At 59.0% G+C, this 114,173-nt stretch carries 106 protein-coding genes and 1 riboswitch (1 of these 107 running past the window's edge); of the genes, 55 read left to right on the top strand and 51 right to left on the bottom strand.

Annotated elements, in window-relative coordinates:
• Positions 1 to 145: 145 nt before the first annotated feature.
• The 3 genes from AB4Y89_RS18520 to AB4Y89_RS18530 form a co-directional block, all read right to left on the bottom strand.
• Entirely contained in the window at positions 146 to 916 is a 771-nt protein-coding gene (locus AB4Y89_RS18520) for a septal ring lytic transglycosylase RlpA family protein (protein WP_442302424.1), read from the bottom strand.
• Positions 913 to 1,107: a hypothetical protein gene (locus AB4Y89_RS18525; RefSeq protein WP_442302425.1), complete on the bottom strand. Its 195-nt coding sequence runs from the start codon at positions 1,105 to 1,107 to the stop codon at positions 913 to 915. Before AB4Y89_RS18525 ends, AB4Y89_RS18520 begins: the two co-directional genes overlap by 4 nt.
• A gap of 253 nt (positions 1,108 to 1,360) precedes the next feature.
• Entirely contained in the window at positions 1,361 to 3,796 is a 2,436-nt protein-coding gene (locus AB4Y89_RS18530) for an LPS-assembly protein LptD (protein WP_442302426.1), read from the bottom strand.
• A 173-nt stretch (positions 3,797 to 3,969) separates the two neighbouring features.
• Between AB4Y89_RS18530 and AB4Y89_RS18535 the strand changes: the two genes are divergently transcribed.
• Positions 3,970 to 5,241: an RDD family protein gene (locus tag AB4Y89_RS18535; protein WP_442302427.1), complete on the top strand. Its 1,272-nt coding sequence runs from the start codon at positions 3,970 to 3,972 to the stop codon at positions 5,239 to 5,241.
• 149 nt (positions 5,242 to 5,390) lie between these two features.
• On the opposite strand, the gene bamA is transcribed toward AB4Y89_RS18535, so the two are convergent.
• Together bamA and AB4Y89_RS18545 are read right to left on the bottom strand one after the other, a co-directional pair.
• Complete coding sequence (bamA, locus tag AB4Y89_RS18540; protein WP_442302428.1) at positions 5,391 to 8,312, bottom strand: outer membrane protein assembly factor BamA; 2,922 nt, start codon at positions 8,310 to 8,312, stop codon at positions 5,391 to 5,393.
• 355 nt (positions 8,313 to 8,667) lie between these two features.
• Positions 8,668 to 10,764, bottom strand: coding sequence for a radical SAM protein (locus AB4Y89_RS18545; RefSeq protein WP_442302429.1), 2,097 nt, complete (start codon positions 10,762 to 10,764; stop codon positions 8,668 to 8,670).
• Positions 10,765 to 11,251: 487 nt separating this feature from the next.
• Here AB4Y89_RS18545 and AB4Y89_RS18550 point away from each other — a divergent pair, with 487 nt between their 5' ends.
• The 3 genes from AB4Y89_RS18550 (at position 11,252) to AB4Y89_RS18560 (ending at position 13,909) form a co-directional block, all read left to right on the top strand.
• Entirely contained in the window at positions 11,252 to 12,226 is a 975-nt protein-coding gene (locus tag AB4Y89_RS18550) for a DsbA family protein (protein ID WP_442302430.1), read from the top strand.
• A 20-nt stretch (positions 12,227 to 12,246) separates the two neighbouring features.
• Complete coding sequence (locus AB4Y89_RS18555; protein WP_442302431.1) at positions 12,247 to 13,308, top strand: SurA N-terminal domain-containing protein; 1,062 nt, start codon at positions 12,247 to 12,249, stop codon at positions 13,306 to 13,308.
• A 256-nt stretch (positions 13,309 to 13,564) separates the two neighbouring features.
• Positions 13,565 to 13,909, top strand: coding sequence for a histidine triad nucleotide-binding protein (locus AB4Y89_RS18560; RefSeq protein ID WP_442302432.1), 345 nt, complete (start codon positions 13,565 to 13,567; stop codon positions 13,907 to 13,909).
• Positions 13,910 to 14,262: 353 nt separating this feature from the next.
• Here AB4Y89_RS18560 and AB4Y89_RS18565 read toward each other — a convergent pair whose 3' ends face one another.
• From AB4Y89_RS18565 to AB4Y89_RS18580, 4 genes are read right to left on the bottom strand one after another with little or no spacing between them, the layout of a single operon-like run.
• Positions 14,263 to 15,300 carry a ThuA domain-containing protein gene (locus tag AB4Y89_RS18565; protein WP_442302433.1) on the bottom strand — a complete coding sequence of 346 codons (1,038 nt, stop codon included), beginning with the start codon at positions 15,298 to 15,300 and terminating at the stop codon, positions 14,263 to 14,265.
• 47 nt (positions 15,301 to 15,347) lie between these two features.
• Positions 15,348 to 15,584: an aquaporin gene (locus AB4Y89_RS18570; protein ID WP_442302434.1), complete on the bottom strand. Its 237-nt coding sequence runs from the start codon at positions 15,582 to 15,584 to the stop codon at positions 15,348 to 15,350.
• Positions 15,585 to 15,593: 9 nt separating this feature from the next.
• A complete protein-coding gene (locus tag AB4Y89_RS18575; RefSeq protein WP_442302435.1) occupies positions 15,594 to 15,782 on the bottom strand; it encodes a hypothetical protein in 189 nt (62 codons plus the stop codon).
• A 33-nt stretch (positions 15,783 to 15,815) separates the two neighbouring features.
• On the bottom strand, positions 15,816 to 17,228 hold the full coding sequence (locus tag AB4Y89_RS18580; RefSeq protein ID WP_442302436.1) for a dihydrolipoyl dehydrogenase family protein: 1,413 nt from the start codon (positions 17,226 to 17,228) through the stop codon (positions 15,816 to 15,818).
• A gap of 111 nt (positions 17,229 to 17,339) precedes the next feature.
• On the opposite strand from AB4Y89_RS18580, the gene AB4Y89_RS18585 reads away from it, so the two are divergent.
• The 9 genes from AB4Y89_RS18585 to AB4Y89_RS18625 all read left to right on the top strand — a co-directional run bounded on the left by AB4Y89_RS18585 (position 17,340) and on the right by AB4Y89_RS18625 (position 28,785).
• The gene (locus tag AB4Y89_RS18585) at positions 17,340 to 18,221 is read left to right on the top strand and encodes a LysR family transcriptional regulator (protein WP_442302437.1); all 882 of its coding nucleotides are present in this window, start codon (positions 17,340 to 17,342) and stop codon (positions 18,219 to 18,221) included.
• A gap of 64 nt (positions 18,222 to 18,285) precedes the next feature.
• A complete protein-coding gene (locus AB4Y89_RS18590) occupies positions 18,286 to 19,047 on the top strand; it encodes a TIGR03435 family protein (protein WP_442302438.1) in 762 nt (253 codons plus the stop codon).
• A gap of 378 nt (positions 19,048 to 19,425) precedes the next feature.
• Positions 19,426 to 19,529: riboswitch (SAM-I-IV-variant riboswitch) on the top strand.
• A 50-nt stretch (positions 19,530 to 19,579) separates the two neighbouring features.
• Positions 19,580 to 20,620, top strand: a complete 1,041-nt coding sequence (locus AB4Y89_RS18595; RefSeq protein WP_442302439.1) for a threonine aldolase family protein — start codon at positions 19,580 to 19,582, stop codon at positions 20,618 to 20,620.
• Between the two features lie 32 nt (positions 20,621 to 20,652).
• On the top strand, positions 20,653 to 21,411 hold the full coding sequence (locus AB4Y89_RS18600) for a DUF4184 family protein (protein ID WP_442302440.1): 759 nt from the start codon (positions 20,653 to 20,655) through the stop codon (positions 21,409 to 21,411).
• A gap of 64 nt (positions 21,412 to 21,475) precedes the next feature.
• On the top strand, positions 21,476 to 21,805 hold the full coding sequence (locus tag AB4Y89_RS18605) for a PadR family transcriptional regulator (RefSeq protein WP_442302441.1): 330 nt from the start codon (positions 21,476 to 21,478) through the stop codon (positions 21,803 to 21,805).
• 30 nt (positions 21,806 to 21,835) lie between these two features.
• A complete protein-coding gene (locus tag AB4Y89_RS18610; protein WP_442302442.1) occupies positions 21,836 to 24,559 on the top strand; it encodes an ADOP family duplicated permease in 2,724 nt (907 codons plus the stop codon).
• A 274-nt stretch (positions 24,560 to 24,833) separates the two neighbouring features.
• Complete coding sequence (locus tag AB4Y89_RS18615) at positions 24,834 to 25,487, top strand: (2Fe-2S)-binding protein (RefSeq protein ID WP_442302443.1); 654 nt, start codon at positions 24,834 to 24,836, stop codon at positions 25,485 to 25,487.
• Between the two features lie 14 nt (positions 25,488 to 25,501).
• Positions 25,502 to 26,506 (top strand): FAD binding domain-containing protein, encoded by a 1,005-nt coding sequence (locus tag AB4Y89_RS18620; RefSeq protein WP_442302444.1) that lies wholly within the window; start codon positions 25,502 to 25,504, stop codon positions 26,504 to 26,506.
• 11 nt (positions 26,507 to 26,517) lie between these two features.
• On the top strand, positions 26,518 to 28,785 hold the full coding sequence (locus AB4Y89_RS18625) for a xanthine dehydrogenase family protein molybdopterin-binding subunit (protein ID WP_442302445.1): 2,268 nt from the start codon (positions 26,518 to 26,520) through the stop codon (positions 28,783 to 28,785).
• A 476-nt stretch (positions 28,786 to 29,261) separates the two neighbouring features.
• Here AB4Y89_RS18625 and AB4Y89_RS18630 read toward each other — a convergent pair whose 3' ends face one another.
• The 7 genes from AB4Y89_RS18630 to AB4Y89_RS18660 form a co-directional block, all read right to left on the bottom strand.
• A complete protein-coding gene (locus AB4Y89_RS18630; RefSeq protein ID WP_442302446.1) occupies positions 29,262 to 30,383 on the bottom strand; it encodes a diguanylate cyclase in 1,122 nt (373 codons plus the stop codon).
• Positions 30,384 to 30,388: 5 nt separating this feature from the next.
• Positions 30,389 to 31,399 (bottom strand): SpoIIE family protein phosphatase, encoded by a 1,011-nt coding sequence (locus AB4Y89_RS18635; RefSeq protein WP_442302447.1) that lies wholly within the window; start codon positions 31,397 to 31,399, stop codon positions 30,389 to 30,391.
• Between the two features lie 3 nt (positions 31,400 to 31,402).
• Positions 31,403 to 31,816, bottom strand: coding sequence for an anti-sigma regulatory factor (locus AB4Y89_RS18640; RefSeq protein ID WP_442302448.1), 414 nt, complete (start codon positions 31,814 to 31,816; stop codon positions 31,403 to 31,405).
• A complete protein-coding gene (locus AB4Y89_RS18645; RefSeq protein ID WP_442302449.1) occupies positions 31,788 to 32,180 on the bottom strand; it encodes an STAS domain-containing protein in 393 nt (130 codons plus the stop codon). The genes AB4Y89_RS18640 and AB4Y89_RS18645 overlap by 29 nt, the downstream gene beginning before the upstream one ends.
• Entirely contained in the window at positions 32,180 to 33,061 is an 882-nt protein-coding gene (locus AB4Y89_RS18650; protein WP_442302450.1) for an STAS domain-containing protein, read from the bottom strand. Before AB4Y89_RS18650 ends, AB4Y89_RS18645 begins: the two co-directional genes overlap by 1 nt.
• Before the next feature lie 480 nt (positions 33,062 to 33,541).
• Entirely contained in the window at positions 33,542 to 36,397 is a 2,856-nt protein-coding gene (locus AB4Y89_RS18655) for an ADOP family duplicated permease (protein WP_442302451.1), read from the bottom strand.
• 72 nt (positions 36,398 to 36,469) lie between these two features.
• Positions 36,470 to 36,808, bottom strand: coding sequence for a PadR family transcriptional regulator (locus tag AB4Y89_RS18660; RefSeq protein ID WP_442302452.1), 339 nt, complete (start codon positions 36,806 to 36,808; stop codon positions 36,470 to 36,472).
• 343 nt (positions 36,809 to 37,151) lie between these two features.
• Here AB4Y89_RS18660 and AB4Y89_RS18665 point away from each other — a divergent pair, with 343 nt between their 5' ends.
• The 3 genes from AB4Y89_RS18665 (at position 37,152) to AB4Y89_RS18675 (ending at position 41,206) form a co-directional block, all read left to right on the top strand.
• Positions 37,152 to 38,132 (top strand): metallophosphoesterase, encoded by a 981-nt coding sequence (locus AB4Y89_RS18665; RefSeq protein WP_442302453.1) that lies wholly within the window; start codon positions 37,152 to 37,154, stop codon positions 38,130 to 38,132.
• 233 nt (positions 38,133 to 38,365) lie between these two features.
• Positions 38,366 to 40,138: an FG-GAP repeat domain-containing protein gene (locus AB4Y89_RS18670; RefSeq protein WP_442302454.1), complete on the top strand. Its 1,773-nt coding sequence runs from the start codon at positions 38,366 to 38,368 to the stop codon at positions 40,136 to 40,138.
• A 585-nt stretch (positions 40,139 to 40,723) separates the two neighbouring features.
• Positions 40,724 to 41,206 carry a cytochrome P460 family protein gene (locus tag AB4Y89_RS18675; RefSeq protein ID WP_442302455.1) on the top strand — a complete coding sequence of 161 codons (483 nt, stop codon included), beginning with the start codon at positions 40,724 to 40,726 and terminating at the stop codon, positions 41,204 to 41,206.
• Between the two features lie 177 nt (positions 41,207 to 41,383).
• Here AB4Y89_RS18675 and AB4Y89_RS18680 read toward each other — a convergent pair whose 3' ends face one another.
• From AB4Y89_RS18680 to AB4Y89_RS18705, 6 genes are all read right to left on the bottom strand, one after another.
• Complete coding sequence (locus AB4Y89_RS18680) at positions 41,384 to 41,959, bottom strand: general stress protein (RefSeq protein ID WP_442302456.1); 576 nt, start codon at positions 41,957 to 41,959, stop codon at positions 41,384 to 41,386.
• Positions 41,960 to 42,007: 48 nt separating this feature from the next.
• Positions 42,008 to 42,373 (bottom strand): BON domain-containing protein, encoded by a 366-nt coding sequence (locus tag AB4Y89_RS18685; protein WP_442302457.1) that lies wholly within the window; start codon positions 42,371 to 42,373, stop codon positions 42,008 to 42,010.
• A gap of 247 nt (positions 42,374 to 42,620) precedes the next feature.
• The gene (locus tag AB4Y89_RS18690) at positions 42,621 to 45,266 is read right to left on the bottom strand and encodes an ADOP family duplicated permease (protein ID WP_442302458.1); all 2,646 of its coding nucleotides are present in this window, start codon (positions 45,264 to 45,266) and stop codon (positions 42,621 to 42,623) included.
• Entirely contained in the window at positions 45,263 to 45,604 is a 342-nt protein-coding gene (locus AB4Y89_RS18695; RefSeq protein ID WP_442302459.1) for a PadR family transcriptional regulator, read from the bottom strand. Before AB4Y89_RS18695 ends, AB4Y89_RS18690 begins: the two co-directional genes overlap by 4 nt.
• 305 nt (positions 45,605 to 45,909) lie before the next feature.
• Positions 45,910 to 46,995: a mannonate dehydratase gene (locus AB4Y89_RS18700; protein WP_442302460.1), complete on the bottom strand. Its 1,086-nt coding sequence runs from the start codon at positions 46,993 to 46,995 to the stop codon at positions 45,910 to 45,912.
• Positions 46,992 to 48,101 (bottom strand): Gfo/Idh/MocA family protein, encoded by a 1,110-nt coding sequence (locus AB4Y89_RS18705; protein WP_442302461.1) that lies wholly within the window; start codon positions 48,099 to 48,101, stop codon positions 46,992 to 46,994. Before AB4Y89_RS18705 ends, AB4Y89_RS18700 begins: the two co-directional genes overlap by 4 nt.
• Positions 48,102 to 48,257: 156 nt before the next feature.
• Between AB4Y89_RS18705 and AB4Y89_RS18710 the strand changes: the two genes are divergently transcribed.
• The 3 genes from AB4Y89_RS18710 to AB4Y89_RS18720 are packed head-to-tail and all read left to right on the top strand — an operon-like array spanning position 48,258 to position 49,649.
• The gene (locus AB4Y89_RS18710) at positions 48,258 to 48,425 is read left to right on the top strand and encodes a ribbon-helix-helix protein, CopG family (RefSeq protein ID WP_147646122.1); all 168 of its coding nucleotides are present in this window, start codon (positions 48,258 to 48,260) and stop codon (positions 48,423 to 48,425) included.
• Entirely contained in the window at positions 48,415 to 48,771 is a 357-nt protein-coding gene (locus tag AB4Y89_RS18715; protein WP_442302462.1) for a VOC family protein, read from the top strand. The genes AB4Y89_RS18710 and AB4Y89_RS18715 overlap by 11 nt, the downstream gene beginning before the upstream one ends.
• 26 nt (positions 48,772 to 48,797) lie before the next feature.
• Positions 48,798 to 49,649 (top strand): class I SAM-dependent methyltransferase, encoded by an 852-nt coding sequence (locus tag AB4Y89_RS18720; RefSeq protein ID WP_442302463.1) that lies wholly within the window; start codon positions 48,798 to 48,800, stop codon positions 49,647 to 49,649.
• A 193-nt stretch (positions 49,650 to 49,842) separates the two neighbouring features.
• Here AB4Y89_RS18720 and AB4Y89_RS18725 read toward each other — a convergent pair whose 3' ends face one another.
• Positions 49,843 to 50,829, bottom strand: coding sequence for a hypothetical protein (locus AB4Y89_RS18725; protein ID WP_442302464.1), 987 nt, complete (start codon positions 50,827 to 50,829; stop codon positions 49,843 to 49,845).
• Between the two features lie 154 nt (positions 50,830 to 50,983).
• Here AB4Y89_RS18725 and AB4Y89_RS18730 point away from each other — a divergent pair, with 154 nt between their 5' ends.
• From AB4Y89_RS18730 to AB4Y89_RS18745, 4 genes are all read left to right on the top strand, one after another.
• Entirely contained in the window at positions 50,984 to 51,895 is a 912-nt protein-coding gene (locus AB4Y89_RS18730; protein WP_442302465.1) for a hypothetical protein, read from the top strand.
• 30 nt (positions 51,896 to 51,925) lie between these two features.
• Positions 51,926 to 52,483 (top strand): RNA polymerase sigma factor, encoded by a 558-nt coding sequence (locus AB4Y89_RS18735; protein ID WP_442302466.1) that lies wholly within the window; start codon positions 51,926 to 51,928, stop codon positions 52,481 to 52,483.
• Entirely contained in the window at positions 52,480 to 52,992 is a 513-nt protein-coding gene (locus tag AB4Y89_RS18740) for a hypothetical protein (RefSeq protein WP_442302467.1), read from the top strand. The genes AB4Y89_RS18735 and AB4Y89_RS18740 overlap by 4 nt, the downstream gene beginning before the upstream one ends.
• Before the next feature lie 87 nt (positions 52,993 to 53,079).
• Entirely contained in the window at positions 53,080 to 54,030 is a 951-nt protein-coding gene (locus AB4Y89_RS18745; protein WP_442302468.1) for a sulfotransferase, read from the top strand.
• On the opposite strand, the gene AB4Y89_RS18750 is transcribed toward AB4Y89_RS18745, so the two are convergent.
• The 8 genes from AB4Y89_RS18750 to mutM all read right to left on the bottom strand — a co-directional run bounded on the left by AB4Y89_RS18750 (position 54,031) and on the right by mutM (position 64,056).
• Positions 54,031 to 55,206 carry a putative sugar O-methyltransferase gene (locus tag AB4Y89_RS18750; RefSeq protein WP_442302469.1) on the bottom strand — a complete coding sequence of 392 codons (1,176 nt, stop codon included), beginning with the start codon at positions 55,204 to 55,206 and terminating at the stop codon, positions 54,031 to 54,033.
• Positions 55,207 to 55,474: 268 nt separating this feature from the next.
• On the bottom strand, positions 55,475 to 56,365 hold the full coding sequence (locus AB4Y89_RS18755; RefSeq protein ID WP_442302470.1) for a slipin family protein: 891 nt from the start codon (positions 56,363 to 56,365) through the stop codon (positions 55,475 to 55,477).
• Complete coding sequence (locus AB4Y89_RS18760; protein ID WP_442302471.1) at positions 56,362 to 56,784, bottom strand: GntR family transcriptional regulator; 423 nt, start codon at positions 56,782 to 56,784, stop codon at positions 56,362 to 56,364. The genes AB4Y89_RS18755 and AB4Y89_RS18760 overlap by 4 nt, the downstream gene beginning before the upstream one ends.
• Positions 56,785 to 56,860: 76 nt before the next feature.
• Positions 56,861 to 58,357 carry a tannase/feruloyl esterase family alpha/beta hydrolase gene (locus AB4Y89_RS18765; RefSeq protein ID WP_442302472.1) on the bottom strand — a complete coding sequence of 499 codons (1,497 nt, stop codon included), beginning with the start codon at positions 58,355 to 58,357 and terminating at the stop codon, positions 56,861 to 56,863.
• A gap of 116 nt (positions 58,358 to 58,473) precedes the next feature.
• Positions 58,474 to 59,925: a phospholipase effector Tle1 domain-containing protein gene (locus AB4Y89_RS18770; protein ID WP_442302473.1), complete on the bottom strand. Its 1,452-nt coding sequence runs from the start codon at positions 59,923 to 59,925 to the stop codon at positions 58,474 to 58,476.
• Between the two features lie 69 nt (positions 59,926 to 59,994).
• The gene (locus AB4Y89_RS18775; protein ID WP_442302474.1) at positions 59,995 to 61,146 is read right to left on the bottom strand and encodes a GGDEF domain-containing protein; all 1,152 of its coding nucleotides are present in this window, start codon (positions 61,144 to 61,146) and stop codon (positions 59,995 to 59,997) included.
• A 366-nt stretch (positions 61,147 to 61,512) separates the two neighbouring features.
• Positions 61,513 to 62,541: a response regulator gene (locus AB4Y89_RS18780; RefSeq protein ID WP_442302475.1), complete on the bottom strand. Its 1,029-nt coding sequence runs from the start codon at positions 62,539 to 62,541 to the stop codon at positions 61,513 to 61,515.
• Between the two features lie 720 nt (positions 62,542 to 63,261).
• Positions 63,262 to 64,056, bottom strand: a complete 795-nt coding sequence (mutM, locus tag AB4Y89_RS18785; RefSeq protein WP_442302476.1) for a bifunctional DNA-formamidopyrimidine glycosylase/DNA-(apurinic or apyrimidinic site) lyase — start codon at positions 64,054 to 64,056, stop codon at positions 63,262 to 63,264.
• 217 nt (positions 64,057 to 64,273) lie between these two features.
• Between mutM and AB4Y89_RS18790 the strand changes: the two genes are divergently transcribed.
• From AB4Y89_RS18790 to AB4Y89_RS18800, 3 genes are all read left to right on the top strand, one after another.
• Positions 64,274 to 64,657, top strand: a complete 384-nt coding sequence (locus AB4Y89_RS18790) for a hypothetical protein (protein ID WP_442302477.1) — start codon at positions 64,274 to 64,276, stop codon at positions 64,655 to 64,657.
• Positions 64,658 to 64,669: 12 nt separating this feature from the next.
• Positions 64,670 to 65,104: a hypothetical protein gene (locus AB4Y89_RS18795; protein ID WP_442302478.1), complete on the top strand. Its 435-nt coding sequence runs from the start codon at positions 64,670 to 64,672 to the stop codon at positions 65,102 to 65,104.
• A 518-nt stretch (positions 65,105 to 65,622) separates the two neighbouring features.
• Positions 65,623 to 66,663 carry a hypothetical protein gene (locus tag AB4Y89_RS18800; protein WP_442302479.1) on the top strand — a complete coding sequence of 347 codons (1,041 nt, stop codon included), beginning with the start codon at positions 65,623 to 65,625 and terminating at the stop codon, positions 66,661 to 66,663.
• A 197-nt stretch (positions 66,664 to 66,860) separates the two neighbouring features.
• Here AB4Y89_RS18800 and dnaA read toward each other — a convergent pair whose 3' ends face one another.
• On the bottom strand, positions 66,861 to 68,276 hold the full coding sequence (dnaA, locus tag AB4Y89_RS18805) for a chromosomal replication initiator protein DnaA (RefSeq protein ID WP_442302480.1): 1,416 nt from the start codon (positions 68,274 to 68,276) through the stop codon (positions 66,861 to 66,863).
• Positions 68,277 to 68,712: 436 nt separating this feature from the next.
• Between dnaA and rpmH the strand changes: the two genes are divergently transcribed.
• From rpmH to AB4Y89_RS18840, 7 genes are all read left to right on the top strand, one after another.
• A complete protein-coding gene (rpmH, locus tag AB4Y89_RS18810) occupies positions 68,713 to 68,868 on the top strand; it encodes a 50S ribosomal protein L34 (RefSeq protein ID WP_442302481.1) in 156 nt (51 codons plus the stop codon).
• Between the two features lie 19 nt (positions 68,869 to 68,887).
• Complete coding sequence (locus AB4Y89_RS18815; RefSeq protein ID WP_442302482.1) at positions 68,888 to 69,271, top strand: cupin domain-containing protein; 384 nt, start codon at positions 68,888 to 68,890, stop codon at positions 69,269 to 69,271.
• Positions 69,272 to 69,286: 15 nt separating this feature from the next.
• Positions 69,287 to 69,643 (top strand): ribonuclease P protein component, encoded by a 357-nt coding sequence (rnpA, locus tag AB4Y89_RS18820; protein ID WP_442302483.1) that lies wholly within the window; start codon positions 69,287 to 69,289, stop codon positions 69,641 to 69,643.
• A complete protein-coding gene (gene yidD, locus AB4Y89_RS18825; protein WP_442302484.1) occupies positions 69,640 to 69,879 on the top strand; it encodes a membrane protein insertion efficiency factor YidD in 240 nt (79 codons plus the stop codon). The genes rnpA and yidD overlap by 4 nt, the downstream gene beginning before the upstream one ends.
• A gap of 160 nt (positions 69,880 to 70,039) precedes the next feature.
• Positions 70,040 to 71,776 carry a membrane protein insertase YidC gene (yidC, locus tag AB4Y89_RS18830; protein WP_442302485.1) on the top strand — a complete coding sequence of 579 codons (1,737 nt, stop codon included), beginning with the start codon at positions 70,040 to 70,042 and terminating at the stop codon, positions 71,774 to 71,776.
• Positions 71,777 to 71,801: 25 nt separating this feature from the next.
• Positions 71,802 to 72,416, top strand: coding sequence for a Jag family protein (locus AB4Y89_RS18835; protein WP_442302486.1), 615 nt, complete (start codon positions 71,802 to 71,804; stop codon positions 72,414 to 72,416).
• Positions 72,417 to 72,630: 214 nt separating this feature from the next.
• Positions 72,631 to 73,677, top strand: a complete 1,047-nt coding sequence (locus AB4Y89_RS18840; RefSeq protein WP_442302487.1) for a metallophosphoesterase — start codon at positions 72,631 to 72,633, stop codon at positions 73,675 to 73,677.
• Positions 73,678 to 73,864: 187 nt separating this feature from the next.
• On the opposite strand, the gene thrS is transcribed toward AB4Y89_RS18840, so the two are convergent.
• Complete coding sequence (gene thrS, locus AB4Y89_RS18845; RefSeq protein ID WP_442302488.1) at positions 73,865 to 75,895, bottom strand: threonine--tRNA ligase; 2,031 nt, start codon at positions 75,893 to 75,895, stop codon at positions 73,865 to 73,867.
• 672 nt (positions 75,896 to 76,567) lie between these two features.
• Between thrS and AB4Y89_RS18850 the strand changes: the two genes are divergently transcribed.
• A complete protein-coding gene (locus AB4Y89_RS18850; RefSeq protein WP_442302489.1) occupies positions 76,568 to 76,843 on the top strand; it encodes a hypothetical protein in 276 nt (91 codons plus the stop codon).
• 114 nt (positions 76,844 to 76,957) lie between these two features.
• On the opposite strand, the gene AB4Y89_RS18855 is transcribed toward AB4Y89_RS18850, so the two are convergent.
• Positions 76,958 to 78,724, bottom strand: a complete 1,767-nt coding sequence (locus AB4Y89_RS18855; protein WP_442302490.1) for a M20/M25/M40 family metallo-hydrolase — start codon at positions 78,722 to 78,724, stop codon at positions 76,958 to 76,960.
• 234 nt (positions 78,725 to 78,958) lie between these two features.
• Positions 78,959 to 79,261: a hypothetical protein gene (locus AB4Y89_RS18860; protein WP_442302491.1), complete on the bottom strand. Its 303-nt coding sequence runs from the start codon at positions 79,259 to 79,261 to the stop codon at positions 78,959 to 78,961.
• Between the two features lie 22 nt (positions 79,262 to 79,283).
• Here AB4Y89_RS18860 and AB4Y89_RS18865 point away from each other — a divergent pair, with 22 nt between their 5' ends.
• From AB4Y89_RS18865 to ruvA, 3 genes are read left to right on the top strand one after another with little or no spacing between them, the layout of a single operon-like run.
• The gene (locus tag AB4Y89_RS18865; protein WP_442302492.1) at positions 79,284 to 80,045 is read left to right on the top strand and encodes a hypothetical protein; all 762 of its coding nucleotides are present in this window, start codon (positions 79,284 to 79,286) and stop codon (positions 80,043 to 80,045) included.
• A 26-nt stretch (positions 80,046 to 80,071) separates the two neighbouring features.
• Positions 80,072 to 80,344, top strand: a complete 273-nt coding sequence (locus AB4Y89_RS18870) for a hypothetical protein (protein ID WP_442302493.1) — start codon at positions 80,072 to 80,074, stop codon at positions 80,342 to 80,344.
• 29 nt (positions 80,345 to 80,373) lie between these two features.
• A complete protein-coding gene (ruvA, locus tag AB4Y89_RS18875; protein ID WP_442302494.1) occupies positions 80,374 to 80,970 on the top strand; it encodes a Holliday junction branch migration protein RuvA in 597 nt (198 codons plus the stop codon).
• A gap of 312 nt (positions 80,971 to 81,282) precedes the next feature.
• Here the strand turns inward: ruvA and AB4Y89_RS18880 are convergent, their stop codons facing one another.
• The 3 genes from AB4Y89_RS18880 to AB4Y89_RS18890 all read right to left on the bottom strand — a co-directional run bounded on the left by AB4Y89_RS18880 (position 81,283) and on the right by AB4Y89_RS18890 (position 84,693).
• Positions 81,283 to 82,335: a rod shape-determining protein gene (locus AB4Y89_RS18880; RefSeq protein ID WP_442302495.1), complete on the bottom strand. Its 1,053-nt coding sequence runs from the start codon at positions 82,333 to 82,335 to the stop codon at positions 81,283 to 81,285.
• A gap of 283 nt (positions 82,336 to 82,618) precedes the next feature.
• Positions 82,619 to 83,995: an ATP-binding protein gene (locus AB4Y89_RS18885; protein WP_442302496.1), complete on the bottom strand. Its 1,377-nt coding sequence runs from the start codon at positions 83,993 to 83,995 to the stop codon at positions 82,619 to 82,621.
• A gap of 2 nt (positions 83,996 to 83,997) precedes the next feature.
• Positions 83,998 to 84,693 carry a response regulator gene (locus AB4Y89_RS18890; protein WP_442302497.1) on the bottom strand — a complete coding sequence of 232 codons (696 nt, stop codon included), beginning with the start codon at positions 84,691 to 84,693 and terminating at the stop codon, positions 83,998 to 84,000.
• A gap of 178 nt (positions 84,694 to 84,871) precedes the next feature.
• Between AB4Y89_RS18890 and AB4Y89_RS18895 the strand changes: the two genes are divergently transcribed.
• The gene (locus AB4Y89_RS18895) at positions 84,872 to 85,294 is read left to right on the top strand and encodes a hypothetical protein (protein WP_442302498.1); all 423 of its coding nucleotides are present in this window, start codon (positions 84,872 to 84,874) and stop codon (positions 85,292 to 85,294) included.
• Positions 85,295 to 85,354: 60 nt separating this feature from the next.
• Entirely contained in the window at positions 85,355 to 85,846 is a 492-nt protein-coding gene (locus AB4Y89_RS18900; RefSeq protein ID WP_442302499.1) for a Spy/CpxP family protein refolding chaperone, read from the top strand.
• A gap of 213 nt (positions 85,847 to 86,059) precedes the next feature.
• On the opposite strand, the gene mnmE is transcribed toward AB4Y89_RS18900, so the two are convergent.
• The 4 genes from mnmE to trxC form a co-directional block, all read right to left on the bottom strand.
• Complete coding sequence (gene mnmE, locus AB4Y89_RS18905; protein WP_442302500.1) at positions 86,060 to 87,388, bottom strand: tRNA uridine-5-carboxymethylaminomethyl(34) synthesis GTPase MnmE; 1,329 nt, start codon at positions 87,386 to 87,388, stop codon at positions 86,060 to 86,062.
• 7 nt (positions 87,389 to 87,395) lie between these two features.
• Positions 87,396 to 88,343, bottom strand: coding sequence for an SPFH domain-containing protein (locus tag AB4Y89_RS18910; protein WP_442302501.1), 948 nt, complete (start codon positions 88,341 to 88,343; stop codon positions 87,396 to 87,398).
• 163 nt (positions 88,344 to 88,506) lie between these two features.
• Positions 88,507 to 88,992: a hypothetical protein gene (locus AB4Y89_RS18915; protein ID WP_442302502.1), complete on the bottom strand. Its 486-nt coding sequence runs from the start codon at positions 88,990 to 88,992 to the stop codon at positions 88,507 to 88,509.
• Positions 88,993 to 89,147: 155 nt separating this feature from the next.
• The gene (gene trxC, locus AB4Y89_RS18920) at positions 89,148 to 89,579 is read right to left on the bottom strand and encodes a thioredoxin TrxC (RefSeq protein ID WP_442302503.1); all 432 of its coding nucleotides are present in this window, start codon (positions 89,577 to 89,579) and stop codon (positions 89,148 to 89,150) included.
• 69 nt (positions 89,580 to 89,648) lie between these two features.
• Between trxC and AB4Y89_RS18925 the strand changes: the two genes are divergently transcribed.
• Together AB4Y89_RS18925 and AB4Y89_RS18930 are read left to right on the top strand one after the other, a co-directional pair.
• The gene (locus AB4Y89_RS18925; protein ID WP_442302504.1) at positions 89,649 to 90,650 is read left to right on the top strand and encodes a zinc-binding alcohol dehydrogenase family protein; all 1,002 of its coding nucleotides are present in this window, start codon (positions 89,649 to 89,651) and stop codon (positions 90,648 to 90,650) included.
• 15 nt (positions 90,651 to 90,665) lie between these two features.
• On the top strand, positions 90,666 to 91,364 hold the full coding sequence (locus tag AB4Y89_RS18930) for a DUF2461 domain-containing protein (protein WP_442302505.1): 699 nt from the start codon (positions 90,666 to 90,668) through the stop codon (positions 91,362 to 91,364).
• 214 nt (positions 91,365 to 91,578) lie between these two features.
• Here AB4Y89_RS18930 and AB4Y89_RS18935 read toward each other — a convergent pair whose 3' ends face one another.
• A complete protein-coding gene (locus AB4Y89_RS18935; RefSeq protein ID WP_442302506.1) occupies positions 91,579 to 92,343 on the bottom strand; it encodes a heme-binding domain-containing protein in 765 nt (254 codons plus the stop codon).
• A complete protein-coding gene (locus AB4Y89_RS18940) occupies positions 92,340 to 93,302 on the bottom strand; it encodes a metallophosphoesterase family protein (protein WP_442302507.1) in 963 nt (320 codons plus the stop codon). Before AB4Y89_RS18940 ends, AB4Y89_RS18935 begins: the two co-directional genes overlap by 4 nt.
• Positions 93,303 to 93,397: 95 nt before the next feature.
• Between AB4Y89_RS18940 and AB4Y89_RS18945 the strand changes: the two genes are divergently transcribed.
• From AB4Y89_RS18945 to AB4Y89_RS18955, 3 genes are all read left to right on the top strand, one after another.
• The gene (locus AB4Y89_RS18945; protein WP_442302508.1) at positions 93,398 to 94,033 is read left to right on the top strand and encodes an RNA polymerase sigma factor; all 636 of its coding nucleotides are present in this window, start codon (positions 93,398 to 93,400) and stop codon (positions 94,031 to 94,033) included.
• A complete protein-coding gene (locus AB4Y89_RS18950) occupies positions 94,030 to 94,779 on the top strand; it encodes an anti-sigma factor (RefSeq protein ID WP_442302509.1) in 750 nt (249 codons plus the stop codon). The genes AB4Y89_RS18945 and AB4Y89_RS18950 overlap by 4 nt, the downstream gene beginning before the upstream one ends.
• 313 nt (positions 94,780 to 95,092) lie before the next feature.
• Positions 95,093 to 95,389: an HU family DNA-binding protein gene (locus AB4Y89_RS18955; RefSeq protein ID WP_147646174.1), complete on the top strand. Its 297-nt coding sequence runs from the start codon at positions 95,093 to 95,095 to the stop codon at positions 95,387 to 95,389.
• Between the two features lie 492 nt (positions 95,390 to 95,881).
• Here AB4Y89_RS18955 and AB4Y89_RS18960 read toward each other — a convergent pair whose 3' ends face one another.
• Complete coding sequence (locus tag AB4Y89_RS18960) at positions 95,882 to 96,796, bottom strand: LysR family transcriptional regulator (protein WP_442302510.1); 915 nt, start codon at positions 96,794 to 96,796, stop codon at positions 95,882 to 95,884.
• Between the two features lie 93 nt (positions 96,797 to 96,889).
• Here AB4Y89_RS18960 and AB4Y89_RS18965 point away from each other — a divergent pair, with 93 nt between their 5' ends.
• Positions 96,890 to 97,756, top strand: a complete 867-nt coding sequence (locus AB4Y89_RS18965) for an NmrA family NAD(P)-binding protein (RefSeq protein ID WP_442302511.1) — start codon at positions 96,890 to 96,892, stop codon at positions 97,754 to 97,756.
• Between the two features lie 241 nt (positions 97,757 to 97,997).
• Positions 97,998 to 100,961 (top strand): LssY C-terminal domain-containing protein, encoded by a 2,964-nt coding sequence (locus AB4Y89_RS18970; protein ID WP_442302512.1) that lies wholly within the window; start codon positions 97,998 to 98,000, stop codon positions 100,959 to 100,961.
• A gap of 72 nt (positions 100,962 to 101,033) precedes the next feature.
• Here the strand turns inward: AB4Y89_RS18970 and AB4Y89_RS18975 are convergent, their stop codons facing one another.
• Positions 101,034 to 101,840 carry an SDR family NAD(P)-dependent oxidoreductase gene (locus AB4Y89_RS18975; RefSeq protein WP_442302513.1) on the bottom strand — a complete coding sequence of 269 codons (807 nt, stop codon included), beginning with the start codon at positions 101,838 to 101,840 and terminating at the stop codon, positions 101,034 to 101,036.
• 9 nt (positions 101,841 to 101,849) lie between these two features.
• Positions 101,850 to 102,494 (bottom strand): trimeric intracellular cation channel family protein, encoded by a 645-nt coding sequence (locus AB4Y89_RS18980; protein ID WP_442302514.1) that lies wholly within the window; start codon positions 102,492 to 102,494, stop codon positions 101,850 to 101,852.
• A 99-nt stretch (positions 102,495 to 102,593) separates the two neighbouring features.
• Here AB4Y89_RS18980 and AB4Y89_RS18985 point away from each other — a divergent pair, with 99 nt between their 5' ends.
• Positions 102,594 to 102,842, top strand: a complete 249-nt coding sequence (locus AB4Y89_RS18985) for a hypothetical protein (protein ID WP_442302515.1) — start codon at positions 102,594 to 102,596, stop codon at positions 102,840 to 102,842.
• Positions 102,843 to 103,367: 525 nt separating this feature from the next.
• Here AB4Y89_RS18985 and AB4Y89_RS18990 read toward each other — a convergent pair.
• The 4 genes from AB4Y89_RS18990 to rsmG form a co-directional block, all read right to left on the bottom strand.
• Positions 103,368 to 104,090, bottom strand: a complete 723-nt coding sequence (locus AB4Y89_RS18990; RefSeq protein WP_442302516.1) for a methyltransferase family protein — start codon at positions 104,088 to 104,090, stop codon at positions 103,368 to 103,370.
• Positions 104,087 to 104,998, bottom strand: coding sequence for a ParB/RepB/Spo0J family partition protein (locus AB4Y89_RS18995; protein WP_442302517.1), 912 nt, complete (start codon positions 104,996 to 104,998; stop codon positions 104,087 to 104,089). The genes AB4Y89_RS18990 and AB4Y89_RS18995 overlap by 4 nt, the downstream gene beginning before the upstream one ends.
• A gap of 103 nt (positions 104,999 to 105,101) precedes the next feature.
• Positions 105,102 to 105,944 carry a ParA family protein gene (locus AB4Y89_RS19000; RefSeq protein ID WP_442302518.1) on the bottom strand — a complete coding sequence of 281 codons (843 nt, stop codon included), beginning with the start codon at positions 105,942 to 105,944 and terminating at the stop codon, positions 105,102 to 105,104.
• Positions 105,945 to 106,695: 751 nt separating this feature from the next.
• Complete coding sequence (rsmG, locus tag AB4Y89_RS19005) at positions 106,696 to 107,328, bottom strand: 16S rRNA (guanine(527)-N(7))-methyltransferase RsmG (protein WP_442302519.1); 633 nt, start codon at positions 107,326 to 107,328, stop codon at positions 106,696 to 106,698.
• Positions 107,329 to 107,484: 156 nt separating this feature from the next.
• Between rsmG and lpxC the strand changes: the two genes are divergently transcribed.
• The 8 genes from lpxC to secD all read left to right on the top strand — a co-directional run.
• Entirely contained in the window at positions 107,485 to 108,399 is a 915-nt protein-coding gene (gene lpxC, locus AB4Y89_RS19010; protein WP_442302520.1) for a UDP-3-O-acyl-N-acetylglucosamine deacetylase, read from the top strand.
• The gene (folK, locus tag AB4Y89_RS19015; RefSeq protein ID WP_442302521.1) at positions 108,392 to 108,862 is read left to right on the top strand and encodes a 2-amino-4-hydroxy-6-hydroxymethyldihydropteridine diphosphokinase; all 471 of its coding nucleotides are present in this window, start codon (positions 108,392 to 108,394) and stop codon (positions 108,860 to 108,862) included. The genes lpxC and folK overlap by 8 nt, the downstream gene beginning before the upstream one ends.
• A gap of 252 nt (positions 108,863 to 109,114) precedes the next feature.
• Positions 109,115 to 109,513 (top strand): hypothetical protein, encoded by a 399-nt coding sequence (locus tag AB4Y89_RS19020; RefSeq protein WP_442302522.1) that lies wholly within the window; start codon positions 109,115 to 109,117, stop codon positions 109,511 to 109,513.
• Positions 109,514 to 109,522: 9 nt separating this feature from the next.
• Positions 109,523 to 110,638, top strand: coding sequence for a tRNA guanosine(34) transglycosylase Tgt (tgt, locus tag AB4Y89_RS19025; RefSeq protein WP_442302523.1), 1,116 nt, complete (start codon positions 109,523 to 109,525; stop codon positions 110,636 to 110,638).
• 167 nt (positions 110,639 to 110,805) lie between these two features.
• Positions 110,806 to 110,946, top strand: a complete 141-nt coding sequence (locus AB4Y89_RS19030) for a hypothetical protein (RefSeq protein WP_442302524.1) — start codon at positions 110,806 to 110,808, stop codon at positions 110,944 to 110,946.
• A 14-nt stretch (positions 110,947 to 110,960) separates the two neighbouring features.
• Positions 110,961 to 112,172, top strand: coding sequence for an EAL domain-containing protein (locus AB4Y89_RS19035; protein ID WP_442302525.1), 1,212 nt, complete (start codon positions 110,961 to 110,963; stop codon positions 112,170 to 112,172).
• A 250-nt stretch (positions 112,173 to 112,422) separates the two neighbouring features.
• Positions 112,423 to 112,746, top strand: coding sequence for a preprotein translocase subunit YajC (gene yajC / locus AB4Y89_RS19040; protein WP_442302526.1), 324 nt, complete (start codon positions 112,423 to 112,425; stop codon positions 112,744 to 112,746).
• A 2-nt stretch (positions 112,747 to 112,748) separates the two neighbouring features.
• Positions 112,749 to 114,173, top strand: partial view of a protein translocase subunit SecD gene (gene secD, locus AB4Y89_RS19045; RefSeq protein ID WP_442302527.1) — the 5' portion only. The gene runs 189 nt beyond the window's last position; the window shows 1,425 of its 1,614 coding nt (coding positions 1-1,425); the start codon lies at positions 112,749 to 112,751; the stop codon falls past the right edge of the window.

Consider the following 114,173-nt stretch of genomic DNA (forward strand, 5'->3'; position numbering starts at 1 on the left):
CTCGGCCTGGCAACAACCCTTCTATCCGATTCCACTGAGCATCGGTCAGCTCGTAGCGCAATACTCCCATGCAAAAACTGCAACAAAAACTCTCCCGCAGCGGAAGTGAATATGTCGATACGCCCTAGCAACCAGGAACCAGCAACTAGTCCAGCCTCACCAGATACGCCTGCGCATTCGGTTCATTGGGATGAATGCCCTCCGCCACCTCGGTTGCGTGCGCCTTATCCATCACTGCGGGATTGATGCGCACCCAGTGCCCGGTCGGTCCTGGGAACTCGATCACCTTGGCCGTGTGATAGCGGCGCTGCATCTGGTCTTTCAACTTCAATGAGTTCTTTTCCTCGGTAAAGGCGCCGACCTGCACGCACCACTTACCGGAGACCGCTGCATTCGCTGTCTGCTGCAACACGTCGATCCTTACCTTTGCCACACCTGCGCGATAGACCCCTGTAGCCTTGGCCGCGGCCATCGACAGGTCCAGGACACGCCCCTGCACGAAGGGTCCGCGATCGGTGATCTTCACCACCGCAGACTGGTTCGTCTGCAGATTGGTCACGCGAACGACGGTGCCCATGGGAAGCGTGCGATGCGCGGCCGTCATGGCGTTCTGGTCATACGGCAGGCCGTTCGCCGCATTGCGGTTGTGATACGGCGGGCCGTACCAGCTCGACATACCCACCTCGGTCGAATACACCTTATCGCCGTAATCAGGCTGTGGCTCCTGCGACTGCCCGGTGCCTAGTCCCGGCACCGGCCGGACCGGCGGATAGTTCCCTGCCGAGGTGCGCGGATCGCGGGTAACCGGTGGAGGAGGCGTACGGCGCGCTACACGCACCTTCTTGTGATGACATCCGGTCAACACCAGGGCGAGCACGACCATAACGCCTGCGGCAATGGAGCGGCTGCGGATCAACGGCGAGGCGTCCTCTCATCCAGCTTCTGCGCCACCTGCCGAAGTTTCTCCGCAGCTTTGCGCAGCGCCTCAGCGCCCTGCATCCGCGCCTCGGGCACCACCTCGTCGTTGACGTAATCGATGGCTTTGCGGAGTTCGGCCTCCATGCGGTCTACAGCTTCATGAATGCGATCATTCCAATCATTCGCCATGGCGTAGCTCTCCTTCTCTCATTAGAGAAAAGCAGCATGCCATGCGGCAATGCAGAATTGCCAGGGGAATCTCGGATGGCACCTCTCTAGTTGCTAGTGCCAGTTGCCAGTTGCCAGTTGCCAGTTGCCAGTTGCCAGTTGCCAGTTAAAGAGACTATATGGGATCTATATTCGCTACTCATCCCGAGGCAGGCAAAGAATTCCCCTTACCCATGCAGTACCTCTTCAACTTTCAACTTTTAACTTTCAACTCTTAGAAGAGCCGTTCGGCTCTTCTAAGGTTCCCCGCTGACCCGATATTCGCCAGCGAGAAGTTGAACCGGTAGATGTTGTCATTACGTACCGTACCCAACTCAAACTTCCGGTACTCTGCGGAGAAGCCACAGCAGTCCCAGAAGTAGCTCACTTGAAAGGCTCCGTACTGCGTCTGGCCTGCATTCAGATCGATGCCGCTGTTCACCGCCGCCGAGAACCCTTTTTTGTTTGGCGCGCCGTAGCCCAACAGCACACGAAGTTGCGTAAAGTCCGAGATCGGCGAGGTGAGAAAGCGGCCGGGCGCATTCAACCGCGCAAACGAGAGCCCACCGAAGTACTGGCCGATGTGTTCATCGATAAAAACGTTCGACGCAGTAAAACGATGCTGACCGAAGTCATAGTTCACATCCCACTCCACGTCGGTCTTGTCGGAGATGCGTACCCGGAGCTCCGAAATGAGCGGCGAAAGCTCGCGTGGCTGCGTGACAAAGGCGATGCCGGAGAGGTCCAGCGTGCTCTCGAAGATATTGCGGCGCCCCTGGGAGATAGATCCGTTGAAGCTCGGGTCGAAGAAATGCTTCTGCGCCAGCCGCCAGCGCACCGACTCTCCCATGCCTCCGCAGCCTGACGTCAGGCGTGTATTGCCGGCCAGCTCTTCATCGCACACCGGCGTATCTTTCTTGTGGAAGAAGAGACGCTGGGTCACCCCGTACTCGAGCTCATTGGTGTTGGTCAGGACATCAACCGGGTCGAAACGCAGTGTCCGGGTGTAGTCATCCACGCCGGTCACATAGCGGTAATTCAGGAACGATTCGATTGTGTGCTTCATCTCCCGGCCGAAGATGATGTCTTTCGCCGCAAAAGTGCGCTCCAGCACCGGCGGCTTGAATTCGAAACCCGTCTCAATGGCAGTGCGGTTCAATGTTGCATTCACCTGCACCGGCGTTGGACCGGGAAGGACCGAAGGAAGTCTGCTGCGCGAATAGAACGTATCGCGGAAACCAAGCGAGGGTCTTACCATCCATCCGGCAAAGTGGACCGGCGCCGAGATCTGCGGATGCAGGTCCAGCCGCTCAATCACACCGTCGGTCGTGAAGTTCTGCTGTGCACGCTTCAGGCCCGTTGCCGAGGCATCGAATGACCATACCAACGGCGAGCTTCCCAGCCGGCGTTCGATCAGGTCCAGATCCAGGGACGGCGCCCGGATAATGCGCACCTGTTGCCCGGTCACAACATTCTTCAGACCCTGGTAGCGATCACCGAATAACGATGCCGAAAGACCGCTCTTCTGATACGCGACGAATGCGTGCGAGACAACGTCGGTTGAAACCGCCTGGTTGAAGGTGTCATTGAACGCCTCGCGGTAGACGTAGGAGCTCAGGTACTCCACATTGGCCGCGATGCGCGTGTGCTCATCCAGATCCTTCCGGCCGGAGAGCAGAAAGTCCTGGCCTCCCTGATTGACGTACACCCCGTTGGTGTCGTGGTATCCGCGGTCCAGAAGTCCGGTGTAGTGCGCCGTCAGGAAGTTGAGGCCGTTGCCTTTGTAGTGGAAAGTCACTAGCTGCGAGAAGCCGCGCACCGAGAAGTACTCTGAGCCGACGGTGATATCCGACGACCGCGACAGACGCACATACACCTGCTCGCCGATGATGTATCCCTTGCGGCTGCCTGCCTTGCTGAAGCTGGGGATCAGAAATCCGCTCTGGCGCTCCTCCGGCGATGTGGGGTGTGTCACATACGGCAGAAACAGGACCGGCATATTCAGCAGACGGAAGACGCTGTTATAGCCGCGCGCCTGACCGTCTTCCACCACAAAGCGCTTGGAGGCAAGCCTCCAGTCCGGATTCGGAAGCTGGCAGCTCGTCACCGTGCCGTTCAGGATCTCGTAATTGTGCGGGCCCCGCTGAATCACCTGGCGGCCGGTGAATAGAAAGGGATTGCTGTTCGTGTACGTGGTTCCCTTCGCCGTCGTATGAACGCCGATGGAACCCGTCACGTCATAAAACTTTCCTGTCTGCTGCTTCAGGTTGGCCTGTCCATGCGACGCGGCGATGTACTCGTCGTCAGGACCTCCGCTGACCCGGATGTGACCGTCCGAGACCGCCTCCCCTGTCTCCTGGTTGAATGACAGTTTTTCGGCGGTGACCGTATACCCGTTGTAGTGGACCTCTACGTTGCCCGTCAGCGTGTATTCATCGCCGTTGCGGGTCATTTGGTCGGCCTCGACCGTCAGTTTGTGAGAGACATCCTCGGGCTCCGTTACCGGCTGCGCGATGGGGTAATTGAGCTGCGGCGTGGGGGTATCGGGCAGAGGTGCCGAAGTAGGAACCTGCTGTGCATGCAACTGCGGATAAATTCCCCCCGTTAGCGTGGTACTTAAGAAGACGCAGGCACTTCGCAGCAGGAATGTCCGGCTCCGTTTGTGCTGCATGGCTCTGGTAGGTCCGTACTCGTTCGATGGTTGCAACTGCTATGCGGAATCCGGCTCCGCGCCCCCTCGCCTCTTCATTGTATGCAGACGGGAAAGCGAGACGTTTGTTTCCTTGGACCCATTTGCCTGCAGGGCTGTCGAAAGAACGGCCCGATGAGAAACGGAAGTGAATTGTGAGCACCACCTCTCCCCTGCCCCTCGAACCCGTTCATGACGACGATGCCTGGAAAGACCAGGTAGCCGCCCGGCTTGCCGCCCATCGGCAGAAGAAACAACGAGCGGACCAGCAGCAAACCCTGCCGATGGAAGGTCTTCCCGAACCCAGGCCCCGGCAGCAGCGCCGCGTTGCCGAGGCAGTCGCCAGCAGGTTCGCACAACAACAGAGCTACCGCGATTACCTGCAGGCGGAAGCAGAAGCCGCGATGCAGAAGGCTCGTGCCGAGGCTGAGATCGCCGCACGCAACGCCGCCGCGATCGCGCAGGCTCAGCAGCAGTTGCTGGAGGAACTCGAGCAGTGGGACGAGCCCGAGGAGACCGTTGATGGCGCCGCTCCGGCCGTGGCCTCGGCAGAGGTCGTTGAGATTCCGGTACTTGAGCCGTTTACGCTCGAACCTCTGGTCCAGGAACGTAGAACCAGGGAGCATGGAACCAGAGCTCCGGTGATCAAACATCCGCCGGTCGTTCATCCGCCGGTAATTGTCGAGCCGGAACCCGAACTCGAGCCGATGGTCGTGGAGTATGTTCCGGAGCCATCGAGCGAACCCATCGCTCCGCTCAGCGCCAACCTGATCGAGTTCCCACGGCAGCTTGTCGCCTCAAAGAAGGCCCGTCCCCGGCTGGCCGAAGGTCCGCTGCGCGAAGATGCTCCCGAGCCGCCGCAGCTTCGTATCTTCGAGGTAACTGCGGAGCAGATCGCCACTACGCCCGAGCCGGCGCACGTCACGCCGGAATGGAGTGACATCCGTCTCGACGCTGCCCCGGCAGCCGCACCGCTCCTCGAATCCATTCCTGCCTCTGAGATCAGCTTCGCGCTGCCGCCGCAGGTTGCTCCGCTGCAGCTTCGTGTGATGGCAGGCCTGGTGGACTCCATGGCCGTCCTTGGCAGCTTCGCAATCTTCACCATCGTCTTCGCACTCACGGCAAAGACCGTCGTTCTTGATCGTGGACTGGCGCTCTGGGCCGTCGGCGTGCTGCTGACGCTCTTCATCGGCTACCGCCTGCTCTTCTTCTCTCTGAGCGACCAGACGCCGGGCATGCGCTATGCCCGCATCGGCCTGTGCACCTTCTCCGATGAGAACCCTTCACGCCGCCAGATGCGCCGCCGCCTGTTGGCCATGGCGCTCTCGATGGCTCCGTTGGGCCTGGGCTACCTTTGGGCTCTCTTCGACGAAGACCGCATGGGCTGGCACGACCGCATCTCCCGCATGTACATGCGAGCCTACTAGTTGCTGGTTGCTGGTTCCCAGTTGCTAGTTGAGAAGCAAAAAGCCCCATCAAGCGAAGAGCTTGAGTGGGGCTTTAGTTCTTGGTCTCAACTAGCAACTAGCAACCAGCAACTAGCAACTGAAAAGCCCGGCTTTCGCCGGGCTTTTTCTTAGAAGGTGGTGGAGACGCTCAAGCGGAAGGTCTTTCTCGGTTCACGAAGCTGATAGGCAGCTCCGTAGAACTGGATTGCCTGCGCATAGCTGAACAGGCCGGCGCCATTGTTGGGGAACATGCTGCGGTAGGTCGCCTGGTCCACAGCCAACTCCTGCGGCAGATCCTTGTACAGGCGCAGCGGGTTATAGGCGTAGTAGAGACGGAGCGGAGCGTTCACGATCGGCAGAATGACCTGCAACTCCGCGCCGTTTGACATGCGCGGTACAAAGTTCGTGCCCGGCACCGCCTTCAGGACCTGTGGGAAGGTGACCTTCTGTCCGCCGAAGCAGGAACCATTGATGATGGTAGGGCAGCCGTACAGCGTACTGTTGAAGGTCGACTGTCCCAGCACCGACTGGCGGAGCTGCGACTCGCGGACATTGCCGTTGTAACCGAAGTCCGTGAAGAACGCGAAGACCACCTGATTGACGATCGGGATGCGGTATTCCACGTTTGCCGTAATGCCGGTATCGGCGCCGACCGAGACCAGACGGTAGACCGGCAGCGGAACATGGATCGCACCGAGGTCCTGGTTCGTGGGATCGCGCGGCACCGTGGTTCCATCCGGATTGGTGAGGTTGAACTCCACCTTGGTCGGAATGTAGGTGTAAGGGGACGAAGAGCGGACGTCGAAACCGCGAACGTCAGACTCGCCGCCGCCATAGACACGGTTGAACGGCGGAGCCACCTGGCCACCAAAGCCCTCAACGTGCGACACCTGGATACGGTAGCCGAGCACATTGTGCCCGTCACGATCGATATGAAGTCCCTTCATCGGGAAGAACTGACGCCAGGTAGCAACCGGCGAGAAGTACTTCACGTTACCGCCCGCGCCGGCAACCTGGATCGCGACGTTGAAGTCCTTACCGGAGTGCGGACCGACTGCACGGTCGATCGACGAGAAGGTGAAGCTAGGCGTAATGACCGAGCTGATAATGCCCGAAAGCTGGTTCGATCCCTGGATACCGGAACGGAAGGCCAGCGACTGGAACAGGTTGCGGGTATTGTCGTTGAACGTTGAAATCGTCGACCGCGACAGCGAGTACGAGAGACCGATACGTGTCACACCCGAGCGATTGAAGAGCTTACGCAGCGGATAGCTGGCCGAGATCGACAGACCCGTGGATGACTGGTTGTAGTTAGTCAGCAGCGACTGTTGCGCCTGCGACAGGTTCTGCGAGATCGAGCCGCCGGCTGCGCCGTAGGCCTTCGACGGGTTGTAGTCGAACTTGGACTGGAAGACCTGCAGACCGAGCGACAGCGGCTTGTTGCGGAAGTAAGGCTCCGTGAAACCGAAGCTCAGGTTGCGCGACAGATCGCCGGCATTCGCCTGCACCGAGAGCGTCTCACCCAGGCCGAGGAAGTTGTTGGTCTCATAGTTCAGACCGACAAAGCTTCCTGAAGCACCCGAGATACCGCCGTTCAGACCGATGGAGTTCTTGCCCTTCTCCTTCAGCTTCAGCAGCAGGTCCACGGTACCGGCATCGTTATTGGTGCGGGTCTCGGAGTCCTGTTCGACCTTCAGCGCCTCAAAGTAATTCAACTGATTCAGGCGAAGCAGTGACAGCTCCCATGCCTGGGCGTTGTACACCGCGCCTTCTTCCAGCATCAGCTCGCGGCGAATTACGCGGTCGCGGGTAATGCTATTGCCGGAAAACTCGATACGGGAGACCTTGAACTGCTTGCCCTCATCGATATCGATGTCCAGGAAGATAAGGTTCTTCGCTTCGTCAAAACGGGGTGTGGGCGATCCGACGAAGTTGATGTAGCCCAGCCCACCGTATGCCTTACGCAGATTCTCCAGGCCCTTACCGAAGAGCGTCGCCGAGAACCACTCGCCATCCTTCTGCGCAAACTGCGCGCGCAGAGCCTTCAAGTTGGTGATGGCTTTGTTGCCGGTGAAGTTGATGCCACCCAGACGGTAACGCTTACCCTCTTCCACCGGCATCAGAATGTCGATGCGCTTACCCTTCGACGGACGTAGTGTGAAGATATTGATGCCGCCGGCGTCGCGGACCCGGGTCTTGGGCTCCGAGGTGAGTGCCTTGAAGTAGCCGCGGTCACGGTAGGCCATCTGCACGCGCTGCGCGTCTTCGTCGAGCTTGGATGCGTCGAAGGTGCGGGCGAAGATGTTTTCCAGGATGATCGACTTGGGAATACCCACAGGCCGCAAGTTCCGCATCGCCTGACGCAGAGTCCGCGAACCCACGTTGTCATTGCCGACAAAGTCGATATGCCCCACCTTCACGGTCGGACCTTCCTTCACCTCGAAGGTAAGGGAGACGCGTGCCGGAGGCAGGTTCTTCACCACCGTGCGGATGGTGGCGAACTGGTGGCCATGCTCGGCCAGAAGCTCCTTCAGCACAACCTCGGCGCGCTTCACCTTGGTGGGGTCATACTGACTCTCCACCGTCAGGCCGACCTTGGCCTTCTTGAAGCGCTCCAGGATGTCCGAGGTGGTGACCGCATTCACACCCTTGTAGTTGATGTCGTTGACCGTGGGCTTTTCGCGCACGTACCAGATGATCTGGGTGCAGTTCGGCTTGAGCTGCTTCTCAGCACGGAGATCTTCAAAGTAACCCGTGTTCCACAACGAGTTATAGTCGCGCTCGATCATCGACTCGTCGAAGATATCGCCCTCATGCGAGAACAGGCGGGCCAGAACGGATTCTTTCGGAATGCGGCGATTGCCGATCACCTGGATCGAGCAAAGCGCACTGGGATTGCCCTGTGCTACCGGTCCGGTGGTAAAGGTGGAACCAGCATTTTGTGCCGCAGCAGAGCCGGCGGCGACAACGCCCAGGCCCAACAGCAACATACCCGCGCGAACACGGCTGCCAAAGGCAATCGCGCGGTTCCGGCCAGAGTGCGAACGCACATCCGTGAAAGCTTGATTCAGAAACTTAGCGGAAAAGATACGCGCGTCCTCACTGCTCGGAAATACCTCCCCAAATCCATGTAGGGGAAAGCTTCATTATATGGGACGGGCGCTCCCTTCTGAAGAGAGCCGAACCTGTTTCAGAAGCAGAGAACAAATGTAGCTGCACCACATCTGGTGCGACCCTCAAATTCCCCCACACGAGACGCACTTATCCCGTAGACGGAGTGATGGACGGGCATATTAACCCTTCCGGTTACAGTTCACCCAATACAGGTGGAATAACCGGAAAGACAAAGGCCGCTCTCACGAGCGGCCTTTTGCTTTTGCGCCGAAGGCGCCTACGCCGGGACGGTTAGTCCCCGGCGACGGTCTCTTCGTCCTGCACCTTTGCCGGAGCGGCGGGCTTGATCTCACCCAGGGAGATGAAGCCGGGCTGTTCCTGCTCCTTCAGAATCTCCTTGCGGTAGAGCTTGGCCATCTGCGCGTTTTGCGCATCCTGCTTCAGCTTGGCGTCGCGGGCGCGAATCTTCTCTTCGCGGGCGTTCTTGGCGATACCGGACTTTTCGAAGGTGTCGTTCGCGGCGGAGTCGACGTGAGCCTGGTTCAGGACCAGATCGTACTTGTCCTGACGCTCCAGACCGACCTTCTTACCACCGGCGAAGATCTCGTGACGGCCATGCTCCTCGTACCACTTGGTGAGGGTGGAGGTCATGTGCATCTTCTCGATGATGTTGCGCCAGCCGATGCCGGTGTTGTACGCGCAGAAGGAGATCTCGCCTTCCTGGGTCGCGTACGGGATGATGCACTGCTCGGTGCGGCGGAAGTCGTAGTTGAACAGATCCTGGAACCACATGCCGGCGATGAACAGGAAGTTCCAGCGGTCGGCGCGGCGCTTCTCGATATCGGCCATGGTGCGGTCGCCGGTCACCTTGCCGTAGTTGCGGCCGGTGGCGCCGAAGCACTTGTCGAACTTCTGCAGCAGGTCAAGGATGCGGAAGTGGGTCGGCGACTTGGCGGGGTCGTAGTTGCGCAGCAGCGCAAGCGACACACCCACGATCGAAAGGAACTTGCCGCGAGCGGCGTCGTTCACCTTCGCGACGTCCTTGGCCAGCTGTACGGCATCGAGGAACGAGGTAACCGGAACGGCTTCCTTCGTTTCCTTGTCGATCATCAGTGCCATACCGATACCGCAGTTCGGGTGGCAACCGCAGGAGAGCTGGCCCCACTCGTGCTCCGGTCCGTGCACCAGGTCGGCCCAGTCCGAGAAGGTCGACATGAAGCTGATCGGGAACCAGTCACGGGTGCTCTCACCCAGACCGGTCTGGTTGCGGATGTCATGCGCGAGGTGGCTCAGAGTGTAGCGCTGTGCGTGACGGCGCTCGTCCGAGACCTCTTCGTCACGGCCGGTGAACGAAACCGGCTGGAACGACAGGAAGTTGATCTTTTTCGGGTTATCCAGGGCGAACTGGATGATGCGGCCAACCTGCTCGTTGTTGATGCCGTTGACGATGGTCGTTACGGGAACGATGTCCACGCCGGCCTCGTGCAGGTTATGGATGGCCTGGAGCTTTACGTCGAACGCATTGCCGACCTTGCGGTGCGAGTTGGCGGCGTTGCCGATACCGTCGAACTGCAGGTAGGCGTAACGCAGACCAGCCTCGGCGGCAGCCTTGGCGAACTCCTTGGACTTGGCGAATTCGATGCCGTTGGTCGCAGCCTGCACCGAGTTGTAACCCACCTTGCGGGAATAGGCGACGGCGTCCAGGAAGTAGGGCGACAGCGTCGGCTCACCACCGGAAAACTGCACCGACATCTGGCGGCGCGGCTTGATGGTGATGGCGTTATCCAGCATGGTCTTGATCTCGTCCCACGTCAGTTCGTGAACGAAGCCCACCTGGTTGGCGTCCATGAAGCAGGGGTCGCACATCATGTTGCAGCGGTTGGTCAGGTCGATAGTCAGAACCGAACCGCGGCCGTGCGTCACGGTCGAGGTGCCGTGGTTGTGAAGCTTGGTGTCATTGTGGGCGCGGATGTCGCGGCCCGGGAAGACGTCCTCGAGGTGCTTCATCATGGCCGGGTCAATGGACATGACGTCTTCAAAGTGACCGTGCTTCGGACAATCCTTGACCATCAGGATCTTGCCGTCGCGCTCAATGATCTGAGCCTTGATCTCGCCGACCTTCTCGTTCAGCAGGATCTCGTGGGGCAGCTTGCCGTCCAGGATCTGTTGGCGGATCTCAGGAACGCACTTCGGGCAGAGAGAATCGGTCGTACGCGGCCAGCCAAGGGGAGGCTTCTCCTTCTGGTAGCTCTTCAGCAGCGGCTTGTCGCTCCACTTCGGTGTAAACGATGCGTTGGGGCTGATGCTGTTCAGCTTGTCAAAGATCGCCCACGCGCCTTTGGCCGCGTAAGTGATTGTCTTTTCTGCCAGTTTGGTGGCTCTTGCCATTTCGCTCCCTCTCGGATTGGGTCGGTTTGGTCTTGTAAAACAGCGTTGGATGAGGCGTTTCCTCTATCCAGACGCGAATTCCTTGAGTCTAGACGCAGCGCGCATCCCGCGCGAGTGTGTCAGCTGGTTCCGCTCCGGACCTAGGCCCTTTCCAATAAGCGGTTTACAGCACGATCAGGCTACGGCCTGTGGAACCGAAAGCATAGGTTTCTGCCCCGAATGGCAGAATCGTGCAGCGAACGGGGAAATGGAGGGGCAAATGGGGAGGGTGATAATCGCCCAGAACATACACCCAGGACATATATAGGAAGAGTCTGTCCATCACTCAGCATGGTTGGGGCACGGTACACAATCGCTCCCATGCCGTACGTCTTCAACTTTTAACTTTCAACTTTTAACGCCCCGCCTCCGACTTCTGGGCTCAACCGGTTCTTCCCTGACTCGCAAGCGCACCAGTCGTGCGTCCAATACACTGATACCTACGTTTATGAACCGTCTCCGTCTCCTCTCCAGCTTCGTTCTGCTCGCCGGCGCTCTCGGCTGTCACGCGCAGAAGCTCTCGCCCGCCGACGCCCGGCGTGTCGAGGTCCTGATTCGCAACAAGTTCAACGTCCCCGCCTATTACGACGTGACCGTGGGGGAACGCAGGAAATCGGAGATGCCGGGTTTCGATACGGTGACAGTCACCTTCACCAATCTCGAAGCGGAACAGAATGCTGCCGCCACCAAAAACTTCGACTTCCTGATCTCGCAGGACGGCAAGACGTTCGCGCAGCTCAACCGCTATGACATTCCGCAGGACCCCGGCGCCGGAATCAGCGACGGCAACCGCCCCGCCCGCGGCGGTCCAGCGTCAGCCCCGGTCCACATCGTGATCTACGACGATCTGCAGTGCCCCTTCTGCGCCCGCATGCATGCGCAGCTGTTCCCCGCCATCCTGGAGCGCTACGGTGACAAAATTCACGTCGTCTATAAAGACTTCCCTCTGGGCCAACACCCCTGGGCCGTACACGCCGCCGTTGACGCCAACTGCCTGGCCGAGCAGTCCGCCCCTGGCTACTGGTCGCTGGTCGATAACGTCCACGCGCACTACGCCGACGTTCCGCCGCTCAAGCCCTCTGCCGATAAGGACGCCAAACCGGCAGATGCTGTGAAGCCCGCAACCGAGCTTCTCGACAAGTGGACCCGGGATGAGGCCGTGAAGCAGAAAGTCAACCTCGAGAAGCTGAACGCCTGCATCGCGAAACAGGATGACTCCGCCGTGACCTCCTCTATTAAGGAGGGCGACTCCCTCGGGGTCGACGCCACGCCGCAACTATTCATCAACGGAGAACGTCTTGCCGGCGCGCTTCCTCTCAAATATGTCTATAAAATGATCGATGGCGCGCTGCTGGCTGCGGGAGTCACTCCCCCTCCGGCGCCCGTCGATCCGCCTGCCGCGCAGAAGCCGGCCGGCAACTAAGCTGGAGATCAAGGTCTAACGTGCCACGTCTTACCAAGCAACATACGCTCGCCGGAATGCTTCTGCTCACGTTCGTCGCTGTTGGCTGCAATCGCCAGCCGGCGGCTGATGTCGTCGCCACCATCAACGGCAAACCGATCGCGAAGGCTGAACTGGAGAAGTATTACAAAGGCCAGCTCGGCGATTCGCAGCAGACGCCCTCGCAGGAACAGGCCGACTCCATGCGCCTCAACGTCCTCCGCAACCTGATCGACGAGGAGATCCTGCAGCAGCGCGCCGCCAAAATGAACCTGACCGCCACCAATGAAGAGGTAGACGCGAAGGTGGCCGAGATGAAGGCGCCGGTCAGCGAAGAGCAGTTCAATCAGCACCTTAAGGACTCTGGTCTTACGCTGGACGACCTGAAGCGCGATGTCCGCCGCTCGCTCACCACCGAGAAGCTGCTGAATAAGGAGATCAACTCCCGCATCACCGTCTCCGATGGCGATGTCTCCAGCTACTACAACCAGCACAAGGCCGAGTTCAACCTGATCGAGACCCAGTACCACCTGGCGCAGATCATCGTCACCTCGCAGCCGGCCCCACAGCAGCAGCAGATCTCGAACCTGCAGGCCAGCAAAGCCGGTAACGATACTGAAGCCAAAAAGAAGATCCAGGCTTTGAAGAACCGCCTCGACTCTGGCGAGGACTTTGGAACGCTGGCGATGAACTTCTCTGAGAGTTCCCAGACCGCTCCCAACGGCGGCGACATGGGCTTCTTCTCCGAGTCTCAGCTCCGGTCTGACGCTGATCTATTCAACGCCATCTCGAAGCTGACGCCCGGCAAGGTGACCGACATCATCCCGGTCCCCGAAGGTCCTGGATCGAAGCGCGTGATCGGCTACGCCATCTTCAAGCTGGTCTCCCGCGAGCCCGCCGGCCAGCGCAACCTGAACGATCCTGCCGTGCAGCAGGCCATCCGCCAGCAGTTGAAAGACGGCCGCTCTCAGCTTCTGAAGAACGCCTACTTCGAGATGCTGCGCGACGAAGCCAAGGTAAGAAACTACTTCGCCGAACAGGTCTTCAAGAACGAATCGAAGTAAAGAATCAGATCAGTTCAACAAAGCCCGGCCCACCGCCGGGCTTTTCATGCTTCGAATAGCCACAAAACCGGGTGACCCAGGTCCGCTTTTCGGACTTGGGTTTCTCGCAAAGCGAGGCCCAGTCGAGATTGGGCATAGTACTCACCCCCACCCATGCAGCACGTCTTCAACTTTTAACTTTCAACTTTTAACGCGCGCCACGCACGCCAACGACTGGCACACCCCTCCCCTTCCCCAACCCCTTTACAATCCCTCCATGGCTTCCGATTGTCTCTTCTGCAAAGTCGTCGCCGGCGAGATTCCCGCCAAGAAGGTCTACGAAGACGCGAACCTTCTCGCCTTCCACGACATCGACCCCAAGGCGCCCACGCACATTCTTCTGGTCCCGCGCCGCCATATCAACTCACTCGCAGCCATTTGCAGTGAAGACGCCGGAACCATGGCGGAGCTGCTCTGTGCCGTACCCACGATTGCTGCACAACTCGGTCTGACGAATGGCTTCCGCACCGTCATCAACACCGGCCCCGATGGAGGCCAGACCGTAGGCCATCTGCACCTGCACATCCTCGGCGGCCGCCAGATGCACTGGCCCCCAGGCTAGGCAGGAAACAACGGCTATCGACGAATTCGGAAGTAGTAGACACTCGTTGCCCCATTCTTCGCAGCTTTATCGCGAAGAATGGGGTCCCAGGCGAACTTGTTCGCTGGGGTTTAGCGTGGGGTATCGCGCTTCGCGCGACCATATTTCTGGAACCTAACGTTTGATTCAGACCACATACGAGCACCCAGGAAAGTGAAGGCCGGGCCCATGTCCCCGAGGGACATGGGGCACCCAGTGCATGGACTATTCCCAATGTATCGATATGCTCAGGTGGGGCATAACGATCAACCCACCAATGCCGTACCTCTTCAACTTTTAACTTTCAACTTTTAACGCGTGCCACCAAGGTTCTCTTACTTCGAGACACTCGGGCGATCATCCGCATCAAGATCACCAAGCGCATACTGAATCCCCGCCAGCATATGCTGCAGAAATACGGGCATGGCGTACACATGTTCGTTGTGGCCCAGCGCCTCATAGAACACGCGGCCTTTACCCTCGCGCCGAATCCAGCTCAACGCATAATCCCCATCCGTGCGCTTCGTTGCCGCCGACTCCTTCGCCTTATCGGCATCGCTCATTTTGGCGTAGTCGATGCTGGTCAGCACATGCACATTCTTGCGCGAGAACGAGTCCTGCGCATAGGTATAGATCTCATCGTGAATAGTGAACTCTTTGCCGTGGAACATCGCCGTCAGCGGACTCTTCGGATCGTCGATCTTCACTGTCACCATCTGCGGATACAGCCAGTGGAACTTGAAGAATCCGCCAATCGCCTTATTCCACTCCGGCCATGTCCCGATCAGCTTCGCGGGAGCGCCGGCCTCTTCGGCTGCATGGCCGTGATACGAGTCTGACGCGGCGTGCACGCCGACAATTCCCTTCCCGCTGTGCACAAACTCCAGCAACGCCTTGCGACGAGCTTCTGTCACTGCGGAGTCCTTCTTGTCATCGAGGAAAGCGCCAGTCGTCTGATCCAGGAAGACGCAGTCGAAATACGCCAGGTTCTCAGGCGTGATGTCGACCGGGTTGTAGGTGATGGTGGTGGTCCAGGCGCCGGTCTTCTTTCCCATCTCCTCCACCATCCGAGCCGCCAGCGGAATGGAGGAGTGCACCCAGCCGTCGGCATAGGCATAGACGAGAATGCGCCGTGGCTTCTTCGGCGGCACAATTGCGTGCTCCGGCAGTGCATCCAGCACCGCCACTACGTCACCGGAATTCGGTGTTTCAAGCTGCCGCCCATCAGCGATCGCCTGCGGCCGGTCACCCGATAAAGGTTTTGCCGGCGGCGGATCTTTCAATCCCCGATCCGTTTGCGGTGTTACCGTCTGTGCGTGCAGCATGCAGGGGAGTGCGAGCAATAAACCCGCCCCAGCAATTCTCCAGTTCATAGAAAGAGCCGCCTTTGCTCGGAACCCAATCTACCATCAGTTCGGTGTCATCCTCCGCTCTCGCTATCTTCACCATGCAGCAGTTCCAGAAAACTGCAGCGGAACGGACACGTCGACCTGGTGTCATGAAAGACCTTCGCGCAATAAACATGGTCTCTTCCCAGCAATCTGGCATACAACACCGCGGCGCATACTGCACCACCTACCGGAGCTACAAAGTAAATCCATAGTCCACGCCATATCCACGCGAAGAATGCGGACGCGAACGACCGTGCCGGGTTCACGCAGAACCCTTAGTACAAGATCGTCAGCGCACCAACCGCGAATGCAGCTCCGCTATAGAGCAGCGCTGCGAACAGCCCGATGCAGAACAGCAGCGCCCCAGTCTGTGCCGCCTCCATCAGGTATTCCCGCCAGTGCGTGCTCCATGCCTCCGCGATCGATGCATCAGGAGGCAGCGCCGTAACCTGAAAGCGTGGCAACTGTTGCGGATCTATGACAGAAACAGCAGACGATCAACGTGCCGGAGTCGTCGGCTCTGACTCGAAAAGCATGTGCACTCCCTCGACAAGAGTGGGATGCGCCAGCATCGCATCGCGAAGCGCGGTATACGGCAGGCCCGCCATCATCGCAATCTGGACTGCCGACATTACCTCTCCCGCACCAGTACCTAATCCTGAGAAACCTAGAATCCGATCGTCATCTCCCACCAGGGCCTTCATGAATCCTTTGGTCTCCATCAACGCCCTTGCGCGCAGCACCGCTGCCATCGGCGCCCGGAAGAGGCGATAGCGTATCCCCCTCGCCTTGGCTTCGGTCTCGCTCAACCCAACACGCGCGAACTCAGGATCGGTGAAGAGACAGAATGGAACCAGCCTTCCCGTCGTAACAGCATTGCGTCCGTCGAGGTTATCTTTCACGACTCGGAAATCGTCTTCACTGACATGGGTAAACTGCGGACTTCCCGCGATCTCACCCACAGCCCATACACCGGGAGCCGTTGTCTGCAGCCGTTCATTCACCTGGATGTAGCCGCTCTTTGCGAGGTGTACACCGGCTGCTTCGAGCCCGAGTCCCTGCGTGTTAGGAACTCTTCCCGTAGCAACTAGCAGATGCGTACCTTCCACAACCGCTTCGCCGTCCGGTCGATGGAGAAAGATCTTTACCCTTTGCCCGGAGACTCCCGTTACCTTTTGAATCGGCGTCCCGAGAGCAAACTCGATTCCCTCATCACGAAGAATGCTGTAGAGCGCCTCGGTAACGTCCTCGTCCTCGCGATGCAGTACTCGGCTGTTATGGTCGATTACTGTCACCTTGCTGCCAAACCGCCGCATGGCCTGCGCGAACTCCAGACCGACGTATCCACCTCCAAGGACGATCAGGCGCTCCGGCACATGATCGAGCTCCAGAGCTTCGACATGGGTGAGTGGTTGTGCTTCCGCAAGCCCTGGGGTCTGGTCGACCGCAGCATGCGTCCCGGTGCCGATAATGACATTCTTGCCCGTCAGTACCCGCTTGCTTCCGTCCTGTAGCGTTGCCTCCACAGTCTTGGGACCTATAAAGCGGGCAGTCCCCATGATCAGCTCGGCTCCGCTGTGGCGATAGAGGTCGAGATGGGTTTCCACGAGGCCCGCGACCATGCGACGCTTGCGCTCCCTCACCGCCGGCATGTCGACTTCCATCTCGCTCATGCGGATACCAAACTCTTCGGCTCTCCGCGCATACTCGACCACCTGCGCGGTGTGGATGATGTTCTTACTGGGAAGGCAGGCAATGTTCGGGCAGGCTCCGCCGACGTACTTCCGCTCGATCACAGCAACGCGTTGTCCACGGCTTGCAAATGTCCACGCGGATAGCTTTGCTCCGGCGCCGCTTCCAATAATCACCAGGTCGTACGTTTCAGGCTGTTGCGAGGAAGGGCTGCTCATAGCTCTCTGATTCCTTAAGGGAAATGGGGTCCACGGATGAATCTAGTGGAGCCGCTAATCTCGCGAATAGACCGCTGCAGGCAATATCATCTATTCCGGATTGGAATAAATATGAGCCGCCTGCGGGAGATGGAAGTATTTGTGCGCGTCGTCGAGACGGGGTCGTTCTCTGCCGCCGCACGCGATTTCAAGGTCGGCCAGCCCGCCATCTCAAAGAGCATCACCTCGCTCGAAACCCGGCTTGGCGTCCGCCTTCTGGCACGCTCTACCCGCCGCCTGACACAGACCGAGGCCGGCAAGGCATTTTATGAACGTGCGTTTCGCGCTCTCGCAGAGGCAAACGAAGCGGAGGCCGCAGCGCAGAGCGCGGGCAAAGGATTATCCGGACGGCTTCGCGTTTATGCGCCCGTAACCTTCGCCCGGCTGCATCTGGTTCCCAGACTCAACGAGTTCCTCGAAGCCCATCCCAAACTCGATCTCGAAGTCGTGATGGATGACCGGCCGATCGATCTGCTGGCAGAAAACATCGACATAGCCATTCGCATGGGCGTACTCGCCGACTCCGCGCTCAAGGCCAAAAAGATTGCCAGCGGAGAGCGCCTGGTATTGGCCAGCCCTGACTACCTGCGGCGCAGAGGCATCCCCTCCCGGCCATCCGATCTGCGCAGGCATGAGGCCGTGATCTACAACCACGGCACCGGTGGCGAGGAGTGGCTGTTCACGCGTCACTCCTCCAGTCTTCGCGTGCGCATCCAGGGAAGGCTCGCGCTAAACGCGGCCGAAGGGGTACGCGCTGCGGTCATCGCCGGCCAGGGCTTCGCCATCGCCTCCCGCTGGATGTTCCAACCGGAGATCGCCTCGGGCGAGGTAGTCCCTATCCTTACCGAGTGGGAGCTACCGCGAATCGATCTTTGGATCGTTTATCCCTCGGGCCGGCTGACAAGCACAAAGGCCAGAACCTTCGCTCTCTGGTTTCAACGTTCAATCGGTTGAACCAAAGTCCCACTCCGTACGTAGCTATTTCTGGTTCCGTCCATTTGCAGCGAAGGGGAAAGTTATGCTCGTCAGGCGGGTTCGTTTGTTCCTGAGCATTACGGCAGCGTTCTTTGCCACAATGCCAGGCTTCGCACAGCATCCGGAAAAGACCTTTGAGATCACCTCCGTCCGCGAAAACCTCAGCGGCCTTGATCGCGATCAAGGAGTGAACCTCTCCGGCTCACGCATCAGCGCCACGAATCTCTCCCTGCGTACGCTCATTCTGCAGGCCTACGGTGTTCTCGACTTCCAGGTCACCGGTGGCCCGAACTGGCTTTCAACTGCCCGGTTCGATCTGCAAGCAACGACGGAAAATGCTGAGCCCATCGTAGCCGCGGATCTCGCACCTATGCTGCAACGCCTTCTCGCCGACCGCTTCCATCTCACACTCCATCACGAAAGCCGTGAGATGAAAGCCTACGTCCTCGTCATCGACAAAGGCGGCCCTAAGCTGCATGAGACCTCCGGTGCACCGGCGAAATCTATGAGCGGGACCAATCAGCGCGGCAGTAACGGCACGGCAACCATGACCGGTTCCGGCGTCGGCATGCCCGCCCTCGCCTACCGCATCGCACAGCAGCCGGCCTTTCGCGGCGGCATGGTTCTGGATAAGACAGGCCTCAACGGCTACTACGACTTCACGTTGCAATGGGAGGCCGGCGAGAACGCGGGTTCTTCGCTCATCACGGCACTCCGCGAGCAGTTGGGCCTGAAGCTTTCCTCAGAAAAGACCTCCGTCGATGTGCTGGTGATCGATCGCGCCGAGAAGCCAGCCGAGAACTAGAGTTCAGCTATCCTCAGGCCTGGGGCGTTGCCCAGGGCCGATATAGAACGCGCCTTCAGCGCTTAGAACAATGGCGCCCTTTTTGTTTGTCATTTCGTAGCGCAGCGAAGAAATCTGCTTCTCTCATTTTCTCTGCCGGGGTGCCCTCGCAACGCTAGAGCATTTTCCTGTAGGCGTAGAGTAGGGCTTCGGCATCTATGGGCGTTTTCCGCAATGAAAACGCCGCTGCGCTCTTCTTCCGGGATACCCAGCAACAGGAAAAATGCTCTAGGTGGGTAAGGAAGGCCGAAATTTTCTAACAAAACGCACATCGAATTTTGCTGATACGCCTAGGCGCGTCCTACAAATTGCTTCGAACCCAGACACCGTTTATCATCAGAACGACATCAAGAGTTGAGCTCACTGCTCAACGCCAACCTGCCCCGAGCAAGGTGGCGTCCCGTCTGGGAGATGTGGCCTGTCCGGCAACTTCGGGAAAAGCCGCACATCCGTGATTTCTTTTGATGGACCAGTAAGAAAGGGTTCGATACGCATGTGTGCACCAAAACAGCAGTTCGCCAGTGATAACTACGCCGGAATCTGTCCTGAGGCATGGGCCGCCATGGCCGAAGCCAATGTCGGACACGAAAGCGCCTATGGTGCAGACTCATGGACAGCACAGGCGGCGGATGCCTTCCGCACGCTCTTCAGCACCGACTGCGATGTCTTCTTCGCCTTCAATGGAACAGCCGCCAACTCCCTCGCGCTTGCAGCTCTGAGCCAGAGCTATCACAGCGTCATCTGCTCGGAGCTGGCGCACGTCGAGACCGACGAGTGTGGCGCGCCTGAGTTCTTCTCCAATGGCGCCAAACTTCTCGTCGCTCCCTCGTCGAATGGCAAGCTAACGCCCGATGCGATCCGTCTGATCGCATCTCGGCGCACCGACATTCACTATCCCAAGCCGCGCGTTGTCACCATCACCCAGCCGACCGAGACCGGCCTGGTCTACACCCTCGAAGAGATCCGCTCCATCGCAGACGCGTGCCGCGAGCTCGACCTGCGTCTCCACATGGATGGAGCGCGCTTTGCCAATGCCTGTGCGACGCTCAACTGCACGCCTGCCGCCATGACCTGGGAGGCCGGAGTGGACGTTCTCTGCTTCGGTGGAACTAAGAACGGCATGGCCGTCGGCGAAGCCGTGATCTTCTTCGATCGCACGCTCTCGCAGGACTTCGACTATCGCTGCAAACAGGCAGGCCAGCTTGCCTCCAAGATGCGCTTCCTCGCTGCCCCCTGGGTCCGCATGCTCGAGGGCGGAGCCTGGCTGCACCGCGCGGCCCACGCCAACACCTGCGCCAGAACATTTGCGGAGAAGATCGCTGGTCTGCCCAACATCGAGCTCATGTTCCCGGTCGAGGCCAATGGCGTCTTCGTGAAGATGCCGCCGGCCATCGCCGAAGCACTGCGCGCCAGAGACTGGAAGTTCTATACCTTCATCGGCGGCGGCGCACGCTTCATGTTCGCGTGGGATACCTCGCTCGACTGCCTCGAATCGCTGGTCGAGGACTTCCGCGCCGTAAGTACTGCCCTTTGATCGAAGCATCCATTTGAGTAGATGATTCGACAATGCCATTTACTGCCGCGCATGCCGTCGCAGCTCTACCGTTCCGCAGGACGCGGCTGAACACAGCCGCGCTTGTGGTCGGCTGTCTGTCTCCGGATTTCGAGTATTTTCTCAGGCTCGTGCCGCGCGGCAGCTTTGGCCATACCCTGCCTGGAGCTTTGCTACTCGATCTCCCACTGTCTTTGGCCGTGCTGTGGCTTTTCCAGCAATATGTCGCGGATGCACTCATCGCCACAGCGCCTCGTCTATTCCCTCTCCGTCAGAACCCCATGGGGAAGATTTTTACGTCGAGTATCCCAACCTTCTTCGTCATGGTGCTCTCTATCCTGCTTGGGGCGGCTACTCATATCATCTGGGATGCCTTCACCCATCCAGGCTTTTGGCCCTACCGCCATCTCCCGTTATTGAAGTACAACCTGCAACTTCCGCTTGACGGCTTTATTGAGGTATTTAAACTCCTTCAATATGTCAGTACTGCGCTCGGGTTGTGCGTGCTCGCAGTGCTATGGCGCCGCTGGGTGTTTACCACTTCGCATCGGCAGACACCCGCAGTAAGACGTCCGCTTTTGTCGATGGCAGCTTTGGCGTGTGCAGGTGCGTTCATACGCGCGGAATATGGAACTGGCTTTCTTCATCGTTTCAGAGGCTTTAATGTCTTTGCCTCAGAGACTCTCGTTAGCTTCATAAGCCTGCTTTGGATCATGTTGACCTTTTATGGTGTGTGGCTGCATCGGCAGCTAGGGAGAACAAAAGCCCATTGACATAGTCTGCCTATGTCATCCATTCTTACTGCCATAGTTTGTCTATGGCAGTAAGGAGCATTCTGTGAAGCCCAACGACATTCCGCCCGGCTCCCTCTCCCTTCTGATCCTCAACACCCTTTCGCGCCATGGCGAGATGCATGGCTACGAGATAGCCGAGTCGATCCTGCATACTTCCGGCGATGTGTTGCAGGTGGAAGAGGGCTCCCTGTATCCGGCATTACAGCGGCTTCTGGTCCAGGGATGGGTCTCCGCCGAGTGGGGCACGACCGCCGGCAATCGCCGCGCGCGCTACTACCGGCTGACCGCCGCCGGCCGCAAACAGCTCGCCACTGAGCTTTCGCACTTTCACCGTATCTACGGCGCGATTACCGCCGTGCTGCAGCCTGCCTGATCGCACCTCCGCTTCGCCAAGGAGACCACCATGCGCCAGCTTCTCCGCCGCCTCAGCATGCTCTTCCATCGCTCCCGCTTTAATGCCGACCTCGAAGAGGAGATGCGTCTCCATCTTGAGCTGCGTGAGCAGCAGCAGGTCGCCACCGGCCTTGCCCCTGAACAGGCACATCGCGAAACCCGTCGGCGCTTTGGCAACAACACCGTTCTGCGCGAGCGGAGTTTCGCCGCCTGGGGATGGAGCTGGCTCGAGTCCTTTGCACAGGACACGCTATACGGTCTGCGCTCCATGCTGCGCTCCCCCGGGCTCACCTGCGTCGCTTTACTCTCGCTGGCTCTCGGCATTGGCGCGAACACCGCTATCTTCAGCTTTCTCGACGCCATCGTGTTGCGCTCGCTGCCCGTCAAAGCTCCAGGGCAGCTCTTCATCCTCGGCGACGGGGATGAGAACGGAGTCACCGATCGGTACGGCTCCACCACTCTCTATTCCTATTCCTTCTTCTCGCAGCTCCGCAGCAAGAACGCGGTCTTTTCCGAAGTAGCCACCGTCCTCAGCTTCAACGGTGAGGCGCATGGCACCATCGATCGCCGCGATCAGATGGAGATCCTCTCTCCCGACCTCGTCTCCGGAACCTTCTTCTCTACACTCGGCGTAGAGCCCGTAGTGGGCCGACTTCTCACCGCGGCCGATGACACCAACGAAGGCGCACATCCCGTCGCCGTCATCAGCTATGCCTTCTGGCAGACCGCGCTTGCCGGAGCGCCCGATGTCCTCAACCACACTGTCAAATTCGCCGACACCACCTTCACCATCATCGGCGTCGCCCCTCCTGGCTTCTTCGGCATCACCGTCGGACATGCGCCCGACCTTTGGATACCGATGGCGATGATGAACTCGCTGCCTGCTCACTACAAGGGCTATAAAGACAACTTCTACCAGTCCAATCTCATCTTCGGCCGTCTGAAACCCGGAGTCACGCACGCGCAGGCCGAAGCCGAGATCAATGTCCTGTATCAACAGATCACTCGCGGCTTCCCCGATGCCAGGCTCAATAACTACAACCTGTCTCATCTACAAACGGCTCACGTTGCGATTACACCAATTGCAACCGGCATCTCCGGGCTGCGTCACCAGTTCTCCGACCCATTGAAGCTCCTGATGGGCGTCACCGCCCTGGTGCTGCTGATCGCCTGCGCCAATATCGCCAACCTTCTCCTGGCGCGTTCCACCGCACGTGCTCGCGAGTTCGCAGTACGCCAGGCGCTCGGAGCGCAGCGCCTGCGTCTCGTCCGCCAGCTCCTCACCGAAAGCGTGATCCTTGCACTAGCTGGAGGCCTGCTGGGGATCGCCTTCGCTGTCGTCGCCGACCGCATGCTGCTGCGCATGATCTCCGGCGGCCCTGACGCCGACCTTATCCCCATCGACGTTTCGCTTAACCTGCCATTGCTGGGCTTCTCGCTTGCCGTTACCGTTGGAACGGCCGTGCTCTTCGGCATCGTGCCGGCGTTGCGTGCCTCCCAAGGCGAGGTGACCGGAGCCCTCAAAGATGGCCGCAGCAGCGCCAACGTTGCAACGCGGAATGTCCTTGGCAAAGTGCTCATCATCGCGCAAGTCTCCATATCCTTCGTCCTGGCTGTCGCCTCCGTTCTCTTCCTGCGTAGCCTGGTTAACCTCACGCACGTCGACACCGGCTTCCCCCGCGACGGTGTAATGCTCGTCAACATGGATTCCTCGGTCCTCGGCCTGAAAGGCGAAGACCCACGCATGATCTCCATGTTTTCCCAGATCGAAGATCGCGTCGCCGCCATACCTGGGGTGCACGGCGCCGGTTTTGCTTCGTTCACCTTCCATCAAGGAAGCTGGAACACTTCACTCAATATTCCCGGAACCGCCTACAACGATGCGGTCAACATCAAACACAACGTCATTAGTAATGGCTACTTCAATACCATGCAGATCCCACTGCTCGCCGGCCGCACTTTTGGCCCGCAGGACACGGCAACCTCGCACAAGGTCATCATCCTCAGCGAGAGCATGGTGCGCGATCTCTTTCCCGCCGGCGTCAATCCGATCGGCCGTCACATCTACATCGGGAAAGATCCCGAGCCCAGAAACGATGTTGAGGTCGTCGGCGTGGTGAAAGACGTGAAATTCGGCAATCTGCAGGAGCATCGCCAGTACATCGACTACGTTCCCAATCCGCAGCATCCGTGGGGTTATGGCACGCTCGCCGTCCGCTACACCGGCGACTTCAATGCGGTCTCCAAAGATGTACAGAACACCATTCATTCCATAAACCGTACCCTCACCATCAACCGCGTTACTACGCTCGACCGCGTGATCGAACGCAGCATCACCAACCAGACTCTTGTTGCCCAGCTTTCAACCTTCTTCGCCCTGCTCGCCGTCTTTCTGTCCGCGATCGGCATCTACGGACTGATGAGCTATCTCGTCAGCCGACGCACCAATGAGATCGGCATCCGCATGGCTCTCGGCGCCGCCCGTTCCAGCGTCGGCTGGATGATCATGCGCGAGATCGTCCTGCTCGTTGTCTCCGGTATTGCCCTGGGAGGCGCGCTCACCCTGGCCACCAACCAGCTGCTGCAGAGCCTGCTCTACGGTCTGAAGCCAACCGAGCCACTCAGCCTGGTGCTGGCCATTGTTGCCCTGCTCGCCATCGCTCTGCCTGCAGCCTGGCTACCCGCCCGCCGCGCCTCCCGCGTCAGCCCCATGGAGGCGTTGCGCTATGAGTAAGCAGCATCGCCATTCATCGTTGCTGCACCCCGGAGAAATAGGCAAAAAAACGGCAGGATCGGGATACCGCTCTCTGCTTTTTCTGGCGTAGCCTCAATCGCTAGGAGACTTAGCGGCATCTATCCGGATGCAGCTCAAGGTTTTTTTCCGCGCACGTCGTCGGTGTTCAGAAGGGCTTCCATCGCAGAAGCTCTCGTCGACGCTGCTGTTCCCTCGGCGTCCAGCATACGTTCGCGGAATCCATCCAGACGATCGTTAGTCCAGGAGGCACACGATGGCAGAGCACACTGATGACGCATCCAAACCCCTTACCTCGCTTGAAAAACTCAGCCGGCGTTCTTTCCTCTCGCGCGCGGGCGCTATGGGCGTCGCCACCGCTGCGGCAACCGTTGCTCCGGTAGTGGCATCTGCGGAACCCGAGCGGCCTCAGCCGCAGGGAGACCCCGCCATGCCCGAGACTCCAGGAACCATTCCCATCACCCTCAAGGTGAATGGAGAAACACATCAGCTCCGTATCGACCCTCGCGCCACCGTGCTCGACACCCTGCGCGAGACCCTGCACCTAACCGGTACGAAGAAGGGCTGCGACCACGGCCAGTGCGGCGCATGCACGGTCCACGTCGACGGACGTCGCGCTAATAGCTGTCTCCTCCTCGCCGCCATGCACCAGAAAGCTGAGATCGCCACTATCGAAGGCCTGGGTACACCGCAGAAGATGCATCCCATGCAGGCCGCCTTCGTCGAGCACGATGGCTATCAGTGCGGCTACTGCACCAGCGGACAGATTATGTCTGCCGTCGCCATGTTGCATGAACCCTGGGGCACTGCCGACACCGACGTGAAGGAGGCACTCAGCGGCAACATCTGCCGCTGCGGCGCTTACCCCAACATCGTCGCTGCCGTGCAGTCCGTCCGTCGCCACGCATAAGGAGGAACCAGGCCATGCAGCCCTTCGATCTCATCTCCGTCAATAGCATTCAGGACGCGGTCAAAGCCCAGTCCTCTTCCTCCACCGCTCAACAAGGCGCGTCTGTCCGTTACATTGCCGGTGGCACCAATCTCGTCGACTACATGAAGCTGAACGTCGAGACTCCAACAAAGCTCGTCGATATCAACGGACTTAACCTCACCGCCATCGAGCCTGCCGCCAATGGCGGCCTCAAGATCGGCGCGCTCGCCCGCAACACCGACGTCGCCTATCACGACGCCGTGAAGACGCAGTTCCCCGTGCTCTCACTCGCGATCCTGAGCGGAGCCTCCACCCAGCTCCGCAACATGGCCACTACCGCCGGCAACCTGCTGCAGAAGACACGCTGTGTCTACTATCGCGATACCGCCTATGGCTGCAACAAACGTCAGCCCGGCACCGGCTGCTCCGCCATCGGTGGACACAACCGCATGATGGCCATCCTCGGCACCAGCGACCAGTGCATCGCCTCCAACCCCTCTGACCAGAACGTCGCTCTCGCTGCGCTCGACGCCACCATCCACGTCACCGGCGCAAAGGGAGAACGCACTATCCCGATCGCGCAGTTCTATCTGCTGCCCGGCAATACGCCGGAACGCGAGACGGTTCTCGAACCCGGCGACCTCGTCACCCATGTCGCCATCCCGGCCCTGCCCGCGGGGGCGAAGAGCTACTACCTCAAACTGCGCGACCGCACTTCCTACGAGTTCGCCCTTGCTTCTGCGGCCGTTGTAGTCAAACAGAGCGGCGGCCGCATCGACTTCGTTCGCGTCGCCATGGGTGGAGTCGGGACCGTGCCCTGGCGCAGCCTCGAAGCTGAGAGAGCACTGCAAGGCAAAGTGGCAACACCGGCCAATTTCCGCGCGGCGGCAGAAGCTGCATTGCACGGAGCTCGTCCGCAGTCGCAGAACGGCTTCAAGGTTGAGCTCGCAAAGCGCTGCCTCACCCACGCACTCGCCGAAGTCACTCGTCACGCATAAGGAGGAACCCGATGGAACAGCAGACACCACAGCCCGTTACTGAGAGCAAGATCGTCGGTGTACCCACGCCGCGCATCGATGGACCGCTGAAGACCACCGGCGCGGCCATGTACTCCTCTGACCACCACTTCCCTGGCCTGGTCTATGCCTGGCCGGTCACCGCGACCATCGCCAGCGGAACCATCAGCGGCATCGACTCATCCACAGCCGAGAAGATGCCCGGCGTGCTGGCCATTTACACCCACAAGAACATCGGTCCCCTCTATCGCACACCGCCGTCGGCCGGCCTCAGCATGATCCTGGATGAGCGGCGGCCCCCACTCGAAGACGAGACCGTCTCCTACTACGGCCAGTACGTTGCCGTTGCCGTCGCACACACGGTGGAACAGGCGCGCGCCGCAGCCGAAGCCGTGAAGGTCACCTACGCCAAGACTCCGCACAATACCAACGACAAACTTCTCGACACTCCCACAGTCGCAGGCAAACCCAAAGAAGTCACCAAACGTGGCGACGCCGCCGCAGTTCTCGCCCGCGCAACCTACAAACATGATGCCGTCTACTCCACTCCAACCGAGACACATAATCCCATTGAGCTGCACGCATCGGTAGCGGTCTACAAGGATGGCAAGTTCACGCTCTACGAGACCTCGCAGGCTGTCGTGAACCATCGCGACGTGATGGCCGCCATGCTCGGCGTTCCTCCGGAGAACGTGCAGGTCATTAGCCGCTTCCTCGGCTCCGGCTTTGGCGGAAAGCTGTGGCCGTGGCCGCATGCGATGCTCGCCGCCGCAAGCGCACGCAACCTCAATCGTCCAGTCAAGCTTGTCGTCAGCCGTTCGATGATGTTCCAGAGCGTCGGCCACCGGCCCACCATCGACCAACGCGTTCAGCTCGCTGCGGATAAATCGGGCAAGCTGCTCGCGATCCGGCACGACTACGTCAATCACACCTCCATGCTCGACGACTACGACGAGGGCTGCGCCGAATCCACCGGCTTCATGTACTCCTGCCCGAATGTCCTTGCCACCTCCGGCCTGGTCCGCCGTAATGTCGGTACCCCAACCTCCATGCGCGGTCCCGGCGCTGTGCCCGGTCTCTACGCACTCGAATCCGCCTTGGACGAGCTCGCCATCAAGCTCGACATCGATCCCGTACAGCTTCGCCTTCTGAATGAACCGGAGAGGGACGAAAGCATCGGAAAGCCCTTCTCTTCACGCCACCTCAAAGAGTGCCTCACCGTCGGCGCGGAGAAGTTCGGTTGGGCTAAGCGCAATCCCGCCATTGGCTTAATGAAAGATGAAGAAGGAAGAACTCTCGGCTGGGGCGTCGGCGCGTGCGCCTGGATCGCCACCCGCACCGATGCTGAAGTCAACGTCGAGCTGCGGCAGGATGGCACCGCGCGCGTTACCTGCGGTACACAGGACATCGGCGGCGGCACCTACACGGCCGTTGCGCAGATGGTCTCTCACGAGACCGGACTTCCATTGCAGCGAACGGATGTCGTTATGGGTGACTCCTCGCTTCCTCCCGGACCGATCAGCGGTGGCTCCTGGGCAACCGCTTCTGTTGTTCCTGCGGCCTTACAGGCCGCACAGCAGGCGAGCAAGCAGCTGCTCTCGCTCGCAACCAAGACCGATGGCTGCCCCTTCAAAGGCAAGAGCGCTGACGAACTCGAATTCGTCGACGGCGTTGTCCGCATGAAGGGCCAGACCTCGGGCGCACTTGCCTTCGCCGAGATCCTCAAGGCAGCCAACGTCCGTTCTGTCAGCGGCACAGGAAAATCGACCGGGCTTTTGGGTGACCCGAACCAGAAATTCTCCTTCCATAGCTACGGTGCACAGTTTGCCGAGGTTACCTGGCAACCGGAGATCGCGCGGCTGCGTGTAAGCCGTGTCGTCACCGTCATCGACGCCGGCCGCATGGTGAATCCTCGCGCTGCACGCAACCAGATCGAAGGCGCGGTAGTAATGGGCGTCGGCATGGCCATGCTGGAGGCGACGGAGTACGATCAGCGCTCCGGTGCTCCTATCAACGCCAGCCTGGCGGACTACATCGTTGCCGTCAACGCCGACTGCCCCGCCATCGACGTAACCTTCCTCGACTACCCGGACTTCAACCTCAACCCGCTCGGCGCCCGCGGAGTCGGCGAGATCGGCCTGGCCGGCATCGCGGCCGCTATCACAAACGCCGTGCACCACGCCACCGGTATCCGCGTCAGAAACCTGCCCATCCGCATCGAGGACCTGCTTGTTAGTCCCAGGGAAAAGAAGCTCGTCTGAAACTGGAAGGGCTTCGACAATCATCTTGTCGAATCCCTTATTCCTTTGAATGCGAGGGTTTATCGACAAATTAGCCTTGGCTGAAATCCATAGGGTCTTCAGCTCCTATCCTGCCGGGTGCCCCACCCTCGCAACGCTAGAGCATTTCTCCTGTAGGTGTAGTGTAGGGATTCCGTATCTATGGGCGTTTTCCGCAATGAAAACGCCGCTGCACTCCCCTTCCGGGCTACCCAGCAACAGGAGAAATGCTCTAGGGTGGGCAAGGAAAGGCACAACCGTTCAGGCTGGGATATGTGGTGTATCGCGCTACGCGCGACGGCTTTTGCTTCGAGTGCAGCCCGAATATCTGTGGCACCCTCGCCCACCCTAGCGTTGCGAGGGTGGAGCACCCGGGCAGGGAAGGTTAAGCCAGGAATACTCAAAACTTCTAACAAAAACGCTGACCGAATTTGCCGATGCGCCCTAGGAAATCTCCCTCACGCCGGAGCGATGACCTCTCCGAACTCCGTCCGGTTGCGGCCCTTCTCCTTCGCCAGGTAAAGCGCGCGATCAGCAGCCTCTACCAGTACGCCGTATCCCAGCCGTGCAATCGACTCATCGTACGGCGGCTCGCAGACTGCCGCTCCAATGCTGATGGTCACAGTAGATCCGATCGGAGTTTCAAGCGCGATCTGCTGCGCTTCAAGCGCTGCATGCATTCTGGCAGCCACTTCAGCAGCCCCGCTTGCGCTGGTGAAGGGCAACACCGCGGCAAACTCTTCCCCGCCATAACGAGCAACTAGATCGCTGCTGCGCGGCAGTGCCTTTTGCAGCGCCGCTGCCAGCAGTATTAGCGCCTCATCTCCATAGCGATGCCCATGCCGATCGTTCAACAGCTTGAAGAAGTCGACATCGATCATCAACAGCGCGAGCGGCTGCTGCGTACGCATGGCGCCGCTCCACTCGCGGTCGAGTCCGCGGTCGAATGAACGCCGGTTGGCGACACCGGTCAATGGGTCCTGCAGTGAAAGCTCTTCCAGCTTGCGATTCAGCTCGACAAACTGCGCCTGCTTCTCACGGACTTCCGCAAGTGCCCGCAACAGCTCCTGATTCTGCCGTTCCAACTCCTGGAAAGGGTCGGCGACGCTCTTGCGAATCAATTCGCCGGCGATCTTCATGACCGCGGCCTCATCATAGAGCGGCTGTACTCCAGGCAGCAGCTTGCCTGCCTCCGCCACCGTGCCGGAGGGCGATGAGGTAATCCGGAAGTGATCCATCAGATTTTTCGTTCCTGTAATTCCCTTGCCCAGGCCAGTCATTGACTGATAGCGGCCATCCAGAATCTCGTCCAGGTTCGAAATTCCAGGGCCATTGTCTTCCACCACCACCATCAGGATCTGCGGCCGCCGCCTGGTGAGCAGAAACGTGACCGTTCCTCCCCCGGCATAGCGAAAGGCATTCCGCGACAGCTCAGAGGTTGCGGTCGCCAACCGTACCTGCTCCTGGTAGCTGAATCCCAGTAGTGCCGCGACATCGCGGGCATATTGCCGCGCGTGCATCACGTTGCGGTCATAACGCAGGGGGATGGCATAAATAGGTAGCCGCTGATTGTTTTCCATACAGGTCAAATACGTACAACCAGGACCGTGACATCGTCACGGCCCCTGCAATGATCGCGATAGAGCACCGCGGCAATCAGGACAGGGTGTTTTCCGAGCAGACCTGGATATTGCTCTAGAGTCCAGCGGGAGCTAAGACCGTCGGAATACAGAATGAGAGTCGCCTCTCCTTCCCATGTATACAGGAACTCACGTACGCGATTCACCGTATGCCCGACCGTTCCGTTCATCGAGACAAGGTTCTGATGGGATCTGCCGGCATGGAGCACTCCCGAAATATTGCCCGCGCCGGCATAGTGCAGAGTCCGCTGACCATCGAGCGTTGCGATCGAAACCGCTGCTCCCCGTGTCTTTCGCAATGCCCGATGCATCTCACCCAGAAGATCTTCCGGGGAAAGGCCGGGGTTCTGCTCCAGAACCTCACAAGCACGGCCGGACGCCAGGGCGGCATCCTTCCCGTGCCCCAGACCGTCGGCGACCATGCAAAGGCTTCTCCCGCCCGCGCGAATAACCTTCCAGGCATCGCCGCAATGCACCTCTCCCTGCATTGGAAGGTTCATAACGCCTACACGGCTGATTCCACGGACCACGGTCATATCCGTAATCTGTCTGGCAAAGACACGGGCAAAGACAACCGTTCCCGCTCGAGGGATGGAATAGACCTGAAACTCCTGCGCCAGCCGCCGCATCGCCCCCAGTCCCGTTCCCGCGGTACCCGCAGTGGAGAAGCCATCTTCCAAAGCCCGCTCGATATCGGCAATTCCAGGGCCGCGGTCCAGGGCCACCACGTCCACCCCCACATACCCATCCATCGTCCACGGGGCCAGCACGATCTCCCCACTGCCGGCATGCAGCGCGATGTTGCGGGCAGCTTCGGTGACGATAATCCCAAGATTCCCGGCCGCGGTCTCGCTGAAGGCGAGCGACTCTGCGATCGCCGCCGCTTGACGCCGCGCGTGACCAATGTAGCTCTGGTCATTCACCAGGATCGGAATCCGTTGATGTGACACGGACATAGCTTACTTCCAGCGGGTTACAGTCACGACGGTCCCAGCCCCGGGGGACGACTGAATATCGAACTCGCTCATCAGCCGCTTGCTGCCGCCCAGGCCGAGTCCCATCCCCCCTGCTGTGGTGTAACCATCCTTCAGAGCCATGGTGATATCCGCGATGCCCGGGCCCTGGTCGGAGAATTTAAGCCGTATTCCTTTCCGCGCACCGACGGCGAGCAGCGACATCTCCATCTGGCCGCCGCCGCCATGTTCCAGTGCGTTGCGCGCCAGCTCGCTGGCGGCAGTCACGATCTTGGTCTGATCGATCAGGGTGAAACGCTCTTCCGACAGCCAGGTTCGCACCCGCTGCCGCACGTGAACCAGATCGATCTGAGTCCTGATCGGCAGGACCTCACTCCGCGTAATGATCTGTTCCGACACCGTCTCCACCTGTCGCCACCCGCCGCAGATACTCCATTCCCAGGTCGACGTTCAAGGCCGTGCGAATTCCGGGCAATGACATTCCCAGTTCCACAAGCGTGATTGCAACCGCAGGCTGCATGCCGACAACGACCGTCTCCGCATCCAGAACGCGCGCAATTGCAGCAATATTAGCAAGCGTTCGTCCGATGAAGGAATCGACAATCTCCAGTGCAGAGATATCGATTAACACCCCCGTTGCTCCCAGATCCGCAATACGGGTCGATAGGTCGTCCTGCAACTGCAGCGCCAGATCGTCATAAAGATCCACCTGGATCGTTACCAGGAGCAGACTGCCGATACGAAGAATCGGAATGCGTTCCATTACGACACCCCGGCGACAGGAGCAACGACCGGCGCGTGGCCGGCTTTCTGCACCACCATGCGACCACTACGCTCCAGCGCCAGACGGAAGGCGTCCGACAGCTTGGAACGAGTCACTACGTCGTTCAGGGTGATGCCCAGATGCACGATCGTCTGCGCAATCTGCGGACGGATGCCGCTCAGAATGCACTCCGCGCCCATCAGCCGCGCCGCTGTAATCGTCTTCAACAGATGCTGCGCTACCAGCGTATCCACCGTCGGCACTCCGGTGATATCGATAATGGCAAAACGCGAGTTCGTCTGAACAATCGCGTGAAGCAGCGACTCCATCACCATCTGCGCCCGCGAACTGTCCAGCGTACCGATGACTGGCAGGGCCACAATGCCGTCCCACAGCATGACCACCGGCGTCGACAGCTCCAACATCTCTTCCTGCTGGCGCGCAATTACCTTGTCTCGGCTCTGGATATAACTCTCCGCAATATGGAGCGCCATAGCGTCAACAAAATTGTTCGTAACATCAATCTCGTGGAACAGCTCGTCCGGCGCGGTCGTCAACTGTTCCCGGATAAGCTGGAACATCACCGGCTTCAGCGACAGCAAAAACTGCGCCGTCTCAGAAGGAGAGGAGCCGTGCGCTACACGGGAGATGGAGATCTCCAGCAACTGATCTCGCACCGTCTGCCAGCCCTCGGACGAAAAGTCCTCCAGTACGGTGTTCGGAGGTGGATTTGAAATCAGAGTCAAAATCTTCCTGGAGTGCTCCTTGACCTCAGCGTCGCCTACCAGGTCACGCCGCCGTGCGGCCGTCTTGAGGCTATTCAGCCAGTCAGTCAGGATTCGATCCTGATTGTCGCGCATCATCTTCAGAAGTTTGATCATGTCGTTCCTATATAGAGATGAGGGGGAGTCAATATTTGCTCTGCATATACTCTGCGGGGATGAAGAGGTTCAACCGGTATAACCCATTTCATCGGAAAGGTTTCTCAGCTTACCTTATTTTTCGGGAAAAACACATAGGTAACTATTTGATATACCAACACTCCGAGGCTATTTCTTCGTCTCGCCATCGCTGCCATACCCAGCATAAGACGGGTGATTTGCCCGCGTGTTATATGCCGAATGTCCAAAAAGACCACTCCGCCAACTCCGGACTCCTCCCCTCAGCGAGTCAGAGTTCCGCGTCAATGGCTGCGGCAAGCACACCACAACGGCGGCCTCCGGTCCAGAATCTGAGTTCCAGGGTTCCCGCAGGAATATCGAAGGGTTGAAGCCGCAAGCTTTTGAACCAGACGCTGACCAAAAGCACTGAAGGCCGGGGTCCTCGACAAACTCGGTTCGTTGGGGTGGAAAGGCGCGTTCCTATTCGTATCGAAGAGCCGTCAAGGGATCGATTCTGGCTGCCCTCCGCGCCGGAAGCCAGGTTGCAAACACCGTCATTCCGGCAACGACAGCGATCGCTATCGCAAACGTGAGCGGATCCAGGACGCTCAGCCCAAAGAGCTGGCTTCGGATACTTCTAGTCACCAGCAACGTGAGCGGCAATCCGAGACACACACCTATGGCCAATAGCATCAGGGACTCCTTCAGGATCATCCACAACACCGTCTGAAGCTGCGCACCGAGGGCAATGCGGACACCGATCTCTGTCGTGCGCTGAACGACGTGGTAGCTCATCACGCCATACAGGCCGATCGCCGCCAGCAGTAAGGCGAGAATGGAAAAAGCGCCCGTAAGCATTGAGATCAACTGATCGTTCGCGATCAGGCTCGATACCTGCTCTTCCATAGTTATAACTCTCAACAACGGCAGCTTGGAATCGATCGACGCAACCGCGGCTCTGAGATCGGCAATTGTCTTTGCCGGATCGCCAGTCGTTCGAAGCAGGATGGTATAGGCATAGCGATCCTGGTTCTCCTCCCGCACGGTAGTGCTCGCTTCTGTAGCTGTTGTTGTTCCGCCGGATGGGAGAGGCGCATAGGGATCGATCTGCGCCAACGGGATGTAGGTCATGCGTACCGGTTCGGTCTCCCGCGGATTTCCGGATTTCGTATTCCGCACGATTCCGACGATCTGCCATGGGCCACGCACGCTATCAATACCTAATGTGAGGGTGCGGCCGATCGCCTCGCCCCTAGGGAAGTAGCGTTTTGCGATCGATTCGCTGATCACCGCAACCTTCAGACTGCCGGCGGTATCTTCGGGTGTAATGCCACGTCCTGCGACGATCGTAATGCCGGCAGTCTCGAAGTATCGGCCGGAGACTCGATTCAGCACTGAGACCATGTTCTCTTTGGGAGCGGGAGTGTAGCCCGCCGGCGAGATACTGGAGCTCCATACACCTTCACTGATCGGCGGGGCCGCCGATAACGCAGCGGAACGAACACCGGGGATCGCGGAGAGCCGCTCGAGAAGATGTTGATGCAGCGCCGGCACCTGATGCGGTTGATATCCGGCAAGCTTTGGATCGATGGATGCCAGCAATAGATGCGTTCGCTCAAACCCATAATCCTGGTGCTGCAGGTTACGTAACGTGCGCACCAGCAAACCGGCCCCTACCAGAAGAAGCAGCGACAACATCACCTGGGCAGTGATCAGCGTCTTCGGCCAGAATCGTGAGGCTCTGCCTCCGCCTCCTTGAACGGTTCGTACAGCCGTGTTGAGCGACCCGCGCTCTCCAAGGCGCGCCGCAACCGTAGAAGGCGCGAGCCCGAACAACAGCGCTGTGACCATTGAGATGCCGAACGTGAAACCGAGCACCGCCGTATTCGGCGCTGCACTCATGGCTGTCTCTCCGCTCCCCTGGCTTACGAACGCGATCAACGCGCGCGTTGCTGCGAAAGCCAGGCCAAGTCCCAGGGCGCCACCGAAGAGCGACAATGACATCGCCTCCATAAGACTCTGCCTGATGACACGTGCGCGGCTGGAGCCAAGGGCCAGCCGGGTTGCGATTTCACGCTGCCGCGCCGCTCCGCGAGCGAGCAGAAAGTTGGCCAGGTTCGCACAGGCGATCAAAAGCACTACGACCACGACCGCCATCAGAATCTTGAGCGAGTCGCCATATTGGCTGCGAACCAGAGACACCCCCGTCGCTGACGGCACCAGGGGCACATTTGTCCGCTCGATCTCCTTGCGGCGTTCCGGAGTAATGACGCCTCCGTCTCTGGCGAGGACGCCGAGACGGACCTGCCGATTCAGCCAGTTCTGGCTTTCGAGAACTCCGGCTTTACTTGTGGATGCTTGTTCGCTCAATCGTCCAAAGAGATGCAGGAAGTACAGGCCCGACTGCGGCATCAGCATGGATGGGTGCTGCAACACCGCGGGCTGCATGCTGACGGGCGTCCATAGATCGGTCGGCTCAACTTCCTGCCGGAATCCATGAAACGCCTCAGGCATCACACCCACGATCTCAAACGGTGTGCCATTGATCGTGAGTGGTCTGCCGATAATGGCACGATCGGACGACAGTGCACTCTGCCAGAAATGATGACTGACAACCACGACTGCACCGCTGCCCGGAACGGCATCGTCAGCGGGCAGAATGGCCCGTCCAAGCAACGGCTGCGCACCAAGCACATGAAAGTAGTTGCCGGAGACCAGTGTCGCCTGCGCAAGTATAGCGGGAGCTCCGGATCCCACTGCATCTGGCGCGAGAACGCTCGTCTTGTTCGAAAAACTTCCGTATGCGGCGATTCCCCGAAACGGTCCGGGATTCATCTCTAACTGCCGGGAGAAATCCCAGGGAAAGTAGCCGCCGAACGCCCCAAGATCGATGCCGCCGGCGACTCCGCCATACACCGAGTCTCCAAAGGCAACCAGTTGTTGAGGATCCTTCACCGGCAGCTTCTTCAGAAGGACCTGATCGATCAGCGTAAAGATCGCACTGTTCGCCCCGATGCCAAGAGCAAGAGAGACCACGGCCACAGCGGTAAAACCGGGCCGCCTCATCAGCGAGCGAAGACCGATACGCAGATCCTGAAAAAGATTGTCGACAGACGACTCCCACCGCGACGACCAGACCTTGTGCTTCACGGCGTTGCTGCTGCCCAGTTCTGCCATCGCCGCACGGCGGGCCGCATCTGCACTCATTCCCTTGCGCAGCTTGTCTTCGGTCGCGGCCTCGACATAGGCCTGCAGCTCCTCGTCCAGCTCGCGTTCCACGTGGCTCCGTTGAAACAGAGCCCTGATTCCCATCACGAGATTCGTCAGCCAACTCATAGAGAGTCCTTTGAACGGAATTACGGTTCCCTGCTACGCATCCCCACTACGCTCCCGGACTACGCTTCCCAACTACGCATCAAGGATGCGTGCAATGGCGGAGATCCGCCGCCCCCACTGCTCTTTCTCCTGCTGCAATGCCTTCCGGCCCTTCGCCGTGATCTCGTAGAACTTCGCGCGCCGGTTGTTCTCCGTACTACGCCACTGGGTCTTCACATAGCCGCTACGCTCCATGCGGCTCAGAGCAGGCAGCAGAGAGCCCGCATTCACGCGAAAGACGCCGTCGCTCATCTGCTCGATGCGCAACCCGACGCCATACCCGTGCATGGGTTCAAGCGCCAGTGTCTTGAGAATCAACATCTCGAGCGTTCCCTGAACAATCTCACCCGGCTCTGCCTTCGGTACGGACATCGAATCTCTCCTCTAGTTCCTCTAGAGGACAAAGATACGCCTTTCCTCTAGTTCGTCAAGAGGAGCCGGAAGAGTTCACCTCAAAGATACGTGCCCGGAAGCGAGCGGCGTGTGTGCGGATACGGAGAGTTGTAGATTAAAAGCGCTGAAGGGGCATTCCACCAGCCTGGGCAACGCCCCCAGGCTGAAACCCTGCATAACTCCCACAGGGAAAATGCTCGGGCGTTTCAGGGCGGTCGGTCGACCTCGCCAAACATCCGCACATCACATCCGCACATCGCATTCCATCCATCGAGGGCGTGTATAGTACCGTTCAAGAAATCTTGCCTTTTTGAGGGCCGGTATGAGCCACGCATCACGTCCAGAGGTTGATCGGGAAATCCTGGAAAAGCTGGAACATCGTCTCGGCAAAGTGCACGCGCGCCAGCGGCTGGGCATCGAAAAGGACCACGAAGCCATCTTCGGGCATGGGCTCAACTTCTTTCATCCTGAGAACTGGTACTCGCTGCACAGCGTGTTCAAGGCCGTACTCAAAGGGACGGGACTCTATGCCCGGGGACATCGGAATGCGCAGAAGATTCACCTCCGTAATAATCCAGTCTTACTGGAGCGCCTGCCTTCGCTCTTCGACGGCTACTCAGTGCTTCACATCAGCGACCTGCACGCGGACCTGAGCCCCGAACCGATGAAGCGCCTGGCGGAGGTCGTGCCTGACCTGCATTATGACCTCTGTGTCCTGACCGGAGACTTCCGCGGACAGACCTTCGGCCCTTTCGACGTTGCCCTCGAGATCCTGCAGAATGTGCGACGCCATCTCAAAGGTCCCGTCTATGCTGTCCTCGGCAACCACGACTCCGTCAGGATGGTGCCCGCGATCGAGGAGATGGACATCCGCATGCTCATGAACGAGACGGTCGTCATCGCCCGCGAAGACCAGGAGATCTATCTCTGCGGTGTAGACGACGCCCACTACTACCGCGCCGACAACGTCCACCAGGCGGCAGGCCCTATTCCCTCCGGCGCCATCTCCATCCTGCTCTCGCACACGCCGGAGATCTATCGGCAGGCCGCCCACGCCGGCTTCTCCCTGATGCTCAGCGGCCATACGCACGGCGGCCAGGTCTGCCTGCCGGGATCGATTCCGATCACCCTTGATGCCAAGCTGCCTCGCTCCATGGGGGCGGGCGCGTGGACATACGGTCCCTTGGTCGGCTACACCTCGGTCGGTGTCGGCTGCTCCATCGCACCGGTACGCTTCAACTGCTTCCCCGAGATCACCATCCATCGCCTGATCCGAGCCGAAAGCCCGGCGTGGTTCTCCTGATAACAGGGAATGGTGGTGTTGTTCAAGGACGAATCCTAAGTTAGGAACCTTACTTTAGACCCAAGACATTGAGACGGGATAACCCATGCGTTTTGAGGCAGATTCCGTCCTGCCCAAAATCCAACAGCGGCCATCCAAACGAATTCCAGAATGATAGGCAACCTGAAGCTGCATAGATAACTTCTCCTACTCCGCAGCCCGGGCCCTCAAGAGCCTGCTCAGGAGTAACTTCCATGCGAAGCAAAATTGCCTATGCCCTGGTTCTATTGACCAGCGCGATTGCCACTGCGCAATCGAATCTCAGCTTTCAACTCAAACGCGATACTTCTCCGGTCTACGGCGGTTATACCAGCGCACAGGCCGACTTCAACCGAGATGGCAAACCGGACGTGGTCTACGGAGGCGGAGCCAACTCGACCGATGTAACCCTGCGTCTGGGTAACGGCGACGGCACCTTCCAGGCGCCGGTCAGGATTGGCATCGCGGACAGCGCTCAGGTTCTGGATGTGGTCGCGGCCGATTTCGACAACGACGGCATTCAGGATGTAGCCGTGCTTTGCATCGGCGGCACCTTCGATGTGTTCTTTGGCAACGGCGACGGCACATTTGCGGGCCCCGTTGCTACCGCGATCCAGACAAGCCCGCGGTCGATCGCCGTCGGTGATTTCAATGGCGACCATCTGGTTGATGTGGCGATTGGCGATATCGCCGGCAATGTCGAGATCTTCAATGACGTGAGCGGTCGCAGTTTCGTTTTGCAGAACACCATCGCGATGGAAGCAAACACGGATGTGATCTCCGTCGGTGCAGGCGACTTCGACCATAGCGGCATTCAGAACATTGTTGCGATGACCATCGGCAACCCGGCCGGATCAGGAACGTATATCTTGTGGAACGATGGCCATGAGAACTTCCGCAAAGCTGTACTGACGGCGTTCACATCTCCCGCGGGATTGTCGATTGCCGATCTCAATCAGGATGGGATGGCCGACATTTTGCTTTCGTATAGCTGCGGCACCCAGGACACCATCAAGGGGAGCAACTCAACCTGCCAGGGTGTCATCGCCTTTTACGGACAGGGCCAGCAGAGACTGTTCGAGCGAACACTGGTGATGTCGGATGGCATTCAGGCAACGAACCGTATGCTGGGCGTGGATGTGAACGGCGATGGCGTCGGTGATCTGGTTGGAGGGAATAGGACCACAGGAGCTCAGAGTGGTTTATTTGTCTGGCTCGGACATCCGGATGGCTCGTATGACCAGACTCCGGCGCAGTTTGTCGCGACAACGGACAGTGTAGGAGCGCCTACGGCGGGTGACTTCAACCGCGATGGCATGATGGACTTCGTTTCGGACTTGCCGGGCTCGGCGCAAACGCAGATCTTTCTGAACGCGACGAACCGCGCGCCATGTTCGACCAGTCAGATCAATCCAGCGGTGACTGTCTGCGTGCCGGTGGACAATACCTATCTGCCAGGCCCCACGGTACGCGTGCAAGCGAATGCATATGACACGCATCAGGTGACCGCGCTGCAGCTTTATACCAATGGAAATCTGACGTACTCGCAGCCTGTAAGTTCGTTTGACCAGAGCTTCCCCATGAACAACGGCGCCAACTTCCTGGTAGTGAAGGCCTGGGACTACACCGGCCTGAACTTCCGGTCCGAGCGCCATATCAACGTCTATAGCGGAACGCCGGAACCGGTCTGCCCAGCTGCTTTGGGAACCGCGAATATGTGTCTACCCTCCGGCGCAACCAGCGGCTCCCCGGTCCATATCCTGGCGAATGGATATACGCCGGTGGTTCCTACTTCCGCGCAGCTCTATATCGACGGACATCTCACGATCGAGGACGACGGATGCATCCAGAACGCCGGATGCGTCGGCGGCTCATCGTCCATCGATACGTATCAAGCACTCGGCACGGGAAACCACGATCTGGTCTTCAAACTGTGGGATGCAAACGGAAATGTGTACACAGCAGAGAAAACCGTAACCGTGCAGTAGCCAGGACGTATCGCCGAATTCCGGCTAGAGCATTTTCCCTGCGGGTGTAATGTAGGACTTCCGCTTCCATGGGCGTTTTCCGCAATGAAAACGCCGCTGCACGCCCCTTTCCGCGATACCCAGCAACAGGGAAAATGCTCTAGCCCGCGCACTAGGTGCCCCATCCATCGCGTACCGCGGTCCCCGACGAACTTGTTCGTTGGGGTGGATAGCGATGGGTGGGATATTCGGGGTGAACTATTCGAGCGAAGCTTGAACCGGTGGGAGCCGTGGCCTTTAGGCCACGGTTAAGCAGCTCCAAAAGAATGGGCTTTATAGCCCTGGGCCTCCTCTGTCTGTCAGGGAAGGGCTCAGGGCGAAAGCCCATTCATTTTTACGCCTTTATCAGCGGGCTGAACACCCTAGCCAGCAAGCTGGCCGGGGACCCCGCTGCTCCCACCGGTGTCAGCACGCTTGGGGCTGTTGAAGATCAATGAGATGTATGGTGTCCATGAAGAGGTAGTTTCTTGACGAAGATTCCCGGTAGGCTCGAAAAGGTTATACGAAAGACCGCAACGATGCTGACATTCTCCGTACGTACCAGCGATGATTGGCTTCGCTTGGTCAGCACATCACGTTTCGGGGCAGGTGGGCCGTGCGCAAACGACGCCTCCCGTCATCGAGCTGCCGGCCCGCTACCGGGACTGGAAACTGATTTCCGTCGCGCATGAAGCAGGCAAGCTGAACGATCTCCGTGCCATCCTGGGCAACGATCAGGCCGTAGACGCGTTTCGCCGCAAGGACCTTCCCTTTCCTGACGGCGCAATTATCGCTCGCCTCGCCTGGACATACACGCCATCCGAAGAAAACAACAAAGCCTTTGGACAAGAGCAATCCTTCGTAGCGGGAGCGCCAACAAACATCCAGCTCATGGTGAAGGACTCGAAGCAATACGTCGCCACCGGCGGTTGGGGCTTTGCTCAATTTACTAACGGAAAGCCCGATGGTCCCGAGGCATTAAAAAACTGCTACTCCTGCCACGTGCCAGCTAAAGAGCGTGATTTCATCTTCACCCGCTACGCACCCTAGGAGGGTCCTAATACGCTCTGTCTTGTCGATGAGCGAGTCCAGAGGCCACATGAACTGAAGAAGGCCACGGAAGGCAGTCGCAACGCAGAGGATGATATCCAAAAGGGTTCACCATTGCGGGGAACCCTCTTGGCAAAAAGGTTTGAAAGCCTATCCCGGAAGAGGCTCATATCCCCTTCACGCTACATCGCGCCTGTCGGCGTAGGTCCGGCGGTCGTCAGCTTTGGTGTCGGAGCCTGCCTCGCTCGATGAAGATACGTCCTGCGCGCCCGTTTCCTTCAGCGCAGCCTTTGCCACATCGATTTGCTCGGATGTCGAGCAATGAACGGAAAGCAATGTGCCGCCCCCCTTCACCGCGCCCTCGTAACGCTTTGCCTCAAATTCGGGGATCCCCAGACCAACCAGGGCGCCTACCATACCGCCCACCGCGCCACCCACACCTACCCCAGCCAGAGAAGCGACAATTGGGCCGGCCGCGATGAGCGGACCAACGCCCGGGATAGCTAAAGCTCCAATACCTGCCAGCAATCCCAATGTTCCACCAATCAGTCCACCGGAAGTAGCTCCAGTTGCAGTGCCCTCTGGAGCTTTGGTTTTCTTCTCGTGAGCGAAAGCGCGTGTGCTCTCGTCGTCCGGTAGAAGAACCGAGATAGCGGAGTTTGTGAACCCTCTGGAGAGCAGGTGATCGACAGCGGACTCCGCTGAGGCTGCTGTCTTATAGATACCGAATACAGCTACATTCTTATCGGACATATGTATCTCCTATGGCTGGCGAACCAGCCTGATTTTGTCTCAAGCGGCTTACTGTTTTACCGTCAGTTGATTGATCACTTTGCCAGAGGTCGCGCTAGTCGCATCGGCAAAGACTTTGTTCTTCTCCTCTTCAGATTCGACCGGGCCTTTAAGTGTGACTCGCCCGTTGCTCGTGATGACCTTCACGTTGTGCGCGTATGTTGAAAGATCCTTATCTGCCATGATCGCTTTGCGAACGCTGGCCGTTATCTGGACATCAGATTTGGCGTTCGATTGCTGATCCGCATCAAGGGACTCTTTTTTGTTCTGACGTGTGTTGTCAGGAGCGTTTTGCGCGTTGACCAGAGGAAGCGCGAAACAACAGGCAAGAGCCGTGACGGCAAATTTCGATGGGAGAGTACGCGGCATTTTCATAGGGGAACGACCTTTCGCCGGAAGCACTAGGAATCTCACCGGGCCTTTATTCGATCCGGTTTCAGGCGACTGAGATGTTGGGGGGTGAGAAGCAGTTGTCCTACAGATCATGAATAAACGCTCTGCCCTGGAAACCGCTGGGCGGCGTCGCGGTGACTCCTGAGAACCCGGATTTTCTCTTCCGTTCCGGCGGGTATCAGTGTTATGTTCCGGCTGGTATCAGCGTCATAAGGCTGGAGTAAATCTTCTACTCCGCCCGCAGCGCCTCCACCGGGTTTACCGTTGCGGCCCGCCGGGAAGGCAGATAGCAGGCCAGGAGCGAGGCCGCCGCCAGGAGCACCACCACCGCAGCCAGCGTCGCTACATCCCACGCCCGCACACCGAATAGCAATGACCCCATCAGGTTTGCCGCAGCGATCGAGCAGCCAACACCTGCCACGATGCCGAAGCAGCTCAGCCGTCCTGCCTCACGCAGGATCATGCCGTGGATCGTGCTCCTCTGTGCACCCAACGCCATGCGCACGCCGATCTCTCGTTTCCGCTGACTGACCGAGTAAGAGATCGTTCCGTACAGTCCGATCATGCTGAGCAGAAAAGCGATGCCCGCGAAGCCGCCCATCAGCCAGGCCGCCGAACGATGCAGCCAGGCTGAAGGGGAATCATGCATGCGCAGCTCCATCGTGGTTTCGTCTTCCACGCCGAGTTCAGGATTCAGCGCGCGCACCATAGCCGACAACGCCGGTAGCATCGACTCTGGCCGCTGTGAGGTACGCACCAGCAGGGAGAATGATCTCGATGGATCCTGCGCGAAGGATTCATACTCCGCAGGCCACTGCTCTGCATCGAGCGCACTATCCTTGATGTCGGCCACGACTCCAATAATCGTTCGGAGGGACTTTGCCGTCAGCTCGGTATCACCTATTTTTTTGCCGACGGGGTCCTCGTCGGGGAAGTACCTCCTCGCGAGAGATTCGTTAATGATCACCACCTTGGGATGAGTGGCGTCATCGGTTTCTGTGAAGAAGCGCCCGCGCACCAGTCTTGCCCGCAGTGTCTGGAAGAACCCCGCGCTAACCTCGCGGTTATTTACTTCGTTATGGACCCCGTTATACGGCTTGCCGACAAACCTGACCCAATCTGTATTGCAGTTGCAACTGATGGGCAGAGTCGTCGTCAATGCAGCCGCCTGCACACCAGGCAGGCTCCTCACTTTGTCCAGCACTGTGTTTGCAAGCTGATTCTGCTGCTCCTCCTTCTCGAATCCCACCCGTGGCAGGTCTACCGTCAGTGTTGCGAGATAACCGACATCGAAACCCAGGTCGATGTGCAGCATCTTCCATAGGCTCTTTGACAGCAGACCGGCCCCTGACAACAGAACAACCGCAAGCGCCACCTCCACGATTACGAGGTTCGCCCCCAGCCGCCGCCAGAAGGTACTTCCACCGGAACGACCTCCGTCGCTCAGGCTTTGCCGCAGCGCCGCCACCGGCAAACGAAGAATTGGCGCGATTGAGAACAGCACTGCCGCCAGCAATGAGACGGCAAGCGTGAAGATCCATACGTGCGCTGTCAGCCCCATGCTCGCGAGATAGGGCATACCGGCCAACATGTCCTTCGAGATCATTGCAAGCAATACGCGCGTCATCACTAAAGCCACGGCGGTACCGGCCGCTGTTCCCAGCAACACCAGAACCAGGCCTTCGGTCACATACTGTCTTGCCAACCTCACCCGCGAGGCTCCCAGAGCTCCACGCACCGCCATCTCCTGCCTGCGCTTCTCTGCCCGCACCAGCAGCAGGTTTGAGACGTTCACGCACGCAATCAGCAGCAACAGTGCCGCGCCACCTAACAGCACAAACAGGATCGGACGAACATCCCCCGTGATGGCCCTCGCCAGTGGCATCACGCTGGCGCCTTGTCCGCGATTCGAGTCAGGATACTGGCGCTCCAACTGCAGCGCGATACCCTTCATTTCCGCCAGCGCAGCCGCTACCGTCACACCATCCTTAAGGCGGCCGACGCCGTACAGGTTATGGCAGCTTCGCCGTCGCTCACATCCGTTTGTCGGCTGCAGCGATGTAAAGAACTCAGCGGTTCCGCGCGGGGCAAACTGGAATCCGGCAGGCAGAACACCGATGATCGTAGTCGGTATCCCGCTCAACTTCATGGTCTGCCCGATGACGTCCCTCTGTCCGCCGAACCGCTTCTGCCAGGTGGCATAACTCAACAGACCTACCGGCTGCTCCGAGACTGCATCCTCACCCGGGCGGAAGTCTCTTCCCTCCACCGGCACAACTCCCAAGGCGCGGAAGAAGCCCGCGCTGACCCTCAGCCCGGGAACCGGCTCCGCCCCTTGCGGTGTCTGCAATAAATATCCGCTCCAGCCGTAGACCTCGATCGACTGGAATACTGTATTCATCCTCTTCCAATCCACATAGTCCAGATAAGACAGATTCGAACGCGGAAACAGGTCCAGGCTCTCGTTCACATCCATCAAACGGTCAGGCTGAGCATATGGCAAAGGCTGCAGCAGCGCCGCGTCCACAAACGCAAAGATGGTGACGCTCGCGCCGATACCCAGCGTCAGCATCAGGATTGCCGTGATCGCGAAACCGGGGCTGTGAGTCATCTGCCGAACGGCGTAGCGGATGTCCTGCACGACCGTCTCCCAACGGAAGGCCACAACGTCATGGCTGCGTTCTCTCAGGCGGGTCGTGTTTCCGAACTGGACGGCAGCCTTTCTGTGAGCCTCGGGGCCGGCGGTTCCGTCAGACCGCAGCTCTTCTTCGATCTGCTCGCGGTGGAACTCCATCTCTTCCCGCAGCTCAGCCTCAAACCTGCTACGCCGAAACAGAAACAGCAGCCGATTCATCCACCGCCCAGAAGCGCTCATCCCTCTACCTCCACATCGCGCATCACCCGCCCAATGGCCGCAACCATCTGCTCGAAGCGCGACAGCTCCACCCCTAGCTGTTTACGGCCTGTTGCCGTCAGCGTGTAGACACGCACCCTGCGGTTCGACGGTGTCCGCTTCCACTCCGCCTTCACCCAGTCCTCCAGCAGCAGACGCTGCAACGCCGGATACAGCGAACCCTCTTCCACCGTCAGCACCTCGTCCGACGTCTGCCGGATGGACTGCGCAATGGCATAGCCGTGTAACGGACCACGGGTCAGGGTCTTGAGGATCATCATGTCCAGGGTTCCCGGCATCAGGTCTGCTTTTCTGCTCATGGCTGGGTATCGTAGACAATCTATGCATAGAAAAGCAACGGTATTTTCCGAAACGAATCGTTGCGAAGGTGGGAGCAGCGGGGTCCCCGGCCAGCTTGCTGGCTGGGGTGTTCAGCGGGCTTCAGCCCGCTGACAAAGGACTAGAAGTAAATGGGCTTTTTTAGCCCTGGGCCTTCCTTTTGAAGAAGATAAAACCCCGGGCTGAAAGCCCATTTCTTTATTGAGCCGATAAACCGTGGGCTGGAAGCCCACGGCTCCCACCCGGTTCGAGCTTCGTTCGAATATCCCACCCAATATATTGCGACTCAACCCTCAAGCGACTGAATCAACCCGCGAATATACCCATAGCTGAACGCAAACGACTGCAGCCCGTCCGGGTCGTTTGCCGCCTGCGGCACGTGATCCGGCATCAGCAGATATGGATATTCCACCTCCTGATACACCCGGATCGCCTTCACCATATCGACGTCTCCCTCATCCGGATAGACCTCGATAAAGTCATTGCGGTGGCCGCGGATATTGCGGAAGTGCACGTTGAAGATCTTCTTCCGCGTACCGAAGTAACGAATGACGTCATAGATCTCTTTACCCGGATCGGCCAGCATCTCCGAGACCGTGCCCTGGCAGAAGTTGAGACCGTGATACGGGTTCTCCTGAATGGTGATGAAGTGCTTCAGGCCATCCACTGTGCCCAGCACACGGTCGACGCCCTGATATCCCTCCGGCGGAACACCGGGATCGTGCGGATGACAGGCCAGGCGAACCTTGTACTCATCGGCGACCGGAACCACGCGTTCAAGGAAGTAGGTGATGCGCTCCCAAAACATCTCCGCATTCACATGCCCGGCACTGGTAAGAGGTGTCTTGGGATGCGCGTCCGACAGCTTCCACTGGCTGTAGGTGCAGTCGCCACGGCCCTGGACGCGGCCGATGCGCAACACACCAAGGATGCTCATGTTGTATTTGATTGCGGGCAAACCAATCTGACCGCAGTTGCGGATGAGCTTCTGGAAGTCCTCGATATCGCGATCGCGCTCGGGACTCTTCGCCAGCATGATTGCCGGATGCTTTTCGCTGTCAATGTGGCTGGAGGTGAGGACCGGCGGTCCTACGCAGTCGATCTCGATGTTGTTCTTCTGAGCCAGGTCCTTCATGCGGCTCAGTTCTTCCACCGTCGCATAGATGCGGCCATCGGCGATCTGCGGATAACCGCAGATATTACGGACACCATACCGTGCCAGGTACTTGAGATGTGCATCGTTGGTCGGAGCGCTCTGGCAGCCGAGCTTCATGGTGGCGCGCTTCGGCGGTACTGCAAATGCTGCGGCGGGCTTCGAGCCCGCCGCAATCGTCGCGATACCGGTGCTGGAGAGAAATTGACGTCGATTCATACGTGCAGCGGAGCTCCTGCGGCTTTGTAGATGGCTTCAATACAACGGAGATCGGCGAGACCCTCTTCCCCGGGTGTGTTCGGTTGGGTGTTCTGCAGAATGCACTGGGAGAAGTGATCGGCCTCACGCACAAAGTGCATGGGATCCTTCTCCTGGCTGGTCTCATCAATATCGATCCGCTTTGCATCCCGATGAGGCTCTTCGGCATATCTCCCCTGGAGATGCTGGCCCTGGTAGGTATAAGTACCGACCTGAAGCCAGCCATACGCGCCGTGCAACCGATAAAAACCGGCCATATCGCCGCCGTAGGTGGAAGCGCCGGTCGCCAGCGCTCCGGAGGGGAAACGCAGGAGCCACGAAACATTCTCTTCCACTTCTTTGAAGCGTTCATCGTGGTCGATGGTCGCGACCTCCGCCTGGAAGCTGGTAGGCTCCTGGCCAGCGAACATGCGGAAGGCGTTCAGGCAGTAGATGCCAACATCGAAGAGTGATCCACCGCCGCCCAGGGCCTTGGTGTATCGCCACTCGCCAAACTTGATACTGAAACCGTTCGCGGCCTCCATCGCCTGCAGCGGTCCGATTCGCCCGCTGCGCACGATCTCGAGAGTCTTCAGCGTGATCGGTTCATAGTGCAGACGATAGGCGATCATCAGCTTGACCTTCACCGCCTTGCAGGCATCGATCATCTGCTGACACTCAGCGGAGCTGATGGCCATCGGCTTCTCGCAGAGAACGTGCTTTCCGGCTTTCGCCGCACGCGTGGTGTACTCCGCATGCATGCTGTTGGGCAGCGCGACATAGACAGCATCAATCGCCTTGTTCTGTGAGATGCGATCGAACTCCTCGTAGCTATAGATCGACTCCCGCGGAACACCGTACTGCGCCGCGATGCGCTCGGCCTTATCGCGATGTCCGCTGACCAGTGCCGTGATTTTCGAGTGTTGCGAGTTCTTAACGCCTTCCAGAAAGTGCCCTGCGATGCGGCCAAGGCCGATAACGCAGTAGCCGATTCGCGGCGTCTCTTGCCCGGCAAGCGCCCACGGCACATGCGCCGCGCCCAGGCTGAGGGCACTTAACTTCGAGAACTGTCGTCGCGTCAACGCCATGTCCGTATCTCCTGACTGAGGTGGAGTTCACATTTGTTGCAGCTATCAACAATTCGGCGGGCAAAGTGTACGCGAGGACAAATGCCCTTCACAAGGGCAGTTTTTCGCCAGTGAATCTGTGGTTTCATTTCATGCTAGTGTGCTAGCATACTAGCAATGCCGGACGACGTGAAACAGTTCAACGTATACCTGCCGACCGACCTGATTCGCGCGGTCAAGTATCACGCCGTTGAAACCGAGCAGTCGCTGTCGGCCATTGTTGCCGAGGCATTACGCGCCTATCTCGACGAGCACAAGCGCAAACGGAGGAAGCATGAAGACTAAAGGCATCGACGGAATTCTGATCGAGACACACAACTGGGGCGCCACCGCAGCCTTCTGGCGCGATCTCGGCTACGAGATCGAATTCGAGACGGATCACAACTCGGGCCGTCTGCGTCATCCCAGCGGAGGTCCCTATCTCTTCATCGCCGAGCGCCCGGCCGGTCATGCACTTCAGGTCACACTGGGCCTCGCTGTCGAGGATGCAGATCAATTCACTCCTCCGCATAGCGGCACGGTGGTGCATCCCTTCGAGAAGCAGCACTGGCCCGCACTGCAGCTGATGCTCGCCGATCCCGACGGCCGGCATATCGCGGTCGATGCGCCACTCCCATCCAGGAAAAGCTGATTCCACCGGAACAGAAGGGAGCATCCATGTCTGCACCGCAACCGGACAGCACCGCGGTGCGCGTCGCCCTGTGGCGCGCATTGCACGCACAGGTCGATGCGCCGCCGCATGTCATCGAAGATGAGATCGGCCTGCAACTGGCGGCCCCCATTGGCGACTGGCAACAACGCCCCGATATGGATCCACAGGCGACACGATTCTTCCGTGCGTCCATCGTCGCCCGTGCCCGCTTTATCGAGGACCTGCTCCTGGAGCAGGCTGGCCGAGGTGTTCTCCAGTACGTCCTGCTCGGCGCGGGCCTGGATACCTTCGCCCAGCGCAGGCCTGAGATCTCCTCCCGCCTGCGCATCTTCGAAGTGGACCAACCGATGCCCCAGGCATGGAAACGTCAACGCCTCATCGAGCTAGGCTATGGCATTCCTGAATGGCTGCGGTTCGTACCGGTTGACTTCGAAACAGGCGACACCTGGTGGCAGCGCCTCACCGCCTCTGGCTTCGACACACATGAGCCCTCCGTCGTAGCCGCAGCCGGAGTGAGCATGTATCTCACCCGGGATGCCGTAGACGCAATGCTTCGTCAGGCCGCCGGGCTGGCTCCGGGATCGACCTTCGCCATGACCTTCCTGCTTCCGCTTGACTTAGCCGCTCACGACCTACGCCCCGGCCTGCAGATGGCGGAGAAAGGAGCACGCGCCAGCGGAACACCCTTCCTCAGCTTCTTCACCCCGGACGAAATAGTGCATCTCGCTCGCGAGGCCGGCTTCAAAGAGGTCCGCCACGTCTCGGCCGCCAATCTCACTGGGCGTTACTTCGCAAATAGAACCGATGGTCTCCATCCACCCGAGAATGCAGAAGAGATGTTGGTAGCAACCACGTAGGGTGTATCGATGGATCGTTTTGTGTCTTATTAGAAATTTCCAGTATTCCTGACCAACCCTAGCGTTGCGAGGGCGGGGCACTCCGGCAAAGAAAATGAGAGAAGCAGATTTCTCCGCTGCGCTACCAAACGGCAAACAAAAGGGTGCCCATCGGTCTGAGCGCTCAGGTCTCGGGCACCTTGAATAACAAACCCTACGGCAGCATCGCCATCGACAGCGCCGCCGCATGCACCGTGCAGCTGGAACACACAGACGGCAACTCCTCCCGAATCTCGCGAATATCCGCCTCCACACGCGCAGCCTCCGGCTTACGATGCGTGTCCTTCAAAAACTCCAGGTACTGCCGCAATACGGAAAGCCGATACGAAAGCAGCAAAGGCCGTGGCAGATCGGTATGGCTGTTGACGATCTCCAGGGCTTTGAGCACAGCCTCTTCGGCGCCGTCATGAACACCGCACCTCCACAGCGCAAAGCTCCGTGAGACCCAGAAGGTTGCGGCCTCAAGAGAGTTCGCCTCGAGCCCGGCGGACACCAGTGTCTGTGCCTGCTGCGTATCGTCAAGTGCTCCCCGGCATCGACCCTGGTACGTACGCGCATAGCTGCGTGTCAGCAACGCCGCCTCCCTCTCAGCGATGTCTACACTCTGCTGCTCCTGCAACTCCGATAGCGTTTCAGAGGCCTCTTGTTCCGCATCGCGGTAACGCCTCTCTAGAAGAAATCCAATCGCAAGCTCCTCATGCAGATGCGCTTCCTGCGGGCGATCGTGCAACTCCCGGTAGAGCAGAAGTGACTTTCGCAGCAGCGTTCTCGACTCCGGAACACGGCTGGTAGAGAGATAGACCGATCCCAGGCCGTCCAGCGCATCTGCCAGATCTCGATGAGAGTCTGGGGATCGAAACAGCGGAATGGCATGCGTGAAGGCTTTCTCTGCGCTGCCCAGATCGGGATGGATCTGGTATTCGTTGGCTAGCTGCAGCCATAGTGCTCCGATCTTTTCTTCAGGAGCGTGCTGCTCTTCGGCACTCGCAATCTGCTGTTTCAGCGCAATGGAACGGGCCGGGGCCCGCTGCGCCTGCACCTTCACCATGAACGACAGAAGCACCGAAACGATGACAAAGGCACAGAAGAAGGGCGAAGGCCGGTCCGTATGGGATGGGTAAGATACGTCGGGCGTCTTCATGCCCAAACAACGGATAGAAGCATCAGCTGGTTAACAAATTCTCTTCGTGGTTACCTGAAATAAAGGATCGAAAAAAGTTTGTTAACCAAAGCTGCGCTTTCTCCGTTGTATAGGCGAAGAACATTTCCAAATGACCTTTCCAAGGATGACTGCAATGGGTCTTTACCGTTCGAAGCTGATGCCGGCGACAACACTTCTGCTGGCGATGACATTCTGCCCTGGCCACGTCTTTTCGCAGCCGAAAGAAGCTGCCAAACAAGTTGTGCCGGTTCCGCCGGCGCCCACAGACGACGATCTGGCGGTTAAGCGGGATCAGTTACTGGCGCTTCTTCGGATGAGTCCAACGTTGACCCAGGTGCTTACCACCGACCCAACTCTGCTGGCGGACGACGCCTACATCAATCGCGTGAATCCCGAGCTGGCACGATTCCTGGCGCAGCACCCTGAGATCACAAGGAATCCGGACTTCTATCTCTTCGCGGAGTTCCCGGAGCAGCGCGGCCGGCATACCGAGCCGCTTCGCCGCCGTGGAAACAACAACAACCAGATGAACCTGTTGGAGCTGAAGCGCCAGTACATGATGGACATCATGCAGGCCCTCATCTTCGCCGGCGCGATCGGCAGCCTGATGTGGCTGATTCGCATCCTTCTCGAAAATCGCAGATGGAGCCGCGTCTTCCGCCTGCAGAGCGATATCCATGGCAAGCTGATCGAGCGCTTCGCTACCACCGACAACCTGATGGAGTACATGGGCACCGAGTCCGGCAGACGCTTTCTGGAGGCTGCCCCCATTCCCATGGGCATGGAACGTCAGCGGATGTCGGGCGGCCTGGGACGAGTGATTGCGTCGCTGCAGATCGGGCTGGTGTTGGCGCTTCTGGGGCTGGGTCTGGTGCTGCTCCGCCATAGCCTTCCGGAGTTTGCCGCCCCGCTGCTGGTGGCCGGCGTAGTAATCATGATGCCGGGTATCGCTCTGCTGCTCTCCGCCGCAATTACCTGGCGGGTCAGCTCCCGTTTGGGGCTACTATCGGAGAACCAGAACGATGCGCAGCAGGATCGCACCTAACGAGGGCGCTGGGCCGCAGGGAGCTTCACGATGAACTGGGAAAACGTCATTCCGGGAATCATGACTGGCGCCGCGGCTCAGACGGCAGATCCTGCTATGGACAGCGATCAGTTCGCAGCCTTCTACGAGCGCTCTTCGCGACAGCTTTGGGCCTACCTGGCGCGCACCTCAGGCGATGCAGCCCTGGCGGACGACCTGATGCAGGAGAGCTATGTGCGCTTTCTCTGTGTCAGACCTCTTGCCGAAGGAGAGATCGCCTCGCGCAGATACCTCTTCCGCATTGCCAGCAATTTGCTGCGCGATTACTGGCGCCGTCCGCGTGCTCTCTCTATCGAAGACGCGCCCGCGGAGCGGCTGGCCCAGGACACCTCAGCGCAGATGGAGTCGCGGCTTTCGCTCGAGCCCGCCATGGCTTCACTGCGTCCTCGCGACCGCCAACTGCTGTGGCTGGCGCATGCGGAAAACTACTCTCACCGCGAGATCGCGGAGATCACAGGGCTGGGTGTAACGAGCATCCGGCTGCTGCTCTTTCGCGCCCGACGCCAGATGGCACAGGCACTGGGGAAGAACGGCAGGGGAACAGTATGAATCTGAACGGATGCACTCGTTTGGAAGAAGTGCGGCATGCACTCTCACAGGGGCACTGGCCGCAGGCCTGCGCGGAACTGCAGGCCCATGTCCAGACCTGCGCGCGATGCACTGAAGAGGTGCTGGTCACGAAGCATCTCCAGGGCCTGCGCGCTACGAGTATCGCAGCAGTGCAGCCAGGCAGCGTCAGCCTGCTGTGGTGGAAGGCCCAGGCCAGGCGTAGAAGCGCCATGTTGCAACAGATGGAACGGCCGCTGCTTGCCGGACAGCTTGTTGCGCTGGCAATCATCCTTGCCATCGTCACAGGCATCGGCCGCGGAATCTGGACCTACCGTATCCAGACCAGCGGTGCGGCAACTACCTCAAACGCCTGGAACTGGTTGTTGGATGCATGGGGCTTGCTGCCGGTCCTTACGGCAGCCGGCGTCATCGTCGTGCTGGCGGGGATTATTCTCTATCTGGCTCTGCCTGTCCGGCATCGCGATCAGCACCCCGCACAAAACGGATGACCCTGAGCGGAGTGAGTTGTCTCCAAACGATGACATTTGCATGCCATCCCGCACGATAGACTCCATGTGCCCGTCTGGGCGCTTCCTATGCCGATTCCAAACTTCTTTATTGTGGGCGCGCCAAAGGCTGGAACGGACCTCCTCTATTACGAGCTCGACCAGCATCCTGAGATTTACATGAGCCCGTTGAAGGAGCCTTGCTTCTACTCGTCAGAGATTCGCCGGGAGAACTTCGACGCACAGATCCGGGAACAGATGTCGCAGGCCGAAGAGGCGACGCGGCAGTACATCTCAGGACCCATGCAACAGAAGCGCTTTGGTGGAGTCGTCAGCCGCAGAGAAGATTACGAACGGCTCTTTGCCGGCGTACATCAAGAGAAGGCCATCGGCGAAGGAAGCGTCTGCTATCTCTGGTCTTCGACCGCGCCATACGCCATTGCGAGGGATAATCCCAAGGCTCGCATCGTGATCGTGCTGATGGACCCCGCGGAGCGCGCGTTTCACCAATACCTGAAGAGCATCTCCGATGGAACCGTGGGGCATGCATTTCGCAGACATCTCGATCTGGCGATGGCCTGCGATCAACAGAAGCTCGGCATCTTCCATCCCTTTCTCGACTTTGGCAACTACACCGCTCAGTTGCGCCGCTACCGGGAGTGTTTCCCTGCCGCCCAGATTCACCTGTCGCTTTATGAGGAGACGCAGGCAGACCGCACTGCATGGCTGGAGCGCATCTTCACCTTTCTCGGCGTCGATTGCAGCTATCGCCCGGGGCCAATTGAAGTTCCCTCCACCCCGCATGTACCGCGCTTTGCCGGGCTGAGTCGTACACTTCGACTACGGCAGCTTAAAGCCCTGGCCAAACAGGTCCTGCCGAAAACCATGCTGGAGGCCGCCAGGAAGAAGCGGGCTCCGCGCGAGCACGTGCTGCCGACGCTTCCGCCGGAAGATCGTGCACGATTGGTTAGCTACTACCGCGAGGATATTTTGCGGCTGCAGGACCTCATCGATCGGGATCTCTCCGCATGGCTGCGATAGCTAGGACGTTACGCGATATATACGTTCCACTTCCCGCGCATCGGGCACACGATGGAGATTCCATTCCGAGGGAAGACTCTGCTGCAATGACAACAGGCTCTGTCCCTGTGGCATCGCTTCCATCACGGTTTCTGCTCCGCGCACGGAGCCGATATAGAAGAAATGGCGTCGCGCCACGCGACCGATATCGTTCAGATACACCACCGTCGCTTCGGGCGTCGTGTCGGACAGCGTGTGCGAAGTGAAGACCGTATCCGCAGAACCGGGAGGCATCTCCCGCAGAACCCAGGGAGGCATCAGGATGACATCCGCTCCGGCGATGGTCGCTGCCGTTATGGGCTGCTCCCCATACAGGACAAAACGAAGCTGCGGCAGCGACTTCATCAGGTAGTAGGAGGTCAGCGCGATGCTCTCCGGAACGTCGAAATCCAGATACGTAACGCCGGGCCAGTCGCGCAGCAGATAGTGGGCCATCGCGCCATAGCCTCCACCAATCTCGGCAATCACTGCGCTCGATCCGTCGTGCATGTCTCGGAGACGCTGGGCGCAGTAGTGCTGGTACTCCGTAGCTGACCGGATAAGCGTCTGGCCCACCACGACACCGAAGGGATTGCCCACCATCGGCCCGGAGAGATCCTCCGTGGGGAATCGACGGTCTGTCGCTCTCTGCCAGTAATCGAGACGATGCAGCGCATCTCCAAGAAGAAAGCGACGATGGGTATCTTTCATGCGGCCATCGCGATAGGCGCGCGAGATACTCAGCGGACGTCCCACCAACCCCACGGAACACGCATCTCGGTAGAAGTTCCGATACGAGCTGCGTAACGCCGGAAGGTTGCGCTCTCTCAGAGCGCTCATCACAGGGCCGAGAGCAGAGCGCCGAACCTCCTGCCACCATGGCGTCGCCTGGTAAGCCTCGGGAACGGTCTTCTCTATCTCCGCGGCTTGAAGATAGGCATCGCAGATTCGTGTAAGGAGATCATCGTCGTCCTGCTCTTCGTCCATCGCATGGAGAGCGAATCCGGCCGAGACATCATCAAGCCTGTACCGAGGATCTCCTCGAAAGCGGCGTTCGCTTTCCTGCGCAAATCGTTGCAGGTCGCGGTGGGCCGCCAGCAGGTCCCGGACGGTTCGAATGGTCTTCCACGGATGAAGAAGATGCCTTGTTTTCAGCATGACCTTTCCTGGAACCAACGTAGCCGGGAAGCTTTTATGATCCTCGACGATTACGCAAAGAACGTCAGCAGAAAATCAGCAAATTATCTTTTCCCTGTCACGGAAGATGCAGGATCGCGTTTCGTATTCACGCTGGCAGCCGTAGAGGCGACTTAGAGCTTTCCCTGTTGCTGGATATCCCGGAAGGGGTGTGCAGCGGCGTTTTCATTGCGGAAACGCGCATAGATATGGAAGCCCTGCACTACACCTCCAGGGAAAATGCTCTGGCTCAGACCAGTTGGTTGGATCCTCCGTTTTTGTTCAGAGCGGTGGTTGCGAGCATACCTCCCAGACCCATCGTCTCCACTGCGGAAGAGGGCACGATTACCATCGATCCACGTTCTTTGATCGCTTCATACAGCATGTTCATCGCACGCAGATGCAGGGCGACCGGATTTGCCTCGTATGCTGCAGCAGCCTGGACGAATTTGTCGGAGATCTCCGTCTCTGCGAGGCCCAGAATGATGCGTGCCTGGCGTTCCCGTTCTGCCTGTGCCTGCCGCGACATCGCGTCCTGCAGACTTGCGGGAATCTGCACATCTCGCACTTCGACCGACTGCACGGTAATTCCCCACGGAGTCGTCTTCTCATCCAGAATCTTCTGCAGCTCGCGGCCAAGCGTCTCGCGATCGGCCACCAGTTGCGCCAGCTCATGGCGCCCGATCGACTCACGTAACGCTGTCTGCGCGCTCAACGAGATCGCATCAAAGTAGTTCTCGACCTCAAGAATGGCCTTCTCCGCATTCCAGACCATCCAGAAGACAATCGCGTCCACATTCACCGGGACCGTATCGCGGGTCAGGGTGGATTCGGCCGTAACACTGGCAAGGCGAATCCTCTGATCCACATACGGGGTCAACGTATCGACGATAGGAATGATCAAGAAAATGCCGGCTCCCTGGAGACGCCGGTAGCGGCCAAAACGAAGCAACGCCACCTTCTCCCATTGCTTCACGACCTTGATGGAGTTGAGCAGATAAAGACCCACCAGGGTTCCCAGCACCGCCGGGACAGGTGTTTGAGTTACTTTGCTTCCGATCACTCCAAGGACACAACATACTCCAAAAGCCATCAAAGCGACTTGGTTTGTTCCTCTATAGGTGCCCGTTCTGGCTGTCATGATCTCTCCTTCCGAACCCGTTCTTTTGCTGCTCGTAATGCTGTAATCAGCTCCTCGAGTGAAAACCCACTTGCGCCCGCACGCGCGATCGTTTCATCCACGATCTGATTCAACTGCCGCTCACGCTCGGCGTCGGCGTTGCGTAGCCGGCCTTCGCCAATGAACGTACCTGAACCCTGCTGCGTCTCAATAAGCCCGCTCAGCTCAAGCTCACGATACGCACGCACGACTGTGTTTGGATTGATTGCCAGATCGACCGCGAGCTGACGCACGGTGGGCAATTGATCGCCTGCGATCAGAGCACCCGTAGCCAGCGCACCGCATACCTGATCGATGACCTGCCGGTAAACAGGGACGCCGCTCACCGCATCAAGTCGAAAACGGAACGGCGGGCGCGGTTTTTCTAACCGGGACTTCATGGCAACAAATGTACTACTTAACTAGTACATGTCAACAATAATTTGGCACTGGAGCCAGCCCGTCGGAATTGCCTCCTCAGCGCGGAGCGGCACATGAGAAGTTCTTCGCGTCATCGATACTGCCGCTGCCCTTGTAATGCGCGGCCTGGGGATAAGGACAAAGCGGACGGGCACGGTCAACCTTTCCATGGCTCTGATGCGACGCCACGATCTCCGCGGGAGCCTTGTCATGCTCCACCCACTCTTCGAGGACGCCAATCTTGTCGAAGGTGTCAGGCCCTTCTCCGCCGGAACAATGCCCCATGCCCGGCATCATGTACAGCCGGATCCACTCCGGCGCATTGGCCGAATCGCCGGTCGCATGCAGTACAGACTCATAGAACTCAACCGTCGATCCCGGAGCCACCTGCTGGTCTGCCCAGCCGTGATACAGAAGCAGCTTGCCATGGCGTCTGGAGAACGCCGTTAGATTTGGATCCAGCTCATCGACATTTTTATTGATTGCGTTCGCCTTTGCCGCATCGCCTTCCAGGTCGAAGCTGCGCCAGTCCCAGTTGGGATCCTGATAGACCAGGTAGCGGAACTGATCGAGAAACAGATCTGCAGGAGCAGGGCCACCTGCCAGGCGCGCCCAGCGAAGCTCTGTCCCGGGCTCCAGGCGCGGGAAATACACCTGTCCCTTTGCATCGGTCGCCGGACTGATGATCGTCTGCGCGGTATGGACCTGCCGCTCCGTCAGGCAGTCGGCCTTGTCCTCTCCCTTGCACGCAAGAGACTTGAGGTCGACCTGACAGCTTTCGGGGTTCTCGATCAGACCGTCCTTTACTCCATCCTTCGCGTCACAGGCGTTGAGCACTGCCTGATGAATCATTGGATACTTGCCTGCCGGAATCTCATCGGCAGGATCTTTGAAGGTCTGGTTCGCAAGCCACAGAGCCCAGGCATTACGGCGGACATTCGCCGGATCGCCGGCAATGATGCCATCAAACTCGTCAGGAAAACGCGCCGCCTGCAGTAGCCCTTCACGTCCGCCGCCGGAGCATCCGTTCCAGTACGAGTAGCGAGCATCGCGTCCATAGAAGGCTTTGATCAACGCCTTCGCCTCCACCGTCATCTCGTGCTCGGCGCGATAGGCAAAGTCGACAAACTTTTCGGGGTGCCCCATCAGGAAGCTGCCGCTGCTGCCTGTATGGCCATCGTCGGTCGCGCTGGTTGCATACCCGCGGCGCAACGCCTCTGCCATCGCATCATAAGCGATCGATCCGCCCCATCCGCCACTGCCGACAGCGAGGAACTTGCCGTTCCATCCATTGACCGGAAGCCAGACCTCAATCCCGATGTCGGAATCACTCGTGGGCCTCAACTTGGCAGCTACACGGCAAAAGGCAGGAAGATTGGAGAAGCCTCCCTTACCTTCGGACGTCGTAAATGCACCCGCGGCAACCGTTTTCGCAGTCGTAATGGAAACCGACGACGATCCAGCCTGCAGCCGCTCACACGCCTGCCCCCACGCGCACGCTGTTACCAGCGCCGGAACAAGAACAACTGCGGAAAAGATCCACCGTGCCATCATGATGTGTTTTCGCTCGTGGCCACGATACCACTGACCTTCGGACTTGATTGTCACGAAGCCCGGTCATCGATTCGGCGGAGAGACCCCTCGGAGAATTATCCAGAGCACCAATCACGTCATGGTCTTTCTCCATCGATATTTTTCTTAATCAGCCCGTCAGCGAGGGACTTACCAACACTGATGCCTTTGGAAAGCCCTTGATGCATCTGGTCTGCTGCCTGCTCACCTGATTGAGCCAATAGCTGCTTCACAGCATCGGCCCAATCTACGAAGGTCTCCGCGTGGAGTAGCTTCTCTTGCCGCGCCGCAGTCAAGCTCTGGAAGCGGGGGTCCTTCCGCAGCAGTCCGCGAATCGTGCATTGATCGACCTGTCGAAGCGCACCGATCTGGAGATCATGGCTGCGGACACCGAAGGTCTTACCGAAGCCGATGCGAAACCGTGAGTAATCGATCTCCTGTCCTGACGACAGACGATTTGTGACCGTGGGGTCGAAGCTGCCGCCCAGCAATGGTTCGATGTTCAGGTCTCTGTCGTAGTTCTGAAGAATCTGGCGGGCCTTCGGAGGCAGGACACAATAGATAATGTCCTGCCATCTCTGCTGAATATCGGCCAGGGCCGCCTTCTGTGCGGCGTACTGCGCGAGTGGATGAACGCTGGCGAATCCCGCCTGCTCGACACAGCGCAACATCCACTCCAGCGAGACATCAGCGAGCTGGCGGCCGGTATGTCCACCGCCAATATCGCTGTGATCTCCCGCGAACCATCGTTGTTCGAGCACTTGCTCATCTCGATCCTTATTCGTCCACACATGCGGCTCGAAGTCCGAACGAAGTTCATGCAGCGCCAGGGCGTGATAGGCGTGTGAGACATTCGGAGGAAGTATGGTCTGATGATACGAGTTGAAGACTCGTGTCACGGCCGAGGCTTTCGACGGTAATCCCAAGGCTTCGACCGCATCCCAGATGCCGATCAGGTAGATGGGAAGAGACTCAAACTCAAAAGCACGTTCGCGGGTATCGTGCGTCGAGCCTTTGAGATATTCATGCAGATACTCATTGATCCCGGTACGAAGAGCCTTCGTATCCCCTTCCAGAAACTCATAGGCGAAATATGCTTCGTCGATTGCCAGGTCGAGCGAGTCCTCAGGCACCACGCGGAGACCGACGCCTACGCAATCGACAAACCCCGCGAGAGATCGAACAGCAAACGCGCCACGCGAAAAGCCGAACAGAAAGATTCGATCCGAAGGTTGATAGCGGGCGAGGAGGAACCTGTACGCCAGACGAATGGTATCCGCCATTCCGTGGCCTGTCGCCCCGGGGAAGAGATCGAAACCTGGCGGCGTATCGGCTCCCACGCCACTGATATATCCCACAACGGCACTTGATTTCGGGACACGCAGGCCAGATCTGTCATTGGGAGCCCTGGGATAGATATCCGGACTTCGCAGAGGCTCGGCATTCAGGAAATAGGCCAGGCACTCAACGTTCGTGGGAATTGACGTTGGCTTCTCCGGGCCCTGTCTTGTCCCGTCAATCAGGAGGATGACGTCCTTCGGTGCACTCATGGCGCCTCCAGCGAAGGTGATAGGAGACCAACTCTACTCCCTCGGCGGTGATCTTCTCTTTCGGAGCGATCACCCAGTGACATACACAAAGTTCCCGCCAACGCGTTTCGCTGTATACAGCGCCCGGTCACACTCGATCAGGAGAGTGTCTCCCTCCATTGTCGGATCACTCAGAGTAGCGACACCGAAGCTGGCTTTCAGCGTGATTGCCTCTTCGGCAAACGGAATACTCCTGGTTTCGATCGCCGCGCGCAGCCGCTCCGCAATCTCATGGGCGCCATTTCGTGGACAGTTTGGCAGCAGGATCACGAACTCATCGCCGCCCATCCGCGCGATGGCGTCGGCTTCTCTCAGTCCCTCGCGCAGACACTGCGTCGCAGCCATTAACGCTTTGTCGCCGGCGCGATGACCCAGGGTATCGTTGATTCCTTTGAAGTCGTCGAGATCCATCATCACCACAGCCAATGGCTGGCCGGTCTCGCGGCTGCGCGTCACCGCATTCGTTAAAGCCTTTTCAAAGGCACGACGATTCATCACTCCTGTCAACGGATCCGCCATCGCCTGCGTGTGCAGCTCATCGCGCAGCGCGGTTGCCATCATCCAGAGAAATGCAATATCAATCGAGACGAAGATCGTCGTGTTCAACATCACGGTCGTCGTCTGAATGTCGTCAGCTTTCAAGTACGTCTGCGTGGTTCCCCACATCAGCGTCAGCAGAATGCGCAGCAGGTTTAGCGCCGCCGAAAAAAACAGTACCGCGCTCATCGTGATGGCGGGAGCACGCATGCGCGTATACCAGCCATGCGCAGCAACCAGCGCGGCAAAGGCAAACTGGAATCCTGTCGCCAGGCCAATTCCCGCCAGCCGTAGCCGTATATTCGGATATCCATAGGTGAACGTCAGGCACAACAGCAACGAGATCGCCGCCATCGCGCACTGCCCTCGCCAATACCACTGTCGTTCTCCGAAGAACTCAGCCAGACAGCGGTGCAGCAGCACATATCCCATGCTGTACAGGAAGTTCGCCAGCACCACTGCTGCCCATACCGGCAGATGCTCGCGGTTCGCAATCAGGATGCCGCCGATCAGATAGCCAACATTGCTCGCCGCAAATGCAAGCAGACCACGCGTAGCGCGGTGCTGACGCAGGTTCACCAGGACCAGTAACGTGCAGAAGCTCAGCAGGCAAACCCGCTCCAGCAGCAGCGTCCGCATGTCCATCCTGGCCTCTTCCTCCCACTCTCTGCCGTGAAAGACGCTCTTCCCGCAATCGTCTCCACAACGGAGGTGCGACAGACACGGTAGTAACGTAAGACAGACCAGGGGAAGGCTTGCGACATACTCTCATCCATACGTCCTGACTGCCAATCTTTTTTATTGTTTTCGAGGCAACAAAGAAACCATCATCCGTGGCTTGGGAGAAAGAAAAGGGACGGCGCGATGCCGTCCCTTTTCAGTATGTCCACCACCTGGACTTTGGAGCATTTTCCCTGTTACCGGGTATCCCGGAAGAAACGTGTAGTGGCGTTTTCATTGCGGAAAACGCCCATAGATGCGGAAGCCCTACACGACACCTACAGGGAATGCTTACTGATTGAAGTTTGGTTCTTCCTCGTCCTCTGAGCCATAGCGGCGCAGCAGGTTCGGTAGATTCTGGCTGAACGCTGCTTTCGGCATGACCGTGTCGCATCCGGCCTCGGTCGCTTTGGCCTTCAGGTCGCCCTGCAGCACCGAAAGGAAGCCGAGGATTGAGACCGTACGCTTGAGCTTGGTGCGGATCTTCGGCACCAGGGTCAGCGGCTTCACACCCGGGTTGTTCAGGTCGAAGACGATCAGGGATGGCTTGGTGCGCTCCTCGCCGGAGAACAACTGCGCCAAATGCTCCGGATCGTTCTTGATGAAGCTGACCTTCACGCCCAGCTTGCGCGCGGCTTCGTTGATCTTCGCCGTCAGGAACAGATCTTCGACGAAGAAGTAGATATGTGTGGGAGCATCCTCGCGGACCACCGCGTTGCTGATCGGCGCACGCAGCTCAGGCGGCAGACGGTCGACATTGCCGCCTTCGAAGTCATAGTTACGGCGCTGCTTGCCGTGTCCGCCACGGACGTTGCCGTTAAGCTCCATTGTCGAGGGCGAAGTCTCAGCGTAGTTGCCGTTCGCCTCGCGATAGCTGTGGTCCATCGGTCCCACAAAGCTGCGCGGCCCCTTCGTCTTCTGCTTGCGGCGGGCGAACCCACCACCGTTGACGCTGTTTCCGGGCTCGATCTGGTTACCGGGGCTGTAGCTACCACCGTCCGTACGCTGGCGTTCGCGGCGACGTTGCTTCTTCTTCCAGCGTTTGGCGCTGGGACTGTTCTGCTGGCCCTGCTGTGGCTGGGTACCGGCCTGCTGCGGCTTCGGCTGGGGCACAAAGTCGCTGTCTTCCCCACTCTGGATCACGATCTGACCCTCAGGGGACGCCACGGCATCGGTGGGCTTGTTTTTACGGCGGCGGCGGCGGCGGCGGCTGCTGCGCGATGTGCCCTGACCCGGGGCAGTGGCTTGTCCGTTTTCGGAACTTACAGGTGGAGGGCCCTGAGGCGCTGTTGCCTCGGGCAGGTTCTGCTCTGAATTCATGCTTCCACTTCCTGGTTCACTTACATTTCTTCGGTTTGAAAAGCTCTTCGGCTGCCCTCAGACGCAGCCGCATTGCAGTCGCGTCCCGCGCAACCTTGGCTTCTATAACCGGAATATCTTTCTCGGAGAAAACAGTCTCAAGTTCTACTCGAAAGGAACTTCGTCTCGTCTTATCTCTGGCTGCGTTCGCCGGCAGTTCATGCAGGCGCTTCCCCACAACCGTTGGCACACCAGTGTCTTGGTGAAACCTTTGTCTATCCGCCTGCAAGAATTTGGAAACCTGGCGGGCCGTTCAAATCGCTCCCCTAGGAGTGAGGGAGTCGATCACGGCCTCAGCCTTCTCAGCCTTCCGATAGGCAACACCATACTACCCGAGGGGAAGGTGCTTGGCAAGTCACTCCCCTTAACGACGAAAGGCTACCGCCCCGGTAGCCTTTCGTAATGGCCATCACTGGCCTCCCATAAAGTGGTCCCTAACCAGGAACCAGAACCGATCCGGGGTTCACAATGCCTCTTTGGGCTGTGATATCTCTCCGGCTCGTTCGGTGCGTGCGTCTCGCGCATCTGCGAACCACCCTTCCTATAAGCACGGCCCATGCCAAACCTGTATTCCTTATAAATTCAACAACTTAGATAGATCCCTAGGAACCCGTTCTATTTTCTTTGGAATCTCATAGACGCTGGTTCTACGGTTTTCCATAGAACTGGACTCGGATTGAGCTATCTCTGACACGTCGGGCAATAGTGCGTTCCTCGCCCCGCCACCAGCAGACGCTTGATCGGCGTCTTGCACGTCCGGCAGGGTTCGCCGGTACGAAGATACACCCGGTGCTCCAGCTGAAAGAATCCCCGCATCCCGTCTGCGTCCACGTAGTCCGAAACGGACGATCCGCCAAGCTTGATGGCATGCTGCAGCACCGCCTTCACCGCCTTATGCAGACGCTCCAGCTCCACCCGCGTCAGCCGCCCTGCCTGACGGGTTGGCCGAATCCCGGCGCGGTGCAGGCTTTCATCGGCATAAATATTCCCCACGCCATGCAGCAGCTTCTGGTTCAACAACGCACTTTTGATCGGCGTCTTGCGGCCCTTGAAGAGCTCCACAAACTCGTCCAGGCCGATTTTCAACGGCTCTTTCCCTGGCCCGGTGTAGCCGCGTGTTACGCTCATGCGGCCAAATCGCCGCGGATCGATAAAGCGAACCTCACGGCCCGATTTCAGGTGCAGCACGCCATGCGTATGCGGCGGTAACGGAACATCGCTGTCATTCACCAGCAGCCGGCCGGTCATTCCCAGGTGCACCAGGAACTGGGCTCCTCCCGTAAGTTCGAAGACAACGGTCTTACCGATCCGGTGAACCTGCTCGATCTTCTTTCCCTTCAGAGTCTCCGCAATCTCTTCCGCCGGCGACTTCAGTGGCTCCGGCTTCTCTCCCAGCCACACGCTGAGCACCGTGTCTCCAGAGACACGCTCATGTAGCCCATTAGCGACAGTTTCGACTTCAGGAAGCTCAGGCACGTCCTGATTAGAGCATTTTCCCTGCGGGCGTTATGTAGGGCTTCCGCGTTCTATGGGCGTTTTCCGCAATGAAAACGCCGCTGCACCTCCTTCCGGGACAGCCAGTAACAGGGAAAACGCTTTAGACAGCATTTCCCTCTGACGTGGCATCTCACGCTCACTGAACCGGAGAAGGCCGGATCTGCGGCGCTCTCGCGGTTCAAAAGGAGATAAAGCGATGCGCAGACTCGCAACCCTGGTACTTTGCTCGGCGATGCTGGCCCCTGTGGCCGCACCGGCCTTCTCCCAGCAGTACGGCCGCCACGGCCGCTTCTACGACGGAGCACGCCGCAGCTACTCCAACAACGGCTACGACGACCGCTATGACCGCCGCTACTATGAGCAGCGCAAAGATCACGGCATCGGGCCCGGAAAGGGCGCCCTGATCGGCGGCGCCGGCGGCGCTGCGCTCGGCGCTGTCTTCGGCGGTGGCATGAAAGGTGCGCTCATTGGCGGCGCCGCCGGTGCAGGTGTCGGTGCCCTGGCAGGCAAAGCCGCCCAGGACAAACGCCGCAACGACCGTTCCCGCGACTATCGCGATTACCGCAACGGCTACCGGTAAAGGAGACACACGATGAAGACGATGGTGTTGGCAGCAGTCTTGATGGCGATTCCTGCGGCTGCAATGGGCCAGGGAGTCAGCGGAACGCAACGGATGAATGGTCAGGAGCCAAAACCGTCCGTAACCTCTCAAAACCCGAATATGAGCCATCCCGGTGAATACACCACCGGATTGACCAACGAACAGCTCCTCCCCTTGAGTGTGCACGAGGCCTGGGTGCAGAGCGGACGCAACGAGGAGCGCTTCTTCGACATGGTCAAACAACTCGCGGAGTTGAGCGCACAGAAGCGCGGACTCACTCTGCCTGAGAACGAAACCGCAGGTCAGAAAGCGGGCGACTGGATCAAGAAGGAAGCCAGAAAGGATCCTGACCAGCTGCTCTACGTTGTCGTCGATCGCGCTGTGATGAGGGTCGGAACCAGGAACTCCCCAGTCGCCAGCCGTTGAACAAACGCGACCATCGATCCTCCGGGAAACCGGCGAGATGTGCTTCTCTCCCACGGTCTTTTGGGGACTCCCAGGCTTCCACTGCATTGTCTGGTAAGGATGCCTTTAAGAACTGTAGTTGAAAGATAAGAGTTATTCCGTAGTCTTAACCGTTTGTCGCGGAAAAGTGGATATCGGGCCGAAGTCGCTTAGTTCCAGTTACTTCGGCCCGTGTCCAGATTTAGAAAACGTGTCCGCGTAAGACGAAAGTTGCGGACGTTTAACCCCTTAGTGGCATTTAGCGCCATGGTGACGACCATTAAATCCCCGTTCTCCACACCCCCAGGCGATCCACAGTGCGAAAGACCAGATGCGTTTAACGGAAATCGCGGTCAGACCCGCGTTATTGCTGGGATTCGTTAATAGCCTGTGTTCCACAAGGGTGTAGGAAAAAGCGTATTATCCTCGGTTTCCACAGGTTTTTCCTTAATGAGGAAACTGAAGCTTAATTGACAAGCGGGACGTCTCCTGTTAATCCCATGCGATTCCCTTTCCGAGTTCTGGCCGTTGGCCTGTTTGCCGTGTCGCCTGCTGCCTTTGCGCAGCAGATGAGCGACCCCGCGGAGCAAGCCGGCGACACAGTCCAGCACATCAGCGATCAGGCGAGGGACCAGATACACCGGCAGACGATCGCGATCTATGGACAGGTAAGCCCCTATCTCGATTTGCCAATTAAGAGGTTGCAGCACCAGATAGACGATCTTGATGGTTTGAAGATCGACGAGGACCAGACGGGACTCGACTCTCTGCTGCAACACATCAGCGAGACGGTCTCTGCGCAGATGCCGCGCATCCCCAATCTGGCCGCCCGTGAAGATATCGCTCTTGAGGAAGAACATATCCAGGTTCAGGGCGGCGGCGGCGGCCGCGGGCGAGGGCCTGTGGTCTCCGTAGCTTCACCTGAGATGGTGCTAAAAGCCGAGCGGCGCTATGAGTTCGTCATCCGGAGAAGGCCGTCCGGCGACCTCCAGATCTTCGAAGAATCGCGCAAGGAGCTTGGTACCTCCAAAGATCCCATCATGCCGCCGCAGGCCACCGGTTTCAGCGGTCTTTGGATGCTGTTTGTTCCCGGTGTTATCGAAGAGCAGCGATTCCGGTATCTCGGCACACAGAAGATCCACGGCCGGCAGACCTCCGTCGTAGCGTTTACGCAGGTACCGGAGCGGGTGAAGGTTCCAGGTGTGATCCGCAGTATGGACGGAGACGTGCCGATGCTGCAACAGGGTCTTGTCTGGGTCGACGAAGATACATCGCGGATTCTCCGCATTCGCACCGACCTTCTAACGCCTCTGCCGCAGATCAATACCACTCGTCTTACGTCTACGGTCGAGTACGCGGAGGTGCATCTGTCTGGCCTGGACGAGAAGCTGTGGCTTCCCCGCCGCGTGGAGCTCCTGTGGACCATGAACGCCCGCAACGGCGGAGAGATCCACCGCTACTCGAACTACCGCCTCTACAAGGCGAATGTGAGGATCATCACCGACACTACAGGCACCTCTCCGATTGATGACGTTCCGTGACCCATACACGGGTGCCCCATGTCCCGATTTTGGGACGTGGGTATTCGAGCGCAGCACGAACCGTTTTTTTGTCATTTCGTAGCGATCGGGTTCCCGGCCCACTACTCTGGTTGGGATGAAGGGCAGCGGAGAAATCTGCTTCTCGACAAAAATAAAAGGCCACCATCAAGGTGGCCTTTCTCTCATATGGAACCCGCTCAGTTCAGCGTCTCCATCAGCTTGTTGATCGTACGGTTCAGATCCTTATCCGCCCTGCGCTGCTCATCGATCTTCGCAATCGAATGCATCACCGTCGTGTGATGTTTCCCGCCGAACTGGCGGCCGATCTCAGGCAGCGAAGCCTCAGTCATCTGCTTGGCCAGGTACATGGCAATTTGGCGCGGAACCACAATCTGGCGGGAGTTGTTCTTCTGCTTCAGCTCTGCCACGCGCATACCGAACTGCTCGGCAACCGCGCGCTGAATCGCTTCGATGGTGATCTTACGTACCTGGGTATCGATGAACTGCTTCAGGCACTGCTGTGCTGTCGGCAGCGTGATCTCCACGCCATGCAGGGAGCACCATGCGATCAGGCGTACGAGCGCGCCTTCGAGCTCACGTACGTTGGTGCGCACATTCGATGCAATAAACAGCGCCACGTCGGTCGGCAGCGGCGTGTGCTCGCTCTCGGCCTTCTTCTGCAGGATGGCGACCTTGGTCTCGAGATCGGGCGGTTGAATGTCGGCAATCAATCCCCACTCAAAACGCGAACGCAGACGATCTTCAAAATCAGCCAGCTCTTTGGGCGGACGGTCCGACGCGATGACGATCTGCTTCATCGACTCATGCAACGCATTGAAGGTATGGAAGAACTCCTCCTGCGTACGCTCCTTGCCGGCCAGGAACTGGATATCGTCGATCAGCAGCACATCCACGTTGCGGTACTTGTCGCGGAAGCTGGTCATCTTGTCGTAGCGGACCGAGTTGATCATCTCGTTGGTGAACTTTTCACCCGAGACATAGCTGATGGCCGCGTGCGGATTGCGGCGCTTCACCTCGTGGCCGATGGCCTGCATCAGGTGGGTTTTGCCCATACCGACGCCGCCGTAGATGAAGAGGGGGTTATATGCCTTGGAAGGGCGCTCGGCGACCGCAAGCGCGGCCGCATGTGCAAACTGGTTGCCGCTGCCGATGACGAAGCCATCGAAGACGTAACGCGGGTTCAGTTGCGCTGCAGTGTTCCAGTCGAAACGAGACTGCTCCGGAAGATTGGCATTCTGCCGCGCGTTGTTGTTGCGGGCGTTGGTCAGCGAGCGGTCGGGCTGGGGCGCAAATCCGCCGTCCTCACGCACCTTGGGCAGCGAGGGGTCTTCCTGCGGTGTCACGAAGAGCACCTTCTCAACCTCGAGGCCGAGGTTGTCGATTGCCTCCATGATCAGATTTTCGTAACGATCCCCCACATGCTGAAACTCGGTCGAGGGGATCCGGACGTACAAGGTCTTGCCGTTGATATGCGAGAAGCGCGTGGGCTTGAACCAGGTGTCATACGACTGCCGGTTCACTTTCTTCTGCAACGCTTCAAGAATACGGACCCAGTGATTCAAAACAACGGTAGCAGTCGGTGCAAAGGACATGTCTTTCCTATCGGTCCGAACGGCTGTCTGGCACAACGCGATCCCAGGAAGAAGCGAGAAACAGCAAACGGTCACCCTTGCCTGCTTGAGGAAATCTCATGCGGGTGAGGGGGGAGAGCGTTTGCTGGAAGCTCTGCGCTGCGCGGCGCGAGAGGTTGTTTCCTTGAGGGTCCTGCGTGGTGAAAATGACAGCCGATGAACTGTCGTGTCTCTATCGAACAGAGCCGATAGTAGCACGCTGAACAGGGACCAATTCAAGCGGCATTCACCAATTAATTTTGAGTTGCACCATGCATTGTGAAACTTCCGTCGAGTGCTCAAAAAGTGTGAACGAATCTGAGTCCGAAGGCAGAACTTTGCTTGGCCGAAAGTGGAAATCAGGGTAGAATAAAAAGCTGTTGCAACTTCAAGGATTTGATGTAGGAGAGGCTATCCCATGCCCAAGCGTACCTTTCAACCCAACCGCCGCCGCCGCTCGAAGGTTCATGGCTTCCTGAGCCGCATGGCCACCAAGGCCGGACGCGCCGTTCTGAGCCGCCGCCGCGCCAAGGGCCGTCATAAGATCGCCGTCAGCGCCGGTTTCCGCGACTAGTTTTACCCTCGTTCTTCCCATGCAGCCCGGCCCCATCTCGCTGGAGCAGGCATGCGCGAAGCTGGCCGAACTTTGGTCGCCGCGTGTCGTAGGCCGGGTTAATGATCAATACGTCAAGGTAGCGAAGGTCCAGGGGGAGTTTCCCTGGCACGCGCATGAACGTGAGGACGAGATGTTTCTCGTCCTGCGTGGACGTTTGCGCATCGGCCGCGAAGCTGCCGACGGCGGACCCGTCTCCGTCGGTCCCGGCGAGTTCTTCGTGGTGCCCCGTGGCCTCCGTCACAACACCACTGCCGAAGAAGAGACCTGGATCGTGCTCATCGAGACCGTCACCACGGAACACGCCGGCAGCGAGAAGACCGATCGGGCCCGTAGCCTGGAAGAACAGCTCCGTCCTCTCTGAGGAACCGAACGCCCTATGTACGCCGACCTCCGCCTTCGCAAACATGCCGACTTTCAGAGCGTGTACGGCCGCAGCCGCAAGCAGCACTCGCGGCAGATGGCTTACTTCTTCGCTCCCCGCGAAGACGAGGGCACAGGTCCGCGTGTCGGCCTCACCGTCGGCAAAGTGATGGGCAAGGCGCACGATCGCAACCGTATCAAACGCCGGCTCCGTGCCGCGATACGAGCCAATGCCGCCCTGCTCACCTCGCCGGTTGACGTGATTCTGCATCCGCGGCGCACTGTACTCGAGGTCGAGTTCGAGAAGCTGAAGGCCGATGTCGCCGATGTCTTCCGCGCCGTTCAACGCGCAGCCTCCAGGGCACGGTCATGAGCTGGCTGCTCCGCGGTCTGTTCACTGTCTACCGCTGGACGCTCTCTCCTCTGCTGCACAGTTTCGGCCTCGGCAACTGCAAATACCAGCCCACCTGCTCCGAATACGCTGAGGTCGCCCTTTATCGCCACGGTCTCTTCAAGGGCACTGCCCTCGCCCTGTGGCGAATTCTCCGCTGCAATCCCTTCAGCAAAGGCGGTCTGGACCCGGTCCCCGAGACAAAGCATCCGAGATAAAGCAGTTACTGCCCTATGAATGGTGCGTTTCGTAGTGTGTATTCAGGCACCGTTTGCAAGCAAACAATTCCCTTCCCCAATACAATGGAAATGAGCGATTTTGCGCCTAAAATCACGCGCCCGCTCGCAGGATCTACTCAGGAAGAGAGTCGAAGTCTCCTTGGCAGAAATCAAGAATCCCAATCAGCAGTCAAACGCTGGCAGTTCCACCACAATGCTGGTGATGATGGTGGTCTTTCTCGGTGTGTTCTTTGGCCTTCGCTACTTCGGCCCAAAGAAGCAGCCTACGCCGGCCACCCCCGCGCAGCAGCAACAGGCCCAGCAGCACCAGGAGGCCTTGCAGCAGGCGACTGCTACGGCCGTAGCGAACCCCACCGCCGCATCGGTTGCCGCTGAAGGTGAGCAGACGACGACGATCGAGAACGCCGTCTACCGCATCACCTTCACCAATCGCGGAGCCCAGGTCACTCACTGGATTCTCAAGGATTACAAGGACTCCCATGGAGCGCCTCTGGATCTGGTCCACAAGACCGTAGCCGCGAAGTACGGTTATCCGCTCTCGCTCTACTCTTATGACACCAGTGCCATGGCGAAGCTGAACAGCGGCCTCTACGTTGCTTCTGCTACCGGCAACCTTACTGCTCCGGCGACGCTGACCTTTACCTACGCCGCCGGCGGTCTGGAGGCGAAGAAGACCTTCACCTTTGACAACAGCTACGTCCTCGGTTCACGCATTGAAGTGAAGCAGAACGGAGCTCCGGCGCGCGCGCTGCTTACCTGGCCGGGCGCCCTTGGCGATCAGGAAAACACATCACACCACACCTATGACCAGGTGGATACCTCACAGAACGGCAGCGAGACCCACTTGGCCGCGAAGAAGGTCAGTGGAGGCAATACGCTGAACGGTCCGTTCGACTGGGCTGGAATCAGCGATCCATATTTCGCAGCGATCTTCCTTCCCGAGAATCCCGCGACCGCCACCGTCGTTACGCTGAGCCACCCGATCGATGTCTCCAAGGACGGCGACGGGAAGAACCTGATATCGATCCCGGCTCTTGGCGTAGCGGCAGGCGACGTCAATGGCGCCTCATCCGTGCGCCTCTTCGCCGGACCGAAGGCCGTCAGTGTACTGAAGAACATCAAGGCTGCCGACGGCAAAACAACGCTTGAGCCGCTGCTCGACTTCGGCTTCTTCGGCGTTATCGGCAAGTATCTCTTCCTCGCCCTGCAGGCCGTGCATAAGTACGTTCCCAACTGGGGCTGGTCGATCATTGTTCTCACCGTGATCATCAACCTGATTCTTCTGCCGCTGCGCTACAAGACCATGCAGTCGGCGCTGAAGATGCAGCGCATCCAGCCGCAGATGGACGCCATCAAGGCCAGGTACGCCAAGTACAAGGTCACCGATCCTAAGCGTGGGGAGATGAATGCGGAGATCATGGACCTGCAGAAGCGCGAGGGCGTGAATGTCTTCGGCGGCTGCCTGCCCACACTGATTCAGCTCCCCTTGCTCTTTGCCTTCCTGGGCATGCTTCCCAAGGTCGTCGAGCTGCGCGGAGCGCACTGGTATTGGCTGCACGACCTCACCGCGGCCGATCCGTATCATATTCTGCCCATCATCATGATCGTCTCGCAGTTCCTGATGCAGTTCTATACGCCCTCACCGGGCATGGATCCCGCGCAGCAGAAGATGATGGCCTTTATGATGCCGGCGTTCTCCGGCTACATTACCTGGAACTATGCCTCCGGCCTGGCCCTCTACTGGTCAATCGGTAACCTCATCGGAATCATTCAGCAGCAGGTGATGAACCGCACCGGTCTTGGCCGCGAGATGAAAGAGCTGGCCGCCAAGCGTGCGCGCCGTCGCCAGCCGGCAACCATTCAGGGCCGTCGCTAGAGCGGCCGCTCGAGGAAACAGAACCATGGAAGATCTTTCCCAGGCTGCAAAGAAGGTAGCTGCGTTTGTGCAGACGCTGACCACCACCGGTGGCATGCGTCTGAAGTACCGCATCACCGCCGGCGCAGGAGCCTCTGACCCGGACGGCCTCGAACGGCGCGACATTTATGTCGAGCTTGCCGGTCCTGACGCGACACAGTTGACGGAACGCAATGGCGAAGGACTACGCGCTCTCGAACACGTCGCAGCGAAGATCCTGCGTCTTGAGCCCGAAGAGCACGACCGCATCTCCTTCGATGCCAATGGCTTCAAGGCAGAGCGGGCACGTGAGTTGCGCGAGAGCGCCGAGGACGCGGCCGACAGCGTTCGAGAGAGCAACCGCCCCTACAGCTTCCCTCCCATGAGCAGCCGCGAACGCCGCATGCTGCATATGGCTCTGAGCGAACACACGGATCTGCGTACGGAGTCCAGCGGCGAAGGCCGCGACCGCTTCGTCGTGCTCTATCCGGCTGACTATCAGGGCACTGTCCGGGCTCCACGCCGCGATGATCGTGGCGGCTACGGCCGCGGCCGAGGCGGACGTGGCGGTAGTGGTGGACGCAGTGGTGGCGGACGTGGCGGCTATGGCCGCCGCTCCTAAACACGCCCCATATCCCCTTACAACAGGCGGCCATTATGGCCGCCTGTTGTCGTTTCTATCGGTACGAGAGCTATCAGGCTGAGGAAGACGCACTGAAAACACGGGCTTACGGCCCACCTGAAAACGATGGGCAGCATCTATCTACAGCAGCAGTAACGGTGCTGTACGGAGTGGGAACATACCTCCTCTGGCCCTACTTTTCTGGTAGGTTTCTATGGCTGTGCGGGACCATCCCGACCTACCCGTCGTAAGCAGACGGCGTTTTCTCAAGCAGACATTTGCATTCAGTGCCCTTGCGGCGGTTGGTAGTCCCCTGCTCGGATGCGGCTCCGGTCCGCACGCAGGCAATGGCTCCCCAGGCAACGCTCCCGAGTCTGCGGACTTCCTTGTCATCGGCGACTGGGGAACCGGTGATGCGAATCAGGCCCTGGTCGCCGCTGCTATGCAGAGCTACGTCACACGGCAGAACATCGCCACAGGCGCCATGCTGATGATCGGTGACAACTTTTATACACCGATGGATGACGGCGCAAACGACAAGCGCTGGCAGACCCAGTTCGAACAGATGTATCCCGCTGGTGTCTTCAACTGTCCCGCGTATGCCATACCGGGAAATCATGACTATGAGTACCTGCCCATTTCCAAGTTTTCGGCACAGTTGGAATACGCCCAAAAGGCAGGCACTCGCTGGACCATGCCGTCGCAGTGGTATCGCGTTCCCTTCCCGGCGGCCAAGCCGCTCGTGACCTTCCTTGCCTTGGACAGCAACATGCCGTTCGACAATGGGGTCACCCGCGAAGGGACGTTCTACTGCATGACGGCACAGCAACGTCTGGACCAGTTGGCCTGGCTCAAAGAAGAGTTGGCGAAGCCGCTCACCACACCCTTTCTGGTGGCTTTAGGACATCACCCGATCTATTCCAACGGCATGCACGGCGATACTCCGATGCTGGTGCAGGACTGGGATCCCCTACTCCGCTCCTCCGGCGCGCATGTCTATCTGTGCGGACACGATCATGACCTGGAGCACCTGGAGTTTGCCGGGCACCCCACATCCTTCGTTGTCTCCGGCGGTGGCGGCGCTCCGTTGTATCGCATCGTGATCGATGAGTCAGTACGCGGTCCATACGCCGTGCAGGTCAACGGCTTCACCCATGTCACCGTTACACCTGCTTTGATGACGCTGCGCCACGTCGATCTGAACGGGAATGTCGTCCATGCATTTACGAAGACTACCGATTACAAGGTCACGATTCTCTGACCAACGCTTCCACCTGAAAAGGCAAGAGCACGTCTTCGACAATCGCGAAGCCGTGCTCTCGAACCTGTTCGACTAGAGCTTTTTTCCTGTAGGTATGGCTTGTGCATCTATGGGCGTTTTCCGCAATGAAAACGCCGTTGCACGCTCCTCCCGGGATACCCAGCAACAGGAAAATGCTCCATCTGCATCACAGCGTCGGCGACTTTGACTCCAGCAGCCCCTGCGCACGCGTCATGAACTCGGCCAGCGACACACTGCCCTGATCGCCCACACCGCGTGTACGCACGCTAACCGCTTCACTGGATGCTTCCTTGTCACCCATCACCAGGACAAACGGCACCTTCTGCAGCGTGAAGTCGCGGATCTTCGCATTCATCTTCTCGTTGCGCACATCGAGCTCCACCCGCAGTCCAGCAGCTTCAAGCTGCTGCTTTACCTGTTCGGCATACGCATGATGCTTTTCGCTGATTGGTACCAGGCCAATCTGCACCGGCGACAGCCACAGTGGGAACGCGCCGGCATAGTGCTCGATCAGTACGCCAAAGAAACGCTCCACGCTTCCAAACAGAGCGCGGTGCACCATCACCGGCTGATGACGCTCGCCATCCTCACCGACGTACTCCAGCTCAAAGCGGCGCGGCAGGTTGAAGTCAAACTGTACCGTCGAAAGCTGCCACAGACGGCCCAGGACGTCGACGAGCTTCACATCGATCTTCGGTCCATAGAAGGCGGCCTCTCCCGGGAAGGTCTGGAAGCTCAATCCACGACCGACCAGCACTTCCTGCAGAGCTCCTTCGGCGTGCGCCCAGTCATCCGCGGTTCCGAAGAACTCACCCGGCTTGTTGGGGTCGCGGGTCGACAGCTCCACGCGATACTCCGAGAAGCCAAAGGTCTTCAGCACCGACTCCGCAAAATCAAGACACGCCTCAATCTCGCCCTTGACCTGGTCCGGCGTGCAGAAGATATGTGCATCGTCCTGCGTAAAGCCGCGCACGCGCAACAGACCGTGCATGGTGCCACTGCGTTCGAAGCGGTATACATTGCCCAGCTCCGCATAACGGGCCGGCAGATCACGATAGCTCTTGGGCGTGGACTTGTAGATCAGGATGTGGCCGGGGCAGTTCATCGGCTTCACCCGATACTCCGCGTCATCCAGCTCCATCGGCGGGAACATGTCCTTCGAGTACACGCCGTCGTGGCCCGAGATCTTCCAGAGCTCGCGCTTCATGATGTGTGGCGTAAAGACCAGGTTGTAGCCGCGGCGAAGGCACTCCTCGCGCATCCAGTCTTCCATCGTCTTGCGGATGATGCCGCCCTTCGGATGCCAGAAGATCAGGCCCGATCCAGCGACCTCCTGAATGGAGTACAGGTCGAGCTGCTTACCCAGCACACGGTGATCGCGCGCCTTGATCTCCTCCAGGTGCTTGAAGTGCGCCTCCAGATCCTTCTTGTTGTAGAAGGCCGTGCCGTAGACGCGCTGCAACTGCGGATTGTTCTCATCGCCCAGCCAGTACGCTCCGGCCAGGTTCATCACCTTGAACGCCTTCACGCGGCCGGTCGAGGGTACGTGCGGTCCACGGCAGAAGTCGACGAAGCTCCCGTTCTTGTACAGCGAAACCTGCTCACCGTCTTTGGTGAACTTCTCCACGAAGTGCTGCTTCATGAAGTCGCCGTTCGCCTTGAACTCGCTGAGTGCCTGCTCGCGCGGCTCGTACTCGCGCACGAACTTCTCATCGCGCGCCACCACTTCGGCCATGCGCTGCTCGATCTTCTCCAGGTCATCCGGAGTGAACGGCTTTTCGCGATAGAAGTCGTAGAAGAAGCCGGCATCGGTGGCCGGGCCATGGCCCAGTTTGGTCTCCGGAAACAGCTCCAGCACCGCCGTCGCCATGACGTGCGCAGCCGAGTGACGGACGACCTTCAACGCCTCCGGGGCATCTTCCTTCAACAGCCACAGGGCGACATCCTCATTCAGTGGCGCGGAGAGATCCACCAGCCGCTCGCCGCCCTCGTGTGCGGCGTACATGGCATCTTCGCTGCCTGTCTCGGTGGCCGTGGTCTCCGTAGTGGCCGTAGTCAACGGACGAATCTTTGCCACGACCACGGCGGCGGCAAGGCGCGGAGAGATGTCGTTGGCGACATCAAGCGGCGTGGTGCCTTTGGGCACCTCGCGCACGGAACCATCAGGAAGCTGGATGCGGATATTCTCAGGACTCACATTTAACAGGATATTGGTTCGGCTCCCATAGCGTCGAGATTGGGACGCCGGAACGCGCCTGACCCCAAAAATTACAGTTGCAGCCACGCGGGCCTCGGGTGTATTGTCAGGTCACTTCGCAGGACATACCCGCCAGGAATAGACCGGCCGAGTTCCGGCTGCCTGGACGGATTTGATACCATCTTGCGAAGACTTCGTCTTTTGCACTAGAGCCGGAATACCGGCGCGAAAGATGAGAGAAACACGCCGACGAGCGCTCTGCAGTTAGGCCTTACCCTCCCGGGAGGTACGCGCGATGCTCTAGGACCGGGTGATGCGTTGCGGCTTTTGTGTACGAAAGCCGACGTTTGCAGCACCATTTGGGGCATTCCCGTTACCAATGGCACTTGCAGCACTGCAGAAAACCGCTTCCAGCGGGAGCAGTAATGCGATAAGAATTTCAGACAATTAATTAACCGTTTGGAGGCAACAAAAGAGCGGGAGTTGGCGTTTTATATAGTTATAGAAGCGCGGATATGACCACCCGCAGCTCAAAACTCCCCCAAACGATGTATCGCCGATCGCGCAAGTGGCATGGAGCAAGGCCATCTCACGGCGTACATTCAACGTTGTCAATCAGACCAGATCGAAGGAACGAATCGTCGTTCAAGGATTTTTTTAAGGAGCGGACCAATGCAGGTACTTTGCAAAGCATCCACGATGGCAAGCGATATTCAGTGCAGCGTGTGTGGACAGAACTTCCAGGTCTTCTGGGAGCGCACAAATTCGACTGAGCGGGAGGCCGCCCGCGAGGAGATTCTCGCCGCCCTGAGGGCGCAGCACACCACGGATCGCGGGACGGATGCCCATAGTGCATGTTTCAACCTGCCGGAATGGAATGGCTCGCCGAAGTACTCCGGTGCTGCCCTGCTGGGCAACGCCCCGGCAACCACCTTCCAGGCTGCGTAGCTGTCACCGCTTCTCCCAGGAAGTGGCGGGCGGAGGCTTTGTGCCTCCGCCCGTTTTCTCTTAAAAAACAAGACCCACGCCCTATGGACGTGGGTCTTCTTGTTTTCGCAGGATCTACTTCTTCTCAACCGCGTTCGGGAAGAGCCCCGGAATCGGCGCATCCTTTTGCTTATTCATCTCCGGATGCGGGAATCCCTTACGCGGAAGCATCGCTTCGCGTTCGCTGGTGTTGTAGAGGAAGATCGCCTCGATGATCGCGGCCTGTTCCAGGTCAGCCTGGTGCAGGCGCTCATAGGTGTCCATGTTGGAGTGGTGCGTACGGGTGTCGTAGTCCATCGGGTCCTGGATGAACTGGAAGCCCGGCAGGCCCACGCCATCGAACGACAGGTGGTCCGTTCCGCCCGTGTTGCGGTAGCTGATGGTGGAGATGCCCAGGTCCTTCAGCGGAGCGATCCACTGCGCGAAGACGCTGCCGATGGCGTAATTCTCCTGCGTGTAGACGCCGCGCAGTTTGCCCGTGCCGTTATCGACGTTGAAGTAGCCGTCCAGCGTCTCCCACTCCTTGGTGGTCTTGATCGCAGGCTGCTGCTCCGTACGCGATGGAGGGCCACCAGCGCCGCAAGCCGGTGCTGGAGCATCCGCTCCGCCGAAGTGCGTGCGAACGTAGCCGCGTGAGCCGCACAGGCCCTGCTCCTCACCCGTCCACAGAGCGATCCGGATAGTGCGCTTCGGCTTGTAGCCGATCGCCTTCAGGATGCGGACAGCCTCCATGGCGACGACCGACCCGGCGGCGTTATCCGTCGCTCCGGTAGCGCTCACCCAGCTATCCAGGTGTCCGCCCACCATGACGACCTGATCCTTCAGCTTCGCATCGGTGCCAGGAATCTCGGCGACGGTATTGAAGCCGTGCTCGTGATCGCCGGTGAACTTTGCCTCGATATTCACCTCGAGCTCGACGGGCACATTCGCCGCCAGCAGACGCGCCAAACGGCCATAGTTCTCAATGGTCATTACGCCATTGGGAATCTTCACGGCGTTGGCTGCCGTCTGTGCTCCACGCACGAGGTTGGCTCCGTTGTCGTCAAAGATGATGCCGGTGCCGCCACCCAGGTTTCCGTCACGGCTGGGCGTAATAATCGCAACGACACCCTCGTCCGTCATCATCTTCACCGCCTCGGCGCGCACGCGCGCACGCTCCAGTAAGGCTGCGGGGTTGAACGCCGGACCGCCGGCACGGGGAGCCGGGTAGCTCTCCATCTCCTTCAGTTCAGCATCGGTGTAACGGCGGAAGAGCGGCTGATCTACGTCAGGCACGGCACGCGGAGCGCCGAAGAGCACGATCTTGCCCGCCAGCTTGCCCTTGTACTTCTCGATGTCCTTTGTTTCCTGAATATCGACCAGGACGGCGTCACAGCTCACCGGGCCTTTGGTTGCCGGCGACCAGGGAGCAGCCTGGATCCAGAGCGGCTCGGGATCGGGAGAGATCATTCGCGCCCAGCTATTGATCTGCTGCCAGCCCATGCCGAACTCGCCCCAGTCCTCCAGGTGCGCGTTTTCCAGGCCGATTTTGGTAAGGGTCTCCTTGGTCCACTCGTTGGCCTTGGCCATGTTGGGCGAACCGGTCAGGCGGGGACCGATGCCGTCCACCAGAGCCGAGGCGAACTGCATCACACGCCCGTGCTGCATACCCTCCTCGCGAATACGCATGTAGGCATCGAGATCGATCTTCTCAACGGTGGGCTGCTCAGCCTCCCACGCTTTCGCGGTAGCGGCGGCAGGTGCGGCCACAGGCTTCTTGTCTGCCGCGACAGACGGCAGCGCAAAGACGCTGAGAGCGGCCACGGGCACGCCCCAGCGCACAACAGAACGTACAAAATGCATTACTCGACCTCCAGAAAGAAACGCCAGATGTATGGGATGTGGTGTTGTGTACGGATGCTAACAGGACGGACCACTGCCGAAAAGTGTTTCAACAAGACGTTTGTCCTGGTGGCAACCCGAATCCGGGCGCATCAGCGAACGTGTTCGCGAAGCGACGTAGGAGACAGTCCAAGGCAGGCAAGGTGATTCCCCGCCCGTACCGTACCTCTTCAACTTTCAACTTGGAACTTTTAACTAGCTTTTCCGAGTGATCCGCTTCACCCAAAGCGTACCCAGGAAGCCGCCGGCCACTACCAGCGCCACCGCACCCGCGGGAATGCCGATCTTCATATAGGCGACGGTGTAGTTCACCGCTTTGTGTGTAAAAGCGCCGTAGAACAGCAGGCTGAAGATGCCCACGAAGGTCGCCGCGAAGAAGACCAGAAAGCCGGAGGCCAATGTCATCAACAGGCTGGCAAACCAGCCCAGATCGCCGAACGGAACGCCGAAGATCCGGCCGTGAGAACTCCCTGGGATTTGCTGTGTCTGCGTCATCATTGCTCCTTTAGAATAAACCGTGATGTCGGAACGTGTGCAGTCGCAACTGATTACAGCCTCGCAGGTGGCACGGGAGACCTCCGTGCGCCAGGGAAGCAACGGCGTCTGTTACGCGGTCTACGGAGAAGCCAAGGTTGCCGGCGCCGATCTGGAACAGATCATCAATACCGTTCCCTCCGCCATGGCTGACGCGCTGAAGCGCAAAGCCTACTACTTTGTCCCTTTGGCCATCGCCGAGATGCGGGGCGATGTCGCCACCCGCGCCAATACCCCCGAAGACATTCTTATCTCCTCCGACTTCACCACCGAGCTCGGTGACCGCGCCAGTTGCCATCGAAACGTTGATTTTGGCACCTCCGAGGGTGTCTTCATCTCGGCGCGTCTGATGCACGACCGCTTCGCCCTGGCCTTCGAGTTCTTCATCAATGTCGGCCACGCCTTCGTCGACCAGGCAGGTGTGCCCGAAAGCTTCTCAGAGCTTGTCTGGAAGCAGGCCCAGGCCGATGTCCGTGGCGAGACCAGCCAGGACGCCTTCGACAGCCGCAAGCAGGCCCGGACCAATAACGACGAAAAGGCCCGGAGTGACTTCGCGGCGCTGGCCTTCGCCGACTCCATCGCGATTTATCTGCTTTCGCTTGCTATCGACTTCGACTACGCCGAGCTCCGCGAGCGTGAGTATCCGCTGCTGGCTCCCACGGCACTCGCCGAGCGCTTGAAGCTCATAGCCGAGCTCTTCCCGCCCAACCCTGGCTACGAGTTCGCCATCAAGTACCGTCGCCGCTAGGGCGCCCCAGGAGACGCCTTCGACACATGCGCACGAAGATCATCATTGCGGTCTTCGCCTTCCTCGGGCTCTTCGCGGGCGCCTTCAGTCTCTGGACCGCAGGGAACAGCATCCGCTACGGCGTTCCTCTCGGCAGCTTCTGGACCCTCGTGACCACCATCATCTGCCCACCTGTTCACTGGCTGCGTTATGCGACAAGTCTCTGGCCCCTGCTGCTCCTGGCCAATATCGTCCTCTACGCCGTTCTCGGTCTCGTGATCGGACAGTTTTTGCCATCAGGTAGAACAACCAGCAACTAGCAACCAGGAACTAGCAACCAGGAACCAGGATGATTGCTCACCTTCGCGGAACGCTTCTCGCCAAACATCCCAACCAGGCCATCGTCGAGGCCGCAGGTGTGGGCTACGACGTCACCATCTCGATCGAGACCTTCACTCACCTTCCCGAAGAAGGCCGCGAGGTGAAGTTGCACATTCATACCCATGTGCGCGAGGACGCCATCGCTCTCTTCGGCTTTGTCGAACGCGACGAGAAGAAGCTCTTCGAGAGGCTGATCACCGTCAGCGGCATTGGCCCCAAGCTGGCCGTCACCGTTCTCTCCGGGCTTCCCTCGCAGCGTCTTGTCGCCGCCATTCGCGCGCAGGATCACGCCACACTGACCAGGGTTCCCGGCATCGGCAAAAAAACCGCCGAACGCGTCGTGCTGGAGCTCAAGGACAAGCTGGAAGAGTTCGCTCTGCCCACATCGCAGGTCTCCGCCAGGCCCGCAGGCGCAGCAACGGAAGACGTCCTCTCCGCCCTCACCAACCTCGGCTACCAGAAACCGGCAGCGGAAAAGGCGATGGAAGCCGCGCTGAAGAAAGAACCCAACATCGCCGACGACTTCGAACAACTCTTCCGCGCCACCCTCGCCGCCATCCGCTAGCTAAGTCTTGTGAACGACCACCCTGGGTATTCGAGCGAAAGCTCGAACCGTCTTTTTGTTTGTCATCCGGAGGGACTGCTTTTCAAAAGCCCGATGAGGCACGGCATCCAATAAACCCATACCGTAGGACCTGCTGTTTCAACGCTTCGGATGGCAAAGCTGCTCATGATTTATGTCGCGAACCTTAGAGCATTTTCCCTGTAGGTGTAGAGTAGGACTTCCGTATCTATGGGCGTTTTCCGTAATGAAAACGCCGCTACACACCCCTTCCGGGATACCCAGCAACAGGGAAAATGCTCTAGACTCACCAATCTAGTACTCGACTCCGGCTGTCACGGACCCAACGGATAACTTCCGTAGCAGCTTGAAATCGTCGAGAATCTTGCCAGTCCCCAGCACGACGCAGCACAGCGGTTCATCGGCAATCGAGACAGGAAGTCCCGTTTCTTCGCGGATGCGCCTATCCAGGCCCTTCAAAAGCGCGCCACCGCCGGTGAGGACGATACCTCGGTCGCTGATGTCAGCTGAGATCTCGGGCGGTATGCGCTCTAGCCCCACACGAATGGCGTCCATGAGCATCGATACCCATTCACTCAATGCCTCGCGGACTTCACTGTCATTCAGAAGGATGGTCTGGGGTACCCCTTCGATCAGGTGACGGCCCTTGATTTCCATCGTCAGCGACTTCTCGAGTGGGAACGCACTCCCTATTTCAATCTTGATCCGCTCGGCGGTGAGTTCGCCAATCAGCAAGTTATACTTGCGCTTCACGTAAGTCATGATGGCTTCGTCCATTTGGTTTCCCGCCATACGCCAGGAACGGGCGTAGACTATGCCACTCAGAGAGATCACTGCAATATCCGTGGTGCCTCCCCCAATATCGACAATCATGCTTCCTGTGGGTTCACTGACAGGTAGCCCCGCACCAATCGCCGCCACCATGGCCTGCTCCACCAGATAGACCTCGCTGGTCTTCGCACGGTAAGCTGCGTCCATGACCGCGCGTCGTTCCACCTGCGTGATCTCCGCGGGCACACCAATCACAATGCGTGTATGTATCGACATCCGGCGATTGTGCGCTTCCCGGATAAAGTAATTCAACATCTTCTCGGTCACTTTGAAATCGGCAATGACCCCCTCTTTCAACGGCCGAATTGCAATGATGTGGTCCGGTGTACGGCCCAGCATTTCCTTGGCCTCTCTTCCCACCGCTTCCACCTCACCGCTGTTCTTATCAATGGCTACGATGGACGGCTCGTTCACCACGATGCCCTCGCCACGAACATAAACGAGTGTGTTGGAGGTTCCCAGATCGATGGCCAGGTCGCTTGAGAAAAGGCTAAAGAACTGCCTCAGGTTCCGCACGGGATTCTCAAGAAGCTGACCCCAAGTCGTCTTTCGCTTGGCGCTTGGCTTGTTTGAGTTTCAGCGACTGGATCTTTGACTCCATATTCCCCCTAGCTCGTAGGTGGAGGATTGTGATGCAGTTCCAGATCATTTGCAATACAAATCAAACTCACCGCGCCCGATTTCCCATTACGGAATCTGGAAGGCCATATTACTGTCTCAGTGCCATAAGTAACGAAGCATTCCGCTGGTTCATCGGGTATCGAAGTCATCCAATTTGAGAACTCCAGCGACCGTTGCTCTAACTGGGTATCGCCGTCATTCCTTCGCGGCGTTGCGGCATGATGATCTCAATCTGCAGGCCGTGCGGTGAGACATTCTCGGCGCGTATCGTTCCGCCGTGAATCCGGACCACCCGTTCGGCGATCGCCAGACCGAGTCCGGCGCCGCCTGATTGACGATCACGGGCGTCTTTTACTCGATAGAACGGCTCGAAGATACGCAGCAATTCGGCTTCCGGAACCCCCGGTCCATGGTCACGGACAGTCAGGCGCATCAACGATCCATCGCATGTGAGGGATACCTCGACGGACGTGCCGGGCTCGGAGTAGCGGATTGCGTTACGGACGACGTTTTCGACTGCACTCTGCAACAGCTCCGTGTTGCCATGCAGGAAACATTCCTGCTCGGCGACGATTCGGACACCGCCGGATGGTTCGCGTGCTTCGAACTCTGCATTGCGTACCACCTGCGAGACAAGTGAGGTGACATCGACCTCGGTCATCGGAACCTGCTGGGCCGACATATCCAGCTTCGCAATTGTCAGCAGCCGGCCAATCATTTCGTCGAGGAGACCCAGATCTTCTTCCATGTGATCGAAGGCAGGGTCGCTGCCTTTTCTTTCGCGGCCAAGGTCAAGTGCGACATTCAGTCGCGCCAGTGGTGAGCGCAGCTCATGTGACACATCCGAGATAAGCTGACGCTGCCGTGAGATCAGCTCTTCGATTCGAGTCGCCATCGAGTTGAAGTCGCGTACCAGGTCTCCAAGCTCATCTTTTCTGCGGCCTATCGTGGAAGTGGCGCGAATACTCAGATTGCCGCCCGCGAGCTGTTGGGATGCCTCGCGTAATCGGAGAATCGGAGTAGTCAGGTATCGGGTGAGGAGATAGCAGATAAGACCCGAGACAAAGAGAGCGACTCCCCATTGCAATACTGCCGCTCCCCGATGAATACCAAAGGCTGCCCGGGGACCGGCTGGAAGTTCGGTTGCGAAGATGTAATCACGGCCGCTATGTCCTTTTACTGGCAGGGCAACCCGAGTGATGCCGTACTTCATATTGAAATCGGACGCCCTCGAGGCGGCAACGTGCGTCGTCATCTGATGGAAGGACTCGCAATCATTTCCCGCAATTGCATTGCCTTTTGCGTCAGAGAGGCATGCCTTTAAATGTGTCTCCTGTGCAATGCGGTCAATGTATGCCGCCGCAGAAGGTACGCCGCCCTGCTCATGCATCTCTGCGGCAATCATTCCGGAGTACTGAGCGGTATCTGTTAGGGTGGCATGCCATTGCGAAGGAACACCGCGTGGCTCAACAATGAACGTGATGACCACCGCGATGGCGGTGGCAATGACAGTGAGCCAGAAACAAAGAAAGATCTTGAGAAAAAGGCTAGGCATGGTCAACCTTCTTTTGCCTCTCCGCGCGATACAAAGAGGTAGCCGCTACCTCTGACAGCCTTGATCCGCTGGTTGTTCTGCGCCGCGCCGAGCTTTTTACGAAGGTTACTGACATGCACATCGATGACCCGGTCGAATGGTCCGAGTTTTCTGCCGAGCACCGCTTCGGTGAGCTGTTCCCGCGAGAGGATCTGGCCTGCGCCGCGAACGAGTACCTCAAGCAACGTGAACTCTACACTGGTCAGATTGAGAGGCACGTCATCCAGCCATGCTTCACGGATTGCGGGATCCAGACGGATATCTCCCACAACCAATGGACCAGATGGTGTTAGGGTTCTCGCGGTTCGGCGCAGGATCGCGCGAATACGGGCGATAAGTTCCCGTGGGTTGAAAGGTTTGGGGACGTAGTCGTCGGCACCGATCTCCAGTCCCTGTATCCGATCGGAGTCCTCGCCGCGCGCTGTGAGCAGCAGTACCGGAACGGTCGATAACTTTCGCAGCCGGCGCAGTACATCAAGACCACCCATGCCGGGCAGCATGACGTCAAGAACGACGAGTGCATGTTCCTTCGCAAGAGCCCGCTCCAGGCCGCGCGGTCCGTCATGAACAGTTTCGATCGTGAAGCCTTCAGTGCCTAAACGTTCGGCCAGAAGGCTGCACAATTGAACGTCATCATCGACGATGAGAACTCGATCCATTCTCCAACGCCAGCTGCCTCCAGCTTGATGCTAGACCATAACATCGCAGCCCCAGTCTGTCTTTACACAACTTTACTTTGCTTAACCAACCTTTATCGCACCGGCCTCGACCTGTTGCTGAAATCGAATTGCGGCAAGTAAAGGACGTTACACTCTCGCCGCTGAATCGAGGAAAACGATGAAGCGTCTCGCATCTATCGCGTGTCAATCGCTGCTGGTGCTGTTGATCGGCAGTGTTGCAACAGCCACCATGGAAGCACAGTATGATCCCGGCGTTACAGTCCGCATTCCGTTCGCGTTTACCGCCGGCGGTCAAAACATGGAAGCCGGGGTCTATGTCATCGAACAAAGCTCCGAGAGGTACGTGTTGTCATTTGTGGATGTGAAGACCGGACAGCGCAGGCTGCTGGCGATGAATCCCGGACGGCAACAGACCGGAGAACAGCATGGACAACTTATCTTTCTCGACTGCGGCGGACGCAGTGTTCTAACTGAAGTGCACATTCCGGGAAGCGACATGTCCAGTAAGCTTCGTGACCTCATGCATTCCGATGCGAAAAGCTGCTCTGCCAGTACTAGAACATCGATCGCGATGCGTTGAGTTACGGCATAGGAGCCGTCATGACGGCACGTGAAATTGAAATCAAAAGAGGAGTTTCGTATGAAGAGAATTATTGTTTGGTCGAGCCTGGTGTTCCTGGTCTTGCTGGCGGTCTTCGGTATCGCCCGTGCCGACAGTTGGAGACATCACGGGTGGGGCGGAAGAGAGTGGGGCTTTCATGGGCCCCTCGGTTACGTGAGCCATGAGTTGCATTTGACGGACACGCAGAGAACGCAGGTCCAGACTCTCTGGCAATCCGAGCGCCCAACGGTGGCGGCACTGATCAAGGAGTTGGCTTCAGAGAGCAAAGCGCTGGATGCGGCAACAGCGCGGAGCGCGGATGATGTCGAGATCCAGACAATCGCTTCCCGTCAGGGCGCAACGATAACCAAGCTCCTGCTGGAGAAGCGGCACTTCAAATCGAAACTCTACTCCGAGATCCTCACCCCGGAACAGCGCATCAAAGCGGAAGAACTTGAGAAGCGCTGGAGCGCGCATCTGGACCGTCTTGCGGATAGGATCGGCAGTAGTGACGATCTGCCACATCAATAGCGTGGGCTCTTTTTTGTTTGTCATCCCGCAATGGAGCCCCCGACCAGCTTTGCTGGATGGGGCAGGAATGGGGTCCCCGACCAGCTTTGCTGGATTGGAACAGGAATGGATCTGCTTTTTGAAAAGTGCGGTGAGGCACAGTATTCGATAGACCATACCGTGCGTCTTCAACTTTCAACTTTTAACTTTCAACGAGCGCCGCAGGCGCTCCCCTCACTTCCCGATACAAAAACTCGAGAAGATCAGATTCAGCACATCATCCGCTGTCGTCGCGCCGGTCAACTCATCCAGCCCGCGCAACGCGCCGTAGATATCCAGCAGCACCATCTCATGCGGAATTCCTGCGCCGGCAGCGGTGACTGCAGCATCCAGGCCATCAATTGCCTGTTGCACCGCGTGCTGCTGTCGCAGGTTGGTCAGCATCGCGGTCTCACTGGTTACGGCGCCGGTCTTCAGCTTCGCCAGCAACAGATCGCGCAGGTCTCCAATGCCCTCGCCGGTCAGGGCTGAGACTTCAATTCCCTCGCCTGCTGTCGCAGCAATATCGATTTTGTTCCACACCACGATAGCCTCGCGCTGCTGCAGCTCTTCCATCCAGGCACGTTCTTCGTCTGTGAGCGTCTGCGTCGCGTCCAGCACCAGCAGCACCAGGTCGGCATCGGCCATTGCCTCGCGGGTCTTGCGAATGCCAATGCTCTCGGCCTCGTCGCTGCTCTCGCGAATGCCTGCCGTATCCACCAGTTCCACCGGAATACCGCCTAGCGAGACACGCTCTGTCACCAGGTCGCGCGTCGTTCCAGCGGCTGCGGTCACGATGGCACGCTCGCGCTCCACCAGGCGATTGAAGAGCGAACTCTTTCCCGCATTCGGCCTGCCTACAATGGCCATAGTCACGCCTTCACGGACCAAGCGTCCCTGCGCATAACTTGCAGCCAGTTCGACCAGAGGCGCATGTACTGCCTTCAGAGCGTCAAGGATCGCCTGCTGTGGCATGACGTCCACATCGTCCTCGGCGAAGTCGATGCCTGCCTCCAGCGCGGCAATCAGTTTCACCAGCGCATCCTTCACTGGACGCACCCGTTCCGCCAGTGCCCCGCCTAGCTGCTGAGCGGCGACACGCGCCTGGTGCAGTGTCTGCGCCTCGATCAGGTCACGCACCGCCTCGGCCTGCGTAAGGTCCAGACGGCCTGAGAGGAAGGCACGTTCGGTAAACTCTCCTGGCCGCGCCAGCCGCGCGCCGGCGGCAATCGCTCTGCGCAGGATCATCTCCAGCACCACCGGCGATCCATGCGCGGCAATCTCCACCACATCGTCGCTGGTGTACGAGTGAGGCGCCGCGAAATACGTCGTTACGACCTCATCGAGTCTGCTGCCGTCCTCGTCCAGCAGATCGCCGAAGCGAGCACGTCCCGGCTCCATCGGCGCACGTAGATGCAGCATCGGTTCGGCGATGCTGCGTGCTTCAGGCCCGCTGATGCGTACGATGCCGATGCCGCCGCGTCCCGGCGGTGTGGCGATGGCGACAATCGTCTCCTGTTCCACGAAAATCCTACTTGTTCGGCTGTGCCGCGTTTGTAGTGCCGCTGACATCGGGAACACGGCCCGCACGCAACCCTGCAACGATCTGCTGCAGGAAGTCGTTGGCCGCACCGGGATTATTTGGCAGGAACAGCGTATTCGTCCCGCTGCGCAGACCGATATCCTTCAGCGTATCGAAGTACTGCGTTACCAGCACCAGCGCCATGACATCTTCGGCGGTCGTTCCCGGAACCGCTTCACGGAAGTGTTCGATGGAGCTGCGCAGACCATCGATGATCGCCTGGCGCTCGGCGGCAATGCCCTGCCCCTGCAGGGCCTTCGACTGTGCCTCTGCCTCCGCCTGCTTCACCTTCAACACCTTTTCTGCCTCGCCGCGAGCCTGTGCCGCGACCTGGGCACGCTGTGCGGCGTTGATATCGTTCATCGCCGTCTTTACCTTCACATCCGGAACGATGTCGGTCACCAGAGCGGTCAGAATGATGAAGCCGAAGCCATTCATGATCGAGTCCAGCTCGCTCTTCACTCCCACGGAGATGCCGCTCTGCTGTTCGAAGGTCTCATCCAGCGTCAGCTTTGGCACGTGTCCGAGGATCGAGTTGAAGACGAATGACTCGATCTGCTTCTGTGGCTTGCTCAGTTTGTAGAAGGCGTCGAAGAGGCGCTCTTCCAGCACCTGGTACTGCACGCTTACAGGAATCTGCACAAAGACGTTGTCGCGGGTCTTGGTCTCGACCGAGAACTGCGCCTGCTGCACCTGCAGGTCCACAAAGAAGACCCGCTCAGCATATGGAATCAGGAGATGCAGGCCGGGCTTGGTAATGCGATGAAACTTACCGAAGCGCTCTACCACGCCTGCGGTATAGGTGCGTACCGTGTAGAGCGTTTTGAGAATCGTGACCAGCAGCACAATACCGATCACAAACGCGACAAAAAGCAGAAGGGTGGCAGCAGTGTCCATAGAAGAACCTCAGCGGTCTTGAGAATACCTCAGATTTTTTGTTTGTCATTTCGTAGCGCGCCCGGGGTCCCCAACGAATTTTGTTCGTTGGAGTGGATCGACCGGAAGGAAGCGGAGAAATCTGCTTCTCTACCCACAGTTTTCGGATGGATGCTTTCCCACCCTACTTCCCGCCGCAGGCGGCCACCGTCGTAGGTCCACCATTGTTGATGGTGATGACATGGAACGGAAGCATCCGCACGAACTCCGCATCGGCCAGCTTTACCTTTGGTGTTCCCTTCGGAGCGCGTTTGTCCCACCAGATGCGGCCGTCGGCGATCATGTACCCCTGCCAGTTGTGGAAGAGATCCTTGTCCTCCGACTTCAGAATGGCGCATCGCGTCGCTGGGTCGAAGATCTCGTCAAAATGTTCGAGTAGTCCCTGCCGCGAGACCAGCTTTGACTTGCCCTTGATGGTGGCGCGCACCGGGTAGTCCAGCATCAAAGCAACCGCCACCTTGTCGTCCTTTTCCAGCGCCGCCCGGAACTCATGCAGGAATGCAATCGAATCGCGGCAATCGTCAGCGCCGATCTGGCGGCACACATCCTGCGCCCAGGCACAGGCGGAGAGGAGACAAGCAATCAAACCAACCAGGGCACGCATGCCCATATTCTTACTCCGCCGACTCGAAAAGATTCCAACAACCTTTGGGATAACTCCATCACCTTTTCGTCAGATCCAACTCACGGGCAACTGTCAACCCGAGTCAGGCAAGACCCTCTCCCAACCCATGCCGTACCTCTTCAACTTTTAACTTTCAACTTTTAACTGTTTTTAGCTGCCCTGATCCACTGCATCATCTGTTCCGCCGGCACTACACCCGCCTGTTGTGCCACTACCCGCCCATTACGGAAGACGATGAAGTTCGGAATCCCGCGTACCTGGTAGCGCGCGCTCAACTGCGGATTTGCCTCGGTATCCACCTTCAACACCACCGCCTCTCCCGCCATGGCGCTGGCCACCTCGGCGACGTATGGAGCCGCCATCCGGCAGGGGCCGCACCAGTCTGCCCAGAAATCCACCAGCACCGGCACCGGAGACTCCCGCAGAATCTCATCGAACTCGGTTGCATCCACGCTGATCGGTGCTGCGACCGGCGGCAGCGGAGACTTGCACTTGCCACACCGGCCGATGTCCGCCAGATGCTTGGACGGAATCCGGTTCTTCTGCCCGCAATGGTGACAGGTGCGAATCATGATCTAACCTCGATCTATAAATCAGATGCTTCAGACCCCTTATCGGCATCTGAGTCTCAAAGGGATACGATGCGCGCCATTGGATATACCCAGCCCGGACCTCCCGACGTTCTCCAGGACATCACCCTCCCGGATCCCGTCGCTGCCGGCCGCGACCTTCTGGTCGAGGTCAAGGCCGTCTCCGTTAACCCTGTCGACATGAAGGTTCGCCAGAATGCCGGTCCCGTTGACGGTCAGCCCTACCGCGTCCTCGGCTACGACGCCGCCGGTGTGGTGAAGGCGGCTGGCCCCGAGGTCAAAGGCTTCCGTGCCGGCGACGAGGTCTTCTACTCCGGTACCCTGCTGCGCCAGGGCACCAACGCCCAGCTCCACCTCGTCGACGAACGCATTGTGGCCGCCAAGCCGAAGTCGCTGGATTTTGACCACGCCGCCGCCCTTCCCCTTACCGCCATTACGGCCTGGGAGCTGCTCTTCGACCGGCTTGGCGTCGTTCCCGGACGCAAGGACGACACGCGGTTGCTCCTGATCGTCGGCGCCGCCGGCGGAGTCGGCTCCATCCTGGTCCAGCTCGCCCGTCAATTGACCGGCCTCCACATCATCGGCACCGCCTCCCGCCCCGAGACGAAGGCCTGGGTTGAGGAACTGGGAGTCCATGACGTGATCGACCACTCCCAACCGCTGCCGCCGCAGCTCAACGGCCGCCAGCCCGACCTGATCGCCAGCCTTACCAATACGCAGGATCACTTCCCGCAGCTCGCCGAGGTGCTCGCGCCGCAGGGTCATCTGGGGCTTATCGACGATCCCGCATCTATCGACGTCAAGCTGCTCAAGCGCAAAGCCGGCTCTCTGCATTGGGAGTACATGTTCGCGCGCTCCATGTTCCAGACCGCAGATATCGAACAGCAGAGCCAGCTTCTCCAACAGGTCGCCACCATGGTAGACTCCGGCGTCATCCGCACCACCGCCGGCGAGAATCTCGGCATCATCGACTCCGCGAATCTGCGCTCTGCGCACGAACGCATCGCTACCGGCAAGGTGCGCGGTAAGCTGGTGCTCAGTGGATGGGAGTAACGCTCACAGCACGCCATGGCAACACACTTTACCCCTGCAGCCCTGAAGTTCCTGCGCGACCTCAAGCGCAATAACGACCGTGACTGGTTCCAACCACGCAAAGAGATCTTTGAGCGCGAGCTGAAGGCTCCCATGCTGGGGCTGATCTCTGAGATCACGCACGCCATGGAAGACTTCGCTCCCGATCACGTGCGTCCTCCGCAGAAGATCCTCTTCCGCATCTACCGAGACACCCGTTTCTCCAACGACAAGCGGCCCTACAAGGAGCACATCGGCGCATGGTGGGTGCGCACGGGCCTCGAAAAGACCTCAGGCGCCGGTTTCTACTTCCATCTCTCCGGCAAAGAACTGCTGATCGCCGCCGGCTGCTATATGCCGCAGCCAGAGCAACTGCTCGCAGTCCGCCGGTACCTGCTCGATCATCACGTGGAGATGCGCAAGCTCTACACGGCGAAGCCGCTGGTAAAGCTCTTTCCGCACGACGAGGCAACCTCGCTCACACGTCCTCCGAAAGGCTTTCCAGCCGATCATCCAGCGATCGATCTGATCCGCAACAAGCAGTGGGGCCGGTCCGTCACGCTGCCGGCAGATACTGCCCTCACGCCCGCGGTAGGCAAAGAGATCGCCAAACGCTTGAAAGCCATCGCGCCTCTGGTCACACTGATCAACACACCTCTGCTACCTCAGAAGCGCAAACCACTCTTCGGTCTCTAACGCATGCACAACGCCGGGTGCCCCGGGTCCCGCTTCTGGGACCTGGGTATTCGCGCTGTGCGCGAACCGTCTTCTTGTTTGTCATCCTGAGCGTTCGGGGTCCCCAGCGAACTTGTTCGCTGGGGTGATTAGCGAAGGACCTGCTTTTATGCAGCCACCGAATCGAGTGGCCCACCCATGCAGTACGTCTTCAACTTTTAACTTTCAACCTGCCTCACCTCAGTGAGGCCAAAAACGCCACAATATCCACCCTCTCCTGACTCTTCGGAACACTGAAGTCCATATTGTTCCCCGGCACCAGTTCATCCGGATCGCGCAGCCACCGCTCCAGTCCCGCGCTGTCCCAGGCAACATGCCTGTCGCGCAACGCAGACGAATACGTGAAGCCCGTGGCACTCCCTGCCTGCCGTCCAAAGACACCCCGCAACCGCGGTCCTTCACGGTTGCTATCCAGCGCATGACATCCAGTGCATCGCCGCTCGAACAGCGCTTTGCCGCGCAGCGCATCCCCTGCATCGCTGCCACCTGCATCTGCTGGCAGCAGGCTCGTCAACGCTGCGACCTCATCCTTCGTCAGCGCCGCCCCGGGATGCAGCCAGCGATACTGCATCGGCGGCATCGATCCTCGCTTCGCCTGCTGCACAATCTGCTGCTTCAATACCTCCTGCCGGTCGGCAGAGAGCTGCGGCCACTGGGAGAGATCGAGGTGACGTCGCCCTTCCGCGACGTCACGCTCAATCAGCCAGCTTCCCGGAGCTAACCGTGCATAGGCAGGCCACGCCGTCGTCTCTGAATGACAGTCGGCGCACTTGGTGAGAAGCACCGCACGCGCCTGTGCCGGGAGGCCCGCCCCTTGCAGCAATGTGCTGCGGTCTGAGGGAGGGACCGTATGCAGATCACCCCAGGGATGCCAGCTTCCTGCCGCGATCGAGACCGCGCTGCATAGCAGCACGCCCACGGCAAGCTTCATCGCGTTCATGCCTGCTCCGCCAGTGTGTGGTCCACAACCGCCAGATGGCTCTGCCCGCGCGCAACCTTGACATGCGTCACGCCAAGAGCGGACCGGAGCTTGCCTGCCGGCACCACCATCGGTCCGGGATTCGGCGCCGCTCCCGGCGCTGGCTGCGGAAAGGCCGTCGCGCGTGCCGTATGGAAGGTCACATTTCCTTCCACCTTCTGCACCACCTGGTGGATATGCCCGTTCAGCACCGTCACCGATCCGAAGCGCTTCAACAGGGCGAGAGCCTGCTCTCCATCCTTCGTGCCCCAGCCCCACTGCTCGTACACCATCCACAGCGGGATATGCGCGAAGACGACGATCGGGGTCGACGCACTCAATCCGCTCAGCTCCGTCTTCATCCACGCAAGCTGCTCGGCGCCGAGGTTACCCATCGCATCAACCTGAACGCAGTTGTTCAGCCCAAGGAAACGCACGCCTTTGTGATCGAAGCTGTACCAGCCGGTGCCGTGTGTCCCTTTGCCAAAGCGCTGCTTGTACTGTTCGCCGTCGTCGATGAAGTCATGCTCTCCCGGAACGTAAAAGACCTCTTTCCCAAAGCCCTTCACGATCTGCGCCGCGGTGTCGAACTCCGCCGGCGTTGAGTTCTGCGTAATGTCGCCGGTGTGCAGCAGAAACTCCGGTGCGGCTCCGCCCGGTGTCTTTGCCCGCTCAATCGCGGTCTGCAATGTTCCTGTGACATCCGGATTCGCTCCCTTGTTGAAGCCGATATGCGAATCGCTGATCTGCACGAACGAGAAGCCTTCGTGCCCTGTCACCCGTTGTTTTGTTCCCTGTGCCAGCAGCTTCGCCGTTGGCACGCCTCCAGCCATCGTCCATAGCAGTCCGGTTCCGGCCCAAGCCATGCACTCCAGAAACTGCCGGCGGTCGATTCCGTCTCCGGCTTGCCTGTTCTCATCCTGCGTTTTGTTCTCTGCCATTGGTCTTCCCTCCATGGCAGAGAACCGCGCGGAGCCCGGATTATTCCACGAAAAACCCGAGGGAATAAAAAAGCTGTTCGCTGGTTAAACAGTCGATGGCCTTCGCAACCTTCCTTCGTCGCGGTTCGCCTCCGCCTATCTTCGGAGCAGGCGGGAGTGGGTCGGCGAATGCGAGTTCGTCTAAGATCATCGCCATGGACTTCGGCAGGCGCGCGCGTGCGGGATTTGAAGATCTCGCTCTGCCACAGCTTGCAAGCCTGTACAACCATGCCCGCTGGCTTTGCCGCGATGAGGCTGAGGCTGAAGACCTCGTACAGGAGACGCTGTCCAAGGCTCTGCGCGCCTTCGACAGCTTTCAGCAGGGAACCAACTTCAAGGCATGGATCTTCCGCATCCAGCGCAATGCCTTTCTGAACTCGCGTACGGCCATTGCAGAGTCGCGCACTGTATTTCTCGAAGACCAGGAAGAGGCCTTCGATCCGCCAAGCCCGGGCCTTACACCGGAGCAGGAGCTTATCCGTCTCGACAATATCGCGCTGGTGCAGGATGCCTTAGCGCAGCTCTCGCCTCTGCTGCGCGAGGCGTTGTTGCTCTGCGATCTGGAAGAACTCTCCTACAAGGAGATTGCCGGCATCCTCGATATCCCTACTGGCACCGTGATGTCGCGTCTCTCGCGTGCCCGGCAGGCAGTGCGCAAAATTCTTCAGCCGCGATTTGGAGGTTCTCGATGAGCGACGATCATCTCACCCCCGCGACCATCGCCGCGCTTGTCGATCATGAGCTTGCGGCACAGGAGATCGCAGCCACACAGCAACATCTTGCTGCGTGCCACGCCTGCGCGCTCGCTGTTCTCTCCGCCACACAGCTCAAGGCCGCAACGGCGCGTGCAGCGCAACGCTATACGCTCTCGCCGGAGATGCGAGCCCGCCTCGTAGCTACGACGCGAGGGCGCACGTCTGTCGCTCGCACGATTCCCATGCGGATGTATACCTGGGCCGCGCTCGCAGCGCTGATTCTGCTTACCGTCTCGGTGCTGCAGTGGCGCGGGCTTCGGTCCACTCCATCGCCCATCGTCGCCGAGCTGTTTGATCAGCACCTGGCTGTCCTGCCGGAGAGCTCTGCCCCACAGGTTCTGTCTTCAGACAGACACACCGTGAAACCCTGGTTCCAGGGCAAACTGCCTTATTCCTTCAATCTTCCGGAGCCGGTAAATCTGCCCGCGGAGACGGTGCTTCAGGGCGCGGATCTCACCTACATCGGTGGCCAGCCCGCCGCACAACTCCTGTTCCTGATACGCAAGCACCACGTCTCTGTATTTGTCATGCAGCAGGATGTCCTCGCACCGCTCTCGAACGATCGACATGGCTATCGACTCCGTTCGACGACTGCAAATGGACTCACGATCACAGCCGTTGGCGATGTCGGGGATGCCGATCTTGGTGCTCTGCTGGCCGTGTTGGCGCGCGTTCAATCCTGACGTGCGCCCGTTTCCCTGGTACGATTTCTAGCTTGAGCGGACCACTGGTGGTGAACCAAATCCACCTGTAAATCGCCGTTTTTAAGCCCTTCGGTACCTAAAAAGCGACAAAAACCGAGAAAACACGGAAAAAACCTGTGGAAACTGAAGTTTGGGCCTTGACTTTCGTTCGCCAAAGCCTCAGTGTGAGTTGCGGTAGGTTCTTTCCACCCGCGTAAACATTGGCGATTTAGCGATTGCTAAAAGGTGCGTGGGACCGGGCAAGCATCCTGACAACCAGAATTCTGTAGAACGCACTAAGGAGATACACACAATGGCAAAGGGACTGACCAAGACCGCCCTCATCCGCACGCTGGCCGAGAAGCTTGAGTTGACGAACAAGCAGGTTGGCGCTTTCTTTGACCTCCTGTCCGAGACCGCGGTCAAGGAGACCAAGAAGAATGGCGAGTTCACGATTCCCGGAATCGGCAAGCTGGTGAAGGCAGAGCGCAAGGCTCGCCTGGGCCGCAACCCCCAGACCGGCGAGACCATCAAGATCAAGGCCAAGACCGTGGTTAAGTTCCGCGTCGCTAAGGCCGCTAAGGACGTTATCGCTCCGTCCAAGAAGTAGTTTTGGCAACTCGCCCTTCGGCTGGCAGTCCAATTCCTTGCAGCCGACGTGCATGCCACGACTGGGAACGCGGACCAACGTTCTTCGCGGAGAGGAGAACGCCGCGCAAACGGGCGGGAGAGCACCGGAGGCGGGACCTAACAGAAACACGAAGGCCAGGACGAAAGTCCTGGCCTTCGCCTTTTAAAGGCAGTTGCTGGTTCCTGGTTGCTAGTTGTGAGCCGCCCACGCCCTCGTTGCCCCATTCTTTGCGAAGCAAAGGGTGGGGTATCGCGCTATGCGCGACCGCTTTTGTCTTTCAAAGAAAGCTCACTTTACAGCGTGGCGAACGAAACTCAATGTTGCTCGGAAGATCATTTCATCCCAAGAGGAGAGACGGTCTCGCTCCGCTCGATACCCCACGCTAAGCGCCATCGAACAAGTTCGCCGGGGACCCCACCCTTCGCGATAAAGCTGCGAAGAATGGGGCAGCGAGAGTCTCGCCTCACACAACTAGGAACCAGCAACTTGTTCCACAAATTCCAGAAACGCCCTCGTCCTCTGCGGCAGATGCTTCCTCGATGGGTACAGCGCAAACAATGGGAATCTCTCCTCCGGCCAATCCGGAAATAGTTCTACCACTCTCCCCGAACGCAGATGCTTCTCCATCCCCAACTCCAGCACCTGCGCGATTCCATATCCCGAAAGACACGCCGCGTGCATGGTCACTACGTCATTCACCATCAGGCGTCCGCGTGTCTCGATGCTGATCTGCCGCCGTCCCCGTTGGAAGATCCATTCAAACGGTTGTCCACTCTCCGGATCGCGATAGTCGATCAGCACATGTCCTTCGCGTAGATCCTCCGGACTCTTCGGGCGCCCATGACGTTTCAGATAAACCGGAGAGGCGACCGTCAGGACACGTGTCTCCAGCAGTCTGCGGGCAATCATGCTCGACTCTGGAGGATCGCCGAAGCGGATGGCGAGGTCGTATCCCTCGCCCGCCAGGTCTCTTGCCCGCGCGCCGGTATCCAGCTCCAGTGTCAGCCGCGGATATCGTTCCAGAAACTCTCGCAGCCGCGGACCCAGCAGTAACTGCGTAAACAACGCGTCAGCGTTGACCCGCAACCTTCCGGAGATTTCCGAACCATCACTCTGGATCGATGCGGCTGCTTCTTCCAGGCCCGCCAGCAGCGGAAGAATCTGCTCGTGCAGCCGACGGCCTTCTGCTGTGAGAGTCACAGCTCGGCTGGTGCGCTCCAGCAAGCGGGCCCCGACCCGTTGTTCCAGGCGCGAGATGGCGCGGCTTACACCCGACTGCGAGATGCCCAGCACTTTTCCGGCTGCAGCGAAGCTCCGGCTGCGCACCACTGCAGCCAGTACCCCCATCCCGTTCAATGTCCGTTCATCGAAGTTCATCGGATGCATGACAGTATGTCATGTCTTCCATGCACAAATATCACGATCATTTCCGGACAGGGCCGCGTCCTATCTGCAGATCGATTACAGGAGGAGACAGCAATGATTGCAATCATGGGAGTGACAGGACAGGTAGGCGGAGCAATCGCCCGCAAGCTATTAGGCGAGGGCAAAAAGGTACGCGTGGTGGTTCGCAGCGCTGACAAAGGTGAAACGTGGAAACGCGCCGGGGCGGAGGTCGCTATCGCATCCACGGACGATACCGCAGCACTTACGCGTGCATTCGCCGATACTGAAGCTGTCTTCGTGATGCTTCCACCAGTCTTCGATCCAGCGCCCGGATATCCCGAGTCCACCGCCGCCACTACATCGGTCCGCGATGCTTTAGAGGCTGCGAAGCCTGGCAGGGTCGTCGCACTTTCGACCATTGGTGGACAGGTCGATCGCGATAACCTGCTCGTCCAGCTTCACCATTGGGAACAGGCGTTGCGCGCCCTCAACCTCCGTGTTGTCTTCCTGCGCCCCACCTGGTTCATCGAGAACACTCGGTGGCTTCTTGCGGACGCCCGCGAGAAGGGTGACTTCGCCTCGCACTTGCAGCCTCTCGACAAGCCTGTGGCCATGGTCGCCGTCGACGATATCGCTGCGACTGCGTCTGACCTGATTACCGGGAAGGACAGCACAACCGGCATCGTTGAACTCACCGGTCCTCAGGACGTGACACCCGCAGAGATCGCATCCACCCTCGGTCGTATCTTTGACCGCGAGGTCCACGCTCAGGCGATTCCCCGCGAGAGATGGGAAGCCGAGTTCCGCGCCGCAGGCATGCAGCATCCCGAGCCTCGCATGAGCATGCTCGACGGCTTCAACGAAGGTTGGATCCGCTTCGAAGCCACACCTCGCCGCGGCACCACGACGCTCGAGAGTGCTCTACGTCGACTCACTAGCCGCTCAACAAGCGAAGCCTAAAGCGCCAATATCCTCGTTGCGCCATTCTTTCGCGCAGCGAAAGGGTGGGGTCCCCGGCGAACTTGTTCGTTGGGGTTTAGCGTGGGGTATCGCGCTACGCGCGACCGCATTTATGCAAAGGCCGAGTATTCCTCTCAACTCCGCTTCAGTCTTAACGCTTCAACTTTTAACTTTCAACTTTTAACTCTCCCTAAACTGTCGTCTCGCAAACATAACCCGGGTTACAGTGGTACGACCCCCGATGACTCGTCCCATTGCAGCTCTCGCTCTCTCTGCCTTTGCCTGCGCACTCACAGCGCAACAGCCGACGGCGAGCTCCGTTGACGTCCTCATCAAACCCGGCCATACCTTCGGAAGCGCGGTAGCGCACATCGATGGCAAGCCCAAGCCGCAGCTCGTCACCCGGCGCGCTACGCATGCCTGGCTGGCCGAGCAGGCGCATTCGGTCATCGTCATCGCTCCTCCCGAGAAGGGACGTCCGCAGCCCCAGCTCCGCATCTTCGATCTCGATTCCGGCGAACGCCATACCCTCGGCGACCTTCCCCTCGACAGTCCCGAGTTCCTCGAAGTGCAGAACGGCGATGAGCCCTCCATCTTCCTGCTCAAAGGCAGCCAGAACGGACAACCAGCGGTCTACGTGGCGGACACCACCGCGATTCACACGCGCCTGATCGGCGCAACACGCCCCACTCTCACCAACGATGTCCTTCGTTATATTCCCGCGGGCAGCAGCACGGCCAAAGAGATTCCACGGCGCACCGCTCTTGGCGAAGATCTCTTCCACCGTATCTTCCTTGCTGGTGGCGAGACCCTGCAGCTGCTTCCGGATGGCCGCGCCGTGGTCGTCCGTAACGGCAGGGCGGAATCGGCCACGTGGCTTACAGACGGCGAGGATCTCTTCATTCACTCTGGTTCGCGCACGGACACGATCCTCCGTTCCTCGCTTCAGCAACAGACTGGCGTTCCCGCGGAGACGCGACTGACGCTTCGCCTGCTGCAGCCCTTGAACTCGCGCACGGACAAAGCCGGAGAGCCGGTGGAGGCCGCTCTCATCCTTCCCGCCGTCGTCGACGGCCACATCTATCTTCCGCAGAACACTCACTTCACCGGACATATCGTGAAGGTACGTGGCGTGCACTACGGCTTCGGTCACGAGTCTGCCGCCGTCACCCTGCACTTCGAGCAGGCAGAGGTTCCCAACGGCCCCACACTTCCCGTCGATGTGCGTGTCGTGCAGGTGGAGAATGCACGCGAGACCGTGGACGCTGCCGGAACCATCAAAGGTCAGCGCGCCACCGCCACTCTGGGTCACTCTGCTGAGGGCCAGATCACCGGTCTTGCGCAGGTCGATCCCATCGCCTACGTCGCTCTCACCGCCGACTCCATCGCTGTCCTCGGCTTTGCTGAGAGTGAGATTCTCTACCCCGCCGGCACCGAGATGATCGGCGCGCTCAACCTGCCGCTGCTTGCTACGACGACTTACCCGCGCACCACCGCGCGCGAGGTCACCTCCCTCCAGGCAGAGCTCTCACCGTTCCTGCAGGCGCTTCCCTTCCGCACCACCACCCAGGTCGGCGATCATCCGTCGGATCTCACCAGCATCGTCTTTCTCGGTTCGCCTGAGGCTCTCAGGCGCGCCTTCGTTGCATCCGGTTGGGTGACGACTGACTCACTGACCGCCGCTTCAACCTTCTCCACGCTGCGCAGCATCAGCGGCACCCAGACCTACAACGAAGCTCCCATGTCGACGCTGCTGCTCGACCATCAGGAGCCCATCACCACGCTCACCAAGACCACCAACACCTTCAATGCGCGGCATCACCTGCGCGTCTTCGCCACCGGTAAGACCTTCGATGGAAAGACGGTGCTCACAGCCTCGACAACGCAGGACACGGGTATCGCCTTCTCGCGTAAGAAGCGCACTTTCATCCACGTCATCGATCAGTACATCGACAATGAACGCGAGAAGGTGGTCAATGACCTGATCTTCACTCGCTGCGTCGATGCGCTGCAGATGGTGCCCCGGCCCTGGGTTCCGCGCGATGCCTACAACTCCACCGGCGATCGTCTTCGTACCGACGGCGATGTTGCCGTGCTTCGCCTGAACGATTGCAACGCTCCGGTCATCACCACACCGACACCGGCTCCGCGGCCGAACAAGTTCGAGCGCAGTGTGCGCAACACCGTGCTCACCCTACGCAGCCAGCTCTATCGCAGCAATCTCATCTATCAGGGCATCGACTATAGCCGCAAAGGGTTCACTCTCTTCTCGGAACACGATGCTCCCGCGAACCTCGGAAGCTGGTATCGCACTGAGGCCTCCGACGCCGGCGACGAAGAAAGCTCTGACAATATCGGACGTCCGCAGAGCCACCCGGCAAAGCGGGTGATGGAGCGCGATACCACGCTTGCCCGTAACCGCTGGGCTCCGCCGAAGTACGAGATCGCATTCCACGGAGGTTATACCCGGTTCCGGCACGAGGCTCTGGAAGCCGACATCGTTCTTCTGGTTCCCGGCAAGGATACCGATCCGCTCTATATTGCAGGTCTCTTCGATGAAGTTGGCGACGGCTGGACCGCAGGCTTTTCCGTCACGGTGAATACCTGGAAGTGGGTCTCGAATGAGTTCAGCTACTTCCGCCAGCAGGGCAAATACCGTCTTGGCGCCTTCGCTATCACCATCCCCGCAGGGGACACGCCGATCAGTGATTCTGACTTCAACCAGGCCGCCGCAACCGTCGGACTGACGACCCGCCAGTTCGAGTACAACTCGCTGGTGCACTTCCGCCCGCCCAGCTCACGCTGGCGTCCTTACGTCGCTGCCGGTCCTGTGCTGCAGTTGATCGCACTTGGGGATGCCCCGTTGAAGCGGCCCTCGTCGTATTACACGCTTGGACTCAAGAACCTCGGACTCTTCAAAGCTGCCTTCGACTTCGGCAACACACCCCCACTCGACGGCGGAGGCATCTTCCAGCCCGGACTCCAATACGGCGCCGGCATCAAATACCGCGTGACGCCTCGCTTCACCATGCGCATGGACTGGCGCGAGACCTGGTCCCGCAACCCTCGCATCATCCGCGACTCCTACGAAAGCTTTGTTCCCGATACCCTTCCGGACGACTACGAAGTCCTCGTCCTCAACGGCCCACCCGACAGCATGTTCTTCCAACAGCGCGCCACCATGGGCTTCGCCTTCACGTTTTGATGTCTCTAAGCGTTGGTGTCGTCAGGGTGTGCGCAGGATTCTGACGGTACCCATGCCGTACGTCTTCAACTTTTAACTTTCAACTTCTTCTTGTGCCATGATCTTCTTCGCGATCTTCGCCACCAGCTTCCTCGGCGCAAACCGAACCCCAAAGACCATCCACCTGTTCATCCGGCCCGCGATTACAAGCCTCTGTCCGCGCATCATGCCGGCATAGCCGATCTCAGCGACCTCCTTCGCGGCCATGGCGCCGCTGCGGAAGGCAATCGTCTTCGTCATGCCCGCTGCCTCCGCAAACTCCGTCTTCGTTGTTCCCGGACATAACGCAGTAACCGTGACACCGGTCCCCGACAGTTCCTCCGCCAAGGCCTCACTGAAGCTCGTCACAAATGCTTTCGTCGCTGCATACACGGTGGCGAATGGAGTCGGCGTGAAGCCTACGACTGAACTCACATTCAGGATGCGTCCATGCCCTTGCGCCATCATGCAGGGTGCGATCATCCGCGTCAGCTCCATCAGTGCCACGATATTGACCTGCACGATCGCGTGCAGTCGATCGACCGGAACTTGTGTCACCGGTCCGTGGTGACTGAAGCCGGCATTGTTCACCAGGACATCGATCTCAGCTTCACGTGCCGTGAGCTCTGCTTTGATCTGCGCGGCCGCTCCCGGCTGCGAAAGATCGATCGCCAATATCTGTGTCACAGCGCCGTGCTTCTGTGCCAGCATCTCCGCTAGTTGCTGGAGCCGCTCTTCCCGCCGTGCTACCAGCACCAGGTCGTAGCCGTTCGCGGCCAGTACCTGTGCCAGCTCCCATCCAATGCCGCTGCTTGCACCGGTCACCAGCGCCAACGGCCTCTTTTGTTCGTTTGCAGACATCGCTCCCCCTCAGGCTCCAACCTTCGGTAAGCTCCATCCCCGCCACACGCTCAACATGCGCAGAACGAAGCAGGAGATGCCGCCGGCCAGTGCCGCCAGGCTGGGATGCAGTCGCAGCGCCCGCACCGAAATCACCATCACCGCTGCACCCAGCAGCGCCGCCGAGGCATAGATGTCAGTCCGAAGTACTCCCGGGACTGTGTTCAGAAAGATGTCGCGGATCGTTCCCCCGCCACAGCCGGTAATTGTGCCCAGCAACACCGCCATCATCGGATGCATGCCGAATTCCAGCGCTTTGGTCGCGCCTGCGATGGCAAACAGCGAGAGCCCGGCTGCATCCAAAGCTGTAGTCAGGACCGAGCTCGCTTGCTGCGCGATTGTTCCATGAAAGACAAATGCCAGCATGCCGCCGGTAAAGGCGATGGCTCCATATCGCCAGTCTTTGATCGATGCGGGCGGCGTAGCCCCGATCAGCAGGTCGCGGACGATGCCGCCACCAACAGCAGTAGTAAAGGCCAGCACCAAAATGCCGAAAAGGTCCATAGCAGCGCGAATACCCGCCAAGGCGCCCTCCATGGCAAACAAGAGCGTACCGGCGAAGTCAGCGGTCAACAACACGAGGTCAAGGCCACGGCGTAGTTTGGGTGTATCCATCTCTCTTCCCCCAAAGGTAACGGTACCTTGGGCACGTACACGCGTAAATTGCTATCAAGTTCCCCAAACGAAGGCCGATGAGCGGATTGAGCCATCATCATGACCATTTTCGTCTTCGCCTACTTCGCTCTGAATACGCTGCTCGCTCTGGGCATGCACGCCACCACGATGCGCTCCACGCTGGAGCGCCCACGCGTTCTTGAGTTTCTTGCCTTCTTCGTCTTCTTTCTTATCGCCGGTCTGCCGCTGATGCTCGGCGCCATCGTCATCGGCGCAATCAGCTACAAGCGCGCCGGCCGCCGCCCGTCCATGCCATCCGGCATTCCGCAGCTCCGCGTCGTCCGCTAGCAGCTCTTCACACGCTGAAGGCGGAAATGATCTTCGTTGCCCTATTCTTTCGTTGAAAGACGAAAGAATGGGGCAACGGCGAACTTGTTCGATGGGGGCCTAGCGCGGGGTATTGCGCGTCGAGCGACCGGTTTTCTGAGGCTAGAGCAGTTCTCCTAAAGGTGTAGAGCGAAGCGTTTGCAGTTTGCGCCGTTTTCCTTCGAAGAAAACGGCATTCGCAGATTTCTCCAACACCACAGTATTAGGAGAATTGCTCTATATCGCCAAGTTAGCCCTAGAACTGGGTGCCCCGTCCATTGCATCGCAATGGGTGGGATGTTCGGGCGAAGCTCGAATCGCCTTTACTTGCCATTCGCAATAACAGGGCTCTCAGGCAGGTCGCTGCAGAAGCATTACCGGACAATCTATTCTCTTGTTAAGGCCTGAAGTCTCACAGCCACCAAGCCAGCAAGAGTTATCCCACCCATTGCGTTGCAATGGATGGGGCACCCAGCTCTGTGGTTAATCTTGCTGGTACACCAACAACTACTTGGTGAACGCCCGCGCCACCAAAGCCGCGCCCCACGAGATGATGATGCCGCGCAGAATCAACCATGCATCCCATTGCCAGCCCAGCAGAAGAAAACTGGCCGCAACCCCGAGGAAGTAGATCTCGCCCAGAATCGCCTGCCCCCATGCGGGCTTTAGGCCGCCTGCAGGAACTCGCGGCTGCAGGCTGGGGAGTAACCGCGGCACGGCCGCCTTATAGCTCAGATACGCTGGGCCACGCTGTTCTTCGAGGAACGATTCCTCCCGCAGAATCAGGCGGAACTGAAACACCGTAATCAGTACCACGGCCAGCAATGCCGCCAGCGGCTGCATCAGCACGGCGATCCCCAGGGTATGCAGAATGGTGCCCAGGTACAGCGGATTGCGGGTATAGCGATACGGGCCGTCGGCGATGACACGTTCGCCGTGCATGCCAGAATCTTCGACGACTCCAACACCGATGTAGGCCGTACCCCAGGTCCGCAGCCAGGCTCCAGCGCAGGCCAGCAGCGCGGCCAGCACCAGGACAGTCTCGGTTGCCGTGGCGAAGCCGAGGCCGGCGCCTTTCATCAGACCACCGGAGAGCTCGACCCAGACCGACTGGCGGCCGACATTCATCCAGCCTTTATTCCACGGGGCAGTAAAGCCGACGGTGAAGATAACAGCGTGAATCAGGTACCGCAGGCGATACTCAAGCGCGGTCGCGCGCAGCCACTTCATGCCAGCGCCTCGAGCAAACGATCGAAGTCGTCGACATTGGCGTACTCGATGACGACTCTGCCCTTGCCATTCTTGTCCTCGATCCGGACCTTCAAGCCAAGCGTCCGCTGCAGCTTTGTCTGGGCTTCCTTGACGTTGGGATCGATCGGCGGCTCTTCCACTGTCTCGACCTTGCCCAGCTTGCGTTCCGGATTGAGCTGGTTCTGTACAAACGTCTCAGTCGCACGTACGGACATGCCCATCTGTACAACCTTAAGTGCTGCCTTTTCAATAAGATGAGCGTCTTCAAGGGCAAGCAGCGAACGTGCGTGCCCGAAGCTGATCTCTCCCACTTCTACACGGGCCTGGACCGATTCCGGTAACTTCAACAAACGAAGGAAGTTAGCGACACTCGCGCGATCTTTGCCGGTGCGCTTGGCCATCTGCTCCTGGGTCAGGCCGAACTCGCTCGACAACCGCTGGTAGGCCTTGGCCTGCTCCATCGGATTCAGATCGGCGCGCTGTAGGTTCTCGACAATGGTGATCTCCATCGCCTGCTCGTTCGAGACCTCTTTGATGATGGCCGGAACGGTCGTCTTACCTGCGCGCTGCGAAGCCAGCCAGCGGCGTTCACCGGCGATGAGCTGAAACTTGCCGCCCGGCAGCGGGCGCACCAGGACCGGCTGCGCCACACCCAGCTCCGCGATCGACGCGCTCAGCTCCGCCAGCGCCGTCTCGTCGAACCGGGTGCGCGTCTGGTAGGGGTTGCGCTCGATCGCTTCGACCGGAATCTCTTTCGGTTTGCCCTCGATGACGGTGACGGAGGGGGCAGCGGGCGGTGGGGCGACAGGTTCGGCGGCCGGCTTCTTGGAGGGAAGCAGGGCTTCCAGACCTTTCCCCAGTGCGGCGCGTTTGGCTCCAGTACTCATGGTTGAACGACTCCTGAGATGAGAAAACAGAGATCAGAGAAAAACTTCATCGGCCGGCCTACGGCCCATCGTGCAGGGACTACCCGGCCCATTCTGCAAATTACTACTTGTTGTAGGGCCAGAATTTGAACTCTTGCCCCGTCTTCGCTGCCTTGGCGCGTTCTTTCGCTTTCGGGCTTTCGATCTTGTTGCGCTTCAATAGCTCCAGCGCCAGGTCGCGGTAGGCATCCGATCCGCGTGACCGCGGGTCGTAGACCATTACCGGCTTTCCATGGCTGGGAGCTTCCGCCAGACGTACATTGCGGGGAATGGTGGTCTTCAGCAGCTTGTCCCCAAAGAACTCCTGCAGATTTGCCGTGACCTGCTGCGCCAGATTGGTGCGCTCGTCATACATGGTCATCAGCACACCTTCCAGCGCCAGGCCAGGATTGAAGGCCTGGGAGACACGGTCCAGAGTGCTCATCAGTTCGCTGATGCCTTCCAGGGCGAAATACTCGGCTTGCATCGGAACCAGCAGGCCATCGGAAGCGACCAAGGCATTCAGGGTCAGCAGATCCAGGGCTGGCGGGCAGTCCAGCAGGATAAACGGGAAGCGCTCCCGCAGAGGCGCCAGGGCATCCCGCAGACGGAACTCCCGGCGATCCTGCTGGATAAGCTCAATCGTGGCGCCGATCAGGTTCTTGCTCGAAGGGACCAGCTTCAAGGTGCCGATCTCGGTCGTGAGCATGGCGGCGTCCGGCGTTACGGCGGTCATCAGCACGTCGTAGGTGGACGCTCGCTCGTCATCCCGACCGAAACCGAGGCCACCGGTGGAGTTTGCCTGGGGATCAATATCGATCAGCAGGGTTTCCAAACCCTCCAGGGCGATTGCAGCAGAGAGATTGATGGCAGTCGTCGTCTTACCGACGCCGCCCTTCTGATTCACTATGGCCAGAACCTTGCTCATGGGAACAGAATTGAGCCTACGGGAGGGCGATACGAGGTTCAATATGCCGGCCTCGGATACCTGTGGAACGAAGGTGGAAAAGTGTTGTTCCACGTGGAACACGTGTAACGAAAACCCGCGCCAGTGCTCTACGAGACGCATCCCGGGACTTTTCCACCGGGAAAGAGAGCGAAGTTGAAAAAGGTAGCAGTTGCAAGCGGAAAGTGGAAGGCGTAAGGCATAAGTTGAGCAGCCGATTTTGCTTCCGAAGCGGCCGGATGTTCCACGTGGAACATCCGGCTCGGACGGCCCGAATCACCACGGACCGGGTGCTCTAGGTCCCGCCTTTGGGACCTGGGAATTCAAGCGAAGCTCGAACCGGTTGATCCCGAACCGACCCCGATCGGACGTTCCACGTGGAACGTGGACCTTTACGTTTGCCATCCTGAACAGAGTGAAGGACCACTTGTCCTCCCACCAACTCCGCTTAGTTTCGTCATTTCGGGACGTTGCGGAGAATCTGCTTTTCTCCCTTCGTGTCTCGGACTGGGCTCTAAAACTACAGTTCGAGCCTACGGCTCGAAATACCCAGGTCCCAGGATCGGGACATCCACCCCAACGAACTCGGTTCGTTGGGGACCCCGGGACCCGGGGCACCCCAAGCTATGACTATCCCGAAGCTGTCTTGAGTGGGGTGAGAGTTCAGGATCCGGGCATGTTCCACGTGGAACATGCCCGGGTCCACGCCATTACGTCTCTAAGCCTCAACTCTTCAACCCTCTTGTTCCACGTGGAACACAGCAACCACCCCATCGATAGACCCAGGCAGCGTCGTAATAGACTTCGCGGGCCGGCCTAACGCCTCAGCCTGGGCACGGGTTGTCAGCAACATCAGATCACCGCCCGGACGAACCAGCCTCTCCCCCACCAGAATCATCTCCTGCATCCTGTCCACGGCTCGCATCGCGACGACATCGAAGCTCCTCGTTCGCTTTTCAGTCTCAGCCAACCTTTCCGCCCGGTCTGCCCAGACCTCCGTCTTCAATCCCAAAGTCCGCACAACCTCCCGCAGAAACGCCGCCTTCTTCCCTTGGGACTCCGCCAGAGTCACCGCAATCTCAGGCCGCAGGATCTGGATCGGAATCCCGGGAAATCCGGCCCCAGATCCCAGGTCGAGCAGCGTCTTTGTCCCCTCCGGCACAAGTCCTCCGGCAAAGAGGCTCTCCCCGAAGTGCCGACGCGCCATCTCCTCCGGTTGCCGGATGGCGGTGAGGTTTGTCCGGGCATTCCACTTCATCAGCAGATCTAAGTACGCGGACAGCTTCTCTGCGACACCGCCGGGCACCCCGGCGGGAAGATACGGTTGCAGTAAAGACTCCAGAGTTTCCAGCGAAAGCGTAGCCATCGCCAAGAAGTCTATCGCCCGCAGCTAAATTCGGCGGAATTGAAGGAAATGTGGATAAGCCAAACGATTAACTGTGTCGTTTTTGCCACAGCCGCACTTCTTTGAATCGGGGCTACTCTGACTCTCGTCACAAGTTTGGGACGGTGATTGGAACGAGTGTCAGGTAAGCCCCATTACGAACGCACCATCGCCTCGGAGATCAGCTTCTCCGGTATTGGCCTTCACTCCGGAGCTCCTGTCACCATGCGCCTTATCCCTGCCGCCGCGGGGTCAGGTATCGTGTTTCGTCGCACCGACCTGGACGGCTTCGAGATTCCCGCCAACAATCGCAATGTTGCCAAGGTCAGCTACGCCACCAGCCTGATGCGCCAGGGCGTACTCATCTCTACGACCGAGCATCTGCTCTCGGCCTTTATTGGTTACGGCATCGACAACGTCATCGTCGAGATCGACAATCTCGAGCTCCCAATCCTCGATGGCTCCGCTGGTCCGTACGTGACCGAGTTCGAACGCGTCGGCAGCCGTCAGCAGCGCCGTAAACGGGAGTACATCCGCGTCCTCAAAGAGGTTGAGGTCCGCGAGGGCGATAAGTTCATTGGCGTCTACCCGGGCACCGGCTACCAGATCGACTACCTCATCGACTTCCCTTCACCGATCGGCCGCGAACGTTTCCTCGGCGACCTCGAGACCGGGGCCTACACCGACCTCATCGCTCCAGCCCGCACCTTCGGGTGGAAAGAAGATGAAGCGAAGCTTCGCGACATGGGTCTTATCCGCGGAGTCTCCGAGCAGTCAGCCATCATTCTTACCCGCACTGGCGTCCAGAATGGCCCGCTTCGTTTCCCCGACGAGTTCGTCCGCCACAAGGTTCTCGACCTGATCGGCGACCTCGCCCTGGCGGGCCGCCGCATCCAGGGCCGCGTCGTCGCCGAGCGAGCCGGGCACGCCATGCATACGGCCCTCGTCTCCCAGCTCATGAAAGACCGCTCCACCTGGGAGCTGACCCACGTCTACGACGAGGAGGCTGCCGAATCCGAGGCCTTCGCCCGCCTACAGCCTGTTCATGCCTAAAGCAGCCATCGCGCTAGGCTCCAATCTCGGTGACCGGCAGCAGCATTTATCCCAGGCAATTCAGCAACTTAGCGCCCTTGGACGGGTCATGGCTGTCTCCACCTTCCGCGATACCGCCCCGGTCGGCTACGTTGACCAGCCCCACTTCCTGAATGGCGCCTGCCTGCTTGAGACGGGGTTAACTCCTTTGGTTCTCCTGCGGGAAATGCTCGAAATCGAGCGCAAAATGGGTCGAAACCGCGCCCTCGTGCCGCAAAAAGGCCCTCGTGTGCTGGATCTCGACCTTCTGCTCTACGACGATCTCGTCCTCCATGAATCCGGACTTTCGCTCCCACACCCAGCAATGCATGAGCGGCTGTTTGTGTTGGAGCCATTAGCGGAGATCGCACCGGAGTGGGTCCATCCGGTGCTCGGACGGAGTATCCGAGAGATGCTTCATAGCCAATCCAGTGCTCCCATGTAAGCTCGCCAAGTGAACTTCAAGAGCATCCGATTCTCCATCCTGTTCCCGATTGCAGACCTAGTGCTCTGGTGTTTTGTTTTTCTCGCTCCAACGACGCTGTTATATCTCTCATTGCGGCAAGCCATGGGAGGGAGAGAGCAAGCAGTATTACGAAATGAAACTCAACAAGGCACTATCGAAGGTCAATTCCGCAAATCGGAATTGCTGATCTTTGCTTTGAATGCAGTGGGCCTCTCTCGGGAAAAGACGCTGGTGTCTCTGGATTTCCCTGGCGTCATTGGGGAGATTCTGATCTCTCTGCCAACAAGGTGGCCTGCAACCTATCATCCATCCCGCCTGATGATGGACACCTGGAGAGATCTCACCTACCCGATCCTCTCGTTACCGTTCTGGTGGTTCGCCGGTACCGGATGGGACGCCTTGTTCTACAGGCGGCAGATTCGCTGGCCATTTCTTCTTCTTGGCACGCTGCTTTCTGTCCTGTTCATCGTCGCCTATTTCGGTCTCAGGTCGGCAATGGATCCATCTGAACAGGAAGAGATGGTTCTTCATCTGTGGGCAGTGATGCTCTGGGGATTGCTTTTTCTACCGATGCCCATTGCCTGGTTCCGGCAGTGGCGTCGGCCCGCGAATCTTGAGCCGGCTTCGTAAAATAGACGAGTGTCCCTTAGCTTTGAACTCCTGAAAGAATCCGGCCCTGGACGCCGGGCGACTCTTACCCTGCCCCATGGCAAGGTAGAAACCCCGGTCTTTATGCCGGTCGGCACGGCTGCTTCCGTGAAAGCCGTCCCGCAGGATGTCATGGAGACCAACGGAGCCGAGGGCAAGGGTGCTGCCATCATTCTGGCCAACACCTATCACCTCTATCTCCGTCCGGGACACGAGCTGATCCGCCGCGCCGGCGGCGTGCACAAGTTCATGAGCTGGAACCGCTCCATGCTCACCGACTCTGGTGGCTTTCAGGTCTTCAGCCTGAGCGAGCTGCGCAAGGTCACTCCCGATGGCGTCGAGTTCCGCTCGCATCTCGATGGATCAAAGCACTTCTTCTCGCCCGAGCACTCCATGGAGGTCCAGATCGCGCTTGGCGCGGACATCATGATGGCCTTCGATGAGTGTGTCGAAACCCCCGCCACATGGGAGCGCACCAAAGAGTCGATGGGGCTGACGCATGCCTGGGCGCAGCGATCGCTCGACTACTGGAAAGAACATCGTCATGAAGTGCCCTGGCACAGCGAGCTTGATGAAAGTCACCAGGCGCTCTTCGGCATTGTGCAGGGAGGCATGTATAAGGATCTCCGCGCCGAATCAGCCGAGCGGCTGGTCGAGATGGACTTCCCCGGCTATGCCATCGGCGGCCTTGCTGTCGGCGAACCGCGTGAGGTCACGCGGGAGATGATCGCGCACACGCTCGAATATCTCCCCAAAGACAAGCCGCGCTATGTGATGGGCGTGGGTTATCCCGACGAGATCGTCGAGTACGCCCGTATGGGTGTCGACATGATGGACTGCGTGCTGCCTACCCGCGCCGGCCGACACGGCCTTCTCTTCACCAGCCAGGGACGCCTGAATATCAAAAACAGGCAGTACGCCGAAGATCAGAACCCTCCTGATCCGGCATGCAGCTGTATGGTCTGCCGTCGCTATACGCGCGCCTATCTGCGCCACCTGATGCACAGCGGCGAGCCGCTGGCGCTCACCCTGGCGAGTGAACATAACCTCGCCTTTTATCTCGACCAGATGCAGGCGCTTCGCAACGAATTCGATCAAGCGAAATGATCGTTTCGCCGGCGAAACGCCAGGGTAGCCTACGCAGGAACTATGTTGTCCGTAAATGCAATTGTGCAATGGGTAGGTTCCGTGACACAGTTGAGGCATACAAGACGGGCCTGAGCGCGCATTCAGAGCAGTAAGTACGGTAACGGCCAAGCAAGAAGGATTGCTCCATGAAGCGATTTGCCTGTGGTCATGTGGTCTCCGGCCCCTCGACTCGATTTGCCGCGCACCATCTGGATGGAACTCTGGCAGGGCCAACGAAGTGTGCTCCCGTGGAGTACGGCCTTACTCTACCTTCGGTGAACGGATAGCGCGCGGGCTGGCTATGTACATCAACCTCGCCAAGCGCGAGCAACAACGCCGCATGATCTCAGATTTGCTCGAAGGCGATATTCCATTCGGCTTCCACTATCAGCCAATCGTCGATCTTGAACGTGGTCTGGTGGCCGGTTACGAAGCGCTCGCGCGTTTTCCTGCCGAGATCGCCTCGTCTCCGAATCAGGTCTTTCAGGTAGCCGGCGATCTAGGCAGACGTGCGGATCTGGAGAGCGTGGTCCTGCGTAGTGCTTTCTGGGAGCGGTCGAAGCTTCCGCCGAAGTGCTTTCTGACCATCAATGCAGGTCCGTCTCTTCTGCTTTCGCGGCAGTGGCAGCAGTTACTAAAAGAGATCGGACATTTCGGTGGAACCGTCTTTGAGATCACGGAAGACGAACCCATTCACGATTACTCCATCCTACGGTCCCGTCTCGATCAGATCCGTGAAGCCGGCGGCCACATTGCGGTTGACGACACCGGCGCCGGATACGCCAGCCTGAAGCATGTCATGGAGCTGCGTCCCAACTTCATTAAGCTCGACCGGTTTTTTGTCGGCGGTTGTCACAAAGAGCCGGCCCGTTCTTCGCTGATCGAAATGATGGGCACCATGGCCAGCCGTATCGATGCCACGATCATCGCCGAAGGTGTGGAGACCGCAAGCGAGCTGGAAGAACTCATCCACCTCGGTGTTTCGTTGGCCCAGGGTTACTACCTGGGGAAACCCTCTGCGGAGATGCTTCCTTTGCCTGCCCTGCAGGCCGAAGCCATTCGCACGCGGGCAGAGGCCAGGCAGCAAGGCAACCTGTGGGGCGTGATCGACAGTTGTTTCACCTGCTCCGACGCGGACACAGCCGCAACTTACCTTGACGCGAACGACGAAGCACATGTCGTCCTGCTGGTGGACGAGGCGAACCGTCCCTCCGGCATCGTTGAGCGGCACTCCCTGATCGGGATTCGCCACTTGGCCAAGCCGATGAAGGTCCAGCGCGAGAGCGATCTGCGCGCGGTGCTCCAACGATGCCTCAGCAGACCCCTGGCTCACCGTTTCGACCCGATCGTCGTCGTTGGAGCCGACGGACGGATGGCCGGTGTGGCCACCGTGGACCGGATGGTGAAGTTCGTTTTGGAAAACGGCCCCCTGCTCGATATGCGCGCCGCGGAGGTGCGGGCGCTCATGGGACCAGGGGACAGGGATATGAAAGCGGGTACCTCCGGGTGTTAACAGACGTCCGCCTGGGAGGCAGTTTCCTTGACATGTCGGAGCGGCCTCAGCGATGCTGGAGCCTAGCACCCTTCCATCCGGGCAGGCAGACCTGCGTCCGTTTACGGACGTAGCCATCGACCGGCATGACGCGGGCAGCGTCCATCCAGGACGGGCCCGACTTCAAAAAGGACATCGGGTGATCATTTTCGATCCGGTTGGTTCGCGTCCGTAAGGCCGCGCCCCGCCGGTGTGTTGAAGGACGCTCGCGTTGACCGTATCCGCACCTGTCTCAGCCATAATCCTGCAGATTGCCCAGGGATCTTCTCTGGTTACGATGCTGCCTATCGTTCTTATGATTGCTGTCTTCTACTTCCTGCTGATTCTTCCGAATCAGCGCAAGCAGAAGAAGTGGCAGCAGATGCTCGGTGATCTCAAGGCCGGCGACCGCGTTACAACCTCCGGCGGCATCAAGGGCGTCATCCTGTCGGTCAAAGACGATTCGCTGATCCTGCGCGTCGCTCCCGACAACCTGAAGCTCGAGTTTGCCAAGAGCGCCATTGCCAGCGTTACGACCGGCGAGGAAGAAAAGTAGCCATGCAGAAGAAGCTCGCCGGTCGGACCGGCATTATTGTTGCGACCCTGGTCATCTTTACTTATTTCATCTTCTTCGGCTCCGGCCTGCCGAAGAAGGGCAGCGTGAAGCAGTTGCTGACCAACAGCATCCACCTCGGCCTCGACTTAAAGGGCGGTACCCACCTCGTACTGCAGGTGCACGTGGCTGAAGCCGTCGCCGCCCAGACCGACTCGGATGTCGCTCGCCTCCAGGTTGACCTGGCCAAGGCCGGAGTCACCGGTGTGCAGGTCGCCAAGCTCGACCCCACCAAGGTCGACATTATTAACGTTGCGAATGTCACCCCTGCCGACACCTCCAAGGCTCGCGGCGTCCTGAACGGTACTTCCTATTCCTCGACCTACGATGTGGCGTCGGTACCGAACGGCTACACGCTGACGATGAAACAGCAGTCGCGCAAGGAGATGGAGAGCACGGTTCTCCAGACCTCGATCGAGACCATCCGTCAGCGCGTCGACAGCCTCGGCGTCGCCGAGCCCGTCATCCAGCAGTACGGCCTGGGTGACAACCAGATCCTCATCGAGCTGCCCGGCATCTCCAACGCCGACGAAGTGCACAACGCTATCCAGTCCACGGCTCGTCTTGAGATTCACGAGGTTGTCGCCGGACCCGCGGCGACTGAGGCCGACGCCCTGCAGACCCTCGGCGGCTCGCTTCCCCCGGACGACATGATCGTGAAGGGCGCAAATTCGGTTACCGCCGCCGGTAACAGCGACATGTTCTACGTGCTCAAGCGCGTGGCCATCGTCTCCGGTACTGACTTCCGCGGAGCTCAGCCGGTTCGCGACCCCAACACCGGTCAGTCGCAGACCAGCTTCAACCTGACCAGCGGCGCCGGCGAACGCTTCTATGAGTTCACCAGCGCGAACGTCGGCAAAGGCATCGCCGTCGTCCTCGAGAACCGCGTCCGCAGTGTGGCCAGCATCAAGAGCGCCATTCACGACTCGGGCGTGATCGAAGGTCTTTCGGAAGACGAAGCGAAGAACCTCTCGCTCATGCTCCGTACCGGTTCCCTGCCCGCTTCCATCTCGTATCTCGACACGCTGACCGTCGGTCCGTCCCTGGGCGCGGCTTCGATTACGCACGGTGTCTATGCCGCCGTCGCCGGCATGCTCGCTGTGATGTTCTTCATGCTCCTCTACTACCGGGGAGCCGGCATCAACGCCGACCTGGCGCTGGTTCTGAACCTGGTCATCCTGCTCGGCTTCATGGGCCTGACCGGATCGACGCTGACCCTGCCGGGTATCGCCGGCGTGATTCTGACCATCGGTATGGGCGTCGACTCCAACGTTCTGATCTTCGAACGTATCCGTGAAGAGCTGCACCTGGGCCGTACGCCCAGCGCTGCGGTGCAGAACGGTTTTGCGCACGCGTGGGTCACGATCATC

Source organism: Terriglobus sp. 2YAB30_2 (genome assembly GCF_052114765.1).
In the GTDB taxonomy this organism is placed as follows: domain Bacteria; phylum Acidobacteriota; class Terriglobia; order Terriglobales; family Acidobacteriaceae; genus Terriglobus.

What these genes read in the sequence shown, in the direction of transcription:
- AB4Y89_RS18745 (WP_442302468.1), top strand. Translation starts at nt 53,080, where the DNA reads ATGCCGATTCCAAACTTCTTTATTGTGGGCGCGCCAAAGGCTGGAACG.
- AB4Y89_RS18930 (WP_442302505.1), top strand. Translation starts at nt 90,666, where the DNA reads ATGGCAACACACTTTACCCCTGCAGCCCTGAAGTTCCTGCGCGACCTC.
- AB4Y89_RS18625 (WP_442302445.1), top strand. Translation starts at nt 26,518, where the DNA reads ATGGAACAGCAGACACCACAGCCCGTTACTGAGAGCAAGATCGTCGGT.
- AB4Y89_RS18975 (WP_442302513.1), bottom strand. Translation starts at nt 101,840, where the DNA reads ATGTCTGCAAACGAACAAAAGAGGCCGTTGGCGCTGGTGACCGGTGCA.
- AB4Y89_RS18545 (WP_442302429.1), bottom strand. Translation starts at nt 10,764, where the DNA reads ATGGCAAGAGCCACCAAACTGGCAGAAAAGACAATCACTTACGCGGCC.
- AB4Y89_RS18835 (WP_442302486.1), top strand. Translation starts at nt 71,802, where the DNA reads ATGGAAGATCTTTCCCAGGCTGCAAAGAAGGTAGCTGCGTTTGTGCAG.
- AB4Y89_RS18950 (WP_442302509.1), top strand. Translation starts at nt 94,030, where the DNA reads ATGAGCGACGATCATCTCACCCCCGCGACCATCGCCGCGCTTGTCGAT.
- AB4Y89_RS18635 (WP_442302447.1), bottom strand. Translation starts at nt 31,399, where the DNA reads ATGTCCGTGTCACATCAACGGATTCCGATCCTGGTGAATGACCAGAGC.
- AB4Y89_RS19030 (WP_442302524.1), top strand. Translation starts at nt 110,806, where the DNA reads ATGAAGCGATTTGCCTGTGGTCATGTGGTCTCCGGCCCCTCGACTCGA.
- AB4Y89_RS18860 (WP_442302491.1), bottom strand. Translation starts at nt 79,261, where the DNA reads ATGATGACGCAGACACAGCAAATCCCAGGGAGTTCTCACGGCCGGATC.
- AB4Y89_RS19000 (WP_442302518.1), bottom strand. Translation starts at nt 105,944, where the DNA reads ATGAGCAAGGTTCTGGCCATAGTGAATCAGAAGGGCGGCGTCGGTAAG.
- AB4Y89_RS18790 (WP_442302477.1), top strand. Translation starts at nt 64,274, where the DNA reads ATGCGCAGACTCGCAACCCTGGTACTTTGCTCGGCGATGCTGGCCCCT.
- AB4Y89_RS18750 (WP_442302469.1), bottom strand. Translation starts at nt 55,206, where the DNA reads ATGCTGAAAACAAGGCATCTTCTTCATCCGTGGAAGACCATTCGAACC.
- AB4Y89_RS18850 (WP_442302489.1), top strand. Translation starts at nt 76,568, where the DNA reads ATGCAGGTACTTTGCAAAGCATCCACGATGGCAAGCGATATTCAGTGC.
- ruvA (WP_442302494.1), top strand. Translation starts at nt 80,374, where the DNA reads ATGATTGCTCACCTTCGCGGAACGCTTCTCGCCAAACATCCCAACCAG.
- AB4Y89_RS18900 (WP_442302499.1), top strand. Translation starts at nt 85,355, where the DNA reads ATGAAGAGAATTATTGTTTGGTCGAGCCTGGTGTTCCTGGTCTTGCTG.
- trxC (WP_442302503.1), bottom strand. Translation starts at nt 89,579, where the DNA reads ATGATTCGCACCTGTCACCATTGCGGGCAGAAGAACCGGATTCCGTCC.
- AB4Y89_RS18800 (WP_442302479.1), top strand. Translation starts at nt 65,623, where the DNA reads ATGCGATTCCCTTTCCGAGTTCTGGCCGTTGGCCTGTTTGCCGTGTCG.
- rpmH (WP_442302481.1), top strand. Translation starts at nt 68,713, where the DNA reads ATGCCCAAGCGTACCTTTCAACCCAACCGCCGCCGCCGCTCGAAGGTT.
- AB4Y89_RS18885 (WP_442302496.1), bottom strand. Translation starts at nt 83,995, where the DNA reads ATGCCTAGCCTTTTTCTCAAGATCTTTCTTTGTTTCTGGCTCACTGTC.
- AB4Y89_RS18990 (WP_442302516.1), bottom strand. Translation starts at nt 104,090, where the DNA reads ATGAAGTGGCTGCGCGCGACCGCGCTTGAGTATCGCCTGCGGTACCTG.
- AB4Y89_RS18580 (WP_442302436.1), bottom strand. Translation starts at nt 17,228, where the DNA reads ATGAGCAGCCCTTCCTCGCAACAGCCTGAAACGTACGACCTGGTGATT.
- AB4Y89_RS18765 (WP_442302472.1), bottom strand. Translation starts at nt 58,357, where the DNA reads ATGATGGCACGGTGGATCTTTTCCGCAGTTGTTCTTGTTCCGGCGCTG.
- folK (WP_442302521.1), top strand. Translation starts at nt 108,392, where the DNA reads ATGCCTAAAGCAGCCATCGCGCTAGGCTCCAATCTCGGTGACCGGCAG.
- AB4Y89_RS18960 (WP_442302510.1), bottom strand. Translation starts at nt 96,796, where the DNA reads ATGCATCCGATGAACTTCGATGAACGGACATTGAACGGGATGGGGGTA.
- AB4Y89_RS18935 (WP_442302506.1), bottom strand. Translation starts at nt 92,343, where the DNA reads ATGAACGCGATGAAGCTTGCCGTGGGCGTGCTGCTATGCAGCGCGGTC.
- AB4Y89_RS18645 (WP_442302449.1), bottom strand. Translation starts at nt 32,180, where the DNA reads ATGGAACGCATTCCGATTCTTCGTATCGGCAGTCTGCTCCTGGTAACG.
- AB4Y89_RS18910 (WP_442302501.1), bottom strand. Translation starts at nt 88,343, where the DNA reads ATGGACACTGCTGCCACCCTTCTGCTTTTTGTCGCGTTTGTGATCGGT.
- AB4Y89_RS18670 (WP_442302454.1), top strand. Translation starts at nt 38,366, where the DNA reads ATGCGAAGCAAAATTGCCTATGCCCTGGTTCTATTGACCAGCGCGATT.
- AB4Y89_RS18660 (WP_442302452.1), bottom strand. Translation starts at nt 36,808, where the DNA reads ATGTCCGTACCGAAGGCAGAGCCGGGTGAGATTGTTCAGGGAACGCTC.
- AB4Y89_RS18890 (WP_442302497.1), bottom strand. Translation starts at nt 84,693, where the DNA reads ATGGATCGAGTTCTCATCGTCGATGATGACGTTCAATTGTGCAGCCTT.
- AB4Y89_RS18585 (WP_442302437.1), top strand. Translation starts at nt 17,340, where the DNA reads ATGAGCCGCCTGCGGGAGATGGAAGTATTTGTGCGCGTCGTCGAGACG.
- AB4Y89_RS18695 (WP_442302459.1), bottom strand. Translation starts at nt 45,604, where the DNA reads ATGAGCAGAAAAGCAGACCTGATGCCGGGAACCCTGGACATGATGATC.
- AB4Y89_RS18945 (WP_442302508.1), top strand. Translation starts at nt 93,398, where the DNA reads ATGGCCTTCGCAACCTTCCTTCGTCGCGGTTCGCCTCCGCCTATCTTC.
- AB4Y89_RS18855 (WP_442302490.1), bottom strand. Translation starts at nt 78,724, where the DNA reads ATGCATTTTGTACGTTCTGTTGTGCGCTGGGGCGTGCCCGTGGCCGCT.
- yidD (WP_442302484.1), top strand. Translation starts at nt 69,640, where the DNA reads ATGAGCTGGCTGCTCCGCGGTCTGTTCACTGTCTACCGCTGGACGCTC.
- AB4Y89_RS18590 (WP_442302438.1), top strand. Translation starts at nt 18,286, where the DNA reads ATGCTCGTCAGGCGGGTTCGTTTGTTCCTGAGCATTACGGCAGCGTTC.
- AB4Y89_RS18730 (WP_442302465.1), top strand. Translation starts at nt 50,984, where the DNA reads ATGGGTCTTTACCGTTCGAAGCTGATGCCGGCGACAACACTTCTGCTG.
- AB4Y89_RS18720 (WP_442302463.1), top strand. Translation starts at nt 48,798, where the DNA reads ATGTCTGCACCGCAACCGGACAGCACCGCGGTGCGCGTCGCCCTGTGG.
- AB4Y89_RS18710 (WP_147646122.1), top strand. Translation starts at nt 48,258, where the DNA reads ATGCCGGACGACGTGAAACAGTTCAACGTATACCTGCCGACCGACCTG.
- AB4Y89_RS18780 (WP_442302475.1), bottom strand. Translation starts at nt 62,541, where the DNA reads ATGAATTCAGAGCAGAACCTGCCCGAGGCAACAGCGCCTCAGGGCCCT.
- dnaA (WP_442302480.1), bottom strand. Translation starts at nt 68,276, where the DNA reads ATGTCCTTTGCACCGACTGCTACCGTTGTTTTGAATCACTGGGTCCGT.
- AB4Y89_RS18665 (WP_442302453.1), top strand. Translation starts at nt 37,152, where the DNA reads ATGAGCCACGCATCACGTCCAGAGGTTGATCGGGAAATCCTGGAAAAG.
- AB4Y89_RS18630 (WP_442302446.1), bottom strand. Translation starts at nt 30,383, where the DNA reads ATGGAAAACAATCAGCGGCTACCTATTTATGCCATCCCCCTGCGTTAT.
- AB4Y89_RS18610 (WP_442302442.1), top strand. Translation starts at nt 21,836, where the DNA reads ATGCGCCAGCTTCTCCGCCGCCTCAGCATGCTCTTCCATCGCTCCCGC.
- AB4Y89_RS18565 (WP_442302433.1), bottom strand. Translation starts at nt 15,300, where the DNA reads ATGAACTGGAGAATTGCTGGGGCGGGTTTATTGCTCGCACTCCCCTGC.
- AB4Y89_RS18740 (WP_442302467.1), top strand. Translation starts at nt 52,480, where the DNA reads ATGAATCTGAACGGATGCACTCGTTTGGAAGAAGTGCGGCATGCACTC.
- AB4Y89_RS18680 (WP_442302456.1), bottom strand. Translation starts at nt 41,959, where the DNA reads ATGTCCGATAAGAATGTAGCTGTATTCGGTATCTATAAGACAGCAGCC.
- AB4Y89_RS18595 (WP_442302439.1), top strand. Translation starts at nt 19,580, where the DNA reads ATGTGTGCACCAAAACAGCAGTTCGCCAGTGATAACTACGCCGGAATC.
- AB4Y89_RS18865 (WP_442302492.1), top strand. Translation starts at nt 79,284, where the DNA reads ATGTCGGAACGTGTGCAGTCGCAACTGATTACAGCCTCGCAGGTGGCA.
- AB4Y89_RS18550 (WP_442302430.1), top strand. Translation starts at nt 11,252, where the DNA reads ATGAACCGTCTCCGTCTCCTCTCCAGCTTCGTTCTGCTCGCCGGCGCT.
- AB4Y89_RS19035 (WP_442302525.1), top strand. Translation starts at nt 110,961, where the DNA reads ATGTACATCAACCTCGCCAAGCGCGAGCAACAACGCCGCATGATCTCA.
- AB4Y89_RS18970 (WP_442302512.1), top strand. Translation starts at nt 97,998, where the DNA reads ATGACTCGTCCCATTGCAGCTCTCGCTCTCTCTGCCTTTGCCTGCGCA.
- AB4Y89_RS18650 (WP_442302450.1), bottom strand. Translation starts at nt 33,061, where the DNA reads ATGATCAAACTTCTGAAGATGATGCGCGACAATCAGGATCGAATCCTG.
- AB4Y89_RS18925 (WP_442302504.1), top strand. Translation starts at nt 89,649, where the DNA reads ATGCGCGCCATTGGATATACCCAGCCCGGACCTCCCGACGTTCTCCAG.
- AB4Y89_RS18560 (WP_442302432.1), top strand. Translation starts at nt 13,565, where the DNA reads ATGGCTTCCGATTGTCTCTTCTGCAAAGTCGTCGCCGGCGAGATTCCC.
- AB4Y89_RS18965 (WP_442302511.1), top strand. Translation starts at nt 96,890, where the DNA reads ATGATTGCAATCATGGGAGTGACAGGACAGGTAGGCGGAGCAATCGCC.
- AB4Y89_RS18940 (WP_442302507.1), bottom strand. Translation starts at nt 93,302, where the DNA reads ATGGCAGAGAACAAAACGCAGGATGAGAACAGGCAAGCCGGAGACGGA.
- AB4Y89_RS18725 (WP_442302464.1), bottom strand. Translation starts at nt 50,829, where the DNA reads ATGAAGACGCCCGACGTATCTTACCCATCCCATACGGACCGGCCTTCG.
- AB4Y89_RS18795 (WP_442302478.1), top strand. Translation starts at nt 64,670, where the DNA reads ATGAAGACGATGGTGTTGGCAGCAGTCTTGATGGCGATTCCTGCGGCT.
- AB4Y89_RS18525 (WP_442302425.1), bottom strand. Translation starts at nt 1,107, where the DNA reads ATGGCGAATGATTGGAATGATCGCATTCATGAAGCTGTAGACCGCATG.
- AB4Y89_RS18735 (WP_442302466.1), top strand. Translation starts at nt 51,926, where the DNA reads ATGAACTGGGAAAACGTCATTCCGGGAATCATGACTGGCGCCGCGGCT.
- AB4Y89_RS18620 (WP_442302444.1), top strand. Translation starts at nt 25,502, where the DNA reads ATGCAGCCCTTCGATCTCATCTCCGTCAATAGCATTCAGGACGCGGTC.
- AB4Y89_RS18995 (WP_442302517.1), bottom strand. Translation starts at nt 104,998, where the DNA reads ATGAGTACTGGAGCCAAACGCGCCGCACTGGGGAAAGGTCTGGAAGCC.
- rsmG (WP_442302519.1), bottom strand. Translation starts at nt 107,328, where the DNA reads ATGGCTACGCTTTCGCTGGAAACTCTGGAGTCTTTACTGCAACCGTAT.
- AB4Y89_RS18755 (WP_442302470.1), bottom strand. Translation starts at nt 56,365, where the DNA reads ATGACAGCCAGAACGGGCACCTATAGAGGAACAAACCAAGTCGCTTTG.
- AB4Y89_RS18690 (WP_442302458.1), bottom strand. Translation starts at nt 45,266, where the DNA reads ATGAGCGCTTCTGGGCGGTGGATGAATCGGCTGCTGTTTCTGTTTCGG.
- AB4Y89_RS18840 (WP_442302487.1), top strand. Translation starts at nt 72,631, where the DNA reads ATGGCTGTGCGGGACCATCCCGACCTACCCGTCGTAAGCAGACGGCGT.
- AB4Y89_RS18700 (WP_442302460.1), bottom strand. Translation starts at nt 46,995, where the DNA reads ATGAATCGACGTCAATTTCTCTCCAGCACCGGTATCGCGACGATTGCG.
- AB4Y89_RS18715 (WP_442302462.1), top strand. Translation starts at nt 48,415, where the DNA reads ATGAAGACTAAAGGCATCGACGGAATTCTGATCGAGACACACAACTGG.
- AB4Y89_RS18760 (WP_442302471.1), bottom strand. Translation starts at nt 56,784, where the DNA reads ATGAAGTCCCGGTTAGAAAAACCGCGCCCGCCGTTCCGTTTTCGACTT.
- AB4Y89_RS18675 (WP_442302455.1), top strand. Translation starts at nt 40,724, where the DNA reads ATGATTGGCTTCGCTTGGTCAGCACATCACGTTTCGGGGCAGGTGGGC.
- AB4Y89_RS18600 (WP_442302440.1), top strand. Translation starts at nt 20,653, where the DNA reads ATGCCATTTACTGCCGCGCATGCCGTCGCAGCTCTACCGTTCCGCAGG.
- AB4Y89_RS18870 (WP_442302493.1), top strand. Translation starts at nt 80,072, where the DNA reads ATGCGCACGAAGATCATCATTGCGGTCTTCGCCTTCCTCGGGCTCTTC.
- AB4Y89_RS18895 (WP_442302498.1), top strand. Translation starts at nt 84,872, where the DNA reads ATGAAGCGTCTCGCATCTATCGCGTGTCAATCGCTGCTGGTGCTGTTG.
- AB4Y89_RS18985 (WP_442302515.1), top strand. Translation starts at nt 102,594, where the DNA reads ATGACCATTTTCGTCTTCGCCTACTTCGCTCTGAATACGCTGCTCGCT.
- AB4Y89_RS18815 (WP_442302482.1), top strand. Translation starts at nt 68,888, where the DNA reads ATGCAGCCCGGCCCCATCTCGCTGGAGCAGGCATGCGCGAAGCTGGCC.
- AB4Y89_RS18685 (WP_442302457.1), bottom strand. Translation starts at nt 42,373, where the DNA reads ATGAAAATGCCGCGTACTCTCCCATCGAAATTTGCCGTCACGGCTCTT.
- AB4Y89_RS18770 (WP_442302473.1), bottom strand. Translation starts at nt 59,925, where the DNA reads ATGAGTGCACCGAAGGACGTCATCCTCCTGATTGACGGGACAAGACAG.
- AB4Y89_RS18655 (WP_442302451.1), bottom strand. Translation starts at nt 36,397, where the DNA reads ATGAGTTGGCTGACGAATCTCGTGATGGGAATCAGGGCTCTGTTTCAA.
- AB4Y89_RS18530 (WP_442302426.1), bottom strand. Translation starts at nt 3,796, where the DNA reads ATGCAGCACAAACGGAGCCGGACATTCCTGCTGCGAAGTGCCTGCGTC.
- AB4Y89_RS18915 (WP_442302502.1), bottom strand. Translation starts at nt 88,992, where the DNA reads ATGGGCATGCGTGCCCTGGTTGGTTTGATTGCTTGTCTCCTCTCCGCC.
- rnpA (WP_442302483.1), top strand. Translation starts at nt 69,287, where the DNA reads ATGTACGCCGACCTCCGCCTTCGCAAACATGCCGACTTTCAGAGCGTG.
- AB4Y89_RS18615 (WP_442302443.1), top strand. Translation starts at nt 24,834, where the DNA reads ATGGCAGAGCACACTGATGACGCATCCAAACCCCTTACCTCGCTTGAA.
- AB4Y89_RS18705 (WP_442302461.1), bottom strand. Translation starts at nt 48,101, where the DNA reads ATGGCGTTGACGCGACGACAGTTCTCGAAGTTAAGTGCCCTCAGCCTG.
- AB4Y89_RS18980 (WP_442302514.1), bottom strand. Translation starts at nt 102,494, where the DNA reads ATGGATACACCCAAACTACGCCGTGGCCTTGACCTCGTGTTGTTGACC.
- AB4Y89_RS18775 (WP_442302474.1), bottom strand. Translation starts at nt 61,146, where the DNA reads ATGGACATGCGGACGCTGCTGCTGGAGCGGGTTTGCCTGCTGAGCTTC.
- AB4Y89_RS18955 (WP_147646174.1), top strand. Translation starts at nt 95,093, where the DNA reads ATGGCAAAGGGACTGACCAAGACCGCCCTCATCCGCACGCTGGCCGAG.